General features: G+C 44.9%; 75 protein-coding genes, 1 tRNA gene and 3 pseudogenes (2 of these 79 running past the window's edge). 42 read left to right on the top strand and 37 right to left on the bottom strand.

The window, feature by feature from the left end:
• The 7 genes and pseudogenes from SPB21_RS01500 to SPB21_RS01470 all read right to left on the bottom strand — a co-directional run.
• Positions 1–1,103, bottom strand: the beginning of a protein-coding gene (locus tag SPB21_RS01500; protein WP_499865138.1) for a SpvB/TcaC N-terminal domain-containing protein. Its footprint begins 5,086 nt before the window's first position; the window shows 1,103 of its 6,189 coding nt (coding positions 1–1,103); its start codon is at positions 1,101–1,103; the stop codon falls past the left edge of the window.
• A gap of 46 nt (positions 1,104–1,149) precedes the next feature.
• Positions 1,150–3,714: a Tc toxin subunit A-related protein gene (locus tag SPB21_RS01495; protein WP_499865136.1), complete on the bottom strand. Its 2,565-nt coding sequence runs from the start codon at positions 3,712–3,714 to the stop codon at positions 1,150–1,152.
• A 97-nt stretch (positions 3,715–3,811) separates the two neighbouring features.
• Positions 3,812–4,600 carry a hypothetical protein gene (locus SPB21_RS01490; protein ID WP_499865134.1) on the bottom strand — a complete coding sequence of 263 codons (789 nt, stop codon included), beginning with the start codon at positions 4,598–4,600 and terminating at the stop codon, positions 3,812–3,814.
• A gap of 196 nt (positions 4,601–4,796) precedes the next feature.
• A complete protein-coding gene (locus tag SPB21_RS01485) occupies positions 4,797–5,792 on the bottom strand; it encodes a hypothetical protein (protein ID WP_499865133.1) in 996 nt (331 codons plus the stop codon).
• Positions 5,793–5,889: 97 nt separating this feature from the next.
• Entirely contained in the window at positions 5,890–6,384 is a 495-nt protein-coding gene (locus SPB21_RS01480; RefSeq protein ID WP_499865131.1) for a hypothetical protein, read from the bottom strand.
• Between the two features lie 663 nt (positions 6,385–7,047).
• Positions 7,048–7,263, bottom strand: a pseudogene (locus SPB21_RS01475) (transposase); the annotation flags it as partial.
• An 18-nt stretch (positions 7,264–7,281) separates the two neighbouring features.
• Positions 7,282–7,884, bottom strand: a complete 603-nt coding sequence (locus tag SPB21_RS01470; RefSeq protein WP_499865129.1) for an IS5 family transposase — start codon at positions 7,882–7,884, stop codon at positions 7,282–7,284.
• Between the two features lie 92 nt (positions 7,885–7,976).
• Here SPB21_RS01470 and SPB21_RS01465 point away from each other — a divergent pair.
• Both SPB21_RS01465 and tnpC read left to right on the top strand, forming a co-directional pair.
• Positions 7,977–8,984, top strand: a pseudogene (locus tag SPB21_RS01465) (transposase).
• Positions 8,985–9,028: 44 nt separating this feature from the next.
• The gene (gene tnpC / locus SPB21_RS01460; RefSeq protein WP_499865128.1) at positions 9,029–10,528 is read left to right on the top strand and encodes an IS66 family transposase; all 1,500 of its coding nucleotides are present in this window, start codon (positions 9,029–9,031) and stop codon (positions 10,526–10,528) included.
• 286 nt (positions 10,529–10,814) lie between these two features.
• Here tnpC and SPB21_RS01455 read toward each other — a convergent pair whose 3' ends face one another.
• Positions 10,815–11,105 carry a hypothetical protein gene (locus tag SPB21_RS01455; protein ID WP_499865126.1) on the bottom strand — a complete coding sequence of 97 codons (291 nt, stop codon included), beginning with the start codon at positions 11,103–11,105 and terminating at the stop codon, positions 10,815–10,817.
• A gap of 745 nt (positions 11,106–11,850) precedes the next feature.
• On the opposite strand from SPB21_RS01455, the gene SPB21_RS01450 reads away from it, so the two are divergent.
• Positions 11,851–12,207, top strand: a complete 357-nt coding sequence (locus SPB21_RS01450; RefSeq protein WP_499865125.1) for a hypothetical protein — start codon at positions 11,851–11,853, stop codon at positions 12,205–12,207.
• Here SPB21_RS01450 and SPB21_RS01445 read toward each other — a convergent pair.
• Positions 12,170–13,279, bottom strand: coding sequence for a site-specific integrase (locus SPB21_RS01445; protein WP_499865124.1), 1,110 nt, complete (start codon positions 13,277–13,279; stop codon positions 12,170–12,172). The genes SPB21_RS01450 and SPB21_RS01445 overlap by 38 nt on opposite strands.
• A gap of 119 nt (positions 13,280–13,398) precedes the next feature.
• Here SPB21_RS01445 and SPB21_RS01440 point away from each other — a divergent pair.
• The 3 genes and pseudogenes from SPB21_RS01440 to SPB21_RS01430 all read left to right on the top strand — a co-directional run.
• Positions 13,399–13,470, top strand: a tRNA-Gly gene (locus tag SPB21_RS01440).
• 314 nt (positions 13,471–13,784) lie between these two features.
• Positions 13,785–14,147 (top strand): DEAD/DEAH box helicase, encoded by a 363-nt coding sequence (locus tag SPB21_RS01435; protein WP_499865123.1) that lies wholly within the window; start codon positions 13,785–13,787, stop codon positions 14,145–14,147.
• Positions 14,148–14,311: 164 nt separating this feature from the next.
• Positions 14,312–14,866 (top strand): annotated as a pseudogene (locus SPB21_RS01430) (DNA ligase-associated DEXH box helicase); the annotation flags it as partial.
• Between the two features lie 47 nt (positions 14,867–14,913).
• Here SPB21_RS01430 and SPB21_RS01425 read toward each other — a convergent pair.
• The gene (locus SPB21_RS01425; RefSeq protein ID WP_163696045.1) at positions 14,914–15,399 is read right to left on the bottom strand and encodes a hypothetical protein; all 486 of its coding nucleotides are present in this window, start codon (positions 15,397–15,399) and stop codon (positions 14,914–14,916) included.
• 1,311 nt (positions 15,400–16,710) lie between these two features.
• On the opposite strand from SPB21_RS01425, the gene SPB21_RS01420 reads away from it, so the two are divergent.
• Together SPB21_RS01420 and SPB21_RS01415 are read left to right on the top strand one after the other, a co-directional pair.
• Positions 16,711–16,974 carry a metallophosphoesterase gene (locus tag SPB21_RS01420; RefSeq protein WP_499865121.1) on the top strand — a complete coding sequence of 88 codons (264 nt, stop codon included), beginning with the start codon at positions 16,711–16,713 and terminating at the stop codon, positions 16,972–16,974.
• A 391-nt stretch (positions 16,975–17,365) separates the two neighbouring features.
• Positions 17,366–18,511 carry a transposase gene (locus SPB21_RS01415; RefSeq protein WP_499865120.1) on the top strand — a complete coding sequence of 382 codons (1,146 nt, stop codon included), beginning with the start codon at positions 17,366–17,368 and terminating at the stop codon, positions 18,509–18,511.
• A gap of 165 nt (positions 18,512–18,676) precedes the next feature.
• Here SPB21_RS01415 and SPB21_RS01410 read toward each other — a convergent pair whose 3' ends face one another.
• From SPB21_RS01410 to SPB21_RS01375, 8 genes are all read right to left on the bottom strand, one after another.
• Entirely contained in the window at positions 18,677–21,412 is a 2,736-nt protein-coding gene (locus SPB21_RS01410; protein WP_163696041.1) for a response regulator, read from the bottom strand.
• A gap of 120 nt (positions 21,413–21,532) precedes the next feature.
• On the bottom strand, positions 21,533–24,316 hold the full coding sequence (locus SPB21_RS01405) for a response regulator (protein WP_499865119.1): 2,784 nt from the start codon (positions 24,314–24,316) through the stop codon (positions 21,533–21,535).
• A 118-nt stretch (positions 24,317–24,434) separates the two neighbouring features.
• On the bottom strand, positions 24,435–24,758 hold the full coding sequence (locus SPB21_RS01400) for an STAS domain-containing protein (protein ID WP_163665154.1): 324 nt from the start codon (positions 24,756–24,758) through the stop codon (positions 24,435–24,437).
• Between the two features lie 141 nt (positions 24,759–24,899).
• The gene (locus SPB21_RS01395; protein ID WP_499865118.1) at positions 24,900–27,293 is read right to left on the bottom strand and encodes a glycosyltransferase family 2 protein; all 2,394 of its coding nucleotides are present in this window, start codon (positions 27,291–27,293) and stop codon (positions 24,900–24,902) included.
• 307 nt (positions 27,294–27,600) lie between these two features.
• On the bottom strand, positions 27,601–29,232 hold the full coding sequence (locus tag SPB21_RS01390; RefSeq protein ID WP_499060940.1) for a glycoside hydrolase family 9 protein: 1,632 nt from the start codon (positions 29,230–29,232) through the stop codon (positions 27,601–27,603).
• 358 nt (positions 29,233–29,590) lie between these two features.
• On the bottom strand, positions 29,591–32,548 hold the full coding sequence (locus SPB21_RS01385; protein WP_499865116.1) for a response regulator: 2,958 nt from the start codon (positions 32,546–32,548) through the stop codon (positions 29,591–29,593).
• Positions 32,549–33,401: 853 nt separating this feature from the next.
• Positions 33,402–35,147, bottom strand: coding sequence for a family 16 glycosylhydrolase (locus tag SPB21_RS01380; RefSeq protein WP_163665162.1), 1,746 nt, complete (start codon positions 35,145–35,147; stop codon positions 33,402–33,404).
• A 335-nt stretch (positions 35,148–35,482) separates the two neighbouring features.
• Complete coding sequence (locus tag SPB21_RS01375; protein ID WP_499865115.1) at positions 35,483–38,029, bottom strand: family 16 glycosylhydrolase; 2,547 nt, start codon at positions 38,027–38,029, stop codon at positions 35,483–35,485.
• 912 nt (positions 38,030–38,941) lie between these two features.
• Here SPB21_RS01375 and SPB21_RS01370 point away from each other — a divergent pair.
• Positions 38,942–39,277, top strand: a complete 336-nt coding sequence (locus tag SPB21_RS01370; RefSeq protein ID WP_499060944.1) for an STAS domain-containing protein — start codon at positions 38,942–38,944, stop codon at positions 39,275–39,277.
• A 314-nt stretch (positions 39,278–39,591) separates the two neighbouring features.
• Here SPB21_RS01370 and SPB21_RS01365 read toward each other — a convergent pair whose 3' ends face one another.
• Both SPB21_RS01365 and SPB21_RS01360 read right to left on the bottom strand, forming a co-directional pair.
• Positions 39,592–40,749 carry a SpoIIE family protein phosphatase gene (locus tag SPB21_RS01365; protein ID WP_163665166.1) on the bottom strand — a complete coding sequence of 386 codons (1,158 nt, stop codon included), beginning with the start codon at positions 40,747–40,749 and terminating at the stop codon, positions 39,592–39,594.
• Between the two features lie 191 nt (positions 40,750–40,940).
• Entirely contained in the window at positions 40,941–41,324 is a 384-nt protein-coding gene (locus SPB21_RS01360; protein ID WP_163665168.1) for a PilZ domain-containing protein, read from the bottom strand.
• 1,327 nt (positions 41,325–42,651) lie between these two features.
• Here SPB21_RS01360 and SPB21_RS01355 point away from each other — a divergent pair.
• The 3 genes from SPB21_RS01355 (at position 42,652) to SPB21_RS01345 (ending at position 50,640) form a co-directional block, all read left to right on the top strand.
• The gene (locus SPB21_RS01355) at positions 42,652–43,929 is read left to right on the top strand and encodes a hypothetical protein (protein ID WP_499060945.1); all 1,278 of its coding nucleotides are present in this window, start codon (positions 42,652–42,654) and stop codon (positions 43,927–43,929) included.
• 734 nt (positions 43,930–44,663) lie between these two features.
• Positions 44,664–50,138, top strand: a complete 5,475-nt coding sequence (locus tag SPB21_RS01350) for a beta strand repeat-containing protein (RefSeq protein ID WP_499865113.1) — start codon at positions 44,664–44,666, stop codon at positions 50,136–50,138.
• Between the two features lie 217 nt (positions 50,139–50,355).
• The gene (locus tag SPB21_RS01345; protein WP_163665178.1) at positions 50,356–50,640 is read left to right on the top strand and encodes a hypothetical protein; all 285 of its coding nucleotides are present in this window, start codon (positions 50,356–50,358) and stop codon (positions 50,638–50,640) included.
• 180 nt (positions 50,641–50,820) lie between these two features.
• Here the strand turns inward: SPB21_RS01345 and SPB21_RS01340 are convergent, their stop codons facing one another.
• Genes SPB21_RS01340 through SPB21_RS01330 form a run of 3 tightly spaced genes read right to left on the bottom strand, consistent with a single transcriptional unit; the run spans position 50,821 to position 56,343 of the window.
• Complete coding sequence (locus SPB21_RS01340; protein WP_499865112.1) at positions 50,821–52,149, bottom strand: DUF3131 domain-containing protein; 1,329 nt, start codon at positions 52,147–52,149, stop codon at positions 50,821–50,823.
• Positions 52,150–52,154: 5 nt separating this feature from the next.
• A complete protein-coding gene (locus tag SPB21_RS01335; protein WP_499865111.1) occupies positions 52,155–53,306 on the bottom strand; it encodes a DUF3131 domain-containing protein in 1,152 nt (383 codons plus the stop codon).
• 49 nt (positions 53,307–53,355) lie between these two features.
• Positions 53,356–56,343, bottom strand: a complete 2,988-nt coding sequence (locus SPB21_RS01330) for a DUF3131 domain-containing protein (protein WP_499865110.1) — start codon at positions 56,341–56,343, stop codon at positions 53,356–53,358.
• A 685-nt stretch (positions 56,344–57,028) separates the two neighbouring features.
• Between SPB21_RS01330 and SPB21_RS01325 the strand changes: the two genes are divergently transcribed.
• The 6 genes from SPB21_RS01325 to SPB21_RS01300 all read left to right on the top strand — a co-directional run bounded on the left by SPB21_RS01325 (position 57,029) and on the right by SPB21_RS01300 (position 64,188).
• Positions 57,029–58,204, top strand: coding sequence for a PP2C family protein-serine/threonine phosphatase (locus tag SPB21_RS01325; RefSeq protein WP_499865109.1), 1,176 nt, complete (start codon positions 57,029–57,031; stop codon positions 58,202–58,204).
• An 81-nt stretch (positions 58,205–58,285) separates the two neighbouring features.
• The gene (locus tag SPB21_RS01320) at positions 58,286–58,801 is read left to right on the top strand and encodes a hypothetical protein (protein ID WP_499865108.1); all 516 of its coding nucleotides are present in this window, start codon (positions 58,286–58,288) and stop codon (positions 58,799–58,801) included.
• A gap of 95 nt (positions 58,802–58,896) precedes the next feature.
• On the top strand, positions 58,897–59,322 hold the full coding sequence (locus tag SPB21_RS01315; RefSeq protein WP_163665191.1) for a pentapeptide repeat-containing protein: 426 nt from the start codon (positions 58,897–58,899) through the stop codon (positions 59,320–59,322).
• A 76-nt stretch (positions 59,323–59,398) separates the two neighbouring features.
• The gene (locus SPB21_RS01310; RefSeq protein ID WP_163665193.1) at positions 59,399–59,767 is read left to right on the top strand and encodes a PAS domain-containing protein; all 369 of its coding nucleotides are present in this window, start codon (positions 59,399–59,401) and stop codon (positions 59,765–59,767) included.
• Positions 59,768–59,816: 49 nt separating this feature from the next.
• Complete coding sequence (locus tag SPB21_RS01305) at positions 59,817–62,978, top strand: response regulator (protein WP_499865106.1); 3,162 nt, start codon at positions 59,817–59,819, stop codon at positions 62,976–62,978.
• A gap of 124 nt (positions 62,979–63,102) precedes the next feature.
• Positions 63,103–64,188: a diguanylate cyclase domain-containing protein gene (locus tag SPB21_RS01300; protein WP_348917989.1), complete on the top strand. Its 1,086-nt coding sequence runs from the start codon at positions 63,103–63,105 to the stop codon at positions 64,186–64,188.
• A 159-nt stretch (positions 64,189–64,347) separates the two neighbouring features.
• On the opposite strand, the gene SPB21_RS01295 is transcribed toward SPB21_RS01300, so the two are convergent.
• From SPB21_RS01295 to SPB21_RS01265, 7 genes are all read right to left on the bottom strand, one after another.
• On the bottom strand, positions 64,348–64,968 hold the full coding sequence (locus tag SPB21_RS01295; RefSeq protein ID WP_499865105.1) for a chitin deacetylase family protein: 621 nt from the start codon (positions 64,966–64,968) through the stop codon (positions 64,348–64,350).
• A 229-nt stretch (positions 64,969–65,197) separates the two neighbouring features.
• Positions 65,198–65,473 (bottom strand): MoaD/ThiS family protein, encoded by a 276-nt coding sequence (locus SPB21_RS01290; protein ID WP_006519047.1) that lies wholly within the window; start codon positions 65,471–65,473, stop codon positions 65,198–65,200.
• Positions 65,474–65,578: 105 nt separating this feature from the next.
• Positions 65,579–66,889: a threonine synthase gene (thrC, locus tag SPB21_RS01285; RefSeq protein WP_163665201.1), complete on the bottom strand. Its 1,311-nt coding sequence runs from the start codon at positions 66,887–66,889 to the stop codon at positions 65,579–65,581.
• A 191-nt stretch (positions 66,890–67,080) separates the two neighbouring features.
• Entirely contained in the window at positions 67,081–68,736 is a 1,656-nt protein-coding gene (locus tag SPB21_RS01280) for a helicase HerA domain-containing protein (protein ID WP_499868652.1), read from the bottom strand.
• A 196-nt stretch (positions 68,737–68,932) separates the two neighbouring features.
• Positions 68,933–69,466, bottom strand: a complete 534-nt coding sequence (locus SPB21_RS01275; protein ID WP_163665205.1) for a hypothetical protein — start codon at positions 69,464–69,466, stop codon at positions 68,933–68,935.
• 179 nt (positions 69,467–69,645) lie between these two features.
• Positions 69,646–72,690: a phosphoenolpyruvate carboxylase gene (gene ppc, locus SPB21_RS01270; RefSeq protein WP_163665207.1), complete on the bottom strand. Its 3,045-nt coding sequence runs from the start codon at positions 72,688–72,690 to the stop codon at positions 69,646–69,648.
• A 117-nt stretch (positions 72,691–72,807) separates the two neighbouring features.
• Positions 72,808–73,038 (bottom strand): hypothetical protein, encoded by a 231-nt coding sequence (locus SPB21_RS01265; RefSeq protein ID WP_499865103.1) that lies wholly within the window; start codon positions 73,036–73,038, stop codon positions 72,808–72,810.
• 413 nt (positions 73,039–73,451) lie between these two features.
• Here SPB21_RS01265 and SPB21_RS01260 point away from each other — a divergent pair, with 413 nt between their 5' ends.
• The 5 genes from SPB21_RS01260 (at position 73,452) to SPB21_RS01240 (ending at position 81,368) form a co-directional block, all read left to right on the top strand.
• On the top strand, positions 73,452–76,511 hold the full coding sequence (locus SPB21_RS01260; protein WP_499865102.1) for an SGNH/GDSL hydrolase family protein: 3,060 nt from the start codon (positions 73,452–73,454) through the stop codon (positions 76,509–76,511).
• A gap of 30 nt (positions 76,512–76,541) precedes the next feature.
• A complete protein-coding gene (locus SPB21_RS01255) occupies positions 76,542–77,996 on the top strand; it encodes an MBOAT family O-acyltransferase (RefSeq protein ID WP_499865101.1) in 1,455 nt (484 codons plus the stop codon).
• 301 nt (positions 77,997–78,297) lie between these two features.
• Positions 78,298–79,380, top strand: a complete 1,083-nt coding sequence (gene psbA, locus SPB21_RS01250; RefSeq protein WP_499061559.1) for a photosystem II q(b) protein — start codon at positions 78,298–78,300, stop codon at positions 79,378–79,380.
• A gap of 426 nt (positions 79,381–79,806) precedes the next feature.
• On the top strand, positions 79,807–80,163 hold the full coding sequence (locus SPB21_RS01245; RefSeq protein WP_163659409.1) for a hypothetical protein: 357 nt from the start codon (positions 79,807–79,809) through the stop codon (positions 80,161–80,163).
• Between the two features lie 251 nt (positions 80,164–80,414).
• Positions 80,415–81,368 carry an alpha/beta hydrolase gene (locus SPB21_RS01240; protein WP_163659410.1) on the top strand — a complete coding sequence of 318 codons (954 nt, stop codon included), beginning with the start codon at positions 80,415–80,417 and terminating at the stop codon, positions 81,366–81,368.
• Between the two features lie 213 nt (positions 81,369–81,581).
• On the opposite strand, the gene SPB21_RS01235 is transcribed toward SPB21_RS01240, so the two are convergent.
• Together SPB21_RS01235 and SPB21_RS01230 are read right to left on the bottom strand one after the other, a co-directional pair.
• A complete protein-coding gene (locus SPB21_RS01235) occupies positions 81,582–82,619 on the bottom strand; it encodes a hypothetical protein (RefSeq protein ID WP_499865099.1) in 1,038 nt (345 codons plus the stop codon).
• Positions 82,620–82,791: 172 nt separating this feature from the next.
• A complete protein-coding gene (locus SPB21_RS01230) occupies positions 82,792–84,174 on the bottom strand; it encodes an NCS2 family permease (RefSeq protein WP_499865097.1) in 1,383 nt (460 codons plus the stop codon).
• A gap of 254 nt (positions 84,175–84,428) precedes the next feature.
• Between SPB21_RS01230 and SPB21_RS01225 the strand changes: the two genes are divergently transcribed.
• The 5 genes from SPB21_RS01225 (at position 84,429) to SPB21_RS01205 (ending at position 90,067) form a co-directional block, all read left to right on the top strand.
• Positions 84,429–84,827 (top strand): DUF3110 domain-containing protein, encoded by a 399-nt coding sequence (locus SPB21_RS01225; protein WP_163659413.1) that lies wholly within the window; start codon positions 84,429–84,431, stop codon positions 84,825–84,827.
• 182 nt (positions 84,828–85,009) lie between these two features.
• Positions 85,010–85,927, top strand: coding sequence for an N-acetylmuramic acid 6-phosphate etherase (gene murQ, locus SPB21_RS01220; protein WP_499865096.1), 918 nt, complete (start codon positions 85,010–85,012; stop codon positions 85,925–85,927).
• 385 nt (positions 85,928–86,312) lie between these two features.
• Positions 86,313–86,918 carry an L-threonylcarbamoyladenylate synthase gene (locus SPB21_RS01215; protein WP_163659415.1) on the top strand — a complete coding sequence of 202 codons (606 nt, stop codon included), beginning with the start codon at positions 86,313–86,315 and terminating at the stop codon, positions 86,916–86,918.
• 69 nt (positions 86,919–86,987) lie between these two features.
• Positions 86,988–87,992: a sensor histidine kinase gene (locus SPB21_RS01210; protein WP_499865095.1), complete on the top strand. Its 1,005-nt coding sequence runs from the start codon at positions 86,988–86,990 to the stop codon at positions 87,990–87,992.
• A gap of 155 nt (positions 87,993–88,147) precedes the next feature.
• Entirely contained in the window at positions 88,148–90,067 is a 1,920-nt protein-coding gene (locus SPB21_RS01205) for a putative bifunctional diguanylate cyclase/phosphodiesterase (protein ID WP_499865094.1), read from the top strand.
• Here SPB21_RS01205 and SPB21_RS01200 read toward each other — a convergent pair.
• Positions 90,040–91,764 (bottom strand): cation:proton antiporter, encoded by a 1,725-nt coding sequence (locus SPB21_RS01200; protein ID WP_499865092.1) that lies wholly within the window; start codon positions 91,762–91,764, stop codon positions 90,040–90,042. The two genes, SPB21_RS01205 and SPB21_RS01200, sit on opposite strands and share 28 nt — an antisense overlap.
• Positions 91,765–92,474: 710 nt before the next feature.
• On the opposite strand from SPB21_RS01200, the gene SPB21_RS01195 reads away from it, so the two are divergent.
• From SPB21_RS01195 to SPB21_RS01180, 4 genes are all read left to right on the top strand, one after another.
• Positions 92,475–94,184 (top strand): PP2C family protein-serine/threonine phosphatase, encoded by a 1,710-nt coding sequence (locus SPB21_RS01195; protein ID WP_499865091.1) that lies wholly within the window; start codon positions 92,475–92,477, stop codon positions 94,182–94,184.
• A gap of 97 nt (positions 94,185–94,281) precedes the next feature.
• Positions 94,282–95,391 (top strand): PepSY domain-containing protein, encoded by a 1,110-nt coding sequence (locus SPB21_RS01190; protein WP_499865090.1) that lies wholly within the window; start codon positions 94,282–94,284, stop codon positions 95,389–95,391.
• An 88-nt stretch (positions 95,392–95,479) separates the two neighbouring features.
• Positions 95,480–96,076, top strand: coding sequence for a slr1658 family protein (locus SPB21_RS01185; RefSeq protein ID WP_250564656.1), 597 nt, complete (start codon positions 95,480–95,482; stop codon positions 96,074–96,076).
• 71 nt (positions 96,077–96,147) lie between these two features.
• Positions 96,148–96,501, top strand: coding sequence for a slr1659 superfamily regulator (locus tag SPB21_RS01180; protein WP_163659420.1), 354 nt, complete (start codon positions 96,148–96,150; stop codon positions 96,499–96,501).
• A 2-nt stretch (positions 96,502–96,503) separates the two neighbouring features.
• Here the strand turns inward: SPB21_RS01180 and SPB21_RS01175 are convergent, their stop codons facing one another.
• Positions 96,504–97,760, bottom strand: coding sequence for an adenylate/guanylate cyclase domain-containing protein (locus tag SPB21_RS01175; RefSeq protein ID WP_163659421.1), 1,257 nt, complete (start codon positions 97,758–97,760; stop codon positions 96,504–96,506).
• 270 nt (positions 97,761–98,030) lie between these two features.
• Here SPB21_RS01175 and SPB21_RS01170 point away from each other — a divergent pair, with 270 nt between their 5' ends.
• A complete protein-coding gene (locus SPB21_RS01170) occupies positions 98,031–98,795 on the top strand; it encodes a DUF429 domain-containing protein (RefSeq protein WP_163700606.1) in 765 nt (254 codons plus the stop codon).
• On the opposite strand, the gene SPB21_RS01165 is transcribed toward SPB21_RS01170, so the two are convergent.
• Complete coding sequence (locus SPB21_RS01165; protein WP_006519020.1) at positions 98,770–99,054, bottom strand: hypothetical protein; 285 nt, start codon at positions 99,052–99,054, stop codon at positions 98,770–98,772. The two genes, SPB21_RS01170 and SPB21_RS01165, sit on opposite strands and share 26 nt — an antisense overlap.
• A gap of 502 nt (positions 99,055–99,556) precedes the next feature.
• On the opposite strand from SPB21_RS01165, the gene fusA reads away from it, so the two are divergent.
• Positions 99,557–101,644 carry an elongation factor G gene (gene fusA, locus SPB21_RS01160; protein WP_163659424.1) on the top strand — a complete coding sequence of 696 codons (2,088 nt, stop codon included), beginning with the start codon at positions 99,557–99,559 and terminating at the stop codon, positions 101,642–101,644.
• 214 nt (positions 101,645–101,858) lie between these two features.
• Here fusA and larE read toward each other — a convergent pair whose 3' ends face one another.
• Entirely contained in the window at positions 101,859–102,677 is an 819-nt protein-coding gene (larE, locus tag SPB21_RS01155) for an ATP-dependent sacrificial sulfur transferase LarE (protein WP_163700612.1), read from the bottom strand.
• A 243-nt stretch (positions 102,678–102,920) separates the two neighbouring features.
• On the opposite strand from larE, the gene SPB21_RS01150 reads away from it, so the two are divergent.
• Complete coding sequence (locus tag SPB21_RS01150; protein WP_163659426.1) at positions 102,921–103,205, top strand: DUF3288 family protein; 285 nt, start codon at positions 102,921–102,923, stop codon at positions 103,203–103,205.
• A gap of 150 nt (positions 103,206–103,355) precedes the next feature.
• Here the strand turns inward: SPB21_RS01150 and SPB21_RS01145 are convergent, their stop codons facing one another.
• Positions 103,356–104,834 carry an ABC transporter substrate-binding protein gene (locus tag SPB21_RS01145; protein WP_499865089.1) on the bottom strand — a complete coding sequence of 493 codons (1,479 nt, stop codon included), beginning with the start codon at positions 104,832–104,834 and terminating at the stop codon, positions 103,356–103,358.
• Positions 104,835–105,661: 827 nt separating this feature from the next.
• Between SPB21_RS01145 and SPB21_RS01140 the strand changes: the two genes are divergently transcribed.
• From SPB21_RS01140 to rpsD, 7 genes are all read left to right on the top strand, one after another.
• Positions 105,662–107,041 carry a response regulator gene (locus SPB21_RS01140; protein ID WP_499865088.1) on the top strand — a complete coding sequence of 460 codons (1,380 nt, stop codon included), beginning with the start codon at positions 105,662–105,664 and terminating at the stop codon, positions 107,039–107,041.
• 141 nt (positions 107,042–107,182) lie between these two features.
• The gene (locus SPB21_RS01135) at positions 107,183–107,548 is read left to right on the top strand and encodes a response regulator (protein WP_163659429.1); all 366 of its coding nucleotides are present in this window, start codon (positions 107,183–107,185) and stop codon (positions 107,546–107,548) included.
• 27 nt (positions 107,549–107,575) lie between these two features.
• Positions 107,576–108,175 (top strand): chemotaxis protein CheW, encoded by a 600-nt coding sequence (locus tag SPB21_RS01130; RefSeq protein ID WP_499865087.1) that lies wholly within the window; start codon positions 107,576–107,578, stop codon positions 108,173–108,175.
• 45 nt (positions 108,176–108,220) lie between these two features.
• On the top strand, positions 108,221–110,617 hold the full coding sequence (locus SPB21_RS01125) for a methyl-accepting chemotaxis protein (protein ID WP_163701300.1): 2,397 nt from the start codon (positions 108,221–108,223) through the stop codon (positions 110,615–110,617).
• Between the two features lie 2 nt (positions 110,618–110,619).
• Positions 110,620–113,730: a hybrid sensor histidine kinase/response regulator gene (locus tag SPB21_RS01120; RefSeq protein WP_499865085.1), complete on the top strand. Its 3,111-nt coding sequence runs from the start codon at positions 110,620–110,622 to the stop codon at positions 113,728–113,730.
• A 349-nt stretch (positions 113,731–114,079) separates the two neighbouring features.
• Positions 114,080–114,967 (top strand): aq_1923 C-terminal domain, encoded by an 888-nt coding sequence (locus tag SPB21_RS01115; protein ID WP_163701305.1) that lies wholly within the window; start codon positions 114,080–114,082, stop codon positions 114,965–114,967.
• 240 nt (positions 114,968–115,207) lie between these two features.
• Positions 115,208–115,343: the start of a 30S ribosomal protein S4 gene (rpsD, locus tag SPB21_RS01110; RefSeq protein WP_163659434.1), read on the top strand. 473 nt of this gene lie beyond the right edge of the window; 136 of the gene's 609 nt are visible here — the first part of the coding sequence; the start codon lies at positions 115,208–115,210; its stop codon lies beyond the right edge, outside the window.

Below are 115,343 nucleotides of genomic sequence, written 5' to 3'. Positions count from 1 at the left end.
GGGGCTCCTAATTGTATTTGAGTAGATACTCCTGCTAAAGGTGTTGGTGCAGCCCATTGCCCATTACCAAGATTTCTCCAATAAGATAGGGAGAATTCGTCTGAGGTAACGAAATCTGGGAGTCCATCACCAGTTAAATCTACAAGACTAATATTGGGATTAGTTAAATTGGGAGGCACCAATCCATCTCTAGAGGTAAAAGTTATTGCATCTTGTTTCTCATAGGAAAGTTTGCTGTAGTCAAAAGTAACTGTCGGCATTACAACATAATTGTTACCTGTCCCAGCTGCCATAGTGACCCTTTTTAGTAATGAGAGTTTCCGAGGAATAGGTTCCTCATACTCCAGCTCATAGCGTCGTAGCTCTCTAGTGCCATTGCGATGTGAAATTACCCGAATACGTTGTGCGCGAAATCGAGTTTCTATGACAAAGCCCGCTCTTCTTGAAATAAATGGATCGGGACGAGTATCAATATAATCTATGAGGATTTCGAATGGTCCATAAGATATTGATTCAACATAGCGTTGGGATTCATCTTCTAGATAAGAATATTGAATTTCATTCCCATTAGGGTCCACCATTCGATCCAGCAACCACGAAAAAACTCTGGTTCTTCTTCTATCTGAATTACTTACTTTTGAATTTGATGTTGTGCCAAGATAATGAACGCTGCCATCTTTTGTCGTGACTTCCCAATGTTCTTTCTTGCGTTCAATTAACCAGAATGTTTGGTCAAATTTTGGCCGATAGCGATTATTGCCACAATCAATAAGATTCTGCGCTCCAGAAAATTGAAATTGTTCTTTATCTGTTGATGAACTTGTATTTCTATATTTTGGAATACCTTTTTGAGTAGCTCTACTAATTGAAAGTACTCCCAATTGGAATCCCATGCCAAATGGACCGTTACCTCCACCTGTTGTATAGCCAAGAATTAGTTCTGGTTTTAGCCCATTAATACCTGGAGGGCAAGAAATAGGAATCGAATAGTTTCCGGTACCTGTGTATAAGTTTGGTTGGAATGTTTCTCCTAAGCCAGCTAATTGCCCTCCTCCAGATGGAAGAGAAACTATATCTGAAGAGGTTGCTATAGTTTGTGCCATAATAAGTATAACTTATCTACAAGAATTAAGTGGATTTGGATGAATATTAAGCTCCAGAATAAAAGTATCTAACGACTAAAAATATTGCTTTGAAATTGCTCAAATCGAGCTGCTGATCGGTATCATTTGATGAAATTAGATCGGGATTGTCTTCTGGTCGCAAGACAATCGTCCATTTTGTAACCAGAGATGTATCGCGAAAACCATCTTCTTGTTCTTCTGACTGGATGACAACTATCTTATTTTCATTCGATTCATATAGATTTTCTTCACTACCATATTCTTGCGACCATAGCCTTGCATTCAGAGCAATAAAATCGTTGTTTTCATCAACAGCAATTAATCTTAATCCCCTAATTCTCGGATTAGGATGAGGAATATAGGCTTCTTCAATCTCAAATATGTATTCTCCAAAATCTTGTAAGTCAGCAAATGAATTCTCAAATCTTGTTGATCTTTCTTTAAAGGCAAAGTAAGTTTCAATTTCTTCGCTTTGTGGAATCGAATTAAGATCTTCTTCGGCCAGTTTCGAGTCTACCTCACAATAAAAGGTGATTGTCATATAGACATCTGTTATGGTGCTGTAATTTATCAAATTCTGCGATTTAGGAAAGCTAAGTAGCCAATCTGTTTCTAAACCGATGTTTTCAAACGTTACTAATTGCTCATTTGGCGTGGGGGCAATAATCATATCCGTTCTACTCTTGTAGTCTGATATTAGCAATGTCTCCGAAGCGTGCATTTTAGTTGATTTTTCACCTTCAATGTTGCGAAAATAAGATACCCCGTTGGCTGTTAGACTTCCGATTGGACGTTCTCCTGTAATCGGAGAAATAGATACGTTAATTATTCTTGCATTATAAATTCCTGGATATTTTTGATGAAAGTACTCTAGCTTAGTTGAAAAAAGCATTTCCCCATCTTGCTGAAGCTTTAGAAATTCTAAAGGGTATCTCTTCCTCAACTCGATACGTGTGACTACAGGCTGAATTTTATTGCGAATTTGAACAGCTTTATGAAAGGTGAAAAAATCAATATCTCTTAGTAGTAAATCGGCAGCATATAGCCCCTGCAAATCATCAAGGTCTCCATAGTCTAAGCGAATACGATTAAGATTTTCTCCAAATTCAAAATTGTAAGCCTGCTGCATCATATAGGCTAGCAATGTAGCGTGTTCTAGATAAGTTTGCGCTGTATCACGGACAAGACGAGCAATCTCGCTAAAAAACTCAAGATCAATTTCTCGGGACCTTATCTCTTCAAGGTTGGCTTCACTATGTCGCAATCTAAATTGAGCAGCACGATATCTGAGTTGAGCAACTTCATCTCTAGAAATAGCTACATTAAGTTGTCCCCTAGATACATTTCGTGATGCTGCTAGCTCTGTGACTCTATTTTGTAATTGCTCAAGCTGAAGATTAAAATTTCTTGTTGCTCTAGCTGTTGTAAGTTTCTGAATCAGGGTACTTCTAAGTTGATATTCATTAGCAATACCAATATCCTCAAGACCTCCATATCTAAGACGTATTTCATCATCATCGCTTACGGTACCTGCGTTAGCCCAAGATAATGCCTCATCCAACCTAACTATGTCTCTTCCAGTCTCACGATAGTAGTTTTCATACTCTTTTGCCTGACGCCAGCGAGTATCTGCTAATTCTTGCAAAGATCTTGCTGAAGCTATCTCTTTACGAGAAGATTCTAACGCTTGTTGCTCCATAGCAACACCTGCTTCATTAAGCTCAACAGCCTGTTGCATCTGGCGAAAAGTAAAAGATTCTTGCTGCGCTTTTTGCATATAGCTAATATATTCTCTGTTTGCTTGTGCAGCAGTCTGTGCAAACCTTCGTGCGATATCTTGAAGATAATCAAAACGTAAAATTGGCACATAAGAACTAGAAAAACCTATAAAATTAGAATTCTGATCGAGTTGCTTAAATCTTTGTTGGCACTTGCAAATTAACTCAACCATTTGAGGATGACTTTCACTAAGCCTTGAAGCATCCTCTTCTTGAATTGCTCTTACAACGCTTTCTACATCTGAAAACATGAATTCGAGAGAAGAAGAATAAAGAGGAGAACTAAAGTTAGGGTTGACACCATCTTCAAGTATTTGATTGTATTCATTCCTTATCAATTCTTTTTGCTCAGAAGATAAAGTACCTGAAATTCCTCTGTATAATGCATCTCCTGCTGCCAACCAAGTTTTTGCCATTTTGAGCCAAAGCACTCTGGGTGATATGGGTCGATTATCAGTTAGGCTTTGCTCTAAAACTTTTAGTAATTCACCTTTAGCATTCTCAAAATTGAATAGTTCTAGATATGTGTCTGCAAGATAAATTTGTATGGTAAGACGCATAATATTTTCTAGAGGAAGGCTCTCTACAAGCAGAAATGCCTTTCTGTACAAAAATAATGCGGGATTAAATGAGCGGGAATAAAATCTTTGATGTCCCTTAATAATTAGTTTCTTTACCTCTTCTCGTATTTCAGCATCTGGGATCAGATCCAACTCTTCTAAATCTAGAGTCAATTTTCCGTCATCACTTTCTAGGTCTGCAATCAGTTCTCCTCGATAAGCTGGACGAAGGTCATCTTTCCAATCAGACATAACTTTTTCCTAGTCAAAAAATAAAGAAAACTGCAAAAAGTATTAATTTTATACATCATTTCATGATGTATAAAATTAATACTAATAATTGCTTTTGCTAATTGCCTACAAACCATTTGATGCTTAAATCTCTATCTTGTCTGGCAACGACTTCCCCATTCTTAAGATCAAATTTAATAACCCTTGAATACCCATCCGAATCATATGAATGCTGTTCTAGGAAATATGGTGGTTCTAAGTTTAGATTTTTTGTATCGGGAACCATTGAAATAAAGCATACAGCAACTTTTTGAATATCTTGTTTTACTGCTAATGAATCGCAAGTTCTCCGCCATATAACTAGGCCATCATTACTCAGATATTGAACAGAAATAAGCTTTCCATCTTTGATGGCACTCAATAAAGAATCTATATCTCCTTCTATAGAAATTCCTTGTTCATCGTTTTCGTAAATTAGAGAGTCAAGATTCAATGTTCCTGAAATAGAAACATCTCCATCGAAGATTGCAGCGAGTCCTTTGCCATTAGTACTTGCACGTATTGCTGGTGCTTTACTCTCTGAGTTATCAATTATGAAGTTTCCAGCAGAACCAGTTCCTGTCGTTACTGACTCGATTGAAGTTCCACTTCCAGTTGTTCTAGCTCTAACTGCGGGGCCAGAACCCTTGGTTTTTCCTTGCAGCGCTGGAGCACTATTTCCTGGATTTGTCAACTCGAAATTTCCGACAGTGCCTTGACCAGTGTTTTTGATTGTAAATGCTCCAACATCACTAGAAGCGTCAACTTTTCCTTGAAAGGGTAATTCCAATTCATCAGCAAAAACTGACTGAGCATAGATTGCAGAGATTAAGATAAAAACACTAATAACTAGAACCAATTTTTTCATATTTCGGTAAGCTTATAAGCTTTTAATAATGGTCTTAACTTGAAAGTTCTAATCGTTTTAGATGCTATTTAGTACATAAAACTAATTGTCCTGATGACGGTCTACTTTGTGTTGCGAGTGTTACCTAAGATCAACCGGTTTTGAATCATGCCGAGATTTCGGCCCGATTTGGCTACCTGGATCTGACAGATTCGATTTAATAGCTTTTACTACGAAAAACATAAACAATGGCATTGTTCCCACCTGTACTATCTCCACCGTAGTCACTGAAGTATAGTTCGCCTAATTTTCTATTGGCATTTACATAATAGAAATCTCTATCTGAGTTTGGGTCAGGATCAATCTCGTAGAGCGCGTTACTTGAGGATTTTCTTGTGACAGGAGGGCCACCCTCTAACGCATCTTTGACGGATTTTCCGTTTATTATGGCAGCATATCCCTTGTCAGGTATTGTGGGCTCATTGCCCCCATCCACATCGCCACTTCCACCAAAGAATACTCCTCCCCCGACTAACATATTCCCTGCGCCATCAAATCCTAGATAACCTGCTGAAAGTATGTCGGCTACTAGGATTCCGCTAGTTTCAAAGTCTATAGGAACGCCCCCAGATAATACTGTTTCCCATGATTGAGGCGGAAAGGCTTTGATCCAACCTGTTTGTGATCCTCCTGGCTGTGTATCACCACCATTTGCACAATACAGATATTTGCATTTGTCTATGGTAACGCCAGCAGGAGCACCACCTATATTTTGGATCACTGGAAGTGTCCTACCATTTTCCGTATCTAGAACAGTCACACCTTTTTGCGAAGCACCAGTGATTGCTAACTTCGAATCGTCTATCCATTCAGCATCATACGTAGATCCTAGTCTGTACTCCTGTGTCTCTTCTGGGGCATCGAAATTGAAGACGACTACTGTGTCGAATTTAGCTGTGGCGATTCGATTACCGTTGGGCGATATGCGAATGAATGGAGAATACTGACTATCATTTAACCTAGTCAATTTATCAAAAACTCTCGAGCTAGCCTCTTGCTCCACGTAAACCCATTGACCGTCAGTAGATATAATCCGTCCATCATTTAGGATGTCGAACAGAGGCAAACTAGAAGGATCTGTTTCGGGAAGGGTGAACGTACCGATAAACTGATAATCGTTAAAAAATATTTTTGATGAAATTTCTTGCTGCATGGTTTTGATACCTACTAGCTGTAGTAATTTGGTTTCGGCAGTCCTACCGCGCTTGCTGCGATCCCTTACAAATGCCAATTAAACAAACTTTATAGAGCTATAGGATAAATCCTAGGGATGCATAGAAGCTATATTTATCAGCCAAGAGTGATAATCTGCGCCAAGTGAAATCGTCATAAAGCCCTGGATTCGCAGTTGTGTCACACCTTAGCTGTACAGAGAGATAGAACGGGCCAGCTTCCGTGCCAATATCAATAGTAATCTCTTTGCGGTTGTTATCGGTCTCCTTGAACCTTTCTGAAGGGAAGGGTTTCTCTATTGACCGAAACTGTTGATTAGGGTCATCAACGTACTGAGTTACTAATACTTTATGACCTGGATAGTTGCTTAGTGTTTTTAGCTCTTCGGTCTCAAGGATCAGCGTGAAGGAGGTTATCGGCTGAGGGTTAGGTGGCTCAGTTGGTGTCCGATAAATGGTTATTGGTAATTCAGCACAGATGCCGGAGTAAGAAGCATCCCCATAAACACCTGGTTCGTCACCAAGATGTAAACGTCCTTGCCAAATAAGTTCTTGGTTAGGGTTGACGGACAAGATGGGCACCTCGGAATCCAGTTCTTATCAGAATAAAAGTAATACCTGAGGTTTAAGCAAATGTCTTAAAAAAGTTAATTTCTTTGGCTCTGCTGCTTCTTTTCTGCAGTCTGCTGTTCACAACTTAAGTTTTTGTGCATTACGCTCCAAAGAGACCAGAAATTGAATGCTCGGCAACCTCCCGAAAACTCTCGCTAGCACGGCGCTGCAAAGCTCGTTTGGTATAGCGCTCAAACACATGCGGTGACTTGAGCCGCATGTGTTTGAGCGCTAACTCTGGGTCTATACCCTCCAAAACCAGCTGCGTGCATAAGTATGCCGTAGCCGGTGGGGATGAATGCTCTCGTCAATCCCCAGACACTCCGAAAGCGCCTGCACCATCTTATAGATCCCGCCATAGCCCATACGTTGACAATAGTTCCGGTTAGACAGGCTGATAAGCAGTGGGGCCTCAGCCGCAATATCAAAACCTTGCTGCAGACACCATCCTAACCTGCATTATTCATGACCCTTGTCAGTCAGGTTGAAATTACTCCTTATCTGAGTTCAATGAGACCAAGCAGGACGGAGTGCTATATGAACGTCCGTGATGCTGTTCAAAATAAGCTGTTTTGAGCCCCAAAAGTCTCAATTAGAGACACGACTCCTATCAGAGCTCTGATATCAGGCAATTTTAACGGTCGGTAAATCCTTTAATCGTTGAGCAATGAGGGTGATCTCAGCCGCGAAGGGAGAGAATGCTGCCAGCTCCACCAACACCCGTCTCACCGAGACTTTGACCCGTGCGGCTCCTTTAATCAATGCTGTTCGCAGTCGAGAGACCTGAGCTGTTGCGAATTGAGTGCCATGAGCGGCGTGCCGCAGGGTCAGCATTAAGAGTGGGTTCGTAAACTAACATTAAGCAGTCTGAGGAGTCTTTGACATCCATCGTCGTCGATTATCGGTTAATCGGCGCAGCATTAAGCGCATCATCACCACATAGACAACGCCTTCATGGTTTTCCGGTAAAACTTCATAGTCTCGACACAGACGTCTCGCCTTATCTAACCAAGACAGTGTTCGCTCAACGACCCACCGATAAGGCGCAGGAACAAAACTCTCTCCCAGTCTTGTTGTGACTTCTAGAACGCAGTGATAAATCTGTTTTATAGTCTCTCCTAGCCCTCCTTTGTACGCTTGGTCAGCTAACACTTTCTCAAGTCTTACATACGTCTCTAAGACAGGCTCTAATACCACCACGGCAGCCTTGATATCTGCCATGTTGGCCGCACTAACAAAACAATTCAACACCATGCCTAAGGTGTCAACAACAATATGACGCTTACGACCTTTGACACGCTTATGGCCATCAACCCCTTGCTCAAATCCTTTGTTCTCTGAGGTCCTCACGGATTGACTATCAATGCTCGTCAAGCTCGGTTGCTCATCTCGTCCCTCTGCGAGTCTTACTAACTTTACCAAGCGGTCATTAATCTGTTCCCACAAGCCCAGTTTGGGCACTGGTTCCGTGCAGTGGGATAGCTAAAGAGATTGCTGTGTATAATCTTGAGGGATAATAGCTATCAGGAAAGCTCCCCAAAATCTGTAGTGTTATGGATCTATTTTCCCATCCGTGCCCTGGTTGCGCGAGTACCGACATTCATCCCCACACCCGTTACACAACCCAAAGCCATGGCACGCGAACGATTTACCACTGTCGTGGTTGCAATATTTACTACAGTGAAACGTTTGCGACTCCCATTGCTGGGTTGACTACTCCGTTGAGTCGGATTATCAAAATTCTCAAAGCGAGAAGTGAGGGGATGAGCTTGAATGCAACGGCTCGGACCTTTAGCGTCTCAAAGAAAAGCGTGATTGATTGGGAACGTCGCTTAGCGGAGCTCAAACCCACCTTGATGCTCTATTCCGTGATGCATGAATTCATTCATCAAGAGATAGAAGGGGATGAACTGTATACCAAGGTTGATAAGAACGTTCCCCCCTCCGTGTCAGAAGGTTGGACAATTGTCCTGATGGAGCGAGGCAGTCGATTCTTGTGGGAATTGCACTGTGGTCGAAAAGACAAACAGCTGTTTGAATAAGCGTTAACGTGGTTAGCTCAGGTGGTGGAACAAACCGGTAGCATCAGCCTCTTGACCGATGGCGAACGACGGTATGGGAATCTCTTGTTTGAAATCTGCTACGACATCATTCGGACGGGGAAACCGGGACGTCCTAAAAAGCGATTACCGAAAGGGGTAAGAGTTCGCTTAAAAAACAAAGGGGCCAAAAAGCGTCGAGGCCGTCCCCGCAAAAAGTATCAAGCCCCCGTCCCTGAGCACCCTCAAACGGACCATGATGTGGCAGAGAAATCCATTCATGCCAATCATGTTGAGGCCTTTAAGGCATCGATCCGAAGGCGTAATGCGGCCTTTCGCCGTAAAACCAATACCTATGCTAAATCTCGAAAACACTTACAACGAACCCTAGATGTTTATTGGTTGGTGCACAATTTTGTGCGCGTCCATTTCACGACAAAAGTTGTGCCTGCCGTGAAACTCGGCATTTTGAAACTGGGGATATCTTGGACACAGTTGTTATCCATTCGATATGCAGTCTAACTCTTTTCCAATAAACGATAGACTATCCCCATTAGGCGGAACCAGTGCCGGAAGACTGGGAGCGCCCCCCCACTAGTGTCAAACAGCTAGTGGGTCATCTCCTTGAGCGTTTAGAGCACTTGGAGAAGCAGCATCAGGAATTACAGCATCAGTATCAGTTGTTGCAAGAGCAAGTCAATCGGAATTCATCGAACTCATCGCAATCCCCATCGAGTGATACCCCTCAGGTGAAGAAACCGGGTCGTCGCCGCAAAAGTGATAAAAAACGAGGTGGGCAACCGGGTCACCCAGGTCATCATCGTCATTTGTTTGCCGTAGAGCAGTGTAAATCTGTTAATAACTATTATCCCGAGAGTTGTCGTTGTTGTCATGCCGCTCTGAGTGGAGAAGACCTCAGCCCCTATCGTCACCAAACTGTTGAGATACCTCCAGTGTGGCCTGAGGTGCACGAATATCGTCTGCACCAAAGAGTGTGTGAGGTCTGTGGAGAGAGTACCCGTGCCGAATTACCGGAGACGGTGTCAGTCCAGGTTTATGGTCCCCGAGTGACCGCCATTGTGGGTGTACTCAGTGGGATGTATCGTCACTCTCAGCGGATGGTGCAACAGGCGATGTTGGATGTGTTTGGCATCCAGATGGCGTTGGGGAGCGTTAACAATCTGCGTCAGCAGGCAAGTGAGGCGGTGGCTGCCCCTGTAGAAGAGGCAACAGCATACGCTCAGCAACAACCCGTTGTAAAGTCCGATGAGACGGGTTTTCCGCAAGGCAATGCCGATGGAAATAACCCCGACCAACGAAAAGGTTGGTTGTGGGTGATGGTTACCCCTCTAGTGACCGTTTTCCAAGTCTTCCTCAGTCACTCCCAAGCATCAGCCCAAGCACTCCTCGGAAAAAACTTTGACGGTATTTTGATCTCAGATCGTCATAGTGTCTACAATTGGGTCTCGTTGGTTTGTAGACAAGTGTGCTGGGCTCACTTGAAACGGGACTTTACGAAAATCGCCGAACGCCCAGGGATCTCTCAGGCCATCGGTGAAGCTTTGCTTAAGCAAGAAGAGACATTATTCAAGTTGTGGTATCGGGTCCGCGATGGTACGCTCACTCGGAGTGATTTTATTGAGACGGTCAAGCCGATTCGGGCTAACGTGAAATCTCTACTCACTCAAGCCGCCAGTCATCAGATTGGAGCCAAAGAAAAGACAGCGTTAGCCAAAACGGTGCGGACGTGCCGACGTTTGTTAAAGATGGAGCCCGCGCTGTGGCTATTTGTCACCACTGAGGGCGTTGAGCCCACCAATAATGACTCAGAACGAGCCCTGCGACCCGCCGTTATCTGGAGACGTATCAGCTTTGGCTCACAGACCGAAGCGGGGAGTGCCTTTGTGGCTCGGATGTTGACGGTCGTAGCGACGCTGCACTCTCAAAAACGCAATGTCTTGGAATACATGACCGAGGCCTGTCGGGCTGCTCGTGAGGGCAAACCAGTCCCATCTTTGCTACCACAACAACCTTTTACACAAGCTCAGGATTCATCTGCTGTCTGACCCACGTGGTCGGTTACGAATTTATGGACTAAAAGTTTCGCTAAAAGAGCATAAAATTAGGCCAGCCTTTAGGCCAGCCTCTTTAACAAATCTCTGAAGCTAACTGGGGCGGTAGGATTCGAACCTACGAATGACGGGACCAAAAACCGTCTATCAAGTGTCAATTACTTTCAACTCTATGGAAGCCCTGGTGTCTAAAATGCTAGCGAGCACTCTCTATGTTTTATTAGGAAACTGGCTTTAATCAAGCTCAAGGCCATGTACAAACATGGCCTCATTTTTTGCTCTAATCCACCCTGACTCGCTTCGTCAAAATTGCCATCACCTCATTGGGCCGACCAGTGGCCAGGGGACGACTCCAATCATTAGGCTCCGCATAGTTAAGCTTAAACAACAAGGCGATCGTATTCTGCACAGATGTCAGACTACCCAGTAGCATTAGCCTGACATCTTCATACTGATATTCCGGCAATGCTCCACTGGCAGGCGGATCTGTGGGCACACCTGTGCCCTGACTATTATCGATAAACATGGACTCTGATCTCCAAATAAACGACGAGAAGGAAACCAGAGCCATAAATTAGCCACCCCATGCATAGATGCAATCCGGGGTGGCATCAGGTACATTAAACCTGCGCTCCCAGGTTGTGTCAGCAACGTGGGGGTGTATGTCATCGGCATGGTGTGTCAGCACCTGCCGATGGCGCTAAATTATGGGCTCTGTAGTAAGGCCGTGAACAGCTTAAGGCTTACATTAACCACAACTTCTAACTGAGTCAAGGGACTTATTAGCCAGGTCAACATGAATAGGGAACCTGGCTAAAATCCCCTCAGGAAAAGGGATTCTGAATCTATGCTGATCACTTTACTCAGACAGGTCAATTTTTAGGGTCTATATTGCTCCCTATGCTGATTCAATCAATCAAACTCCTAAAAAATCAGGGTTTGATCGCAGCTACAACCTATTTCTAAGACACAAAAGCCGCAAGTATCAGCAAAACATATATATTCAACCCACAACCAAATTAAGTAATATTTCTATGTCAGCATAGATTCAGCAGTAGTCAGTCGTCTCTATTACTATGTGAGCTATCAGGACTGTTAACGATTCTCCAAGCTATCAAACTTTAGTTTTAAGAACCCAGCATCACATCTACCAATTGTTGAAGCGAAAAAGAGAGACTTTGGAGTCGCGCTATCCTGGATAGCCAGGAAAAAAACAGCGCGGTAAAAGTATGGGTCGTTGCCGATACTTTTACAAACTCGTTATCCCATTCAACAAATTCCTCACAAGACGTCAAATAGTCATAGGAATAAAGAAAATGGATAAACAACTATTTGAACGATTAGCTGGCATTGTTGACTGCACCAATGAACAACTAGCCCACACAACAGCTATTAACCACAAGCTCTTACAACGCATTGAAGACTTAACCAATGAGCTTCAAGAGCTAAAGAGCAAAGCTACTGTGAAAACTTGGTACAGCACCTCAGAAGTTATTCATGCCCAGTTGTTGCCAGTTTACTCCCACCGCGACAACCTGACTAGAGCGGCCCGAGAAGGTCGAGTCTTTCTACCTGGTAAAGAAGTCATTAAACCTGAAGGCTCCCGCGAATGGCTCTTCAAAGTTAGAGCAATTATCAAGCGCTGGGAACGAGAGGCGCTGCGGGCAGGTTAGATTCACTCATCACCTGTTTAATCGCTTGTTTTCCTCTGGCAATATCAATCCAGCGCTGATATATCTTCAAGTGAACATCAGGTGTATGGCCCAACAACTGAGCTGAAACCGTTTCAGGCACCCTGAACAATACTGTTGAGCGAATGGCCCAAGCATGGCGTAAGTCATAGGGAGAGAATGGCATTTTATATCTGCGAAACTGAGTATTAATTTTTCGGCCTAGATTTCCTTTTTCATAAGAGGCTTCAGCATTTACCTTTGGCCTGCACACCGTAGCCAAGTTCCATCGCTCCACCCATTCCGGATAAAAGGCTTGATAAACAAGACGGGGACCTGTTTTTCCCTTAAGAACTTGTAAGCCTTCATCTGTAAATTCGCAGAAGAAAACCTCATGGGGACGAATACCATAGGCAGCCATCATTCCATAAACCCACTGCCAGTTTTGATTAGGAATTTGTTCTCTCCACTGAGCAATTAATTCATCAGAGGGCAGGTCCCGCTCTTTTACTTTGCTAGGCCCATAATTGCCCTGATACTGCAGCAGGTCCACATCAATACCTGCAAAATTTGCCAAGGCCTGTAACCTTTGGCAAGTCTGCTGACGCGTCCTCGAATTTTCAGGTTTACTTAAACATTCATTCCGTAGAATGTCAGCTGTTAAGGCTGACGTTCGCGGCAGCTGTTTGAAAACCTTGTGCCAGTTCTCTTGCCATGTGCGATTTTCAAGCTGATTTCTTTGCCGATAGTCCTTCTCAAATCGCTTGATCACCTCTGCACACTGCTTAGACTTTTCCGTCCTGGCAGTAGCGTAATCATTCCATTTGAATGTGCCGTCCAGCAGCTTCCCGCCCAGCGTAATGGCCATACCCTCAGCTTTTCGGCGTCCCTGCTGATTATCTGGCAAGCCCGTAGATATCTGTTGCTGATGGTGGTTACGCTTATTGCTAGTCGGTTTAGGAGGCAGTGTGGCCTGTAAAATTAAACGCGCACCCCGTTTCTGCACAGATACGGGAATACAGGTGGCTTTTAGCCGCTCATTTACTGCCTGCAGGTTGCAATCCTTAGGTGCCATTCACATTAAAATTCACATTAAATGTTCGTCTGTAATTGTCTGTAATCATCTGTTTGCCGTCAAGTGAAAAACCTGCTATATTTACGTTCAAGCCATTGGAAACACTGGCAATATAGGTTGCGGATGTAGTTCAGTGGTAGAACGTCAGCTTCCCAAGCTGAATGTCGTGGGTTCGAGTCCCATCATCCGCTTTTTATGCCCTTAATGTACATATACCAGAACATGCGTTAGGTGATTATTAAGTCTAATTTAGATCGATTTATGGGGTAAGTTTGGGGTAAGAAATTTCATTGGTTTCGAGTGTTTTGCCATGGCTATACCCTGGGCAAAGCAAAGGTCTCATAAGTGGACGGAGGATGAAGATAAGAGGGACTACAGAAGATAGACAATGGAGGAGAGAACAAGGATTTCGATCCAAATTCACAGAATCCGAGTTTCCATCTCCTTGTGGATGACCTGGGCAATTGTTTGTAGGCAAGGCATTTAACATCCAGGTTAAGTATCCATGGCAATTACCCTATCGCCAATTTTGGCCTGGTTCAAACTCCAGAAATGGAAACCCTTACCCTTTCAAAAAGAAACCTGGGAAGCTTACCTGACAGGCAAAAGTGGTCTGATTCAAGTACCTACTGGCTCCGGTAAAACCTATGCAGCCGTCATGGGACCCATTGCCGACATGCTGGTTAATCCTGGTTACGGCCTACAGCTACTCTACATCACACCCCTACGAGCTCTATCTCGCGACATTGAACAAGCCATCCAAAAGCCGATTACAGCAATGGGCTGGCCACTCCAGGTAGAGTCTCGCACTGGGGATACTAAAGCATCCCAGAAGGAGCGGCAAAAGAAGAACTGCATGAGATTTTGATTACTACACCTGAGTCTCTATCGGTGCCGCTGTCCTACAAAGGGGCGCGTCAGCGATTTGGTAACTTACGGACCGTGTTTTGGATGAGTGGCATGAACTAAGGACAACATCTCTATGCATTCCCCTTTGAGGGAAGATTTGCTCATGAGGGCTTAGGATTTCTATGGACCCATCGTTTTGCCCAATATAAAAAAGCGACATTCACCGTCTTTGCCAATGATTACGGTTTTGAAATATTAGCTCCCAAAGGATATTCTTTTGAGTCTATCTTTCAAAACCACCAGGCTCATTTCTTTAACTTGAATAATATTGTTAAAGACATTCGAGCCAGTCTCAACATTTCAGAGTTGACCCAGCGACGCTTTCGCAGTATTGCTCAGGTGTCTAATCTGATCTTTCAAGGATATCCATCATCCCGTAAAACCGGTAGCCAACTCCAAGTCAGTGCTTCCTTAATTTACGAGGTTTTTTCTAAATACGAGGCAGATAACTTACTGCTACTCCAGGCAGAGAGGGAAGTCCTAGAACAACAACTAGAGCTAGAACGTCTGAGCATAGCTTTGGCACGGCTACAGACGTTTAAGGTGGTGTGGAAAACTACACAACGACCTTCACCCTTAGCATTTCCTTTGTTAGTAGAGCATCTTAGCGCACGCCTATCTAATGAGAGTTTGCTTGAGTGTATAGAACGTTTGAAAGATCAACTTGCTAATAAATAACTATTTTTGAGAGTATGTAGTTTAGTGGATAAGCGTTAGACTTGAACCTAGAAAGTATGGTCGTGCTCGTAATCAATACATTCACCATCCCTCCACTCACGAAAGCTTGTCTCACATTGCTCTTGATCATATTTGAAAGGCACGACGGTAGGATGGATTACGTCTGATGATTCATTCAGACTAGATGCATTACGTTGATTATTGATAGCTAATATGCGTTGACTGTAAGCTAGACCAAAGATAGTTGCACAACCGAGAAGTGAAATAAGAAGAAGAATAACTCTAGGGAGTATCTGAAAGTCTCTGTCAGCAAGCAGACGTTTTTTTGAACGGAGTTCTTTCCCTGCAAAAAGGACGAGATAAATTCCTTTTCCTGGGAAAGGAATTGACAAACGTACATTGATGGCATGATTTCTTTTAGGTAAAGATAGAGCAGATCGATGGAGGGCTTCAATCTGATATTCGCTAAATAAGCATTGTTCTTCTGGTAACAACTGCTCTATAATTCGCTGCATCAGAGCATGCTTTTGCATTGTCATTTAAGTGTATATGATGATTAGCAAATGAAATTTGATGGTAGAAAACATTCATTGATAGATAGCAACCTGATATATAGAAAGCTCTATAGCTGTGATTAAGCATAAACTAGAAAAAACGTAGATGCACTAACCTGGTTTTATTCATTGGTTCACTAAATAAGATATCTGTTTTGCCGAACATTGAGATGGGAAAAAACAACCAGATCTGCAACAAATTGCTTACATAATTTCGCTTAACTTTTGTTGAATCACTAAGTGATCTCCCTAATAAATACAGAGAAACCTCTAGTGGATATATGCTGATTGACCAAGGCTTGATCCAGTATGGTTTGAAACGCACCATCGATATAAGGAAATAATCTTTCAAGACTTCTTTGCTCATTCATGTCAGGAATAATAATAAGAGTAGAACCTCAGCTTAAATAATTACTGACAGAGGATTTCATAATGAACTGGGACTCGTAAAAAGATAGACGTTTGATTAGATAACAGTAAGCAACAAAAAATATGAAAAAGTCTTGGGACTATTGATAAAGCATTTCTGTGCCCTTGATACTTGAGATAAGTTGGCTAAGTGACTTTTTGAAACAGTGTGAATTTTGATATGAAACGATTTTAGGGGGTTCTCAAAAAGGTTTGAAATGCTTGTTTAATAAAGTTGTGGATTAGTTTCGTCTCTCTTTTAATTCCGATACAGTCTAAAGGCTTAGAATGCCCGAGTTCGAAATAGCAATGCCTTAAAGTGAATTCAAACGATTACGCTGTTTGTCTGTTGCCTATGCAATTTATCTACGCAATTTGTTTTAGATAGTGTTATTTTAGTGACAGAGCATGAACAGAGAAATCCGAAAATATACGGTTTACTGCAATATTTGATTTCTTTGTAAGGTCTAGTCATTTATCAGTTCTTTTAGGCATGATTTAGGCTTAAAAATGTCCAGGAATGATGATAAATCTGTATTTATACTGCTTAAAATGTAAATAAAACAGATTTTTTTGGCTTGGTTTATTGAATGCTCCTTAGGTTAGCAAAACCACCATATTAGTAGAGATGTCACGGATCAATATTTTTGTTAATCCTATCTACCTGTAGTAGTTTAGGATTAATACTATTACCGGCATCAGAATACTATGCGGTGCCTTCAGTAGGTTGACTACATATGTCAAATGACATGAAAATCGGGCACCAGGTAGATCTATTACAGAGAGAGACACTGGTATTGTTGGAACGGGCTTTGTATGTGCCTAAATATCATACTTTGCTACCATTCAGATGTGCATTTGGGTAAGGCAGAAACGTTTCAAATGGCCAGGATTCCAGTAGCGCAGCAGGTGAATGGCGAAACATTGAAGCAATTGAGATCGTACTGTAACAAAGTCCACCCCGAACAAATTTTTGTACTCGGAGATCTATTTCACTCTCGTCAGGGCATGGTGACTGAAATAGAAATTGCCTGGTCTACATTCCTGGAAGAGGTGGATGCTAAAGTTACCCTAATTGTTGGTAATCATGACCGAATAGCGTTAAAGTCTGTTTTTAATATGAACTATATCATCCAGTTCCTCTAGGCAAGCTATTGCTCAGCCATGAGCCCGTTAGCCTGAAGCACCTACCCAAAGGCTACATGAATATTTGTGGCCATACACACCCGGTTGTGTAATTAAAATCTACTACTGAGAGTCTGCGGCTGCCCTGCTTTTACCATGAGCATCAGTTCCAACGGCTAACACTACCCCCTTTTGGTGCATTTACTGGAGGGCATGAGGTTGCTATCGGTAAAGGTCGGACAGCTTATCTAACTGCTGATTGACTGACAAAAGATAATGCCTACACTGTTGAAGTGACTGTCTGTTTTGGATTGTAGCCAATAACGAAAGAAGCGGGAGTCCAGCGCTCTAGAATTAGATACCACTCAAATTATAGAAACGCTGTGAAAAAAACTCCCGCCTCTACGATGCCTTGAAAATCTGGCTGGGTCAAGGCGACAACTGGACACACCTTACCCATTTAACGACCTGTCTATGGATGGTCGTCGCGCTGATTCATACCGGCGAAGTAAACCTAACGAAGTGGGCCAAGTATATCCCCTGCCGAGGGCAGTACGCGCAAAGTCGCCAACGTCGTATTCGTCGCTGGCTGGGAAATCCACGCATCAATGTCCATCGGTTGTACAAGCCCATTATTCAAGCCGCGCTGGCGAGTTGGGAAGACGAGTGTCTGTATCTGAGCTTGGATACCACCCAGTTTTGGGATGAGTATTGTCTGATTCGGTTAGCCGTGGTTCACCGAGGACGTGCCCTCCCGCTGTCTTGGCGCGTGCTCAAGCATTCGAGTGCGACAGTTGCCTTCAGGGAGTATCACGAGATGTTAGTTCAGGCGGCTCGATACCTGCCGAAGGCGGTGAAGGTTATTCTGCTGGCAGACCGAGGATTCATTCATACCGATGCCATGAGTGCACTGCGCTGCCTGGGCTGGCACTATCGCATTCGACTCAAGAGCAACACATGGCTATGGCGCTCTACCGGAGGCTGGATACAACCCAACTCAGTTCATCTGGCTTGCGGCGAAGTGCGCTGTTTCCACACTGTTAAACTGCACAAGCAACAATGGTATGGTCCCGTCCATGTCATCGTCGGTCGCAATCCTCTCAATGGCGAACTCTGGGTCGTTGTCAGCGATGAACCCACTACGCTAAAAACCTTGCAGGAGTATGGCTTACGCTTCGATATTGAGGAGCTTTTCAAGGATGAGCAGTCTAGTGGTTGGAATCTGCAAAGGTCTGAGATTCGTTCGGTTTGTGACCTCTCACGCTTATGCTTCATCTTAGCGCTCGCGACACTTTACGTGACCGCGCAGGGCGTTGCTGTCGTTGACTCAGGCAAACGTCGATGGGTCGATACTCATGGGTTTCGTGGCAACAGCTATTTTCGCATTGGCCTTGATTGGATTCATGCGGCCTTAATCGATGGTTGGCAGCTGGTGACTCGTGTTGTGTTCTCGTCTAACACAGACCCTGAACCGGCTATGGCCTCTCGCTGGCAGCATGAGAAACGCTCCTTTCAGTTAGAATTTCAGGTCTTTACTACTCAGTTCAATCCTGACTAAACTTTTGTCAGTCAATCAGATCTAACTGTAGAAGGATGTCTGATTGTGTTAGATGCCCCAGCTTAAAGTTAATGCTTACGCATGTACTCATCAGTGTGTAAAAGATCATATTTTAGCTACTAACAGCAGCATCTAACTCTATTAGCCAGGGGCGCTTAATTGCCTTTATAGACTTGCTAGAGCCGCTTTAAAGTTGGAAAATGCTAAATTTAACTCATCAGATAGCTTTAGATCCACAACTTCCCTTTGTCTACCTGACTTTTCTAACGCTTGACATAGGTTTTGAAGAATTACACCACCCAAAGCTGCACTACTCGATTTTAATGCATGGGCATTTTGTTCTAGTTGTTCAGAATTGCCTGTTTTAATGGCTTGAATGATCTTATCGACTAATGTTGATGCTTCGGTGATAAAAAGTTGTCTAACGGAAGAAAATGCCTCTGACTCTACTCCACCTAATGCGCCTAATGTTGACTCAAGTCTTGTCATATCTAAGGCAAGAGCTTGGTGAGAGGTTTCTAAGGGTTGCACTTGTTTCAATGCCTTTACCAAATCTGGAACATGAATGGGTTTACTAATGTAGTTATTCATTCCAGCATTTAGACACCGTTCACGGTCACCTTTCATTGCATTGGCCGTTAAGGCAATAATATAAGGCCGTTTGTCGACAGACCATTGTTTACAGATTTCAGCAGTCGCTGTCAGTCCATCCATTTCAGGCATATGGACATCCATCAGAACTACATCATAGGTTTGCCGTTTCAGGGCATCGATGGCTTCATAACCATTACCGACTAAATCAGGTCGGTAACCCATTTTGCCAAGCCATTGGCGGATCAGTTGCTGATTTACTAGATTGTCCTCTGCAACTAAAATTCGGAGAGGGTGTTTTTGGGCTAGCGTACTATCATATAAATCCGCCTCATTTGTCACCTCAGGTGTCTGTATCTTGACAGGCTGATCGACAAACACCTGGTTGAGAACGTTATACAAATGAGATTGTTTAATGGGTTTATTGAGGAATGCCTGAAAGTTAGCTTTCTTCAAAGCATTTTCTGCAAGTTCTGGTTTTCCCACAGATGTTAACATTACCAGAGGGAGAGTTTTCCCATAAGGTTTAGTGCGAATCTCATTAGCAAGTGTCAGCCCATCCACTTCCGGCATTTGCATATCAAGAATAGCTACATCAAAGGAATCTTGATGACAACTTAGAATACCCAGGGCTTCATAGGCAGACTGGGCTACTGTTGATTGCATATCCCAGGATTGAGTTTGAAGAGCCAACATTTTACGATTGGTGGCATTATCATCCACAATTAGTACGCGTTTTCCTCTGAGTTGATGTGTTTCAGATTCTATGTCAAGTTCTAAGGAGGGCAGTACTTCAACAACAATCGAAAAAGAAAAGCAAGAACCTTCTCCCACAACACTCGTGACACTCATATTGCCACCCATTAGTTCACAAAGTTGTTTGCTAATAGCAAGTCCTAATCCTGTACCACCGTATTTTCGTGCAGTGGAAGAATCCACTTGACTGAAGGATTTGAAGAGACGGTTCATTTTGTCGGTAGGGATGCCAATACCTGTATCTTGCACATCAAAATGGATGGTTACATAATCCTTTTCGATATCTTGGTCTATATGTGTTTGTGAAGCAGTAGTAAAAGGCTTGGCATGAACTTTGACTAATATTTCTCCTTCGTGGGTAAACTTGATTGCGTTACCCACTAAGTTGACTAAAATTTGGCGTAATCGAGTGACATCACCCACTAGTCGGTCAGGTATACCTGGCTCTGCTAGATAAGCAAGTTCTAAGTTTTTTTCAGCTGCTTTAGTGGCAAGTAAATCTAGCGATTCCTCAATACAAGTTCGAAGCTCAAATGGGCACTCTTCCATATCGAGCTTCCCTGACTCAATTTTAGAAAAATCGAGGATGTCATTAATAATAGTGATTAAGGAATTACAACAGTTCCAAATTGTTTCTGAAAAATTTCGTTGTTCCTGGGTGAGATCGGTGTCGAGTAATAGACCAGACATTCCAAGGATGCCATTCATGGGTGTACGGATTTCATGACTCATGTTAGCTAAGAAATCACTTTTTGATTGTGCAGCAGCCAATGCCTCATCACGTGCGATCGCAAGTCCAACTAAATTTTCCTGTAATTGATCAGCCATTTGATTAAGGGCTCGGCTGACCTGACCAATTTCATCCGGATATTTAATTTGAATGCGTTGTTCCAAATTCCCTTCTTCAAAGGATCGGGCAAATTTGTTTAATGCTCGAAGAGGGGTATGTACTTGCCGATGAAATAGGACTATCGTAAGTAGACCCAATAGCAGACTTACCAATGCCGCTATTTTGACATGGAATAGGACTGCCAAGATGCTTTCTTGACGTAGTCTTTGATGTGAATAGCCCAAGCGAACTTCCCCTAAGGGCTGTTCAAGTGATTCAATGGGAATTTCTACCTGGCGTATTTGGGGTAGAGTACTGAGAGATTGTAAGACACTTAATGTATCACTAGCTTGAGTACCTGACTTATCTATTGTTGATTTGACTAAAGAATTCTTATGGTCGAGGGATTGTGTGATGATCTTGCCTTCTTGATTGATAATTACACTATAAACAATGTCGACATCTTCCGTAGTCTTTTGCATTAATGTCTCTAAGTACAAAAGATCGAGGCTCAAGATTGCTTCTGGAACAACATCGCTAAGAAAATCAGCTTTGCTTTCTACCTGATTACGTAAGCTAGTGATTTGTCGTGCTTGAGTTCGTTGGACTTGGATTAGCCCAAAAACCAGTTGCGTAGTGAGTGCACAAGACCCAGCTATGGTTAAGTAGCGTAATGCTAAACTTTGCCGAAACTGGCGCAAAAGTTTCTTTGCTACTCTTTTCATAATCTAGCAGTCCTTATAATAAAAAATTAGCGTCGCTTACTCTAGAAATAAGTTTTACTTTATGGAGCGGTAAAAAGACCTTTCTGTTGAAGTTTGAAATTAGATGCTGTAAACAGTAAATTACTGTAATGCTGCTAACGCTGTTTTAAACGTCATAAACGTTGAAGTTATTTGCTCAGTGTAACTAGTATCTATTGGGTCTTTGTAGCGACCAGTTTTTTCTAGAGTTTGGCACAACGTTTGAAGACTTACTCCACCAAGTGCTGCACTACTGGATTTTAAGGCGTGAGCAGTATATTCTAGTTGTTCATGATTATTGGTTTGAATAGCCTCTACAATTTTTGAGACTAAGGCTGATGCTTCACTTATAAATAGTTCTTTAAAGTCTGAAAATGTATCAGACTCTACCCCCCCTAACGCTATTAAGGTGGGTTCCAGTAGGTTTCTGTCTAAAGTAGGAGCACAACTAGATACTTCTAAAGGTGTTACTTTTTTTAGTACAGCGATCAAGTCTGGAACATGAATTGGCTTACTGATGTAGTCATTCATGCCAGCAGCCATACATAGATCGCGATCACCTTTCATGGCACTGGCAGTTAAGGCAACAATATGAGGCCGGTCAGCTGTAGACCACTGCTCACAAATTTTCTCTGTAGCAGTCAGTCCATCCATTTCAGGCATATGAACATCCATTAGAATGACATCGTAGGGCTGCCGTTTTAAGGCATCGATGGCTTCGTAACCATTGCCGACAATATCAGAACGGTAGCCTAGTTTATCAAGCCATTGACGAATAAGTTGTTGATTGACCAGATTATCTTCTGCGACCAATATTCTGAGGGGGTGGTTTTGAGCCAAAGTGCTATCTAGTCCAGATTGTTGATCAGATATAGACTTTTGTATTTTGATAGGCTGATCACTAAATACTTGGACAAGAGCATCATAAAGATGAGATTGTTTAATGGGTTTGTTTAGAAAAGCACTAAATTTAGCTTGATCTAGGGCTTTAGGATCAACCTCAGGTCTACCTAAGGATGTGAGCATGATCAGAGGTAATTTCTTACCATAGGCCTGATCACGAATTTTATGAGCCAGGGTCAGGCCATCGACCTCTGGCATTTGCATATCAAGAATAGCCACATCAAAGGAAGGCTGACAACTTAAGATGCCTAAAGCTTCATAGGCTGACTGGGCAGTGATGGGTTGCATTTCCCAGGACTGAGTTTGGAGGGTCAAAATCTCACGATTAGTAGCATTATCATCTACAATCAATACCCGTTTGTCTTTAAGTTGATGGGCGATATCAGAGACTTGCTCATTTTCTAGCGTGGGTAGAGCGTCTACTACTATCGAAAACGAGAAACACGATCCCTCTCCAACAACACTAGTTACCATCATTTTGCCACCCATTAGTTCACAGAGTTGTTTGCTAATGCTTAGCCCCAAGCCTGTACCACCATACTGACGAGTAGTAGATGCATCAACCTGACTAAATGATTTGAAAAGACGATCCATTTTATCGGTAGGAATGCCGATTCCTGTATCTTGAATATCAAAATGAAGGGTAACCAGGGATTCTTTACCCTGTGCATGACTGATGTCTTTTAGTTCGATATCTTCTATGGAAGATTGTTGGAGTGGCGTTGTGCGAACTTTAACTAATACTTCACCCTCATGGGTAAATTTCACTGCATTACCAATCAGGTTTACTAAAATCTGGCGTAGACGAGTGACATCCCCTAGGAATCTAGTAGGCGTGGAGGGGTCAGCAATATAGGCAAGTTCCAAACCCTTTTCAGCTGCTCTAGCGGCCAGTAGATCAAGGGACTCCTCAATACAGGTACGTAATTCAAAAGGGCATTCCTCTAGATCAAGCTTGCCGGACTCGATCTTGGAAAAGTCAAGAATATCGTTAATGATAGTAATCAACGAATTGCAACAATTCCAAATTGTTTCTGAAAAATTCCGCTGTTGCTGTGTGAGTTCAGTATCGAGAAGTAACCCGGACATGCCGAGAATCCCATTCATGGGCGTCCGGATCTCATGACTCATATTGGCCAAAAAATTGCTTTTAGATTCTACAGCAGCAAGGGCTTCATCTCGTGCGATCGCAATTTCTCGCTCTCGCCTTTCCAACATTTTTATTTCCAGATCTTTCAGCTGAATCACATGTTCTGAAGTTCGCTTTAACATAGCGTTAAAAGCCGTCATTACCTCTCCCAACTCATCGCGACGCTGTACAGAGAGAGAATAAAAACTAGCGTTTTTTTGCTCTAGCCCTATGCCTTGCTCAGCTGCCAACAGTAGATCATCCCGAAGACGTAAAATCGGTTGAATCACAGCTGGCCCCAAAGCCAACATGGTAGCAATTGTTACAAACAAACAAATTATCAGAACAAAAAAGACCATACGCCAAAAGTAATCTATGACTTCTGGCTGGATATTGGATGCATCCAATCTGGCGATGACAGTATACTCACCCCCTAGCCTATCGGCAGGCCACACTACATCATATCTTTGATCATTATTGCTACGTTGCTGTAGAGGAAGATTTGAGTCTATTTGGCCAAGTTCTAAAGCAGGTGCCTCTCCCACGTGCTTTAGAACTTGGCCATCAAGATCATAAAGAATAATTCCTTTGACCAAAGGGGGCAAAGCAAGATTCCCTTGAGGTATTGCTAAAGGTTGACTCTCACTATTAGCTGCATTGAACCTTGCCCAGGAATGTATAGCAACAAATCCTGTGTCCTCAAGCTGTTGTAGTAGCTCTTTCTCTTTTTTTTGCCAAGATGGAATGACAATCAAGGCTTCAATTAAGACAATACTACTAAATACCCACAAAGCAATGTGTCGGGAAAGACGTGCTTTGAAAGGACTAAGTAGTCTTTGAGGCAGAGATAGCATGGCTAAGCCTGTAGCTAGAGTTATTTTCTCAAGGTCAGCACCGTTTAAATTACCTATCTAAAAAATGAGCGTTTTCTATCTCCCATATTCCTTAAAGAGTGTGGAGTCTCAACTCACCTTAAGCAGCTAAAATCTTTGCTTCAAAGTCCTGTTGATCTATAAAAGTTTTAAATACTCGATCCATTTTTGTGAGTTCAAATAACATTTTGACCTGCTCTGTTAGCCCACAAAGATAAATTTGTTTGCCCCTAGCACGTACGATTTTTAACATAGCAACCATTGCTCCAATACCAGTGCTATTCATAAATGTCACCTGATTCATATCTAACAAAACAATGTCGATACCTTCGTGTAATAAGTCGGTGACTTGAAGCTTAAGCTCGTTAGTTGTAGCACCATCTAGGATGCCTGCGGGCTCAAGTGTTTTAAGATTTGTAGTCATGAGAATCTCCTAGAGATGATGATATAGTTCTAATCAAATTTGTCGAAGGTCGGATGTTGCTACTTGACTTATTCTGCTTTTACACAATAGCCAATGGTGTATTTTGTAAAACCATTGCAAGAACTAGAGCCTAGAAATAGATTAGGAACTTGTCTTAGGTTGCCAATAGGCTGCCCGAATGACGACCCATAATAACGCCAGGTGGTAACAACTCCACCCCACATTGACCAGGTATATTAGGGGATCTGGCCAATGACCCAAGACCAATTGGAGTAGTCCCCAGGCCATACCTGCAATAGTAAGGCCAAAAACAATTAATTGTATGCGTACAAGCTCCCAGAATACGCCAGATTGTCGTTGTTTAGGGGTGACCTTAAATGAGACGTTTTTGCCCGTTAAAACACTCCAGACGGCCTGGATTTGTAGCGGAAAAAGGGCAATGGCATATTGTTCATTACGCCATACTTCTTTTTTAGGGACTTTCCATGCTGCTGCCAACAAATTGAGGCGGTTAATTACATAGGTTGGCACAAAGTGTAATATAAACGCTGGGCCGTAGCTGCTAACAGGACTTAGACCCGTGAAAAATGAAATTATTGGACAGGCTAGAAAGACAATTACAAAGAAACCTGCAAAATAGCTGTACATCGTCTGAAAATATTGCATCCGTTGCCAGAATGTCAGGCCTGACTTGAATAGAGGATTATCTCGTACTAATACCTGTATTGTTCCTTGAGCCCAACGTAACTTTTGGGTTAAAGTTGAGCTAAGATCATCAGGTGCAAGTCCCTCTGCCAAAATTTCATGGTGATAAACGGACCGCCAACCCGCCGAGTGGAGGCGCATAGCTGTGTTCATGTCTTCTGTGATGCTAATGCTAGAGACTCCACCAATCAAATCAAATTCGTCTAAGCGACTTTCATCGGCTATAAAATCATTGGCAAAATGCTGTAAACCCATACTTACCAATGCTTCTCGTCGTAAGATCGCATTGGTTCCGGTATAAAATGCAGCATTCATCCCGTCCTTCCCTTGTTGAATAGGACCATAGAAAAAGTGAGCTTCATGGCCAAAGGGATCGCCTTTAGGTAGGTTGTAAAATGCTTGAGGTGTCTGTACAAAAGCGACTTTATTCAGCTCATAGCGCCCTTGCTCTAAGTTGAATCGGAAAAAATTAGGTAATACCCGCTGCAAAAGTTGTGGTTTAGGAATATGGTCAGCGTCTAGAGTGACAATAAAGTCACCCTGGGTTTCACCACAGAAAATGGCATGGTTAATATTGCCTGCTTTAGCATGGTGTGGGCGATCTTTAGGTTTGTGTCGTGCGATGTAGCGGCAGCGTGCTAGATCACTTAATGCAGTGGTTTGTTTGTCAATTTGTCCTTCTAGCTTATGAACTTCAGCCTCAAACGTTGATGTGGTACTAGTGTATTCTGGCTGAGTCAGCAATAGAAGTTGTCGTGTGCTTTGTAGGTACCCTTGGCTTTGCCAATATTGATGATCTTGTATAGAACTTTGCGGTACAAATTGCTTGATCATGATCAGGCAGTTACGACCACTGGGTTCACGTACATAAGTCAGGTGATCTGCAAGCTGCTTTAAAATGCTAATGCCTCTTCCCCGTTCTGCATTTTGATCAATCTCATCAGGTAGTTTTTGTAAATGCTTCTCAAAATCAAAGGGGGCACCTTGATCCCAAATACGTATGATAATGTCGCCATTTAGAATAACAAGCTCTAAGTCAATGGGGGTGTCTGGGGGTAAATGTTTATGGGCATGGCTGACTACGTTATCAAACCCCTCACCTAATAAGGTTTGTGCTGCAAACCAATCCTTGTTGGGAATCATGGGCTGTTTCATGGTACTAAACCAATCCATGAGTGATTCCAATTCATTAAAATCGGTTTTTATTTGAATTCTCTGACAACTCAGGGTTTCTTCAATCGATTCTAAATCTTGTTGTAAATACTGTATTTGTTCTAGGCGACTACTTAAATAATAACGTTCAGCTTCTATTTGTTCAGCGGCGAGTTGTAACTTTGGTGATTGCAGATCCTGTATACAAAGTTGTTCTGCCATAGCTCGCATGTCTGGAGAATTACCGTCATCCAGTATGTAAACTCGGAGCTTATTGACAGGATAATCTATTTTTAGTGCTGCCTGTGCTGTTTCTTGAACAATATCAACAGGTTCGCTGTAGCACGTAATAAATATATCAACAGTTGGATAGTCTGTTTTTGATAACGTTGGTGTGAGTTGATCCAGGTTTTTGACCCGTCGCTCAATCGGTCGCCATAACCCAACTAAAAACAGTATGCCTCCCATAAACATATATATTTCAGCTAATACAAGGGGGACTGAAAACCAAAGGGCCTCTGTATTAAGGGATTGGGTTAAGCGCCATTGCAAATACCATGTCCCAACGATTAGATTCACTAAAACCAGGTAACGAAATAGCAAGGTGCGATCGCGCAAGCGCACTTGGATATTGTTCATCAATGGTTTCTGGTCCAGCTGACCAATTAAGCTACTCATCCGTCAATTAAAATAGTTGTAAGTGACTCTTGTTTCTCTAATCCAATTACCTTAGTATTTTCACTGAATCTCAATTTATTGAGTAAGAATAAGACTAATCCTAATCTTCTTGTCAATGGTGATAGAGTATGCTCGCTCAACTAGCAGAGATATTTGTCCTATTGAGTTTTCCCATTAACGAGACTAGATAAACAACATTACTTTGTTGGTACTTAAAACTGTTTTAGGAGCAGAACCATATTATTAGGTAAACTTAATGGATGTTAGATATGAATTGGTAAGTATCAAACCTCCGCACGTCTCATATTTAAGCATTTCCACTAATTAATAAACCAATCAACCCAATCAGCGAAGCATTATAGTCAATGGCATATTCATTGGTTGCATAGGACTTCTCATCATCCAAATAACTCAATATACCTAGACCTTTTGGTGCAATATTATCTTGGGCATCAGAATTGGGACCTCCAACAACTAAACCAGGAATCAGCAATCCTTTAGCCCGAGCAAAAAGATGATTTACATGACGTACAGGGTTTGCCCCAACTCCCGTCACAAACGTCTGATTAAAGGGGTTTCGCCCTAAGAGAAAATGAAGTTGATCCAAAGCAGCATATTGATAGCGTTGCTCCTGGCTGATTTGATACGCATAGGCTAAAGTAATACCTTCTTCTGCGGCCAGTTTATTTGAGCCCCAAATAAAGCGATGGTTGGCTAAACGGTAACCATTATTCTCTACCCTCGTTAGAATCTCATCTGCTTTTGTTAGTAGCTTTTGGTCAATGATTGCATTCAGTTCGGATGAGCTAGGCTGGCGTTTCTGCAGTCTGTAGTCTACTAAAGCTAACGGTGATAGATCTTTCCATTCAAATAGGGTGTAGGTGATTTCTAATAAATGGGTCTCTAAATATTGCTGATACTTTTTGTTGCCAGTGGAAATATATAACTCCACTGCTGCCCAGAAGCGATCATCAAGGTCAGTTTTAAGACTCTCTTCTCGATCAATATCTGAAGCTAAGTATTTCCCAGAACCACTATCATCACCTTCATACCAATCCACTTGCATGGTTGGTTGCCCTTCTAAATACTGCCAGGCTAGGTCTGCGGAAGCCTGATATTGATCGGCCAAGTTGACATCAAATGATTCAAAGACTCGGGCCGCCATGGCCATGGCACCAGCAAGCTTACCTGTTTCAGGGGTAGAAATGCCGTAGATATAGCGGGTTTGAGCATCTTCGTCAGGTGCCATCCCAATGGGCCATTCCGAGCCAGAAAGTTTGCGATAGACAGCCCCATCAGAACGCTGCATTCGTAGCATCCAATCTAGGCCAAATTTCATCTCATCTAAAACATCAGGAATGCCGTTACCGCTTTCTGGAATGGTTAGTTGACCATCCCAAAAGAGACTAGGGTGCTGTTCGTAAAGGCTAAGAATACGAGCGACTGTTGTGGCTGTTGTAGCAACATATTTGCCATAATCTCCTGCATCATGCCATCCTCCCGTAGCATTGATCTTGTCATTGACTTGGTGCAGCGTATCTGCATGAGCTAAGTTATGATCATGCAGGTGACAAGGCGCATGGTATAAACCCGTAATAGGGTCATCTAAAATTACACCACAACGCTGTAGGTAATATGATCTTAGCAGCGATATTAGCGTCGTTTGGTATGCGTTGTCAGAGATACTAAAGGGGGCTGATTCTGCTGAGCCCGCTCGAACTATGTATTTTCCAGGTTGTTGAATATGACTAAAATCAACAGGTTGTAAAACATCTCCACTGAGGCGCTCCGACTGTACTGGCTCAGAGGGATCTAACTCAACAACTTGTTGATTATCTAAGTTTATAAGCTGTATAGGAGTTCCTTTAAGAGGACTCGATATAAAGGCGACTTTAAGCCATTGTGGATAGTATCCCACTTGGTTAAGTAATACTTTCACGGAAGAGTCTGGAGCCTGAGTGTGTCCCTTAAATTGCGGGATACAAGTAGCTAGAAAGACAGCAATAGCTAATGATAGTAGAAGTCTAAAAGTTCGCTTCATAGCTTTTGTAGTAAACTACGTTACCGAGATAATCTTTATTTAAGAAACCTATATCAATCGGATGAAGATATTCATCTGATTTCATTGTCCACAGCCATCGCTATCCAAAGCTTTAGCCGATAATTCATGTGGTGGAAATGAGCACAAAGCTATAACTAAGTTCTTATGGAATCCATTGACTAAATGTTGTAGCTGCACTGCTATTAGATTCCCCAAAACAATTACTTTTTTATCGTTATCATTAATAGGAGTATTTTTAGACCTGAGAAGATTGAGATGCAATATTGTCGTTTTGATCGATGATAGCTTGAAGAAGCGTTATCCCCTCATTAAGAGCTATTTCAAGTTTGATTACAGAGCTGGCCAGGGCAATATTGCCAGCACGACTTTCATTTTCGATATATTGACACAACCGCTGAACTGTTACTAATCCTAATGCTGCACTACTTGACTTTAGGGTGTGGGCTGCATGTTGAATCTGCTGAGCATTTTGTTCATCAATAGCCTCTTTAAAGGCTTTGATTAACTGCGAACTTTCTTTCAGATATATATCGACAAATAATTTTAATTTTTCAGATGCCAAACCACCTAATGGAGCTAGTGTTTGCTCTAAGCGGACTCTATCTAGATCGGTCGTTTTTTCAGCAGTCGTTAGTTCTGCAGACGTTTTCGGAGAGTTATGAGCTAGTGGATCTTTGATATGTGCAGCCGTACGTCTGTCAATGGGATACTCTTCTAAAGCTTTTATCAGGTTGTCAATATGAATAGGTTTACTGATATAGTCATCCATCCCTGCCGCCAGAAACTTCTCTCGGTCCCCTGTCATAGCATTGGCTGTCACTGCAATAATGTAAGGCTGCTCATTTTCGGACCATGATTGTCGAATCATCTTTGTTGCAGCTAGGCCATCCATTTCTGGCATCTGAATATCCATCAAGATGACGTCATATGTTTGGCGCTTTAGGCAATCGAGAACTTCCAATCCATTACTAACCAAATCTGGACGGTATCCCAACTTGGCCAGCCATTGTTTGGCTAGTTGTTGGTTTACCATATTGTCTTCGGCTACTAAAATTCTGCATGGCAACCTTTGTGCCATTGTATTGTCTATCTTGTTATCCTTAGTTAAACCGGAGTGGTAAGTTACTTTACCCGTAATGCCATGGGTCAGGGCATTATATAGATCATTCTGTCGGCATGGCTTATTTAAAAAAGCAACAATTCCCGCCCGTAAAGCCTTTTCCTTGAGGTCATGAGTACGAACAGATGTGAGCATTACCATCGGTAAGTTAGGACACTGAAGCTTCAGCTTTGGAGCCAACATTAAACCATCTATACCTGGCATTTGCATGTCTAGAATGGCCACATCAAAAGGCTGTTCTATTTGCCCAATTACGCCTAAGGCTTCGTAGCCTGATCGGGCAGGAAATACCTCCATTTTCCATTGCTCTGCTTGATGGGTAAGGATCTTGCGATTAGTGTCATTATCATCCACAAGCAATAACCGTTTACCTTTAAGTTCAACCTTGGGTAGTTCTAGATTATTCTCTGAAATGGACTGGGCTTTGATAGTAAAGAAGAATTTTGATCCCTTATTTAGCTCACTTTCAACCCAGATTTCTCCTCCCATGGCATGGCAAAGACGTTTGCTAATTGCCAGTCCTAGACCAGTGCCTCCATATTTACGTGTAGTGGATGAATCAACTTGCTGAAATGCATCAAAAAGAGACTCGACTCGATCTGCAGGAATTCCAATACCGGTGTCACTTACGCAACAGCGAATAAGATATAAGAGTTTATCAGATGAGTTCACATCTAATATAGGCTCCGCAATAACCCGAATAACAATTTCGCCTTCATGGGTAAATTTGACAGCATTGCCTAATAAATTCACTAGGATTTGGCGCAACCGGGTTACGTCCCCAACTAGGCTAACAGGCACATCCATGTCAATTTGGTAGGTCAATTCTAATCGCTTTGTTGACGCCTTTGGTGCGACTAGGTCCAGACACTCTTCAATACAAGATCTTAGATTAAAAGGGCATTCTTCTAAATCTAGCTTGCCAGATTCAATTTTAGAAAAATCAAGAATATCGTTGATAATACGAAGCAGACTATCACCGCTATGACGAATAGTAGAAACAAAACCAATTTGCTGATCATTCAGATCGGTATCTAGTAATAGTCCCGTCATACCAATCACCCCATTCATAGGCGTGCGAATTTCATGGCTCATGGTAGCCAGAAAATCACTTTTTGCCTGTGCAGCTTCTTCAGCCGTTTCCTTTGCTTGTTTGAGAGACTGCTCACGGGTAACTACTTCGTAAGCCATATGCTGAAAAGCACGGGCAAGTTCACCAGGTTCATCTGGTCGTTTAGCAATGGGGTTTCGACTAGTAAATTTCTGTTGCCAGTCGTCTAAAGTGGGAAATTCATTTCCACGAATTTGCTTTGCTAAATGAGTTAGTTTCTTGAGGGGGTGCACCACCTTTTGTTTTAGTAGGCGATTCATAAGGAATATGATGGTGGCCATCATGCCAATAATGACGGTCATGACCAGCTTCAGGTAATGGTAGCCTTGTTCTAGTAAGGTATTAGCAGGTACATAGATAGTTTGAGCAGCAACCACCTCGTTTATTTGCCAGTTATATCCTTGTTGATTACCATAGGTCGCTATCATGCTTTGGGGAGCATCTTCGACACGGCCATGACATTCTAAACAGCTACTTTTTTTAATCGCTAAAGGACGAGCAATATAAAAAAGCTTTTTACCGTCCTGTTCTCGATACCCACTGAGTTCGTCAGGGGCACTATCCTGACGGAAAATGTTGACTATATCGGTTTCAAACTCATCAGCCTGGTCCCTAGGATTTGATGGATTTAATGTAGCCTCTTTATATAGGAAGTTACTGTACTCAGGAGATTCTCGAAAATGTTCAAATACTTCTCTAGCACCATATGCAGGTACAGTTTCTCTAATAAATGAGCTAGATTGAGCTAACTGATCAGCTAGTTGAGGTTTGATGCTTTCGCTTGTATAGTTGCGCACGGCATTCATGGTCTGAATCATCATGTGTGCTCGTGCTTTGATCTCGGCTTTGGCCAGTTGTTGCATTGCATTAGAGAGTGCAATGCCGCTGATAACAGTTCCACCAATAAAAACAATCGTGAAAAAAAGTGTGAACTGTCTATTTAGCGTTTGATTTTTGGCCATTGGTTGACAAATAAGTTTTTTTATAGGTTCTGATAGATTTGTAATTCAGAGCGATCTTACCTATTGCATTGTTGTGAGGTTAAAGAGTTATGCATCACTTAAAGTAATTTCTTCTAGGGCTAGTAATATTTTCGATTTCACGACTGAAAATATTACTAGCTGTAGGCGAGACGATCTTAAATAATAATGAGTTATCTCCCAGGAGGTTGCCGTGACTATCTCGTAGAGCCACTATATATTCGTATCCACCTAAGGATCTGTTAAGAAACTACTTCATGGTTTAAACCGGAAAGGCTTGTTAAACCGTGATTTAAAGGATCAAAGCCATGATTTTAATTTTTAACAAGTCCTAAGCACAGTTTCGATTAGTCGTCCCCAAAGATAAGCCTGTGAATAAGACCATTAGTCACGTAAGATTTACATTATTCGATAAAAGCAGCAACTTAAGACTTTTTATAGACAATCACCTTTTCGTCTTTAGAACCTTCAGAAAAGTCATTTCTATCTATTTCTATGTATAAAAGTGAAAGAATCTTATCAGTTATAAAAATATAACTTGTTCATGTATGCTAAAGCTGGGTGGTTATTCCCAAATAACGGCAGACTTATAAGTAACATATTGTTTGGAGTGTTCAGTGGTTTAACGGGCCAACCGTAGAACAAATAGACGACAATAGTAATACTGAATGCATTCAGAAATTTGCTACGCATATAGTCATTTACCTCTAAGCCTTCTGGAGATTATCTATACCTTGAGCTATGCTATATCAAGCTATATTTATCAATCTATAGCGCAGGATTTATCATATAAAAAGTCTGCACTATAGATTTTCTATAGAAAATTAATCAAAAACTATACAGCTACCGAATCAGCAATCTTGAAAAACTGATTAGATAGACTCAAGTCAGTTACATTTTCCACAATACCAATCAGTTCATTCTGTCTTGCTGTCTTCAGATAAATTCCAATACCTTGCTCTAAGTCCTCTGCAGTAGCTTCTAACAAATAGTCATCTAAAGACCCGTGTAGTTGGATTAAATCATTCTGTTTATAGTTGAAATCACTGATAAGGGCATAATCATATTCACCTAATGAAAGATTATCCCCATCATCGTAGAATGCGCTAGTTGTATCGCCTAAATAAAAGATATCAGCGCCTTCACCACCAGTCAGGATATCAATTTCATTGATACCGACCAAGGCTGTTCTAGTTGATGCATTGATATCAACGCCTATCAGGCTATCTCTCCCTTTATCACCAAATAGCTGATCGTTTCCTAGACCGCCCTGGAGATAATCATGGCCAAAATTTCCCTCTAAGAGATCATTACCTGCCCCACCATCAAGGTGGTCTTGTCCCAGTCCACCATCAAGCTCATCATCACCAGCGCCACCATTGAGGATGTCACGACCTCGATCACCAAAGAGATAGTCCTCACCGTCTTCACCATTCAGGTGGTCTTGTCCCAGTCCACCATCAAGCTCATCATCGCCAGCGCCACCATTGAGGATGTCACGACCTCGATCACCAAAGAGATAGTCCTCACCGTCTTCACCATTCAGCTGATCATGCCCCCACCCACCATCAAGATGGTCATTACCTGTACCCCCATCAAGTTCATCATGCCCTTTATAGCCAAAAAGCTGGTCATCACCAGTACCACCATCTAAGATATTCTTTCTCTCACCACCATTCAGGATGTCATTACCGTCTTCACCATATAAATTGCCTATTTTTGAGAGACTTAAGACATCGTCACCCGCTCCGCCATAAATATCGCCTCTAGTACGACTTAAGGTATCGTCACCTAGTCCACCATGTAAGATACCTCTTTTATTTTGATATACTCGGATGTAATCAATGTCATAGCTGCTAGGGAAAAGGGTTGTATGATCCGGATCTCCTGGCCAGGAACCACAAACGGCTAAATTTGCTAATAAGTACATGGCCTGTTGAGGAATGTTCCCAGTAATTGTGAAGGCTTTTTGGCCATCTACAAACCAAGTGATTCTTTCGGGAGTCCATTTCACTGCAAAGGTATGCTCTCCTTCCGAAAAATCTATTCCTGAGACAGAGTTACCTTCCATGGCATTACCGTTGGGAGCGTCAGGGTCTTGGTAATGCAGTGTCCCATAGACAGTATCTGTCTGGTGCCCTAAAAATTCCATAATGTCAATTTCAGGAGGCCATTCACCTGTGCTTGGCAACATCCAAAAGGCGGGCCAAAGGCCCTGTCCAACCGGTAGAGATGCCTTAATTTCCATATAGCCATAGGTAAAGGCAATCTTGTCATGCCCGGAAATCATCCCTGATGTATAGTCAAAGAACAAATCTTTGCCCTGCTGTGCCAGGAGATATTGATCAACCCCTTCAAAGGCCTCAAGGGGTTGATCTAATTTGTTAGCACTTATACTGAGCGTTCCATTTGCTACAGTCAGTGCTTCATCGACATAATACTGTGCTTCGTCATTAAAAGTGTTGGTGCGGCTACCATAGTAGTAGGTTGTATTCCAGTTATCCTGGTTGAGTTCTGAGCCGTCAAAGTTATCTTCAAAAACTAAATCCCAGTTGGTTAGGATAGATGGATGATTGACCACGATCGTTCTTCCTGAATGCCTTGTACTTAGAAAATGTATCTGTATGATCGATTGTGCACATAGCTGTTGCTATTTCTAGCTTTCAGCGATCACCGACGTTTTGAACCATGTGCGCCTATACGTTAACTGCACATTATTTAACCAGCCCTAATCGGGCAAGGATGCTGATAAAGAATCAAGGAGAGCGGTGATTACAAGATTAGAAATGTTGGGGCAAATCTGATATCACCTTTCAACCTTCCTTGAGATGTCACGATTGTTGGGTGAAAATAGACATTCTTTAGGGTAGCAACTTATCGCTCCTCTATTGTTCCTTCACTCTGGGAGCAATTACCCTATGCTATGAATGAGAAACCGGTGTTAAAGTCATTAACCACTTGCTGATCTAGAACAGCAATTAACTCATCTTGGGCTGTCGCCGTTCGATACCATAGCTCAGTAGAGAAGCCATCAGACGAAACTCCTAGCTGATAATTTAAGGCATTACCAACCAACTGAATTTGATCATTCTGTGACAAGTTAAAGTCTGTAATCAACGCATAGTCAGACACACCATCCAGCAGCAGCTCACCATCATCATAAAAGACATGACCCGCTTCACCCAGGACAAAGAGATCTGCACCACTACCACCAGTGAGGATGTCAATTTCTCCTAGACCTGCATTTACTATATCGGTGCCTGTGAGCCTATCATCGCCGCTACCGCCCAAAAGCGTATTATCTCCATAACCACCTTGCAAGACGTCATTACCGGCTTCACCAGCAATGTGACCCAAGGCCTTTGAGAGAGTGTCATTCTTAGACCCGCCATGAAGAGTTCCTTCTTTATCCTGATAAACGCGAATGTAGTCAATCTCAAAGGCGCTGGTTTCAGGAGTGGTCTCATCGGGACTGCCAGGCCAGTAACCACCTACAGCCATATTGGCTAATAGATACATGGAGACATCAGGAATGTCATGGTCAACGCTGTACAAAGCTTGATCATCTACGAACCAGGTCAGTTCAGTGTCTGACCATTCCACACCAAATGTATGGAAGCCAGCAGAGAAGTCCATACCGCTAAAGGTTTGTTCTCCTTTCTCAGAGGCAATACTTCCATTATCGTCCGTGTAATGGAGACTGTTGAACACAGTGTCAGTACGGTGTCCCAGAGTTTCCATAATGTCGATCTCAGGGGGCCAACCGCCATGGGTAGGTAGCATCCAAAAAGCAGGCCATAAACCTTGCCCCGCAACAACTTGCGCCCGCATCTCCATATAGCCATAGGTAAAGGAATAGTTGTCGTCACTGTTTAGGATGCCGGAAGTATAGTCAAAGGTTTTAACTGGATCAAAGCCAGCAGCCGTGTCTTCAACATCAAGGGTCAGGGACTGATCAACCTTTTGACTAACGATACTCAAGACACCGTTGTTAAAATCAAAGGCATCATACTCTACGCCGTTAATAACCTCATTGTTTCCTACATAAGCCTGATGTTCACCATTCCAGGGGTTAGTGCGACCACCGTAGACATTGTGACTATATTTGGTGCTCCACTTGCTACTGTCCAGGGTAGATAAATCAAACTCATCACTAAACACTAGTTCCCAATCACTATTGTTAGCAGGATGCCAGGGGGATTGATTAGGCTCATCGGTGTACTGGAAATAGGCAGCATCTAACACCAAGCTTTCAGGAGACAGATGCTCCACAACTGCAATCAGTTCATCCGTGTTATCCCAAGTTCCATTACCGTCAGTATCTTGATAGATACCGGCTACATTCATACCAGAAAAGGCAGCTTCCAGACCAGATGGTAAATCTGCCATCACATAGTCACTGTCCGTGCCATTTAGCTGAATCGTATCTTCGAAGCGGTTAAAGTCTTTAATTAGGGCATAGTCACTGGCACCATCGGTGGTTGCATCGCCGTCATCGTAGAACACACCGTTTGCGTCACCCAGAACAAACACATCATTACCGGCTCCTCCCACATAGGTATCGATGCTGTTAGCGCCCATGGCACTTGTTGCATCGGTCTCAACACCTACTAAAGTATCATCACCATCTTCGCCGTATAGAATATCATTTCCTAGTCCACCGACAAGACTGTCATTTCCATTACCACCATCAAGGGTATCGTTCTCGCCACTTCCCCGTAGATTGTCATCACCATCGTATCCATAGATATAGTCATTACCGGTATCACCATTAATGGTGTCGTTGCCGGTACCACCATTTAGATAATCATCTCCCTCATTACCGGAAATGGTGTCGTTACCAGCTTCACCAAAGACAGTGTCGTCACCGCTATTGCCTTCTAAGGTATCATCACCATCCCCCCCAAAGATAGCGTCATTATGTTCATCTCCCTGGATAAAATCGTCACCACCATTGCCGTAGAGGGTGTCTTCATCTTCACCACCGGAGATTTCATCATTGTCGTTACCACCAAAGATGCGATCTCGACCACGACCACCCCTTAACTTATTGCGACCGCCTTCACCAAAGATTTCGTCATCACCATCATCGCCATCGATCTCATCGTCGCCATTACCACCAAAGAGTTTATCGTTACCCTTGCCACCCCGGATTCGATCACGACCATTGCCACCAAAGATTTCATCATCGCCATTATCACCGTCTATTTCATCATCACCCTCGCCCCCAAAGAGTTTATCTTTGCCACGACCACCAAACAGCCTATCGTTGCCTAAACCACCATAAATCTCATCATCACCATCGTCCCCAAACAATGTGTCATTGCCGTTATAACCATAAAGTCTGTCATTTCCACCTTTACCGCGGACTTCATAGTCAACATTATCTTCCCATCCGCCCCAAACATCATCATTATCAGTGAGATAAGAGATTATTTTTTTAATTCTGGCAGATATAGACATAGTAAGTCTTCTTTACTAATAAACATTTTAGGAACAAGTATTATTCACATACTAATAATGTAAAAAATTATACTTTCCTCTACAACACTCATTAAAAAAGGTCCTGAGCCAAATGTCGTGAGAGAGATCTTCTATATAGGAGGTTATCGATTGTTTTAAGAGTATAAACCTGCAAGTTTATACTAAACTATCTGCAAGAGATTCTAGGTGGTATTGTCTATTCGCTTGTAATTTTTCAGTTCATTCATGCCTTGCTTTCTTAAAATAATGCAGCGGCTAACTACACAGTATTCTAGACGTGATTTTCAGCGTTTCAGGCAAAATACATCAGCCTGAAGATGGTGAAAGTGAAATATAAGACCTAAAATAGATTCCTATGGGTTGGGGCTAGGATTCAACGATTTAGGGCTAATTTCATCGATTAGTCGAGGATCACTCCCTTGCTTTGAATACTTCTAGAAAGGAATTTTAAGGCTAGGACGATCAGGGAAAATACTCTATTTTTAGATTTTTTTGACATGGGATAAGCTTTTAAGCTTTCTCTAAGCAATTTAGCCAAATTATTCCATCAGGTTGAACTAATATCAAAAATTGGGCACGCTAGAAGTGCTAACAAAAGTTGAACCATTTTGAAAAATGGGAATCATCTTAATATAGAATAAAGACTCTTATTTTTGAACTTGTCGCGAGGCTATTTTTAGATTTTAATTACTGTGAGTGTTAGATTTAGGCTGTCGTCTGAGAATCAGTGATTTAAAACTCACCTATTTTTGTTGGCAAGATTAAAAAGCAAGTTAATAGATTGTTTTTTCGATTACTTTGTGGATAAATAAGATTTGATGATTCTCACATTTATGTGGAGACATCATTTTATTGTTTCTAGTTCAATTATCGGTTGTCACATAGCTTAAGATGACAGAATCTTTACCACAAAAAATGTCTGGTGTTGAAGTCACTCAACTTAAAGGCATCGTTGATACAGCTAATAGCAGTACGATAAAGAATCAAATTACCGACATTGTTAATACGGGAGTCAGTACAATTTTAATTGATTGTAAAGACATAACCTTCATGAATAGTGCTGGTTTAAGCACGCTCGTAATGCTTTTAAAGTTGTCCAAACAAAAGGGAATACGTCTCTGTCTATGTAGCATTCAAGATCAAGTTGAATTACTTTTTAACTCGACAGGTATGGATCGTGTTTTCGAGATTTTTGAAGATACTCATGCCTTTTTCCAGACTCTCTAGCATCTTAGAGATTTCCCCTTCCGGGTGATAACTTGAGATTTTGAAAAGGTTACCAGTTAGTTTACTGAAGTTTATAACCCAGGTGTAATTAGTTACTACACAGCAGTCAGCATGGCATAGCTTATGCTAATTTACAAGCTATACCATGCTGCTTTTGATATATGACATGGATTTATTTTGAGATTGGTTGAATAACTATGATGTCACCGATAACGAACAAGCTGTTGATATAATCCGCAGAGACGCCTTATGAAAAGTCTAGACATCTAAAAATAAAATTCAACGAAAATCTCTTTCTAAGGAGGAGTAGACTTTTAAAAAGAGATTTTCACTATTGAGCAATCATCGGAAAAGTTATCGATATGATGATGTTGCTTTAGGTTATCTAATAGTTCAGCAACATTGTAAGCTATCTTTTTATTGTTAGTCAGTAACCAATTTTGAAAGTCTTCTACTTTCCAAATACTTCTATCATCTAACTGTAGCTCATAAGCGCCATCACTGAATAGATATAATTCACTCATAGGCTCAATCAACTCTTTCTCACTATAATACGAGGCGTCATCTATTATTCCTACTGGAAAGGTGCCCTTTTGACCGATAAGTTCTGCACTAGCACTTTCTTTACCATTGTGAGCAATTAAAATGGGAGATGGGTGTCCGGCATTAGCGTAAGTCAAGATTGAGGTTTTAGAATTATAAACGCCATACCACATAGTGAAAAAACGTGGATTGTCCAATTCCATCTGGAAAAGCTGATTTAAGGCCGTTAATACACTCTCAGGTTGGTAGAAATCTGCATTTGGTAACGCTTTAGATCTCAAAACATTATGGATTGAAACAGAGGGTAAAGCGGCACCAATACCATGGCCAGATACATCTAACAGATAGAACATAAAGTTCTCATTATCCAGCCAATAATAGTCATAAAAATCTCCACCCAAACGGCTGCAAGGCAATAAGCATGAATCAATTTCAAGCTTTCCTATACATTTTTTAGGCAATAAAGATTGTACATACGAAGCAGCCTGTGCTAATTCTTGATCAATAAAATCCTGTTGCTTCCTTAGTTTTTCAGAGTGCGCCTTTAGATCTTGTTTAGCCTGATAAAATCGTAATCCTGTTTTCATCTTTGCCTGAAGCTCAGTGGGTTCAAGAGGCTTAATCAAAACATCGTCAGCTCCGGCTTCCAGAGCTTTTATACGTTCTTCTATTCGAGCACGGACAAGCATAATAAAATGAGCATCTGAGAGTTTTTTATGCGCCTTAATATATCGACAAATTTCTGTTCCTGCTTGGTCTAGACCTGTTGATTCACAGATAATAAGCTCGGGATAATGCTCTTCTGCTAATGTGAGTGCTTCCTGGCTGCTAGAGGCAATAAATGTTTCATACCCCTGTTTCTCTAAGATAGCTCTCAGGATACATTGATTAATATGACTTTTTTCAATTAATAAAATTTTGTACGTCATGATGCCCTGATTTGCTTATGTAAAGAAGTCAAAAACCTTACTATCAAACAAGGGCTCCCATAAAATGACGGCCTAGGTTTTTAAGCATTCTTGATAGAGACACCCACACAGTGCGTTACCCCCTCTACCCCTAAGTCTACAGAGTTTTCCTGTTGGAGATACTCATATATTAAGAATGCCCGTGTATTAATCTAAGCAACTAACTGATGGTTCATACGACTGAAATTAGAAGTTGAGCGTTGAAAATTTCGCATTTCCATAAGAACATCAAGCTCAACTGACGAAATTTTGACAAATTCTAGACCCATTTCATAAACTGCATAGGAATGGTTTTCTGCATCGCTTACCCATACAACTTTTACAACAGGAGTAAATGTAATACAGTCAGAGACAAAAAACTGCAAATGAAAACAACTATCAATAGGTAATTTTTTATCCGCATATATCCTGACACCACCTTGACTAATATCAATCGTAGGCATCAGTCTGCTACTATAGCCTGGAAGTTGACAAAACATGGCTAACGGCTGCCGCGCAAATTGTCGACGGTTTGTGTTAGTTGTTGTTTCCAACATAGTTTCAAAAGGTATGAGTGCTTGCTTATATTCCCTAAAAAGCTTCTGGGCGTTCGCCTTGAATGGCTGTTAGCCTAGATTAACTGATTAGAAAGGAGAATGATTCTAGTGAACTGGTTACGATTATCTCTCAATAGTTTGAGAGATAATCGCATATTCAAATCTAACGACAGAAAATAATGTATCAACCTGGCATCATGCATTGTAGAAACTCAGCTAGTTTATCAAGCTCTACATGACAACTGTTTGCTGAATGATGAAGTCGAACAAGCATAATAGAGAAATAATTTAGGCTACGGCTAACAGTAGAAGATTGCTACCAACGTTTTGGCTAACCAAAACTCTCAGCCTAAGCGATGATCTTTCTCTTAAATAAAATTATGAGAAAGATTCCTGAAAAGGAATCTTTCTCATAACGTATATAGTTGATGCTGTTGCAACATGCTTCTTTCTCAAGAACTCTCTTATAATTTTGGTTTTGGAATTCTTAGATGGCTTGATCCAGGCACCCTTAAAAATGAGACTCTTTGGGGACTCGCAATCGATATTAAGAGCTTTAGTGACATTGATCAAAAAGACTTAATCTTTCTCATATTTTCTGAAAGTTAGAGATTGGATAATGTTGGTAAATTCTCTAGCTATCCACATGACATCATAAAGAGCCAGTCTGGTTTTATTCTGCCTGTGAATATAATGCACCCATGTAAACCGATGAGCTCGGTCAGGCTATTGTATGTAGTGAGATGACTATAGTAACACCTTAGTTACTGCTAAACCCTGATAATAAATTGTCTAGCTACCGCTATCACAAGTAGCGTAGATGCTAGGCAATTTGTAGCAATTGTCGTCATTCTAATGTATTAGTCAGAAGACTTGAATCCGAAAATTCACAGATTTTTCAAGTACTTATTTATTTTCTCAACACAGAATTAGTTCTTTTCTACAGTGATTTCTTTTGTAAATGTTTTTGGCTTTGTCTTTCAAAGATCTTTTCTTTAGGGGTTACTACGAATCTTTTAAGCTTTCTACTATTCCAATTCTATGCTTAAGCTTAGCTTGGCTTTTGGGGAAAGTTAATTACAGCAAAGATCTAAGCGTTTCCAACTCTTGTTCTAAGCTAGAAAAATCTAATAATATTGTTTAAATTTCATTTAATGCTTCATTCCCTTAAACTCTTAGATTAACTTATATTATTTAGGTGCAACTAAAAGTATTTAGGATGTTATTTAGCCGTTCTTCCCTCAAAGTATTGAGATTTTATAGCTTTGCTTGGGGACGGTATTTCATGCTCTGTATGCTTTGTGTTGGTGGGATATTACCTAAATCTGTGTGGGCTAATACCTCTCATCACTCTGATATAGATCTCCGTAGCCTACAAACTCGTACGGTTTTTTTTTCTAATTCTGCGAAATCCTCGTTTTTAGAGCTAGAACCAACTCTTGAAGTTACAAGTTCCTCTGTAAATACCTTATCTATTTTAGAAATTTCAGAACATTTTCAAAGTAACTTTCTAGATACGAGTTTCGAAAATGTTCACCCTAATGTTCTATATCTGGCTGCTCCAGAAAATTTAAATCCTGGGCTGTATGTCCCATTGCCAGTTGAATCATCACCAACCCCACTGACTCCAGACTCGATTGACTCTGAACCGGTTACTCCAAGCACTGAAACAACTGAAGGTGACTCTGAACCGGTTACTCCAACCGCTGAAACAGCTACCACTGACACGACTCCCTCTGTCCCTTTTTGGGAGGTTGAGGGTTTGACAATTAATCTATCGGATGCTTTTAGTAATTTTGATCAGGGTAACCGAATTATCGAACCAACTGTGACAGGTACTTTGCCCAATGGCGATCCTCTTTCGATTACAACGGGTTTTAATAGATATGCCCAACCAGATGTCAATACCGTTTTCAATATTCCTCTCAAAGCAGCATGGACACGGGAAGTAGGTGATTTTACAACGACGACCGGAGGAGGTATTGACCTTTTTAACCGTCTGCCTGTTGCTATTAATCTGAATGCAAGTACGTCGGTCCCCATCGGTAAGAAAGCTACACTTTCGTTTTTTGCAGACTATGGGCCGTATAAGTTTAATGCCACTACCCTAAATAATCAGATCAAGGCCCTGCGATATGGCCCAAATTTATATTGGCAGATTACTCCTGATATGTACCTTTTCTCCCTAGTGCGGTGGGGTCGTTATAACGATGGTAATCATGAGCAGCAATCGTTTAGCCGACTAGAAAAGAAGTTTGGAGATTTTCATATAGCAGGTAACCTGTTTACTTGGAGATATCGAGAAGATGCTGAATTGGCTAGTGGCTACTTTTCACCTTCTGACTTTTTGGTTGCGAATGCTGAAATTGGTTGGAAAGGAGAAGTTTTTGAATGGCTAGCCTGTGGAACAGCAGCTTCTTGGGGGCAACAACGATTAGGGGGGAGTTGGTCATCAGCCTATAGCTACAATGCAAAATGCACGTTTGAAATAACAGACCATTTAGAAATGGATCTGGGCTATGCCTTTAGTAATGTAATTGGCCAGACAGGCGGCAGCGCTTTTAATAACCGTGCAGTTACTGGGCAAGTGCGTGCCAAATTTTAATTTGGAGGCTCGCACAGAATTTCATGTTTGTTGATGAGCCGATGTAAAGCTGCAAACTTTGATAGAGGGTATGTTCAGAGTTCGACCTCAGTAGATAGTCCCCTAACTGTCAGATATCGAAGGCCTCCTCCCATCCCCGAATTCTGAGGAAGACTGTACTCAAAGCCCTCAGAATTTGGAGTTTTGGGTGGATTTCAAGAAATCAAACCGTTTGTCCCTATCTTATAAAAGATTGAACTACCCACTTATATAGCTGGGTGCACATAGTTCAAACTGTGTATGTTCGCTGAAAGCTTTAGGATATAGCGGCTGCACAGCAAACCGCTGAATGTCTTGAGCGGTTTGCCAGCGTCCGTTCGATTACGATGAACGGCTTTGAAATATCAAGTACCAATAACTCACTTTGCGTGTAATCGATGAATATATTTCGGTTGCCAAACGCTTGATTTACAAGGTTTTATGTCAGTTGAAACACCTAACTTTTAGGGTATTCAGTAAAACTCTCATTCTCTCTGAGAATTTACTAAGCCAGTATGGTATTCAAAGACACAGTAATTTGTTTTGTGTTATTTTCTCGCTTCTACTTACTCAAAATAAAACAGCTCCTGCCTTAGGTTGAACTTTTACACAACAAAATTATTGTCATACCAAAATGCTTGCTGTTATTTGTTTTGAATTAACTGTCAGGATGATCTTTAGCTATTTCAAGTTGTTCAAGCCAGTAGTCACTAATTATGAGTTCCAATTCTAATTCTTCTGTTGTCGATAATCTTATTAAAGGAAGCACTCTGGAGGATGTGCTAATAGGTGACATCCTCAATGATGAAATTCATGGGCATGAAGGAAATGACATTTGGCTCAGTGGTAAAGCCGGTCAGGATATCGTTGTTGGTGGTTCTGGAAACGACAACTTATCAGGAGGTGAGGGCAATGATCTCCTCCACGGCGACTTCTCTGAGGGTAGCGGCTGGGAACTAAGTGATGGTGGGAACTACGTATATAATGCCCCTGAGGGAATCACAGAGTCGGTTAGTGGTCAGGGTAACCTATTCCCCCCTGGAGGCGATTCATCCGTCTACAACGATTTTATCCTTGGAGGTGATGGTAATGACATCATGCTCGGCAGCTGGGGGCATGACGCTATCTCCGGCGATGCTGGTAATGACATCATCAATGGTGGTGTAGGGAATGATTATTGGCTTGCCGGTGGAGAGGGCAATGACACCATTAATGGTGATGATGGTGACGATATTTTAGAGGGTGGAGCCGGTAATGACCTTTTAAATGGTGGTAACGATAATGATATTTTGACGGGTGGGGCTGGTCAGGATGCTCTTTATGCAGGCGATGGTGCAGATATTGCTGACGGTGGCGAGGGAGCTGACCTGGTTGACGGTGGGGCCGGACATGACCAGCTCACTGGTGGTCTTGGCGACGACAAAATTTTAGGTGGAGACGGTCATGACACTTTAGATGGTGGGGATGGCGATGACATCCTTATTGGTGGTGCTGGTGATGACTATTCCATGCTTGGCGGTAGTGGGAATGATGCCCTTTACGGTGAGGCTGGTCATGACTTTATGGATGGCGGTGCCGGTAACGATATCATGTATGGTGGCCGTGAAGATGACGTCATGCTGGGTGGTGAGGGTACTGACTATATCTACGGTGGGGAAGGCATTGACCGTATAGATGGGGGTGCTGGGGCTGATGTGATCGAGGGTAACTCTGGGGATGATGACATCCATGGAGGAGATGACGATGATGCGATCACAGGTGGTACCGGTCAAGACATCCTATACGGTGATGCCGGAAATGACCTGATTGATGGCGGCGAGGGCCATGACTATATTGACGGTGGCGAGGGTAATGACACCCTGGATGGTAGTACCGGTATGGATACCATTGAAGGCGGTGCTGGCAACGATGTAATTCGTGGTGGTGCTGACAACGACGGCTGGTTATCCGGTGGTGTGGGCCAGGATGAGATTTTTGGTGATGCCGGTGACGATGTCCTATCCGGTGGAGTTGACAACGACCAGCTCCAGGGCGGCACTGGCAATGACGTGCTCATGGGAGATGCGGGCAATGACGTGCTCATGGGTGGCGAAGGGGATGATTACTGGCTTGACGGTGGCGAAGGCAATGACACCGTCGACGCTGGCGCTGGCCACGATGTCGCCACTGGTGGAATTGGTGACGATGTTGTTATCGGTGGTGAGGGTAATGACACTCTTCTGGGGGATGCCGGTCTCGATCAGCTCTTTGGTGATGCAGGAGATGACATTCTTGATGGTGGTGACGGTGCTGACCTTCTCGAAGGGGGCACTGGCAATGACACCCTTAAAGGGGGCGACGGTGCTGACTTAATGCGAGGCGGTGACGGTGTTGACTACGCTGAGGGTGGCATAGGTGACGATAACATTACCGGTGGTCTCGGTGACGATAGCCTGCTGGGTGATGCTGGGGCCGACACCATTGATGGCGGCGCTGGTCATGACTACCTGGCTGGAGGTGCAGGTGACGATACTCTTATTGGCGGAGCCGACAATGATACCATTCAGGGTGGAGCTGACAACGATATCCTCGACGGTGGTAACGGCTATGACATTCTGGAAGGGGGCGACGGCAGTGACACCCTCAGTGGCGGTAAACAAGAGGATATTCTCAAGGGTGATGCCGGAGACGACAGTCTAGATGGTGGTGATGGTCACGACGTTTTAGAAGGTGGCTCGGGTAACGATTTACTCCAGGGCCAAACTGGTAATGATGCCCTATTTGGTGATGCGGGTGATGACACCCTTCAGGGTGGTCTTGGGGATGACTACCTGAGTGGCGGTAATGACAATGACGTCCTAGAAGGCGGTGACGGCGTTGATGTCCTAGAAGGCGGCGATGGAGCCGATGCGCTCTATGGTGGGGCTGGTGATGATGGCTGGCTATCTGGTCAAGCGGGTGCTGATATAGTTGATGGCGGTGCTGGCCATGATGTATTGAGCGGTGGTGCTGGTGCCGATCAACTGCAAGGGGGGGCTGGTAATGACACTGTCTTCTTTGATGCTGCTGACACTGTAGTCAAGGGAGATGCCGGCTACGATGTTGCCATCGTGGAAACCGCTGAGGGAGCCAGCTTAGACCTGGGCGCTAACAGCTTTAACGAAGCTCATGGTAATGCCGGTAACGACACCTTTACCAATACGAATGGAGCGGGTGCTGCTAGTGGTGAGAGTGTTGCCATGTTTGGTAACGCCGGACATGATTCCCTAACAGGTGGGGCTGCTAATGACTATCTAGATGCTGGTGCGGGGGATGACGTTGCCAGTGGTGGCGCTGGTGATGACTACGCTCTGGGTGGTGATGGCGCTGATGTCCTTAGTGGAGACACTGGTAACGATCTTCTAGAGGGTAATGCTGGCAACGATACCTTGAATGGCGGTGACGGTCATGACACGCTAGATGGCGGTGATGGAGCGGATACGCTGCTTGGTGGAGCAGGTCACGACACCCTGAAGTTTGATGCGGCAGATACGGTAGACGGCGGTGATGGTTACGATGTCGCCAGAGCCCAGGGAGATGTTGGTGTCACTCTGGATTTGGGTGCTAGCCAGATTGAGTTAGCCTACGGTACTGAAGCGGCTGATGTCTTTACAAACTCCAGTAATAACAGCGTCGAAATTCATGGAGAAGGTGGCAATGACACTATCATTGGCGGAACTGGCCATGAGATTCTGGATGGTGGTGCTGGGGATGATGCGATCGCAGCCAATACTGGCAATGACGTCATTTTAGGTGGTGCCGGGGACGATGTTCTCCAGGGAGAGGGCGGCAATGACACCATCACAGGTGGAGAAGGCGCTGATACTCTCTCTGGTGGAGAAGGCAATGACACCCTGAATTTTGATGCCGATGACACCCTGGACGGCGGTAGTGGCAGTGATGTTGGGGTTTACCAGGGGGCTACTGGCATTAACCTCAACATTGATGATGTAAGTCTGGAAGAAGTTCACGGTAATGTCGGTGATGATACCTTGACCTCAACCGCTGGTAATGTCGTGAAGATGTTCGGTGGAGCTGGTAGCGACACCCTAGAAACCGGCAACGGTAGCGATCAGCTCTTTGGTGGAGAAGGTGACGACACCATTACATCCACCGGGGGCCACAACTACATTGAGGGTGGTGCAGGTAGCGATACCATCACCACAGGTGGCGGTAACGACACCCTAGTGGCCGATGCCGGAGATGATGTTCTAGACGCTGGCGACGGTCATGACATCTTAAAAGGCGGTGCTGGTGCCGATAGCCTTAGTGGTGGCGCGGGTAATGACATCCTCTATTTTGATGCGGCTGACACACTGGTGGATGCCGGAGCTGGCAACGAAGATACAGCCTATTACGAGAGTAGTGATGCCCTCACCATCGATTTAGATGCGACAGGTATCGAAACACTCCACAGTAATGCAGGTGACGATACTATTACCGCAAACAGCAGTCAGGATTTCACCGTTTACGGTGAGGGAGGTAATGACACTATTACGACTGGCAGTGGTGACGATACTCTTGAAGGTGGTAATGGGAATGACATTATCGACGCTGGTAGTGGCAGCAACACGCTGCTCGGTGGAGCTGGCAACGACACTCTCACCAGTGGCAATGGTAATGACACCCTGGAAGGGGGAACCGGAGATGACACCCTGACCAGCAGCGGTGGCAAAAACACCTTACTCGGTGGAGCTGGTAACGATGTTCTGACTACTGGTACTGGTAGTGACACCTTAGAAGGTGGCGATGGAAATGACAGTCTCATCGCAGGTAGTGGTAACGATAATCTGAAAGGCGGGTCAGGAAACGACAGTCTGGATGCAGGTGCTGGTAACGATACCCTGGATGGTGGCAGCGGTGCCGACCAGTTAATCGCTGGCAGTGGTAACGATAAGCTCTATTTTGATGCTGACGACACTGTTATTGATGGTGGAACGGGTACCGATACGGCCTATTTCCAGAGCAATACGGACCTTACCATCAATGTCACTGATGCAGGCCTCGAAAGGCTCTATGCCAACAGTGGTAACGATCAGCTTTCAGCCACCGGTAATAGTCAGGTCAAGCTGTATGGTAAGGATGGAGACGACGTCCTCACATCGGAAGGCGGTAATGACCGACTAGATGGTGGCAATGGTGACGACATTCTTACCACTACTGGTGGTAACAACACCCTGAAAGGTGGTAACAACAATGACCAGCTTACTTCCGGCAGCGGTAATGATGTCCTTGACGGCGGCAGCGGTAACGACACCCTGCTCACCACTGGTGGCAACAACACCCTAAAAGGTGGTAGCGGTAACGATACTCTGACCGCTGGAGAAGGTATAGATACTCTAGATGGCGGTTCTGGCAATGACATCCTCGATGGCGGTTCTGGCGATGATGTGCTGGTAGGGGGGAATGATACCGATACTCTCTATGGTGGTGAGGGTAATGACACCCTTTCTGGTGGGTTGGGGGATGACACCCTTTACGGGGGGGCTGGTAATGACACCCTTAATGCTGAAGTCGGTAATGATCTTCTTGATGGGGGGACTGGCAATGACCAACTTTTTGGAAGTACCGGTAACAACCGCCTTGAGGGAGGTGCTGGTAACGATGAACTCTATGGCGTAGCTGGTGAAAATGAACTCCTTGGCGGTGACGGTAGTGACCAACTCTATGGTGGTGCAGACAGTGATCAACTCCTTGGTGGCACTGGTGATGACCAACTCTATGGAGATGCTGGTAACGACTTACTAGATGGTGGTGACGGTAGCGATAACCTGGTTGGTGGTGACGGTAATGATATCCTGTTAGGCGATGGTGGAGCCGATGTCCTCAGGGGTGCTACAGATGGTTTCGGTGAGGTAGATATTCTCACCGGAGGTGGCGGTAGCGATTACTTTATTCTCGGTGAGTCAGGTCAGGTCTTCTATGATGATGGTGACCTGCTGACAGCTGGCACGTCTGATTATGCCTTAATCACGGATTTCAATGGTTCAGAGGATATTCTCCAGTTGAGTGGTTCAGCCAATGATTATGTGCTGGGTTCCTCAGGGTCAAGTACTAACATCTATCTAGATAGTGATGGTACCGGTAGCTTAAGCAGTTCGGATGAGTTGATTGCCACATTGGAGGGTACTTTAAGTATGGATCTATCCAATACATCAATTCTGTATGTGTAGTGAACAACTTTGATCTATGGAGATCCACTTAAGTTGGGAACGTTCCGTTAGATAGGATTATAGACTCTTGGAGTCAGAATTCATTAAGAACATGGATTCTGGCTCCTGACTTCTAAATGCTCTTTTATGAAACGTCCCACATATAAGTTGTTAACCAGACTACTGACCCTAGTTTGATACACAATATTGCCTTAATGCTCATTTTGAGGAAACCAACATGCTTGAATTTAAGGGATTTCACCCTAAGGATATCTCCAATGAAATTGCACTAACGCTGACCAATTCAGGAGTGCATTATCACAATTTAAATAATGGCGCTTTTCAGTTTATTCCTTACACAGAGATCGCTGGCTTCTCTGGATGGCGGCCCGGATATGGTTCTCTTCATATCTACAGCAGTAATCCAAATTTGATGATTCACTTAAACTTTGCAGCAGAGGTAGCAGAACAGGCTCTATCACAAATTCAAAGTTTTCTTCAAGAGAAAATGGTAACTGTCTAGACCAATAATTATTCCATTTTTGAAACAACAAAGACCTCAGTTGCATAAGCAACTGAGGTCTTTGTCATGGTAAGACTATGGAGTTGCTATGTGGCTTTTAGAGAAAATACAGCTTCCTTATTGAAATACATAACTGTCTGTACTCCAGCCTCTTGCAAATAGGTATAGGAGCGATACGTATTAATCCTTGATTACATCTAAGATGGCTTTATTGCCAAGAGCTTTATAGTAGAGAATTTCTAAGATAAGGCCGTTAGTATTACCGGTTAAGATGGTGTTGATTTCGTCACTCTCTTCATAGAGACCAGCGTAGAACCCACCCCCATCAGGATCTTGTAGTTCCTTTACAGCTGTAATTAGCTTCAACGTGTAGGGTTTCTTGGGAAATAAGTAATACCATCCAAAGGCTGCTTTTGTACTAAGTGTGCGTAGTTCTGGATAGGGCTCATTTTCTTCTGTAATCACAGCCCATGGAGTTCCATTAGCATAAAGGGTGCTATAGAGAAAATGAGGAGCCTGATCAATATTGTCTTCAGATACTGCGGTTAGGTATCCTGTTTCTTTATATCTATTTTCCTGAGCAGTGAGTATAGTGTCTGCATACTCAGTCAAGGTTTCATCCCAGCCAAACTCAATGGCTTCTAGAATGTAGGACTCACTAACTACGTAGTTATTAGCATTAGTTTCGTCGAAATTACGCTGGTCTACAGGGATGTTTACCCCGCTCACTTCTACCAGCTTCATTGGTTCTGTTTCTAACGCCTTTGGAGCCTCAAATCCCCATAGCTCATAGCCACGGGCAGCATATTCTTCGTAACCGAGGCGGCCTTCCTGTACTGGTAAAAGTTTGCCGTTAGATTTAAAGACCGCACCATAGAGTTGCCCATTTTCAATGGAGCGAGGCAGTTGCCAACCTGACATCAAACCGGAGATCCAATTCTCATACTGGGGATGGCATGTGCGAATGATATGTAGGGCTGTGAGAAAACGACCAATGTCTAGAGCCGACCAGCCCAATCCCTTTTTGGTGGGATTGTTTCCATAGTCCACCATTTCTCCAGTGGCACTGTTATATACCTTATTTGGGAGAGCTCCCTCTACCAACGGTATCTCTCCAAGGGAGGTTAAAAATTGATTGAGTTGTAGATCAAACTCACCTTGGTCAATTAATCCCATCCATCGAACTGCATTCAAGGCCATTAAGTAATTGCCCTGATCCCAAAGGGTGCCAGAGGGAAACTGGTTGGCAGAATTAGTAAATCCGGTATCTGGTTGTCGGTTATTAATAAAGTACTGCCAGGCTGTTGCCGCATACTCTTTCTCTTGCTCAGTTAGAGGGGCGGTTAACTGACCACAAAGATTGTTGGAGACTTCGTCAGTTGTTGCTGCTTCAAAATCAGGCTTTTGTCTCCCGATACCAATGGTGCCACTGGCACAAGCGGTCAGGCCACCGACTGTTAAAAGGCTAGCAAATAAACCTATAAAAGCTCGAAAATGAGAAGATTTCATACTTTCTAAGAGTTATGCACAATTGGATGCCCATGTTGGGCTTTGTATAACAAACTTTCAAGGATAATGGCGTTAGTATTGACATTGATCGCTTTATTGGGACCAATGTCTGGATGCTCATATCGTCCTGATAGATAACCTTTTTGCTCATCGGCAAGGTTTTGCACTGCTTGTCTAAGGGTTTGGCAGTAGTCGTTGCTGGGCAAAAGGCTACTCCAGGCAAAAGCTGCTTTTGTACTTAGAAAACGTAGATTAGGGTGAGTTTCCCCTTTGACATCTGTTGCTGGCCAGAGTTGACCATCAGCATAAACACTGTAGTAGAGAAAATAGGGTTTGCGATCCAGGGCGTCTTCGTTTACTGCGGTTAGTATGCCCGTGTCAGCATATCGATTTGCTTGAACCTGTAGGAGATTTTCAAGCTGGGGTTGTATCGTTTCAGGTAGTCCCATTTCCATTCCCCACAGTAGGTAAGGATCATTAGTGAGATGATTGCTCGCTCCTGAAGAGTTAAAATCACGCTGATCCACCATCAACTCTACACCATCAACTGCAACAGTTCGGGTAGGTGGATTATAGAGTGCGTTATTAGCTTCTATTCCCCATAGCTTAAAGCCGTAGGCTGCATATTGTTCGTATCCTAAGCGCCCTTCCTGCCAGTACTGTAGGCCATTTCGACCGACCCCACTCCCCCATAGCCAACCGTCTTTTACGGACTTGCTTAAGTCATAGCGAGCTACGATGGTATTGATGAGATCACGCAACTCTGGATAATGGCTTTTAAGGGTGTATAGAGCCACCAGATATCGGCCCAAATCCAATGCAGACCAACCACTTACTCCACTGGAGTCAGGTTGATTACTTAACGTCCGCATGGCAGCGGTGTCAGTGCTATAGGCTTTATTCGGTAACGCTGTTGCCGGTAAGGGTAACCGTTCCAGAGTACGTAAAAGAATCGACAGTTTTTCAATCAACTCTGTTTCAGAAATAAGCCCCAGTTGATGAGCAGCATGGATTCCCAAAAGCGCACTTCCCTGGTCCCACCAGGTAGACCAAGGCAAGTCGTCAACGGCATTGACCATACCAGTATTAGGATTCCAATTATTCTCAAAATAGGTCCAGGCTCGGCGAGCAGCGGATTGATCCAGAGAATCTGTCATTTGTTCCACATTATCCAAGGGAAGAGATGTGCTAACTAACTCAGGTGGTTCAAGAGGTGAAGGAGCTTTTTTTTTTCTCCTCAACCAAGGCAACTTCCTCAATCAAACCTCTGGGGGTTGCGGCGATATTGCTTTCTCCCTCCTTTGCAATCCAGTATGTTCCTTGGTCATCAGCCACTATTTCGATTGTTGGTTGAGATCTTTCGGGAAGACCTAGCCCCAGCTCATCTCCATTACGAATTGCATCCCACCACGGAGAGTCCATATCGTCATGGGGATAGATGAGAGGTTGCTGTTGAGTATTTTTATGGAGTAAGGCTTGGAGAATTAGACTATTAGTGGAGCCGGTAAACCCAATGGCTCTGCGACCACCGCTCTCGTAAAAGCCCTCATAGTAGCCTAATTGCTGATTATATAAGTCTAGCGTTGCTAGCCATAGCTCTCGACCATAGTCACTATTAGGAAAGAGTGTGTGATAGGCAAAGGCTACAGCTGTGCTAACCACACGAGAGTGTGGAATGACTTCACCTTGATCATCTACAGCAACCCAATTACGACCATCGGACACAAGCGTACTGTGCACCACATAAGGAGCCTGATTGACTAATGTGGTTCCTGAAGCACTAAATGTCCTTGTCCGTTTATAGCGGCTAGCTTCAGCCTGATAAATGGCTTCTACTAGAAAACTGATTTGGGGGTCAAACCCAAATTCTAGACCGTATAAGATAAATGGTGTACTGGTGGTATTTAACAGTTCATTGCGACGCCGTTGTTCTGGTTGAGACCGATTGGTGGGAACTGCTTGTTCCTCTAGTTTAGTGGTGACATAATTGCCGCCCACCGCTGAGCGAGAGGCATCAAATCCCCACAATTGAAAAGCACGGGCGGCATATTCTTCATAGCCGAGAATTTCAGCTGGTTTAACTCGGATGCGATCGCGTCCTCGATTATCCTGAGCTAAACGGGCATTAGCAATGCGACCATTTCTAACTACCCGCAGATAAGACCAGTCCAGAGCTAACTGATCTACAACATCAGTATATTCAGGATGGCAAGTTTTAAGGGTATGCAGCGAAGCCAACAGTCGGCCAATGTCTAAACCAGACCAACCATTCCCTTGGGGCAGAGAATTACCACCATAGTCAATGGGTTCCAGAGTCAGGGTGCTATAGGAACGATGGGGCAGTTCTCCCGCAAACAGTTCAATTTCTTGCAGAGCCCCTAGCAAATGCCGAACCCGTTCATCAAACTTCTTTGCATTAATCACATCCATAGCTCGAGCCGCATGGAGTGAAGCTAGGTAGTCCCCTACACCCCAAAGTGTTACACCATCCAGGTCACTGCGATCAGGCACTAACCCTGAAGGGGTGTGATTAGCTTCAAAATACTGCCAGGCTGTTTTGGCATAGCGCATATCCGTAATATTTAAAGGAGACACCACGGATGAACACGCTGATGAGCGAGGTTTTTCTACGGGGGCAATAGCCGCAACCGTTATTCCTGCAAGGGAAGTTGGCGGTGGTGGGGCGGCTGACTCAGTCGGTGGCGGTGGGGCAGGATTACTGGCTACTTCAGTTGGTGCAGCTGGTGCTGATTCAGGAGGAGGTGCGGCTGGTGCTGATTCAGAAGGAGGAGGCTCGGAATTACTTGCTGTTTCAGGTGGTGGTGGTAAATCTCCCGTATTTTCTCCCGCTGGAACGGTTGGCACAGAAACAGGTGCACTGCCGCTCGCCAACATCGGTACATGACCTCGAGCTTTGTAGTAAAGGATCTCCAAAATTAGTCCATTACTATTCCCTGTCAAAATATCGTTAATAGGGGGCTGAGCATCGTATAGTCCCGATTCATAAATACCCGCATAGTAACCCCGACCGGAGTTAGTTGTATCCTTCACATGGTCGAAAATTTTGTGGGCATAGGGGTCATCAGGGTAGACGTAACGCCATCCAAACGCAGACTTGGCACTTAAGGTACGTAGTTCGGGATGTAGTTCGTTATTCTCGGTAATAACGGCCCAGGGCACACCATTGGAGTAAACCGTACTATAGAGAAAGTAGGGTGCCTGATTGATATTGTCTTCAGAAACAGCCGTTAACAGCCCCGTATCTTCAAAGCGACGCTTCTGAGCTTCGAAAACTCTACGGGCATAGTCCGCTTGATCTCCTTCCAGACCAAATTCAATCGCATCCAGGATATAGGATTCACTTACAACATAGTTGTTAGCATTCGTTGTTTGGAAATCCCTGGTATCGTGCGGGATTTGTAAACCATAAATATCTACAAAGTCAAACGGGTCATAGGCTATGGCTTGAGGAGCATCAAATCCCCACAGTGCATAACCTCTGGCTGCATACTCCTCATATCCTAAGCGCCCTTCCTGTACAAGCAGCGTGCTGTCGTCCGGAAGGACTGCAGCTCCATAAAGCATGCCATCTCTAACAGAAGCAGCAATATTCCAGCTGGAAAGAATGCCAGCCATCCACTCAGAATATTGGGGATGACACGTACGTAGGATGTGAAATGCTGCTAAGAGGCGGCCAATATCTAAGGCTGACCAACCAATACCTCGTTCTAAAGGATTGTTACCATAATCTACCATCTCTCCTGTAGCACTGTTATAGACCTTGTTTGGTAGCGTATCTTCAAATAGACGCAACTCTCCTAAGCTGGTAAGAAATTTATTTAATCGGCTATCAAACTCTGCTTGTTCAATTAACCCCATCCATCTGGCCGCATTCATGGCCGCCAAATAATTGCCTAAATCCCACAATGTTCCTGATGGATACCCACCAGCAGAATTAGACAGTCCACTAGATTCTTGAACATTATCTACAAAATAGTTCCAGGCCGATTGGGCATAACCCATTTCCTCTGGGGTTAGGGGCTGTGTAATAGCTGCACATTGTTCTGGACCATTTTGAGCCACAACAGGAGAGACGTGGAAAATAGAGATCCACAGAGAAATAAATACTCCTACGAGCCAATAGGCAATAAATTTGATCCAGAATCGATGACGAGATAATAATAGTATTAACACTTCTATGGGAGCAACTTACATGGACGTAGGATACAGATTAAAACTAGCTTAATGTATGAGTTGATTAATGCTCTAACAAAGAGAACAACTATGTTTATGCGAGGCCAGAATAGCGTTATGCACTTCAGGAACAAAAATGTTAGTTTAAAAACTAAAGCCAGAGAGATAGTTAATACAACGTCTATGCACTATAAAATATTAGCTAATTCATTTTGATTCCTAAATAAGAAATCAAGAATGGATATACTCTCTCCCTAAGCATTTTCCTGCAGATATGGTCAAAGATGTTTTAGTAATCGAACTAGTTTCGGGAGATAAACGTCTACTGACATACTCCAGAGTAATGATTAACCCTAACGCCGTTACAATGCCTCCAACCACCGTAAGTACAACCCAAATAGTTGGGGGGCCTATAAAATCATCTTTATTAATCATATAAGCTAACTCGTTACAATTCTCGAGCAATAGACTGGCAATAAACTTACACTTGATCACAGCAGACAGAGTGGGGCAGTTTCTAAGTTAGCTTTTGAATTTGCTATATATGATCGGTGATTATAACTATTTCTAAGATAGAATAGCGCGTCTTGTTTTGTTCTTAAATTTCATGGGCATATCTAAAGTAGCGTCTACAAAACCTGCAAATAAGAGTATTCCAAGCTTTGTGTGAGGCCAGCAAATATAGATGGAAAATAGTGCTTCTACAATTCTATTAATAGATGACGATTTATTTTCGCGTAAATTACTACAGGCAATGTTGCAAAAGGTGGGTTGCCAAGTTATAGAGGCTGATAGTGGTGAGAAGGGCCTGGAACTCTATCAGAAAATTTCTCCTGCATTAATCCTCTTAGATGCCAAGATGCCTGGCATGGACGGATTTGATTGTTGTCGAAAAATCCGTCAACTCCCTGAGGGAGAATATATTCCAATTCTGATGGTGACTGGGCTAGAGGACCAAAAATCAGTGGAGGAGGCATTTGCAGCTGGTGCCACTGACTATGTGACTAAACCTGTTCAAATGCCTATTTTATCAGGACGGGTGCGTTATTTACTTAAGGCCTGGCAGGCTGAGAAAGAAGTTCGGGAAAGTAATGAACGATTTCGACTAGAGTTGAGTCGAGCAGCTGAATATGTAGAAGCCTTGCTCCCTAAGACCGACGATTCACAAAAAATAAGGGAGAATATTCAGGCCAGTATTCAGGTCAATGTTCAGTATAAACCGTCGAATACTCTGGGGGGTGATGCGTTTGACTATACCTGGTTAGATGATGAACATCTAATGTTCCATCTATTAGATGTGGCGGGGCATGGAGTAAAATCTGCACTATTATCAGTCTCTATTCTGAATATTTTACGAAAACAAACATTACAAGGCGCTGATTTTTTCAAGCCTGAAACGGTTTTGTTCGCTTTGAATGATGTTTTTCAAGTTAGTGACAATGGTGAAGATTATTTCACCTTTTGGTATGGGGTTTATAACGTTTCCACGCGGGAATTATCATTTGCTTCTGCTGGCCATCCTCCTGCTGTATTGGCTATGCCTGAGGGTGGTGATTATAAGACCTGTTATTTAGATAGTGATGGCATTGCTATTGGATTATTACCTGACTTTCCTTTTGATGTAAGGAAATTTGAAATCCCTGTTGGCAGTAGCCTTTATCTTTTTAGTGACGGAGTCTATGAGATTCCTGTGGGAGACAACCATGAAATTTGGGGGTTAGATGCTTGGGCAGATGTGCTAAGAGAGTATAAGGGAACTAACTCTTCTAACCTTCAACCTTTGCTAGATAAAGTTTGTTATGTCAATGGTGGAGCCAATCTAGAAGATGATTTTTCAGTCCTAGAAGTATGCTTTCCATGAAAATTCGGTAGATAATGTACATTCAATTATTTTCATAACTGAAGTGAATCCGCATATTCAAAGAGCATACTTGCCTTTTTAATGATCGACTTACTTTCCAAGGAATTATGTATGCAGTATGATGCTCTTCGCTCAGGAGAGGTTTTTAATGAGGTTGCGATCGCTAAGTGCAGCGGTTTTCAAATAGCCATTCCTTCAAAGACTCAGATAGTTCCTCGAAAAATCTTCTCCACTTGGGTCCCTCTACCCAAACGGGTTTACCATTCTAAGGGAGGGATAATTTGGGGTGGACAGCTAAGCTTTTCCCTGTCAGATCTTAGAATTCAAAGTCTTTTCGAAAAGTCTTCTGTTTTCCCAAAATTGAATCGTTTAGCAATAGGCATCCCCATTTCTTTTGAAATTCGAAGCGTAAAACCTTTGCCCAAAGCTATCTGTAGGCAGGCGACGTTAAATTGTCGAATACCTGGAAAAGAAAATATTTACTACAGTGTATTCCGAGAAGTTACTCCTAAATTTGTTACAATCTTTCCCTGTCATAAGATCATGCATTTAACTGATCAAATAGGCTTTACTTCAATGTTAGGAGAGGGGAAATAAAGTCATAAATCCCTTGCTACTTCAATACTCAGGAAGTAATGGTGCAAAAATCACATGTAAGTAATCAAAGATAGCAAATAATTTATTGACTTTTCATGAAAATAAGACTAACTATTCATGAGTTATTGGAGGGTTATAGGGTAGGGAAAAGAGACTTTCAATACGTTGACCTGAGCGATGTGATTCTCAGCTGGTCTGATTTGAGTAATATAGATTTAAGCGGCGCTAACCTATCTATTTCTATTATTGAAGGGATTTGTTTAGAGAATGCTAGATTGCATCAAGCCAATTTGAGTCGCTCAGATATTACAGCTGCCACTCTTTGCGGTGCTGATCTCAGTCAAGCAAATCTCTATAAAGCAGATCTACGGGGTGCAGATTTAACGGGGGCGAACTTGAGTCATGCAGATTTACGCAGTGCAGATTTAACAGGAGCCAACCTTAAAAACGCCAATTTTTTGAAGAGCAATCTTACCCATGCTCGATTCCGAAAATCAGAGTTGAATGAAGCATTTTTGTAACGATAATTTTATTTAATGCACTCTCGACCCAAAAATACAGCAAAGTCAAAACACCGTCAACATAAGGAAAATGACAATGACTACCGTCGTTAGACCCCATACTATTGAAGAACTTAAAGCAATTAATGAAGTACCGATTGTAATTGCCAATAGTCAAGGTTTAATCACTTATATTAATGACTGTTTTGAAAGGGTTTTAGAATGGTCCCAGGATGATGTCATAGGAGAACTGATTACTATGATTCTTCCTAGTAGCTTTAGAGACTCTCATAACCTGGCCTTTTCACGATTTCAAGCATCTGAAAAGGCTAATGTTTTGAATCATCCCCTGGAGTTAATGACTATTACCAAAAGTCAACAGGAAATTATGACTGAGCACTACATCATTGCAGAGAAAATCGAGGATGATTGGTTGTTTGGAGCCATGCTGACTCCCCTCAATTAGTAAGGATAGAGAGAGTTTCCCCACTTTAGAATAAATAGAGGTCCCCTAAATGTCTGTAGAGGCTGATCCCAAGGCATTAGCAAGCCAGTTGCATACACTGCGTAAAACCTTGGGTAAGATGGAGGTGGCTTTAGATGCAGTAACTGATGCTATCGTCTGGACAGATGAGCGGGGACGTATACAGTGGTGCAATGCTTTATTTGAAAAACTAGTTCAAAAGAAGCAGCTAATGCTGCTGAGTAAAAATCTAATTGACGTACTACCCTTATCCCAGGGTAATCAGGTATTAACAGTTTTTGAGCATCCAGGAAGTTTAGCCCTGTCACAACAATGTCAGGGGACTAATTTTTACGATTTCGATCACAATAGCACGTTACGAATTCTTGAGATTTCTTGGGCCTCCATTCAGTTTGAAGATTCGCATTCCATGAGTGCCGTACTGGCAATTCGTGACGTTACTGAAAAGAAACAAGCAGAAACAGAGCTTGAAAAATATCGAGAACAGCTGGAATCATTAGTTGAGCAGCGAACGGTTGAGTTAAGTAACGTTAACGAACATCTACAAGCGGAATTGCTAGAGCGCCAGCGAGTTGAACAACTTTTAGTTAAAAGCGAAGCCGCAATTCGTGCTCTTTATGAAGTAACGGCATCCCCTAAAGTAGATTTTAGTCAAACAATTGAGGAGTTACTCAATTTTGGCTGTGAACAATTTAATTTGCCAATCGGCGTTTTATCTAGGATCCAGGACGAGCAGTATGAAGTCTACCTAGCCCGACTACCGAACCGAAAATCTGTTCAAGGAGTACTTTTAAATCTTGAGAATACCTATTGCCAGGATGTGATTGCCAGTAATAAAACCCTCTGTATTCTTGCGGCAGGCAACACATCTTGGGCAAATAGTGCCTGTTACCAAAGCTTAAAGTTAGAAACTTACTTTGGCACCCCTGTCTTGGTTGATGGCCAGGTTTATGGCACCCTTAATTTTTCGAGCCAGGTAAAGCGGGACGGAGCCTTTAGTGCTCTTGATAAAGAACTTCTGTTACTTATGGCCCAATGGGTTGGACGAGAAATAGAACGTCAGCAAGCTGCAATTATTCTCGCTAAGGCAAGGGATGATGCGCTGGCAGCTACTAAGACTAAAAGTGAATTTCTGGCAACGATGAGTCATGAAATTCGTACGCCTATGAATGCCGTTATCGGTATGACCAGCCTTTTACTAGATACAGCATTAACAGATGAGCAGCGTAATTTTGTGACTACCGTTCGTAATAGTGGTAATGCATTATTAACGCTGATCAACGACATACTGGACTTCTCTAAAATTGAATCTGGTCACCTGGAACTTGAAGCTCATCCATTTGATTTACGAGCATGTATCGAAGAAGCGTTTGATCTAATTGCTGCAAAAGCGTCTGAAAAACAATTAGAGTTAGCCTTCAATATTGATTCAGCAATTTCTAATACGTTTGTGGGAGATGTTACCCGCCTCCGTCAGGTTTTGGTCAATCTTTTAGGAAATGCGGTTAAGTTCACACACCAAGGAGAGATTTCCATTTCCGTGACTAATTGGAAATCCTCATCACCAGCTGAGCCAGGATCACAATCGCTAGCTGAAACTCACCAGAGTCTCTGCTTTGCAGTTAAAGATACAGGGATTGGTATTCCTACCCAAAGAATAGCACGGTTATTTAAGGCCTTTAGTCAGGTGGATTCGTCTACTACACGTAAGTATGGTGGTACAGGTCTGGGCTTAGCTATTTGCAAGCAGTTAACCGAAATGATGGGAGGTAAGATTTGGGTTGAGAGTCAAGCAGATCAAGGTAGTACATTCTTTTTCACGATTACATTACAGACCACAGTAGAAAAAAGTAGCCGAACGAGAATATCGCCTTCATCTCAATTGGTTGGTAAACGATTGCTAATTGTTGATGATAATGCTACTAATCGACAGATTTTAGAAAAGCAAACCCAGTCTTGGGGCATGCTAACTCGGACAACTTGCTCAGGAGCAGAAGCTTTAAAGTGTTTTGAAAGAGGCGAGGTATTTGATTTAGCTATTTTGGACATGCAAATGCCTGAAATGGATGGGATGACCCTTGCTCAAGAAATCCATGATCTTCCAGACCAAAAATCATTGCCTTTGATGATGCTCACCTCGGTAGGGAAGTATCAAATCTCTCAAGTAGATATTGAGAAGCATTTTGTAGCATTCTTAAATAAGCCAATAAAGCAATCTCAACTGTTGGAGAATTTAGTTAGACTTTGTGTAGGTAAGTTCGTCAAATTTGAACAGCCTAAAAAATTAGTAACAACAATTGATCACCATCTTGCTGAAAAGCATCCGCTGCAAATTTTACTGGCTGAAGATAATGGTGTCAATCAACAACTGGCGACACAATTGCTCAAAAAAATGGGCTACCGAGCAGATCTTGTAGGTAATGGATTGGAGGCAATTAATGCTTTGGAGCGCCAATCCTATGATGTGATCTTAATGGATTTACAAATGCCTGATATGGATGGCTTAACAGCAACACAAAAGATTTGTGAGCAGTGGTCTGCTGTCAATAGGCCTTGGATTATTGCAGTTACTGCAAATGCTATGCAAGGTGATCGTGAGGCTTGTCTTAAAGCTGGGATGGATGATTATATTAGTAAGCCTATTCAGATTGAAGAGCTAGTGGCAGCACTACAGCGAGTGCCCTCTCGCAAAGCTCAAGAGAGCCGTAAAGAACAACCAGCATCAATACAGATTACGGCCAAAGATCAAAAGCAGCAAGATATTCAGATACTTTCTCATGTAATAGAAGCACCTTTTGTAAACGAGGATATACAAACAGTAAAACCACCTGTAGATCGGTATCAACTGTGTAATTTAATATCTATGATGGGAGGAGAAATAAACGTCTTTAAGCAATTAGTTGACACCTATATCAGTGAGTCTCCTGAGCTTATTCAACAGATGGATCAAGCGGCTATACAGAAGGATGCTGCTGCCCTAGAACATAGCGCCCATACTTTGAAATCAAGTAGTCACGCTCTAGGTGCAATTGAATTGTCTAACTTGTGTGCGCGACTAGAGAAAATGGGACGTGAAAAGAAAATAGATGATGCAACAAATTTGTTGGAAGACTTACATGACGAGTATCATAAAATAGAAACTATCTTAACAAAAGATGTGGATGAATTGATTTTGTGTTGTGATATCAATTAAATCAATATCAGACATGTCCTTTCATTGATTAGAAAATACTAGTTTTCTAGAACATTTTTCAGTGTTTTTATTAAGATGGGGAATTTTAATTGTAAGTTATCTAATTTGATCTAAAAAAATTACTGTGGTTGCAACCACGGTGACACCAAAAAATATGGACACAGTCTTCGATATAGCTCCTTCATCAGAGCATGTTCCATTAATTTTAATTGTGGACGACGATGTCGTTTCAAATTTTATGCTTTCTGAGATTTTGCACAAAGACGGTTATCGGACTGTAGTTGTTGAAGATGGTCAAGCTGCTTTATCTGCATGTCAACAAGAATTGCCAGATATTATTTTAATGGATGCCATTATGCCTGTCATGAATGGCTTTGACTGTTGTCGGTCACTACATATAGTGTATGGTGACAATTGTCCTCCTACACTTATGATTACGGGTTTAAATGATACTGAGTCAGTGGAACAGGCTTATAAGGTAGGAGCAGTAGATTATGTAACAAAACCGTTTCACTGGGCTGTGCTTCGCGGTCGTGTCCGTCAGGCAATTAGTGCACATCTAGCTCACCAAAAGCTCAAACAGTCATTGGCAAAAGAAAGATTACTTTTGCAAGAGCTTAAGCTTGCTAATCAGCAACTTCATCGTCTTGCCTCTCTTGATGGTCTGACAAATATTGCTAATCGTCGTGTATTTAATGAAAGACTTGAGAACGAGTGGAAGAGACTATGTCGAGAGCAAGCACCACTAGGGCTTATTTTAATTGATGTTGACTGCTTTAAAGCCTATAACGACACGTATGGGCATCTAAATGGGGATAAGTGCTTACGTCAAGTTGCTAATATAATTCATACCTGTGCCCGTCGTCCTGCCGACATAGCAGCCCGTTATGGAGGAGAAGAATTTGCTTTAATTTTACCTAATACGAATCTTGAAGGTGTTATGCATGTTTGTAAATCAGTACAGCAAAGGCTTCATGAACTATCTATTCCTCATACTTCATCTGTAGCAGAATCTATAGTTACTGTTAGTATTGGTGCAGTATCTATTGTGCCAACCCATGCTAACTCACCTCAAATTTTAATTGATTGGGCTGATCAAGCATTATATACGGCTAAAAATAATGGTCGAAACTGCATTGTGTCTGCTTCCAACCCTACAGCAGTAGTCCCATTTCAAAAAAATAGGACTTATGAGGAAAGGGGAAGATAAACATCTTTAAACACTTACAAGCAAGCTTAATGGGCTTTAACTGGAACGAATTGAAGTCTGAGATTAGCTTATTTTCTAGATCATGAACTTGTTAGCCCAGGTAGTTTATGTTTATCCAAAGGTCATTTAAATATCCTTGTGTCTGTAATGCTTTTCTAATTAATCATAGGTTTTAAGTTCTGTTAGAGTGACAACTCGGTAGCCTCGCTGCTGAATTTTGGGTAATAGTTTATCTAATATCTGAGCTGTGCGCTCTCCCCGATTTTTAGGACCGTCATGGAGTACCAATATGTCGCCTGGGTCAAGATTATTCAACACAAACCATTGAGCAAACTGTATTGAAGGTAAGTGGGTATCGTAGGGAAAAAGAGATCCTAAAACTAATTGATAGCCTTGTTTTTCAATGAAATCGAGCATGCGGTTATTATACCAACCCATACCAGGACGAAACCAACTGATGTTGCCATAGGGGGACAATGTCTGGTCAGCCCTCAAAAACTTTGTCTCAAAGTCTGTTGGTGAGAGTCGAATGCTGGATTCATCAGTCGTCATGTGATTACCTAGTTCATGCCCCTTTGCAATAATTTCCTGGAGAAGTGCTTCATTACTGGGTAGTTCATCACTCAACATAAAAAATGTTGCCTGTACTTCATGGCGCTCTAGTACTTGTAAGATTGCTGCAGTGGTCTCAGCCTGGGGACCATCATCAATCGTCAGGGCAATTACCGGTTCTTCCGTACTGACAAAAAATAGTGCCCCTGGTCTGATTTGGGACACCATCTGAAATATCCATTGGGGTTGCCTTAGACAGAGATAGGCAAGGAATACCCCCCCTATACTAACCAAGCTCAGGATAATCTTTTGCCAACGCTTCATGGTGAAATTCTATAAAAAAAGGTGCTGCGGGCACTCTGTCATCGACGCCCTAAGCAACACCTAGTAAAAATCGAAAATATTGTTAGCGTCTCTAGACCAGTAGCACTACCAATATTATTAAGATTGAAGCTTTTTAGCCCCCTGCAACAGCAGGTACAATACTTACTTCGTCACCGTCTTTAAGGGCTGTTTCTTTGCCATCTAAGAAACGAATATCTTCGCTGTTAACGTAGAAATTAACGAAGCGACGCAGTTCACCACTATCGTCACACAGACGACCTTTAATGCCAGGAAACTTACTTTCTAAAGAGTCCAATAAGGCAACAATGTTGTCTCCACCGATATCAACAGTGGCTTCGTTATTAGTGAATTTTTGCAGTGGAGTGGGAATGAGAACTTTAACAGCCATGAAAACAACAACTCAAAAAATAAAACAGAAATCAGTTTAACAGGGGAGTGTAATGGTTTGTTGCATGTAGGGGCGTTACATGCAACAAACCTACATGCATCTTGTCTAAACTTGGGTTTGCTGCCAATCTAAACGGTTTAGCGTATTTGCCCGCTCCCAAGCACGCTCAAAGCTGTCTAGCTTAGGATCGATAAACAAGGGCTCACCGGCAGAACCGCTAACGGCTTCCTGAGTCTTGAGACCATTACCAGTAATGTAAGCAACGGTGCGCTCATCAGAATTAATCTTGCCGGCTTCCGCTAACTTTTTGAGGACGGCAATTGTTGTACCACCAGCAGTTTCAGTAAAGATACCCTCAGTTTCAGCAAGGAGCTTCATCCCTTCAACGATTTCAGCATCGGTAACATCTTCAATATTGCCGTTGGTCTTCTTAGCAATCTCTAGGGCGTAGATACCGTCAGCAGGATTACCAATGGCAATGGACTTAGCGATAGTGTTGGGCTTAACAGGGGTGATAAAGTCACGACCTTCTTTGAAGGCTTGGGAAATAGGAGAGCAACCCTCAGCCTGAGCACCGCTAAAGCGAACGTGCTTCTCTTCAACTAAACCAGTTTTCACTAGCTCATTAAACCCCTTATAAATCTTGCCATAAAGAGAACCAGAAGCTAAGGGTGCAACAATATGATCGGGCAGTTCCCAACCCAATTGCTCAGCTACTTCAAAGCCTAGGGTTTTAGAGCCTTCAGAATAGTAAGGACGTAGGTTGATATTTACAAAGCCCCAACCGTGAGTGTTGGCCACTTCCGAACAGAGGCGATTGACCTGGTCGTAGTTGCCATGAACGGCCATGACTGTGGGGTCATAAATCAGTGTGCCTAGTACCTTGCCAGCCTCAAGATCAGAAGGGATAAATACGCAGCAGTCTAAGCCCGCATGGGCAGCAATGGCCGCAGTAGAGTTGGCCAGGTTACCCGTACTTGCACAGGAGACAGTGGTGAAGCCAAGCTCACGGGCGCGGGTCAGGGCCACAGAAACGACCCGATCCTTAAAGCTCAGGGTGGGCATGTTGACCGCATCGTTCTTGATGTAAAGCTCTTTTAGACCCAGGCGACGAGCCAGACGATTGGCCTTGAGCAGAGGCGTCATACCAGTACCCACATCAATGGGGTTATCGCTGGCAACGGGCAAAAATGCTTTGTAGCGCCAAATGGAGTTAGGACCTGCTGCAATACTTTCGCGACTGACCTGACGACGAATTGCATCGTAGTCGTAGGTGACTTCCAAGGGGCCAAAGCACTCTTCACATACGTGCTTAGCTGCGGGCTCATAGGTGGTACCGCACTCTTTGCACTTGAGATTGGTAAATGTGGCGGATTGGAGTGTCTGAGTGAGTGGACGGTCGATGGCCTGGGTCATGGGACTTATTGATGTATGACAGATTAATTTGAAAGTATCACGGTGCTGAAAACAGCGTCAAACAATCCCGACTAAAATAGTCGGGTATTTTTAAAGTCAATTAAACCAATGCTTTTGGCCGAACACTTGGACAGATCGGTAAAAGTCTATGGATAAAAAGTTGATTTTTCTATGGTTGCGATCGCTGCACGCTAAAATCCCAAATCGGCCCTGGCCATTTCAGCAGCTTTAAAGACTTGCTCATCAGGCAGTTCATCCCAGGCCGTGGCACCGATCTCAGCATAGAAACTGGCATCATAGGGGCGTGTCCTGACTACCACGGGCATGGGAACGGCATGACCTAATAGGAGAGCTTGCTGTTTAGAGTCGAGTTTGGCCAGCACTGATCGGAGATTCTGACCACCGGAAACACCGGTAAAAATGGCGTCAATGTCTTTCTCATCGTTGAGCAGTGCGGTGATGCGAGTACCAATTTGTGACATTACCTCGTTGTCGATGCCAGACGGACGCTGATCGACCACTAACAAAGTGACAAAGTACTTCCTCATCTCTCGGGCAATGGTGCCAAAGATAGTTTGTTTAGCAGTGGCTGGGTCGAGGAATCGATGGGCTTCTTCAATGGTGATAACCAACTGAGTGGGGCGATCGCTGGGGTTTTTAGTTTGTAAAAAGCGCTCGGCTTTGCGCACGTAGCTAGCGTGAATGCGGCGAGCAATCACATTAGTGGCCAACATGTAAGAGAGCATATTGGACTGGGAGCCAAACTCTACAACCACTTGTTTGCCAGCATCCAGGGTATCCAAAATCTGTTTTACATAGTTGTGGGGGCAGGTGTTGCGGATATATTTCAGCTCGGTCAGCCGTGTCAGCTTTCGCTGTAGCGCCATGATTGATGATTTGCTACCCATTTTGACTTCGCAAAATTCCTGAATCTCTTCGTTACTCATGGTGAGTAAGCGGTTAATCCAAGACTTGCCAAACTCGTTACGCAGAATAATGGCATTTTCTAAACTGGCTTCTGATAAATTCAGCTCACGGCCAATTAGAGCTAAATCTTCCACATCAATCTGGTCAAAGCTGATGTAGAGTTCCTGAGCGTCGCGCACACCTCGTCGTTTTGTCGCTTCTGGGTCTAGAGTAAAGATTTGCACATGCCCTGGAAACAGTTGGCGCAGCCCCTTGACGGTGCTGAAGTTAGCCCCCTCACTAACAGCTTCCCAACCATATTCCGAGTGCATATCAAAAATGAGATTGACAGCAGCGCGCTGTTTGATAATGCCTGAGAGCAATAGTCGGGTGAGAAAAGACTTGCCAGTACCTGATTTGCCAAAAATGCCGTTACTGCGCTCTACAAAGCGATTTAGATCGATACAGATGGGCACATCCATATCGATGGGTTGACCAATGGCAAAATTGCGTCGATGGGGATCATCTTCCCAGCCAAAGACAGAGCGAAAGTCTCGTTCGCTGGCATCGTAAGCCTGGCTAAAGTGTCCTGGAATGGTTTTAACGGGCAACAGTTGGGTGTTGTCCACCGTATCTCCATCGTCTTCTGGAGTGAACATCAACATGGGGGCCAGGTCAATGGTGCCGTAGGTGCCGCCACCTGCGAGGACTTCTTGTAGGAACAGTTCGGTAGGGTGGGGGGGGTTGGCCAGGATGCGTTGACTGGCGGTGCCCAGGGAGACGTCAGTGAGCATGCAGAAAAATCGAGATCGCACCCCCTGCACCACTAAAAACTTGCCCACCCGCATATCCTCCACACTCACATCAGCATGGAGACGCACTTCCAGCCCCTGACTCAGGGAGCCTTGAATAACTGAACCTAAAGGCGTTTCGTTGTTCATGCCAGGATTGACGTGGGTGGCCACTGCCCATCCTAGCTTGAGAATCGTATTTTAATACATGCGTTCTACGAAAAAATGTCTCTAAACAACAACGAGCAGCTTTGCCTACACAGCACGCTGCTCGCTATTTGGGTATTCCTCCCTGCCTTCAGATATCTAACGAAGTACCAGGCGCTTAGCTATATTTCGATAGCTGCTAGTTGCCAAAATTCCAACCCACACCAGCTTGAACGGCTGTAGCTGTTCCACCGCCATCATCAAAGGCATCAAAGGCGAAAATCGCATTACCAAAGACAACAAGATTACTGCCAGGCACTGCAAAGTCTATACCCGGCTGCAATACAAAGGCTGTTTCATCTCCTACCGGTGATGCATCATCGCCAGTGGGTATGGATACCCCTGCACCCAAATATACATCGGTTTGAAAACTCACTGGAAAATCGTAGGACACCGTTGGCACCAGCGCCAGATCGCCATTTAGCAAAAACGCTTGAGCTCGAAGAGAAATCGGAACTGCTAACAGCTTATAGCGCCCCGAAATAACCAGCCCCAAGCCATCACCATCGCCGTCGTCATCATCGTTTAAGCCTAGGGTACCGCCAGCACCCACATAGCTACCATAGGCTGCTTGAGCCTGAACCGGTTTTACATCCAACGCAGCCAACAGTGCTGCTGTGACCACAGTAGCTAAACCCAAACGCCCCAGCATAGTTTTAAGCAGGCTGATCATCGTTACTCACTCCTTAAACAATGTCCCTAACAATTTCTGAAGACTGCTTTTTGAAGACTGCGCCTGGCTAGCCCAAAACAGGGTCTAACCTGTAATTAGCAGGATTATGCCTACAGACAAAATATGAGAGCGCCACAAAGTTAACCCGTTGCTGGGAAAATGTCAAAGTTTTTTTTGACTTAGCCCGTATTCCGCATGCCAGCTGCGATGCCATTAATGGTTAACATTGCTCCACGTAGCAGCTCACCTCGACTGTAGCGTGACTGAATGACACCGGTTGCCAGAGCCGCAGCGTCACGGTGCTGTCGCAGACGCTTCAGGAGTGAAACCTGTAGGAACCCGAGGGGAACAATGGTACCGTTGCGCAGCTGGACTGAACGCTGTAGGTTAGGATCGCCGTCTAACAAAGCCTGATTATCAGTGACCTGTAAGACCATTTGGGTGGTCAGGTAAAACTCTTGAGCAATCTGATCAAATACGGCTTGGAAGCTATCTTGCCGTTCCCCTGCACCCAGTTCATTGACATAATGCTGGGCAATTTGTAGGTCTACCTTGGCCAGGGTCATTTCCACCTTGGAAATAGCCATTTTGAAGAAAGGCCATTTGGTGTAGAACGAGCGCAACAATTTGATATTCTCTTCGGGAGCCTCGCCAATGAACTCCTCTAGAGCTGTGCCAACGCCATACCAGGAGGGCAATAGGAAGCGAGCCTGGGTCCAGCTAAATACCCAGGGAATCGCCCTTAGGCTGGGTAAATCCTTTTTGCCGCCACGACGAGATGGACGAGAACTAATTTGCAGCTGGCTAATTTCTTGAATCGGGGTGACATGGTGGAAAAATTCCACCAGCTCAGCATCTTCGTAGATCAGGGCGCGATAGTGCTGTCTGGAGCGTACGGCCAGCTTTTCCATAATTTCTTGCCAAGGGGCAATTTCATCGAAGCTATTGCTCAACAGACTGGCCTGCACCACAGCAGTAGTGACTGTTTCCAGGTTATACAGGGCTAAATCCTTAAGGTTATATTTCGACGCTAAAACCTCTCCTTGCTCTGTAATTTTGATACGGCCATTAATACTACGGCCAGGCTGAGCCAAAATTGCTTCATAGGCCGGGCCGCCACCACGGCCCACTGAGCCACCGCGACCGTGGAAAATTCTGAGGGAAACCCCGTACTTCTCAGTAACTTTCTGCAAAGACTGTTGCGCTTTATGGATTTCCCAATTGCTACTGAGGAAACCAGAGTCTTTATTGCTGTCAGAATAGCCCAGCATGACTTCTTGCAAAGCCACTTCTGAGGAGTTGTCTGCTGTGTAGCCTCCTTGCAACATCGATAGGTACAGGGGAAGTTCAAACAGCTCTTCCATAACCGCTGTGGAACGGCGCAGGTCGGCTACGGTCTCAAATAATGGAACAATGTGCAGATTGCCGACACCGGTGGCTGGGTCGTATAGTCCTGCTTCTTTACCGAGCAGCAAGACTTCCAAAATATCGCTGGCATGGTCGCTCATGCTAATCACGTAGCTGCGACAGATGTCCTGGCCAAACTCCTGGTGTAGTTTGCGCACCATATGGAAGGTGGCAATGGTTTCTCTTGCCTTTTCTGAAATTGGCAGCTCGGTGGGGATTAGTGGACGTCGCGTACTGAGTTCTGCGGTCAACCACTCAACTTTTTCAGTTTCAGAAAGGTCATTGTAGAGCTTGGGCAGTTGCAAGTACTCGGTAATTTCGTGAATTGTGTCCGAGTGGCGGGTGCTTTCTTGGCGCATATCCAGTTGAGCCAAACTGAAGCCGTAGATTTCCACCTGACTCAGTAACATATCCAATTCTCGACATACGAGACCCGTATCTTTCAAGCTCTTATGGATGAGTTTCAGCTCTGCTAAAAATGCTTCTCCAGATTCATATAAGGTGCCTGGAGAGACAACTACGTCTTCTTCCTGTAGATAATCGCCGTTGTAAAGCTTTTTGCTACGTACATGGGTGTTTGCTAAGCGTTTTTCAACGTAGGCCAGCTTGAGTCGATAGGGCTCCTGGCGATAGCGAATTGCAAATTCCTCATAGACATCGGGCATTTGCAAGCGATCCTGCTCTAAGGACTCCAGCAGGTCGGGCAATACTTCGCTCCAATGGAGTGATGGGCTTAGTAAACCTGTAAGTTTTTGGATGGACGCCATGTATTTATCCAACACTAAGTTGCGTTGGTAACAGGCTGTTTTCCAGGTGACTTGGGGGGTGACTGAGGGGTTGCCATCGCGATCGCTACCTACCCAGGAGCCAAAGCGACAGAACCGATGGCGTGGCGGTTTCAGGCCTGGAAATGTCTTGGTTAGGGCTCGATTAAACCGCTGGTATAGTTCAGGGATGGCATCAAACAGCACAACATCAAAGTAGTGCAGGGTGAAGTCCACCTCATCTAAAACCGATGGCTTAAACTGGTGCAATTCATCTGTTCGCCACCACAGTCGAATCTCTTCCGTCAGTTCTTCCTGTAGCTGAGTTATTTCCCAGGATGATGTTTGTTCACGGATGCCAGCCTGTTCTTCAGCCAAATCCAAACGGCGGAATATATTTGAAATACGCCGCTGTTTATCACGAATGGTATGACGAACAATTTCAGTGGGGTGAGCCGTAAATACCAAACGCACATCCAGCTGATTGATCAGTTGTTGAATATGTCTAGGGGGAACATTTAGCTGGTTAAGAAGAGGAAACAGCCAGTGGAACGTGCCTGTGCCTTGCTGCTTTGGGGCACCTTTGCCGATGTCGGTACTGACTAAGTTTTGTAAGAACGTATCGTTGTTTTCAGTAGGATTTTGGGAATTACGACTGGAACCATTACCGATGCCATCTACAAAGGTCCGGTAATGCTTCCGCTGATCCTGCTGTTCATAGTGTTGCTCAACAATGTTGATCAGCTGGAAGTAAAGAGCAAAGGCCCGAGCCATACGAATAGCGTCTTCCAGGCTTAGCTGTTCGATCAGCTGTAGAGCATTGGCATTATCCAGGGCCGGATCAGCCTGACCATCTGGAGTACACATGCGGCGAATATGTTTGAGTAAACTGACCAGGTCTGCACCGCATTCAGCCTCTAATACTGATTCCCAGATGCTTTCAACCGTGGTTAGTCGGTGCCTTAGAAACGCTTCGGATGCCTCTTCTAGAACAGAAAGGCTCTCGGATTTCTGAAGGGCCATATCATCTTGGTAGGAAACAGTTGGACTCATTCAACGTCTGCAGTAACGGCTGAGAGACAGAGATAACCCATGGTCACATCTCCGAGAAAATTGTAGAGGCTTTCGGACGTTCCAAAGCATCTTCTGCTCGGATGATCGACAAAATGTTTATAAAGGTCTGTGGGGGTCGGCATCTAGTACCGGTAGCTGAATGCCGCGAAATATCTCTTCACTGGCCATCCCAAACTGCATGAGCCAGTAGGTTAACGTGCGGCCCATGATCAGGAAGGCTAAAAAGGGTAAAGTCGCCAGAGCTAGGGCAATTTGAGGATTACTAACCAACGGCAACGGCAGGGGGGTGGCTGTTTTTGGCGTGTATTTTTCACGAAAAGGTTGCATAAGTAAGAGGCTCGTAGTAAACGTATAGCAACTTTAGGGAATAAGATGGCCGATGCTGGCACATGGGTGTTAGCGGTTTATCTAAATCTTTCCTTAGGGAAAGGCCTATCTACAACCTAGCAGGTGCTGCTAATTCTAGATGCTGTTCTGCTTGTAATATTGCGAACTGTATCAAGATCCATAGTTCAAAGTTACTGTTCGTAGCGTATGTGTCTATGGACGACTTTGACGGAGAACGAGGGTTGACCCGATGGGAGTTACTAAAGACTGGATTCATGAGGTTAGTTTTTCCCGTATCTGTGCTATCCCTAAGGTGCAACTTGGAGTTGCTACTTGACTAAACCTGCTTGGGAAATTACATTTTTGCGGTCGAAGCGTTTTGGTCGTCGAGCTGTTAGGGGATCTAAGGGGCTATGTTCAGTCACGTAAAATCTGATCAACCACCAACATTGGACCCCACGGTGTTACTGCCCTGGCTTGAAGATGTGGTCAATAATTCTGACTGTAGCTTGAAGATGAAGCTGAGGGGCAATATCCTGCATGTTTATGCCCAATCTGCTAAAGGCCTAGATCGAGAGTATGTTCTATTGCGACTGGTGAGATCGCTACTCGATCCAGACCGTAAAGCCGAGCTACTCAAAGATTTCCCTCAAATTTACCAACTCTATTTTTATAGTGGCCGTTCTGAAGAACAAAAACCCGATTGGTCAACACCCATTTATCTAAATCGTCTAGAGCGCCATTTAGAGCAGCTGGTGGAAACCAGTGCTGATCTTGAGGAAATGAAGCGCTCAACCGCCCATCTAACTTCGGGTATTGGGTACTTGGATGACGCCACCTCCGCCATTGTACTTTCCAATGCTAGCCTGGCCCGTAAGGGTGATCCGGATGCGATCGCACGCTACCTTAGTCAAACCCTGAGCGCCCTGGATGTAGGGGTAGATGTGGTGGTTAATGCTTTACCCGGTAAGGCGAAACGGGCCCAGGGTGTGATTACGGCCCATGCGGTGGCCGCTGACCCCCGCCGAGATTTAATCAACCGGCTGTGGATTTTGTGTCGAGCCGCCTACAGTCCTGACCCGGCCATGATTGCTGAACCTACGGCCCAGCGGTTACGGGATCTAAAACTGACCCAGTTTCAGGATGCTGTGATTTCGGTGCAGGTGTTGGGGGAAGATACCCCCGACTGGCGACTGCGGGTGGATCTGACGCCGGATGAGGAAATTCTAAAGGAATGGAGTCGCTGGGGTGATACGGAATCCATTACTCGCCTGCTAAATCAGGCGCTGGCTCCCCTGGATGTGAGTGTGCTGCCCGAGGTTAAGGATTCTACGCTGCATCTGGTGTGTCAACCGTTGGCAGTGGGGCAAACCGTTGCCAGCAGTGGAGAGGCTTCCTCCTCTGAAGAGGGCTCTGAAACGGAGATTATGGATGCGATCGCACCTCTGTTGGAGCAGCTTGCTCCCCAGGGAGTCGGTCGGGCCATCGTTTATGGACCAAATCTGGACAGTGTGAATCCAGTATGGCTTAAGTGCCTGGACTTGCCAGCCAGCGAACATGCAGATCTGGCTGTTTCCACTCAGGAGCTAGCGCGACAAGGTGACTTACCAGCCATTGCCTACTGTCTGACCAAACAGCTCAATCCCGATTTAGACGAACAGCTATCGACGGGCGGCATCCGAGTGCAGTTGCTGCGACGGGAACGACGGCTACACATTATGATCGATGCGCCCACATGTCCGTTACAGCGTCAGGTGGTGCCCCAACTCAAGCAGTATCTCCGTCAGCATCCAATTAAAGGACTGGTGGGTATCCGCATCTATGGTCGCCGCGCGGGGCAAAAGCGCCCAGACTGGAACTATGGATTTGATCGTCAGCCCAAGAAGCGTTTGGTGCCAGAAGCGGTTCCCGAATTTGCCGCTTCTGATGCATATTTAGGAGATCTAATTCAGCAAGATGAGACGGCGGATGGGGATGCTGCGGAGCAAAATTGGCCCAATCGCACCCTTGAGCACCTGCGATCGCTACTGATTAAAACTCAATTGTTTGCCTCCGCTGCCAATAATCCTGAAGAACCGTTGGTCGGCGCGCACTTACCCAGCAGACGAGGCATTGCCCTAGCCTGGGCCACCTTGGGATTATTGCTGGCATTTCAAGCAGATTGGATCGCCGGTCAGTTATTTAAGGCGCGGTCGCTAGCCCTCCAAGCCCAGCAAACGACGACGGCAAAAACGCCTGAACGGAAGCCGCTCTCCACTTTTGAAGAAGAACTGGCTCAGCTGAATTGGGGTCAAAAGGATGGCGATGCCTCGATCAGTTTGAACGATGAGCTGCCAGGATTTGCCAGTTCGGCCATCAATGATAGCGACTTGTTAGGTAGCCCTCTCCAAACAACGGTTTCCATGACTGAAGTCCTGGAATCGTCTCCCTTTCCTTCATTTACGAGCCAACAGCTAAATGAAAAGTTAGCCCTATATGACTGGCGTGTGGCTAAAGAAGGGCCGCCGGATGTACTGATTTTTGGCAGCTCCCGTGCCCTGCGAGGGGTGGATCCGTCAGCGTTGAAGCGAGCCTTAGGGACCCTGGGCCATGACGATGTCAGCATATTTAACTTTGGAGTGAATGGGGCCACGGCTCAGATTGCTGATTTAGTGATCCGGCAGTTGCTGTCCAACTATCCCCTACCAAAGCTAATTATTTGGGCCGATGGAGCACGAGCGTTTAATAGCTCACGGGTGGATGTGACATTTAATGCGATCGCAACTTCAGAAGGATATCAGCAGCTGATCGCTGGTGAGTTGTTTCCTGAAAATAATGGTGAAGCCGCTGGTCCAAGCCTAAATCCCGCACAGCGTCTAAACCGCTTTTATGCCCGCACCGATGAGCAATTAAGCGATGCCCTGGGCCGCATATCTTCGGCCTACGGAGAACGTACTCAGTTGCAAAAGATTGCTGGCGTTAATCAAATCAACCCTAAGAACCTAGGACAACCGGCTGCCGTTAACCCCACTGAGACCGACTTAATTGATGTGGACGGCTTTTTGCCTTTAGCCATTCAGTTTAATCCGGCCACCTATTATTTAGCTCATCCACGGGTGGCAGGTACCTACGATGGTGACTACAAGGCTTTTCAAATGGAAGGTCCCCAGGTGAATGCCCTGCGACAGCTCGTTGCATACACCCGGTCCAAGGGGGTGGATATTGTCTTTGTCAACACACCCTTGACGGACGAGTATCTTGATCCTGCTCGTTTAGAAGTGGAAGGCCGCTTTCAACGCTACATGCTGCAGATTGCCGCCCAAGAATCAGGATTGCTATATCGCGATCTAGGCCAGCTATGGCCTCAGCGCTATGACTATTTTTCTGACCCTAGCCATTTAAACCGCTTTGGTGCCTATCAGCTCTCCAACCGCATAGCCCAAGATCCCATGATTCCCTGGCTGAAGCTGAAGTTGCCTGCTGAAGCTGAGTAACGCTCTACTAATCAATCCCTCCTTGCCACGATGACCCTGCCATCTATTACCTACGGTTTACTGATCCTTGGCACTAGTTTGATTTACTGGTTGTTGCCTGGTCGTGGCCTCAAGCTATGGCTGCTGCTGCTGGCTAGCTTGATATTTTATTCCTCACTGCAAGTCCAATATGTGCCGCTGCTGCTAGGGCTGGTATTGACCAACTATCTGATTGGTCGGCGTCTCAGTGCCCCCCTCGATTGGCGCATTCCCAATGAAGAGTGGCACTTTGCTCAACAGGACTGGGACCGCAAACGATTGATATTGCTGTGGGTTGGCATTAGTCTGAATGTATTGCTTTTGCTGGGGTTTAAATATTTTTTCCCGATGGTGGCAACCAGCAACCCCAGTTTGCAGCTGTTGATGCCCCTGGGTTTGAGTTTCTTTTGTTTTGAGTCCATTGCTTATCTGGTAGATATCTACCGTGGTGCTCCTGCAGCCAGTCACTTCATTGAGTTTGCTTCCTACAAACTGTTTTTCCCAAAGCTGATTGCTGGCCCAATTACTCGATTTCAGGGCTACATTAGCCAACTAAAACAGCCCCGTTTACCTAACCTGGAGCAAGGGGTAGAAGCAGGTTGGCTGATTGCTTCAGGTGCGGCAAAAAAAATGCTGCTGGCTGACCGCATTGGCCTTTTAGTCAACCTAAGTTTTGACAATCTAGAACGAGCCGGTAGTGGAGATATCTGGCTAGCGATTTTTGCCTATGGTCTACAGCTTTATCTCGACTTTAGTGGTTATGTTGATATTGCCCGAGGCAGCGCACTGTTATTTGGCATTCAGCTACCGCAAAACTTTGACTTCCCTTACTTCACCACCAGCATTGCTGAATTTTGGCGGCGTTGGCACATTACCCTGGGCGACTGGCTACGTAACTATCTTTACTTCCCCCTGGGGGGCTCCCGGAAAGGGTTAATGAGAACCTGCCTGAATCTGTTGTTTGTGATGCTGGTGGCTGGTATTTGGCACGGTGATCAGTGGGGCTTTTTGGTTTGGGGGGGGCTTCACGGCATGGCCCTGGTGATTCATCGACTTAATCAGACACTGGCGGATACACGTCCGAGGCTGAAGGCATTTTGGGGTAGCTGGCTGGGTGTGATGGCAGCTTGGGCCATGACTCAATTGTTCGTATTTTTGAGCTGGGTACCCTTCCGTTTGCCAAATCTGGCGGATGTCGGACTGGTGGCCAATCGCTTTCTGAGTCAAGCAGGCGATGTCCAGTTTGCCCAAAAAGTCTACTTAGAATCCTTAGGTTTCAGCCGGAGTGGGGTGATTCTAATTCTGCTTGGTGTGACCGGTATCATGGCCTTGCTTCACGGCTTTAAATATCGGCTTAAACTACAGATTAGTTGGCCCCTTAAACTCATGTTAATTCCAGCAGGGTTTTACTTGGCTTGGTTGCTAGCCCCTGATCAGGTCGTTCCTTATATCTATTTTGAGTTCTAAGCGTTGACGTTATAGCTTTGGAACTGGACATGGCTGAGCCGTAATCATGAGAGCCTCCATAACACTGCTCATGATTGAAGTGTTTGACTGTCTTGATAGCCAGCATTGGCCTTCGGTAAAACCTCTAGCCCTGCCTGATATTCGTGACCTCAGACAAGGGCAACGTGAAAACGAAAGCAACTGTTAAGGTGTATTGCGAAAATTAAAAACATGCGTTACATTTGTATACAAGCAAGCAAGGAATCTTATTTATCCCTTGTGAGCCATACATATCCGTACCTTCAAAACGCAATAATTTATCATGACAACTACTCTACAGCAGCGCTCTAGCGCTAATCTGTGGGATCAGTTTTGTGAGTGGGTTACTAGCACTGAGAACCGCCTCTATGTAGGTTGGTTTGGTGTGCTGATGATCCCCACACTACTCGCTGCCACGACTTGTTTCGTCATCGCCTTCATCGCGGCTCCTCCCGTTGACATCGACGGTATCCGTGAGCCCGTTGCTGGGTCTTTGATTCTGGGTAACAACATCGTTTCCGGTGCGGTTATTCCTTCTTCCAACGCTATCGGTCTACACTTCTACCCCATCTGGGAAGCTGCTTCTCTAGATGAGTGGTTGTATAACGGTGGCCCTTACCAGCTGGTCATTTTCCACTTCCTCATTGGCGTCTTCTGCTACATGGGTCGTGAGTGGGAACTGTCCTACCGCTTGGGAATGCGTCCTTGGATCTGTGTTGCTTACTCTGCTCCTGTAGCAGCCGCATCTGCAGTGTTCTTGATCTACCCCATCGGTCAGGGTTCGTTCTCGGATGGTATGCCTCTGGGTATTTCCGGTACCTTCAACTTCATGCTTGTTTTCCAAGCTGAGCACAACATCCTGATGCACCCCTTCCACATGCTCGGTGTGGCGGGTGTCTTCGGCGGGTCTTTGTTCTCCGCAATGCATGGTTCTCTGGTAACGTCCTCCTTGGTTCGTGAGACCACTGAGACTGAGTCCCAGAACTATGGATACAAGTTTGGTCAGGAAGAAGAGACGTACAACATCGTTGCAGCCCACGGCTACTTCGGTCGTTTGATCTTCCAGTATGCTTCCTTCAACAACAGCCGTTCCTTGCACTTCTTCTTGGGTGCTTGGCCCGTCATCGGTATCTGGTTCACTGCCCTAGGTATCTCCACGATGGCGTTCAACCTGAACGGATTCAACTTCAACCAGTCCATCATCGACTCTCAGGGTCGTGTCGTCAGCACTTGGGCTGACGTGATCAACCGTGCCAACCTAGGTATGGAAGTAATGCACGAGCGTAATGCTCACAACTTCCCTCTAGACTTGGCGGCTGGTGAAGCGGCTCCTGTTGCTATGGTTGCTCCTTCCATCAACGCGTAGTCGTCGTGATCTAGTTGCGACTTGCTAATTTGATTTAGCCTGTAAAGCGCTCCTCAATTGAGGAGCGCTTTATGCTTTTAAAGGGAATTTCAAAACTATAGGGCCCCCCTGTCTGATGGTCCTCGCTATATTAGGAGTAGCGCAAGGCATGATTGTCCAGAGAGTATCCTGCTGTCTATCGACCCGGTATTTCCAGGCTGCGATCGCTTTTATTTAATATTGGTGGTGTCTAATACCTGGATAACGTCTCAACCTGAATAAAGTCCCATGGTGAGTCCTGAGGAGGGTCCTAACTTTAGTAAGAAGTAGCGGCATCAATGACAAAAATGTTCTATTGTTAGAACACTGACTATAAAAAGTGTTTTCTTGCCATCATACGTTGCTTGTCTAGTTGCGGCATACTCAAGGCAGATAGCGTTATAGGCCATGTTAGATATCGAATTTTTTAGTGACGATAAGCAGCCGATGTGTCGGGTAGAGGTGGCCGATACGTTTTTACTATGGCTTGCACGCACTGATTTTGCTCGTATTGGTGAGGAAACTGCTACGGATCTATCTATCAATGGTGAACAACTTACGTTGCCACTTGTGCAGCTAGCTCCATCAACACGAAAAACCTTTGTAGAGTTTTTCACAGAGTCTGTTGTCCTTCATAGTAAGCAGGTTCTGCTGCAGTTAGAGGAAGGAAGTTTGCAATCAGAGTTGGTTTATCGCCTGAAGAAGCTGATTGAGCTATTAGACTGCTTAAAAAATGAAGATTATCAATATTTGCAGCGAGTTTAAGCGATCAGCTTGGCTATAGCGTGGCAGGAATAATAATAGGTGGGTCAAGCAGATCTGCCCATAAGGCTAAATGAATGCTGACAATGGAGTATTACGAGTACTCTGGCTATAGCGTATCGGTAACTGCGATCGCAATTATCCCAACTTTCCACCCTATACAGATCATTACGCTCTGATGCTTCATCCGGAGAATGGGGTGATGCCTGTGGAGATCCGCGTAGAATCAGCGTGAGCATTCAGGAGATTGCCTAATGTACGTAGTGACCAATCGAAATCTACAGCCAGATGCCAACCCAGAAGAACGATTTGGGCCTAGATTTAACCAGAAGGGGCCTAATGAACTACGGCTGGCGGAGGCGCAAAAGGTTGGTGGTAGTTGGCAGGTCAATATTTTGGATGACCGTACTACGTATAACGGTGAAGACATGTGGGCTAGCGAAGCTGCCTTTTTAAAGGCACAGCAGCGGATGCGCCAAAATCATACCAGTGCACTCTTTTTTGTCCATGGATTCAATACAGACTTTGGTGATGCATTAGAGAGTGCCTATGCCATTGAGCAACGGTATAACCTTGAGGTCATCATGTTTACCTGGCCGTCTAACGGGGGGGGAACCCTTGAGGGGCTATCTAGCTATCAGGATGATAAGCGCGATGCAGCCTTGTCCATTGGAGCATTGGACCGATGCTTTGAGAAGCTGGCAGATTACTTCAAGAAATATGCAGAGCAGGCTTGTAAACGCAAGTTTAGCCTGGCGCTGCACAGCATGGGTAATTATCTGTTTAAGCGGTTGTTGTCATCATCGATTTATCAGGGAGAGACTCTGTTATTTGACAACATTGTGATGCTGGCTGCTGATGTGAACAATGAAGGCCATGCCGACTGGGTCAATCGGGTGCGTTTTCGCAATAGATTGTTTATCACCATTAATGAAGATGATGCGGCTCTGTTGGCGTCTAAGGCGTTGGCTGGGGATGAACAAAAAGCACGTTTGGGTCATTGGCCCCGAAATTTGACAGCACGCAATGCAACGTATTTAGATTTTACCGATGCGGCGAATATTGTTGCGCATCATAATTATTTTACGGATGATAGCGCGCTACAGAATGAGAGAATTAAAGAGATTTTTGCGCGGGCATTTACGGGTCAAAAAGCAGAACGTGGCTTGACGTTTGATGCGGGGACTGGGGCATATCGGGTGTTATAAATCTCGTCCTGGTGCTTTACCAGCAATAAATCTTGGCCCTAAAAGACTTTTACTACAGCAGGGAGCCGACGGAACCCACTAATTTTATGTTTGGACCGTATTAGACATGACCCTGTAGGGATGCACTGCTATCCCTACAGGTACTGATAATTTGCCGATATCTTGAAGGGCGCACCCTATTAGAGTTAAAGGGTGCTGTATATTGATGCAGCCCTAACGAGGAACTGGCAAGGCTTGTGCAATCTTCGTCTCTAAGAGATATCTCAGATTACCATTCGGCAACAACTCCATCAAAGGCTCTTCTCCTAGCTCTCCGGCTAACGCAGTCTTGACGCCTTGGGCTAATGCCTCAGAAGTCTCCTGACCATTGAGTTCAATCACCCAGCGATGGACCCTATCACCCTCGCTGTTCGTAAGCACTCCCAGCGTGTCTGTCACATAGCTGTTGTCCATACTGTCTACCAGATGACGTGTTTCAGGCCGTTGGGCCAGCATGAGACGTATGGCATATTCACCACGGATAGTCTTGCTATCTAGAGTTTCACCTGTTTCCAGAGGAATTTCCGTTGGTTCAACCGTCCGCTCTCCGGCCAAATAGCGTTGTGGATTCAAAATCAGCGTAGTCGCCTGGGGGGGATCAGCAAAGACTGCATCTACTGCTTCCCAGCCCCCTTGATCGCGCACAGCCTTAATAAATTTGAGACCAGCGCCATAAAGAAAAATATTCTCAAAGAGCCGGTCATTAATGGGACCTTCGGGGGGCAGTTTAGCGTGGGCAAGGAAGTCATAGTTCAGCAGCTCGCTGACGGCCAGCATCGCTTCGCCTTCAATGACGGCAGTGACAGCCTGATCGTAGTCAGAGTTGTCCTGGCTTTGCAGATGTAGATTGTAGAGGTCAAAGTGCTGATCCTGCAGGGCATGAAACATCTCGTGGAGCATGACGCCACGCCCCAGCTCATCAGAGCCTGATGTGGTGACAACGAGCTGTTTGGTTTCGGAGTTATACCAGCCATTGAGCCCCGGATCGTTCTGGGGCTGAAAGGTAACGACTAAATTTTCCTTAAAGCTGAGGCCACGCCACTGTTCTAGTTCTGTCATCACAGAGCTGGCGGAATCGGCCCAGGCTGGTGTATCGCCTTCGAAGGTAATGCGGGACTCAGTTGCTTCAATGGCTGTGGTGGTGCAGCTGACGGTGCTGAAGCCACAGGTGAGGGCAAGTATTCCGGAAATGACCATCTGCCAACCGCGCATAAGGAGAAGTCCTTTAGATTTGTCGTTGCTGATTTGTGGGATTTATTGATCGTATAGGCCCTGTCGGCGATCAGCAACGATCAGGCTATCTGACCGTAAGATTAGCCCTCATCCCCCAACCCCTTACTCCCTGGGGGGAGAAGGGGGGACTGACCTTAAATGGATCTTTCCCTTAACCGCCGGCTACAAAGATGTAGCGGAGAATAAAGATTGCGGCTAGGATCCACATGCCGATGGTGGTTTCTCTTGCTTTGCCCTGGAATGCTTTGACTAAGGGATAGGCGATTAGGCCCATGGCCAGACCTTCGGCAATGGAGTAAGCCAGGGGCATCATAATGATGGTTAGGAATGCCGCGATCGCAGCCGCTGGATCCTCCCAATCAATTGCCCTTGCCCCAGACATCATCATCACACCCACCATAATCAATGCAGGCGCTGTGGCAAAGGCGGGGATGCCGGAGAAGAGAGGTATAAACAATAGGGCCACTAAGAAGAAAGCTGCCACAACAACAGCAGTAAAGCCACTGCGTCCCCCTTCAGAAATGCCTGATGCAGACTCAATGTAGGTCGTCACAGTAGAGGTACCCAAAATAGAACCAGCGGTGGTGCCCACAGCATCAGCCATAAAGGCTTTTTCAACGCCGGGAAATGCACCTTCATTGTTGATGTAACCTGCTTTTGAGCCCAAGCCGGTTAGGGTACCAATGGTGTCAAATAGGTCAACAAACAAAAAGACAAAGACAATGCTGACCATTTCTAAAAAGTTGAGCCTAAACAGCTCACCGATACCCACAAAGGCTTGACCAAAGAGATGGGTAGGGGCAGCAGGAATGGCAACAACGCCTTCGGGCCAGGGGGCAACGCCAAACAACCAGGCCAATAAAGCAGTGCCAATGATTCCCCATAATAAGGCACCCGTCACTCGGCGAGAGAACAGAAATGCGGTGATGCCCAACCCCAGCAGTGTCATGGCTGCTTGGGGTGATCTGAGGTTTCCAAGGGTGGTCAATGTGGCTTCAGAGGGGGCAACAATGCCTGCCCCCTTAAGGGCAATGTAGGCAATAAACAAACCAATACCGGCTGTTGTTGCATGCTTCACCGCATCGGGAATAGCGGCAACAATCTTGTTGCGCACATTGGTGAGGGTGAGAATAATAAAGATAATCCCCTCAATAAAGACAGCAGCCAGGGCCACACGCCAGTCCACACCCATGCCTAGCACAACACTGAAGGCAAAGAAAGCATTGATGCCCATGCCAGGAGCCAGAGCAAAGGGAAGTTTGGCGTAAAGACCCATGATCAGGGTTGCGATCGCAGCTGATATCCCCGTTGCCATGACCAGCTCCCCAAATAAGTCTCCTGACCCATTGAGAAAAACAGCCTCCGACAAAATTGCCGGGTTGACGATGAGAATGTAGGCCATGGTGACAAACGTCGTTGCCCCAGCCAAAATTTCCGTAGGTAGATCGGTGCCCAGGGCATCGAAGTTAAAAAAGTTAGCGATGGCCCCTGTCAGGCCAGACGATTGTTGAATATTGCCCGATTGATTAGACATAGCGGTTAAGTGCGTAGCTATTTCCAGTGAAGTGCCTAAGGTTTCTATCGTCTGTCTAGGTGGTTACGGATACGATGGATGTAACATTTATTTTTTATTTGAAAAAGAATTGAAAACTCATTGGTTGCTTCTCAGACGCGCAGGTGCTATGGCTGACCTCGACTACGCTCAGTCAGTTAGGGGGAAAAGCTTGAAGATAGGGTTTTATGGTGCTGATAAGATAACTAACAAACCTTCAAGCCCTGAGAATAGCCATGCGTGTTTATGTGGTTCTGTTTAATGCTCGTACTGAAAATGAGGGAATTCACTCTCTGAAGGTGGGCGATCGCAACATCGTGCTGATGTTTGAAGCCGAAGACGATGCTGTACGCTTTGGTGGTTTGCTAGAGGCACAAGACTTTCCGCCCTGCAGTGTGGAAGGGTTTGAGTCGGAAGAAATCGAAGAGTTTTGTCGCGGTGCAAACTACGAAGCGAAGCATGTGGAAACTGGCACGCTGGTCATGCCCCCAGAGCAAAACCTGGAAACAAAGGACTGGGACCCAGACACCCGCCCCGAAGAGCGAGTGCAGCCAGCTGATTCAGGCACATCAGCTCAGGATATGTCACAGAAGGAGTTGGATCGGATTCGACAGCAGTTGGAGAAGTTGCTTTGAGGAGGGAGTAGGGAATGGGGGACGTGCTTGAGCTAGGGGTTGATTGGTGGAAGGTGGGTGTTATCACTTGGGCGAAATCCTTATAATCTATCGAAGTTAAGTTCTGAGCTTTAGTCCGGGGCCAGGCAGTTAAACTGCCTGGCCCCACTGCCCATTCCCCATTCCCCATTCCCCTCTGCCCCATGCCTGACACCATTAACGATCGCAGCTACCTTCTCACCGAGCAGATTAACCCCAATAGTCAGAACCTGGACCAGCTGTCAACGCTGGAAATGGTGCAGGTGTTTAATCAGGAAGATCAGCGGACAGTGGATGCGATCGCAGAAGCAGCGCCCATGCTGGCGATGGCCATTGACCGCACGGCAAAGTCGCTACGGGACGGCGGTCGTCTGTTCTATATAGGTGCTGGCACCAGCGGGCGTTTGGGCGTGTTGGATGCGGCTGAATGTCCACCAACATTTTGCACACCGCCCAAGATGGTGCAGGGAATTTTGGCCGGGGGGCCACCAGCTTTGCTGCGCAGCTCAGAAGCCCTAGAAGACTTGCCTGCTGATGGGGCAGCAGCGATGGCGACCCACCAAATTTCTGCCCTTGATGTAGTGGTAGGGATTACGGCTGGTGGAACCACACCCTATGTACATGGTGCGCTTGAAGAAGCCAAGCTCAGGGGAGCTACCACAATTTTTATGGCCTGTGTACCAGCGGAGCAGGTGGATATTGATGTGGATATCGATTTGCGGTTACCGGTAGGGCCTGAAGTATTGGCAGGCTCCACCCGCCTAAAGTCGGGCACCGTCACCAAAATGGCCCTAAATATTTTGTCGACCGGGGTGATGGTGAAACTGGGCAAAGTCTACGGCAATCGCATGGTCGATGTATCGGTTACGAATACCAAGCTCCATGACCGGGCTCTGCGCATTATTTCTGCTCTGACAGATCTATCCCGTGACGAAGCCGATACCCTTTTGGGCAAAAGTGATCAAAAGGTAAAACTTGCTTTGTTGATGCACTGGGCTGATTTGGATAAAGACGCGGCTCAAGCGGCGTTAGATCAAAATAATGGCAATCTACGACAGGCACTTATGGCACGTCCAGAGTAACAATGAAATTAATTTATATTCCTCAGGGCGTACTGCCGTCCGCCCCTACCAAGACACCAGACACCTTATAAAATTCTTCCGTTTAAATCGATTAAGGCGCTTGTGCTTAAATAATCACCCCATTACCCCGTCACTCATCCAACCATCTATAACTCCAAACTGGACTTTATTGTTGTGCAGTCCCCTCAGTTCCTATTTTGGAGAGAAGAGTTTAATGAGTGACCTAGAAGATCCGTATTTTCCCCGTTGTCTTCTCTACCCACCCTCTCAACTTGTTATACCAATTCCTGAAAATCTATCTAAAGTTCAAAGACTGCCATCCTCCTCTGTGCTAGAGAACTACCATTCAGAACTAAGAACTAAGAACTAAGAACCGGTGTCACCTATGCCCTATACCCCCTTACAAGATTATGTTGCAGCAGCTCGATCCGGCAGTATTGTAGCCTTACCTACCGATACCGTGTGGGGTTTAGCCGTAACACCTGACCATAGTGACAAACTCTATGAGCTCAAGCAGCGCAGTCTAGAGAAGTCTCTAATACTTATGGGGGCCAGCGCAGCTGATTTGTGGCCCTATGTCACTATGGAGGTGGCTCAGTGGCAGACTATGACTGAGCGCTATTGGCCAGGACAACTCACCCTGGTGGTCCCTTCCACATCGAAGGTCCCGTTGGTGATGCATCCCAAAACGCCAGATACCATTGGTGTCCGCGTGCCCGACCATCCCATCGCTCGCCAAATACTGGCCTTGACAGGGCCTTTGGCAACTACCAGTGCAAATCTATCTGGGCAAACGACCCTGGCGAGCTTGGATGAAGTGCTGGCCCAGTTCCCTCACGTTTATGGTCTAAACGACCAAGCGTTACAGACCTTGGTGGAACCTTTGGGACCTGACATCGTCATTCCCGCTCCGTCTGGATTACCCTCCACCGTTGCTTTCTGGCAATCTGACCATTGGCAGACTATACGTCAGGGAACCGTATATTTGTAGAGTATAAGTAATGGGGATGCGCTCTGACCTTATTTCTAATTACCAAAGTATTTCTACATAAAGATTCCTATGGATTGGCAAACAGCAGTACTCATTGGCATTGGCTTTTTCGGTGGAACCATTACCACCAGCCTGCGCCGAACGCGTCAGTCTGACAGTATTGCCCCTGCCCCTACCGCCTTTACTGCTTCTCGGTCCTCTACGGGTTCTCCAGCTGCGACCGATCTTGCTCCTCAGGAGCCGCCTGCTGTTGAGGCCCCCACTAACCCTACTAATGAGTTAGCTCCCGTAGAGCCTACCCCCCCAGACGATCCCCCCTCTCCGCAGCCTTCGGCTATTCAAGGAACGCCTACCGATGATCCCCAAGCCCTCGCCTATGAGCGTCTCAGCCAGTTAGAACGGTTTAAAAGTGGCTTTTTGGCACGGACTGCCCATGAGTTGCGATCGCCCATTAATAGTGTCATTGGTTTGCACCAGTTGATTCTAGAAGGGCTGTGTGAAACTCCTGAAGAGGAAAAACAATTTACGGCTGAGGCCAAAGAAGCTGCCTATAAGGTTTTACAGCTGTTTGATACGATCATCGCAGCATCCAAACTCGATATTGGGCGTGAAGTTCCAACCCTGGAACCCTTACCCCTAAAAACCCTATTTAAAACATTAGAAGAGTTAACCCATTTGCAAGCAGCGAATAGTAATCTTCGTCTTGCCTTCAAACCTACCGATCTTTCCGTATTGAGTGATTTAAAGTGGCTACAGATGATGCTCATTAGCTTGCTGGATGATGCTATTACATCCACAAAACTCGGCCATATCACCCTGGATGCAGTGGCTGAAGGGGAGTCTATCTTGATCAGGTTAGAGGCCGAGCGCCCAGCCAATGAGTTATGTGTCAGGCTAGATACCTCTCTCTACGGTCGTGAAGTTGATTTGAGTAATCTCTCATCGGTTTATCTTTCCACAGGGCTAACCCTGGCCATTGCCCAAGAAATGGTCAAAGCTCTCCATGGGGAACTGATTTTACCGGCAGCAGCAGAAGCTCCTATAATTACTGTAAAGCTACCGGCAAGTATCTAGGTTTGGAACAACACTTAAGGCTAGTATAGAGTTATGAGCGTTAGCTATGGGTTATGCAGAGTTACTGTTGTAACCTGAGATTATCTTCATAGCTATAGAAGGGCAGGCTGGGTTTTTACAAAGAACAACTATACGACAACAACGGTGTAAGTCTTTTGCCCCCTATTCAAAACTCTGATATTCCTAAGATGGCTGTGCCTCAAAAAGAGCACCGTGCATCCAAGATTTTGATTGTTGATGATCTTCCCAGCAATCTACGACTGCTGTCTTCAGCGCTGTCTGAGGCTGGATACAGTGTTCGTAATGCTGTAAGCGGGGCTATGGCAATTATGGATATTGCCACTGAGCTACCCGATCTTATTTTGCTTGATATCCGGATGCCTGACCTGGATGGGTTTGCCGTTTGCCGCCATCTCCACAGTGATGCCATAACAGCTGATATTCCCATCATTTTTATGAGTGCTATGGATAATGTGCTGGAAAAGTTAAAGGCATTTTCCGTAGGCGGCGTAGACTACATTACAAAGCCGTTTCAAATCGCTGAAGTGCTTGTGCGCATTGAGCATCAGCTAGAACTACGGCATCTTAGACAAACGCTTAAGACTCAAAATCAAAAGCTACGCATTATTCTTCAGCAATATGAAATTGCTGAAATGCAGATTCATAAAAATAATCAGGAGTTGGAACAGCGGGTTTTAGAGCGTACCCAAGAGTTACACACTACCAATCAAGCCTTGCAGGCAGAAATCCAACAGCGGCGGCAAGCTCAGGAAAAATTAATGCACCTGGCATTGTATGACTCGTTAACGGGATTGCCAAATCGCACGCTGCTACTGAAACGTTTGGAAGAGACGGTGCAGGCCAGACAGCCCTATGAGTGGTCGATACTGCTGATGTTGGCTTGCGATCGCTTTAAAGCCATTAACGACACCCTGGGTCACTTACAGGGCGATCGGCTGTTGATTGAAATCGCTAATCGGATCACAGAAATTGTTTCTGACAGCAGTTTTACCGTACGTCTAGCGGATGATCAATTTGCGATTCTGTTGCCAACGTTAGCGGATAAAAACGAGATTATTCCATTGGTCCAGCGTCTACAAAGGCGGTTAGCGACCCCCATTGAGCTGGGTAATTATGAAGTCACGGTGAATGCCAATGTGGGTATTGTGCTGGTGGATTCCAGCTATGGCAATGGTGAACACATGTTACGGGACGGCTCCCTAGCCTTGCTACAGGCCAAGCAAAAGCCCCAAGGCTGGCGTATTTTTCAACCTGAAATGCATACGCAGGCGCTGCATCGTTTGACTCTAGAAGGTAAGCTGCGCCAGGCGTTGAGGCAACAGCAGCTGCAGATTTACTATCAGCCCATTGTGGCGTTGACCTCAGCCTCGGCAGCGGCTCCTGTGGAAGGGTATGAGGCCTTAGTCCGCTGGCAGCCTGAGGGCACATCTGACTTTATGTCACCTGCCGATTTTATTCCACTGGCGGAGGAAAGCGATCTAATTTCTCAGCTGGGCAACTGGACGTTTTACAAAGTATGTGAGCAGCTGAGCCAATGGCATCAGGAGAATCCCTCCAAACCTGTTCCTTTTGTCAGTGTGAACTTTTCAGTGCGTCATTTACAGGGTGAGCAGTTCGCCCAACAGATTTATGATGTTCTGCAACAGACGCAGGCTCAACCTGCTTGGTTTAAATTTGAAATTACAGAAAACCTCCTCATCGGTGATCCGCAGCCAGTGCTGGCAACCCTGGCTCGGCTTAGACATTGGGGAATTCAAATTAGTATTGATGATTTTGGGACGGGGTATTCATCCCTGAGCTATCTTAAGCAGTTACCGGTTGACACCTTGAAGATTGACCGGGCATTTATTAAGGATATGGAGTCTGATTCTGATAATCTCAAGATTGTCGAGGCCATTGTGCAACTGGCTCAAGTGTTGAAGCTGGATGTTGTCGCTGAAGGCATCGAGACAGAATGGCAAGCTCAACAGCTCGTTAACCTGGGTTGTACCCATGGGCAGGGGTATTGGTTTTCACCTCCCTTACCTTATCTGCCACCACGAATACTTAAATAGCGATTGTGTCGAATGGCCTCCATTGTGCTCTGAATATCCATAGGGGCATTGCCTAAAATTTTAAGTAGGTGAGAGCCTAGTTCAAGGGCCGCTTCAAACTCAGGTTGTACGACTTCTCGGGCTCCTGCCTGGGTCAAGCTATCGATTTCAGCGGTGACGTGGGCGCGGGCGATCACGTCAAGATTAGGATTAATGGATAAGGAACGCTTCAACAATAGCCGGGTGCTCGCCGGGTCTGGCAGGGTAATCGCCAGGGCAATGGCTTTATCCAAATGCGCCTTTTCTAAAATCTGTTCCGAGTCGGCATCGCCGAGGATATAGTGCATCTTGTGGTGCCGCAGGGTTTGGATGGCCGCTTCGTTGTTCTCAATGATTAAAACCGGGTAGTGCCCCTGCTGCTGCAAAATGTTGACGACGACCTGTCCGACCCGACCATAACCAGCTACCACAATATGGTTGGTAAGATCTTCCTCAACCCACATCTCCTGGGGAGATTCCCAAATGCTTAGAAACGGTCTGATGCGTGGGGATTTAAGTAGAGTTTCAGCAATGGGTGTTGCAGACTTAAATAAAATAGGTGTAAATACCAGGGTGATAGCAGTTGTTCCTAACAATAGCAGATAGGTTTGTTCTGAAATCAGATTGTTCTCTAGACCCACAAGGACTAATACAAATGAGAATTCTCCAATTTGATTGATACCCAGGCTGCTACGTAGCGCTGTTTTAAATGAATAGCCGAAGGATAGCACCACAGGGAGCACAATGAAGGCTTTGCCTATCATCACCAGGGCCACTAGTCCTAATATCACCCCGGCATTTTGGATCAAAATCTGCGGGTCGATCAGCATGCCGATGGAGGTAAAAAACAGGCAGGCAAAGGTATCTCGCAGGGGCAAAAATCGGCTGAGGGCGTGGTCGGCGTAGTCGATTTCCGCGATCATCAATCCGGCAGCAAATGCGCCAATTTCAATGGAGAGGCCTAGACGCGCGGTGACGAGTGCCACGCTCAGGCACAGGGCCAGCAGGGTGAGCAGGAACAATTCTGCACTTTCGGTACGGGCAACGGCACGGATCATACGGGGCACAAGCCCATAGCCAGCTGCGATCGCAACTCCAATAAAAATACCCACCTTGAGCAAAGCTAGACCGAGTACCGGCAGTATTGATCCCTGAGAATTAAGGGAGGGCACAATGGCTAGCATGACCCCAAGCGCCAAATCCTGAGCAATCAAAATTGCCAGCATAATTTGACCGTGGCGAGTGTTGGTTTCTCCTCGCTCCGTGAGGGTTTTAAGAACAACGGCTGTGGAGGATAGAGAGAGGACTGTGCCCAGAAAAATGCCCTGCACCCAAGAATTTGCCCAACCCAGTAAGCTGCTAATGGTGGCTACCGCAGCTGTTGTCAGACCAATTTGTAACAAACTGCCCTGGAGCGCGACATTGCGAACACGATTAAGTTCCGCTAGAGAGAACTGTACACCCAAGGAAAATAATAAAAAAGCAACCCCCAGTTCAGCCAGACTCTGAATAGCATCTGCATCGCTGATCAGTTGCAGCCCCAAGGGACCAATCACTAGACCTGAGAGTAAATAGCCCAACAGTACTGGCTGGCGCATGCGACTAGCAATGTACCCCCCAGAGGCAGAGGCTCCTAAGGTTACTGTTAAATCTAAGATAAATCCGCTGTTTACTGCCATTATGCATCCTTAATATCTGGTCGAATCTCCCAGATTTACTGTATTGAAGTGTAATTGATTAGGCCTTGATAAATATCGGATATGGGCAAGCTCATGCTTGAGAAAATTTGATGAAGATGCGGAAATCAAGACACTTGGCCTGAATAACTCTCTGGTGCCCATCTGCCAATCGTCTTAATTTTGCAACTCTAATTTTTAGAAAAACTCACAATCTTCACCCTATGGAGAATGTTGGCGTTGCTGATCTTCAGGAGGATTTAATCTGAACTGGATATAGAGTAATTCTAGTGATCAATTCACCCTCTGAATCAGTAATTCAGTTGTCAACCTTTTCAGGATTAGGAACAACAAAAAATTACAAGAATTGAATAAACTTGATTTTTTTGCTGAATAAATCTGAATTCTTGAGGATTTCTGCGGGCGAAGACGACTGACATCATAGAAGCATTCACAACAGTTTGCGTGCGTTGTCTACGGACAACTGAATGAATTCTGTATCTGAATTGTTAATGGTTTCAACAATTCGGGACTAAAGTCCTACCTGGCCCATAATCAGCTGACAGCTAACCAAAAAGCTAACCAAGAATAAGATAGTGGCTCTAAGGAGAGCTTGGGACGTGAATAATGTCTACAGGCGCTACGGAAATCATTTGAGACAGCGATCAAAACTCACACCCTAGGCGCATTTTTCTAGCTAGCGAACATTTCAAATGGCCCCATTTAATCGCCTTCAAAGAAACAGTGTCCTCCATAAAACCCTGTGGCTTTTGGGGGGGTATGCATTCTTTTTGATTGCGGCCTTATCATCAGCCGTTTACTACGTTGCCAATAGCGTTGAAAGCATTCATCGTTCCACCCTGGAGTTTGATGAACTGAACCGTGAAGTTGAGATCATCAATGATTATTTCAATCGCCAGGCGAAAGATCGAAAAAATTTATTTCTGCGTGGCCATAATTCAGAAGACTTGGCCAAGTATTTAGACCGTGTCAACGACATGACGGTCAAGATTGAGCAGCAGACGAATAACGTGTTGCAGTATCCATTGGCAGAGCCCTACCGTAAAGATTTAGAGCAGTTATTGAAAAACCATGCATTGCTCATGGATACCTATACAGAAGGTGTCCAAATCTTTAAGCAAACGCAAGACCCGCGGGCAGGTGATCAGTACGTGCGGGGCGAAGGGGGAGAGGTGGGCGAAGAACTCACCCATGTATTGAAGCAGATTGACCTCGACCGACAAACATTCACAGCAAATAATCAAAGCCACATCAGAACGGTATTGTTGATTAGCACCGGGGGACTGATCGTATTTATTCTGGTGTGCTCTGGAGTCTTAGCATTTGCTGTCACCGATCCTATGCGTCGCATTAGTCGGTTCACCACGTTTCTCGATGAAAGTCGTCAAGCCCGTTTGAGTACCGATACCCGAGAGCATACCGAGTTTGGTACCACCACAACGATCTATCAACCGCTTGAGGGCAAGCGATACGATGAGATTGGTTACATGGTGGATACCTATGAAAAACTGTCTAGCCTGATTGGGGACTATAGCCGCACGCTGGAGAAGAGAGTTCAAGAACGGACGGCGCAGCTAGCGTCTGCAAATACTCAGATTATGCATTTGAATCAGAAGCTGGCCGCTGAAAATGTAAGAATGTCAGCGGAGCTGGAGGTTAGCCGACAGCTGCAAGCGCTGATCCTGCCTAAGGAGAAAGAACTTAAACAAATTCATCAGCTGGATATTGCCACATTTATGGAGCCTGCGGAAGAATTTGGCGGTGACTACTTCGATGTTTTGCAATTTAATGGTCGGACACAAATTGGTATTGGCGATGTTACCGGCCATGGTCTTGAAAGTGGCATGCTGATGCTCATGGCTCAAACAGCAGTGCGCACACTGTTACTCCACGGTGAGTCAGATTCTGCAAAAGTGCTAAAGACCCTGAATCAAACGATCTATGCCAATGTGCAACGGATGAACTCCGAACGCAATATGACGTTGTCACTGTTGGATTACAGTGGCGGTAAGGTCAGTCTAACGGGGCAGCATGAAGAGGTGATCATTGTTCGTAAAGATGGTGGTTTAGAGCGTATTGACACCATTGATTTAGGGTTTCCATTGGGGTTAGAGTCCGACATTTCTGAGTTTATTGATCAAACTCACATCAACCTTGACCCTGGTGACGGTATTGTTCTTTACACCGATGGGATTACCGAAGCTGAGAATAGTGACGGAACTCATTATGGATTGCCACGGCTATGTGAGTTGGTCCAACTCCATTGGCACTTACCTGCGGAAGAGATTCGCAGACGGGTGATTCAGGATGTGCAAACCCACATTGGCACCCACAAAGTTTTTGACGATATCACCCTGCTGGTGTTGAAACGGCCAACCATGGCGACGGTGAATCTGGCCTAATGTTTAAGTTTTGGCTGAGTTGTAGAAATAGTCACTCTACGTCAGCGATCCACGGTGTGAACGAATGAATCTCTTCCTTTAATTTAAAGAATATCCTATGTCTTCAGCGTCATTCAATAAGCGGGTTGCCCGGTGGCATCGTTTATCTCATCGGTGGATTGCGATCGCAATTTCTATTCCCATGATCTTTATTATTGTCACCGGTATCTTTTTACAAGTCAGAAAACCCATCGATTGGATTCAGCCACCCACCCTAACAGGCAGTCAGAAATATGCACCAACCGCATCTCTAGAACAGATTTTGACCCAAGTCAAAGCCATTCCCGAAATGCAGATCAACGGTTGGGAGGACATAAAACTAATGGACCTGCGCCCCAAAAAGGGAATTATCAAAGTTCGTAATCATAGCGGATTAGAAACCCAGATAGATGCAGCTACCGTAGATATTTTGCAAACGGCCCAACGCCGTAATGACGTTGTTGCCAAAATGCATGATTTTTCAACCTGGCATGCACGACTATGGCTTGGCATACCCGTCAGGTTAGGTTTTTTAATTCTCTTTCTAACCGGTGTCTATCTCAATATTAAGATGACGCCAGTCCGCCTGAAAAAGCTATTTCAAAATAGCTTTAAACAGATGTCAAAGAATCCTGTGACAGCGTCTAAAACCCTTGGTGTTGCTCAAACAGTCGCTGCTCCTCAAACCGTCATCAAAGATGGACGCCCCTGGCGCTTACGACTCAAATCCTGGCTTTTGACCTACCACTACTGGTTAGGGTGGATTGTGATAATTCCTTGGGCGTTTGTTATTTTTAGCGGTTTGTTACTCCAGGTTCGCTACGAGGTGCCTTGGGTAATGCCGGTCCTACAACAGGGTCAAGGCACTGTCCCTGCCATTGAATTTACCCAGGCCTTAGAAACCGCTCAGCAGCGGCCCAGTTATGGGGTTGAAGACTGGAAAGATGTGTGGCGTTTATATGTATATCCAGATCAGGGGGTGACAACGATCAGGGCTAAGAATCATCAGGAACTCCAGCTCGATTCAGCTACAGGTGACATTTTGCAAGTGGCCGTGCGCCGAACAGATTGGCTCGAAGATGTACACGAGGGTAAATGGCATGAGCTGAACCTCTGGCTATTTTTACCCGTCCACGTGTTGTCCTTATTACTATGGCTGACAGGAACTGTGGTGGCCCATAACCGGTAATCGCAAAAATGGCTAGTTCTGCTGAATACAATGAGTGGAATATGCCCTCTATCTAAAAGACGACATTTAATGAAACTAGAGCTTAACTATGATGACCAAAATCTTTGGTGAGTTTAAGGACAATATACCGAAAACTCACCATGAGTATTTAGAATTAGGCTTTTCTCCGACATCGCTGACTGTGCAACAACGGTGGCGTAACAATGGTATTTCCGCTGATTTTGTTGCTGATTATTTGACTACATTTTTGCCTATCTATGACGCTAATAGTCAACATAAACGGCGACAAACAGAAATCAAAGCAGCCATCAACTACATTGCCAATGAGCTTCTGGAAAATGCGATGAAATTCAACTATGAACCCTCAGAAGAGCCGATTAAATTTAGCTTGCACTTATTGCAAGGGATACCTTCAACCATTGTTCTATCCGTTAGCAATGGTCTTTCATTTGATGGCGCAACCAGACTACAACGCTTTATTCAAGATTTTCTTGGTTCAGATCCTGATGACTTTTATCTGCGTCAGCTTGAGCGCAGTGCCACTGACACCTCCATCCCTGGTTCTGGCATGGGGTTTATCACAATTCAAAATGACTACCAGGCCCATTTAGGTTGGAAATTTAGGCCATCTGAATACCAATCAGCAAATTTTACAGTGACGACGATGGCGCAGCTCACAGTTTGATAGCGCTCTCTAACTATAAAAAGTATCTGATATCAATGATTACCTATGACGGACAACAAGGAATAAATACTATGGGGATTCACACGATTGAAGGGGAAAGCTACAAAGTCCAGTGCGACAACCAAACGGCGACTATTAAATTTCACGGTTCTCTAAGACTGAGTGGCCCAGATGCCTATGCCCCCATTGATGAACTGATGGGAGAATTGCTCCAACGAGAACCTGAGCTAATTACCCTCGAACTCAGGGACTTAAAATTCCTCAATAGCTCTGGTATCAGTATGATTTCCAAATTTGTTATTCGTGTTCGCTCAGCTAAAACAGTGAATATGATGGTTGTGGGCAGTGAAGACACTCCCTGGCAGGGAAAGTCTCTCAAGAACTTAAAGCGACTGTTGCCTAGTTTAGAAATTGTTTTGGAGTGATCTTATTTCTCGGTAAATGCCCAGACACCATTCCAGTGCTTGGGCATTGGTTGCTGAGCCATCTGCTGAATACGTTCTAGATAAAACTGAACTGTTTTATCAATGGGATTGATCTTTAGAACAGCTTCAAAGCAGGCCATGGCTTTTGCCCAGTCACCTTCTTGATAGAAGTGTCGTCCCTGTTGATACATTGGCAGGGTTTCTAGCTTCAATTTACGGACCGAATTTATGTCTGCATTGAGCACCTCATAGATGGTGATGGGCTCTTGGCGACCTTTGACAACGATGCGGTCTATCAGTCGCACCGAATACTTATTGGGTTGCTCTAGCTTGAGCATCACATCTTCTGAAATTAACAGCGATACTCCGTAGTATTTGGTCAAACCTTCTAAACGAGCTGTTAGATTAACATTGTCAGACACGGCATCGGCCTGCATGCGATTTGTCTCCCCCACCATACCGACCATCATGTGGCCAGCATGTAAACCAATACCCACCGTCAGTGGTGGATAGCCTTCAGTAAGGCGATGCTGATTATAGGTTCTGATCTGATTGACTTTGGCAATGCCTGCCTGCAATGCATCATCAACGCCATCGGGAAAAACGGCCATCATGCCGTCACCTAGATATTTAACAATGAAGCCATTGTGCTTGCGAATTTCTGGACTAATGCGGCGCAAATAGGCATTAACAAAATCAAAATTCTCTTGGGGCGTCATTTGCTCAGAGAGGGTGGTAAAGGCACGAATGTCAGAGAACATAATCGCCATCTCTTTACTCACATGATCTCCCAGCTTGATGTCGAGAATACTATCTCGCTGAAGAAACGTTAAATATTCTGGAGGGATAAAGCGACTATAAGACTCCAAAAGATCTGAGAGATGGGCATTCGTTTCAATAAGTTTTTGTTCTTGGCGTTTCACAGACTGTACCGTTTCTGAAAATACCCGAGCCAGGTTACCGAGTTCATCACCGCGCAGGGCCGTTGCTGTAAGACTGTGGGGAGTGAAGGTATTATTTTGGACCGTAATGGCCGCTGCCGTAATCTGTTTGACCTGCTCAATGTAATCCGCCATTTCTTGGTTCTGCGTTTCTAACGCGTTCTCTAAAATGGTCGAATGCTCTGTGACAATATCTATCATTGATTGCAGATCGCTATTGTCTGCCCTGAGCTTTTCATTATGTATACGTAGTTCAATGAGCTCGGCGTCCTTTGAGCTGTGAGTACAGGTGTTGGCTATGGATGACTCGAGTTTCATGTCGGACGGACGATGGATTGAATGACTGGCAAGGTAAAGACACCACAGGAGCTTTCAGCAACCATCTCAAATGAAGGGCCAATGTGAACTGTAATCTCCACGACCATTATGGTTCTGATTGGAGATAAGATATAGAAATATCTCCGTAACTTTGCGGACTCTACATCTAGATGTTCCTAGCTCTCAGAATCAGATCCGGTATCATCAGGCAACAACGTGGTTAGTTGATGTTGTCAGCCCTTAGCCAAGCATGGACATCTTCAGCAATTTATGATTTTTTTGGGCGTTGATTTGGGTTGGCAAACGGGACCGAGTGGTGTTTGCTGCCTGCACTGGGAAAATGATTGCCTCTCTTTAAGTATTCTTGATCGAATGACTACCCATGGCGATGTCTTGGCCTGGCTGCATCAACATGCGCCAACACCGGTCCCCGCGATGGTGGCTGTGGATGCGCCGACAATTATTCCGAACCCAACGGGAATGCGTGAACCGGATCGTCTAGCTCACAAACACTTTGGTAAATATCATGCCGGTTGTTACCCAGCGAATCAGGCGTCTGCATTTGCCACTCAACTCGTGGCCTTTGGTGAGGCGTTAACTGAGCAAGGCTTCCTCCATGCACCAACTCTAAAACCCAGGCAATCTGGTCGTTATCAGATCGAGTTTTTTCCTCACCCAGCCATGGTGCATCTTTTTGGGCTGTCGCATATTCTTAAATATAAAAAAGGTCGTGTTGCTCAGCGACGTCAACAACTTTACCGACTCCGGTCCTTAATTTTGCAGCATTTGCCTCACCATACACCGCGCTTAATGGTGGATACGCTCCCTGCCATACCTAAGGGAGGGTTGGCCTTGAAAGCGGTGGAAGATCAGCTTGACAGTATTGTCTGTGCCTATGGAGCCGCCCACTGGTGGTATTGGGGCCATGCTCGTAACCAGGTGCTGGGCAGTTTAGCCTCAGGCTATATCGTTGTGCCGATGGCCTACGATGTACGCAATTACAAACTTACTACAGCTCCAATTGGTGGCAGTTAAATGGATCCGCCGCCCGATCATAGCAATAATGCTCTGCCAGGGCACAGCGGTTGACGCGATTGTAGTTGTAGATATCCCAAATCTGTACCTCCTGTTCGTGACTCAGATTTTCCCGAATCATTTGTTTAGAACTCGCTGGGATGGTGGCAAAAAATGATGCCCAATGATGGCCGCGTTCCGGAGTGAAGCAAAACTTTCGGACATGACATAGCCATAGAAGTACATCAGATGAATTAGGCGAATGATGGGGAACTGTCATGGGAGGTTGGCGGATTAGGGAGTTCTTATTCAATTGTGGGCAATCTAGATTCATCAAGGAACCTAGATTGCAGCAGATTGAGGGGTTTACGCCCAGCAAGTCGCGGGACCCATTTTATTTATCGAATCTCTTAAAGGTCACTTTATAGTGGCCTTTTTTTTGCCCATGTCAGGCATGGATGCCCCCTGATAAAACGAAGTGAACTAATGCCGGGTGACAGATCGGTTATCCCTATGCGCATGCATACCATTGCACTGGTTAAGTTGATAACATGGTCCTATCTATCTATCAGCAGCTATACGTTATTCACATTCTCTGGATTCTTAGACTTCTCTGTCCTAAGAATTCAGGGAATGTGAATAATTTTGAAGTAATATATCTATTGCTTGGGGCGTCTGTGCCCCCTGCTTGGCAAGTCTGCTTTAGCTCTGAATGGTCCTGAAACGGTCCTAAAGGTGGTCAAAAACTGTTTGGAGACGTAGTTAAACCCTAGATAATACCCATGAAAGATCTCAGCACTTATCGAAATATTGGCATTTTTGCCCACGTAGACGCGGGTAAGACCACCACCACTGAGCGGATCTTGAATTTGACCGGTAAGGTACACAAGATCGGTGAGGTACATGACGGTGCAGCGACCACCGACTTTATGGACCAGGAAAAAGAGCGAGGCATTACGATTCAGTCTGCTGCCACCTCCTGTTTCTGGAACGAACATCAGCTCAATATTATTGACACCCCTGGTCACGTTGACTTCACTATTGAGGTATATCGTTCCCTGAAGGTACTAGATGGCGGTATCGGTGTATTTTGCGGCTCAGGTGGTGTAGAACCTCAATCTGAAACGAACTGGCGCTATGCTAACGACTCTGAGGTAGCCCGTATTATCTACGTCAACAAGCTAGACCGGACCGGTGCTGATTTTTACCGCGTAGTAGACCAGGTTAAGAACGTGCTGGCGGCTAATCCTTTGGTGATGGTGCTGCCCATCGGCATTGAGAATGACTTCGTTGGTGTGGTTGATTTGCTCACTGAGAAAGCCTGGATTTGGGATGATTCTGGTGAGCCGATGAACTATGAGGTCAAGGATGTCCCTGCTGATATGGTCGATGACGTCGCCGAGTGGCGCGAGAAGCTAGTCGAGGCGGCTGTTGAGCAGGACGACGACATCATGGAGAAGTATCTCGAAGGTGAAGATATCTCCATTGATGAGATTAAAGCCTGTATTCGCAAGGGCACCCGTGAGTTAGCTTTCTTCCCCACTTACTGTGGTTCTTCCTTTAAGAACAAGGGTGTACAGCTGGTGCTGGATGCGGTTGTTGATTACCTGCCGGCCCCAACTGAAGTGAAGCCTCAGCCTGAGGTTGATCTCGAAGGTAATGAGACTGGCGAGCTGGCTTACGTTGATCCTGAAAAGCCTTTGCGCGCGCTGGCGTTTAAGATTATGGACGACCGCTTTGGCGCTCTGACATTTGCCCGGATTTACTCCGGTACCGTCAAGAAGGGTGACACTATCTTGAATACAGCTACTGGCAAGAACGAGCGCGTTAGCCGCATTGTTGAAATGCATGCTGATGACCGACAGGAGATGGCTGCAGCTCAAGCGGGTGACATTGTGGCGCTACTGGGTATGAAGACCGTACAAACTGGTCATACCCTGTGCGACCCCAAGAATCCAGCTACGCTAGAACCTATGGTCTTCCCCGACCCTGTGATTTCTATCGCAGTTGAAGCTAAGAAGAAGGGTGAATCTGAGAAGATGGGTATTGCCCTGAGCAAAATGGTTCAAGAAGATCCCTCTTTCCAGGTGGAGACTGATCAAGAAAGCGGCGAAATCATTCTGAAGGGTATGGGTGAGCTGCACCTGGACATTAAGGTGGATATTCTGAAGCGTACCCACGGTATCGAAGTGGAAGTTGGTAAGCCTCAGGTAGCCTACCGCGAGTCCATCACTAAGGTGCTACAAGACAGCTATACCCACAAGAAGCAGTCCGGTGGTTCAGGTCAATACGGCAAGATTGACTACATCATTGAACCCAATGAGGCTGGTGCTGGCTTTGAGTTTGAGTCTAAGGTAACCGGTGGTAATGTGCCTCGTGAATTCTGGCCTGCTGTGGAGAAAGGCTTTGCGGCCAGTATGGATAAGGGGATGTTAGCCGGGTTCCCTGTGGTGGATCTGAAGGTGACCCTGACGGATGGTGGTTTCCATCCGGTTGACTCCAGTGCGATAGCATTCGAAATCGCTGCTAAGGCAGGCTATCGTCAGTCCTTCATTAAAGCCGGTCCTCAGATTCTAGAGCCGATCATGAAGGTGGACGTATTTGCCCCTGAGGATTATGTCGGTGATGTAATCGGTGACCTCAACCGTCGTCGCGGCATGATCCTCGGCCAAGACGTCGGTGCCACTGGTGTGCGCATCAAGGCCGATGTGCCCCTAAGTGAGATGTTTGGCTACATCGGCGACCTGCGTACGATGACGTCTGGTCGTGGCCAGTTCTCCATGTCCTTTGAAAAGTATGCGCCTTGTCCTAAGAACGTTGCTGAAGAGGTGATCAAGGAAGCTAAAGAGCGTCAGGGTGTAGCGGCTTAGGTTTAGAGACTCAAAGCCTTCTTGTTGAACAATGAATGAGTCAACCTCGGCTAGTTGCTAGCCGAGGTTTTTTATTGTCTAGTAACCGATGGCAGAAATTTAGCAGCGATTGTATCCACCCATCGACCCATCGACTCGTACACATTTGATAGTGGATAAGCTTACGCCACAGAGTATTAGTATGGCTAGACATCCACCAGACAGTTTTGGCTTGTTAAACCACGGTTTTCGCCAAAACGCGATTTAATTTCCCGCTTTTATACCCTTCTAAATCTAGGGTGACATAGGTGAAGCCATACTCTTGAAAAGCAGTCACCAGGGTGTTTAGATCCACTGTGGCAACAAAGTCTTTGATGCCGTCAGGCGGTAATTCAATGCGTGCTGTCTCCCCATCAGACCGAACCCGCAGATTACGTATACCCAGTTGGCGCAGATAGCGTTCGCACTGACCGACGCGGTGTAGTTTTTCGGTGGTGATCAGCTCACCATAGGGAAATCGTGAGCTTAAGCAGGGCTGCGATGGTTTATCCCACCAAGGCAGGCCCAGATACTTTGAGATTTCCCGAACGTCTAATTTACTGATCCCGACCTCTGCTAAGGGAGAGCGTACGCCCCGTTCTTTAGCAGCCTGGATACCAGGGCGATAGTCTTGCAGGTCATCGGCGTTGAGACCATCTACAACATAAGGATAGTCTTCAGCCATCGCCAGTGGTTTCAGAGTGTCGTGCAGCTCGCTTTTGCAAAAGTAGCAGCGATTGGTGGGGTTACTGGTGTAGTTGGGGTTGTCCATTTCGTGGGTTTGGACAATGCGATGATTCAGCCCCATAAAGACTGCCTGACTTTTTGCCGCTTCCAGGTCTTCGAACATGAGTGACGGAGAATCAGCCGTGACGGCGAGGGCTTGGGATCCGAGAACATCGTGGGCGATCCTGGCTACCAGTGTGCTGTCAATACCGCCGGAGTAAGCAATCAGGGCTCGATCCATTGCATAAAATATCGACTGGAGCTGATAGAGTTTTTGGGTAATCGTCATAGTCTGCAATCTGAAGTTAGGCTCGTCCATAGGGGGCACTATGCCTAGCCTAACGAAATCACTAAGATTTAATAAGCGATAATGGACTAATTTTCCACAACAAGTGCAGATTCCATTACATACCTTTTTATGATTACCATTGAAATCTTGATGTTCTAACATTAGAGCATTGGACTGATACGCTATTTTAAGTGCTCACCTGGGTTACCATTAGCCTGGCTGAATCAGTACCTGTAGCTCCCCATGGCCGAAAAAAAAGAACTTACCCATCCCCAGTACAAGGCAGATCGCGAGATTGTGACTAATCTGCTCAATGGTGAAGCGACAGACTTTAACTTAATTGAGCTAGCCCGATTGCGCATTCGCTATGACGGATTTCCAGGGGCACGGGATATTCAGCAGGATTTAGATACCGTGTTGGCAAACTGGTCGCTAACGGAAGATGACCTAATGGCCAAAACCCGTGAGATTCATCAGACTGAAATGCTGTATAAAGCGCAGCGGACAAAAAAGGAGGATTGGAGCTAAGGCCACATCAGTATCGATTATGTAATAAAACTCTGAGCGTTCTCTCAATTGGGAAACTGAAAGAACGCTCAGGGCAATCTATTGATAATGATTATTTGTCTTGTCTTTAGGCTCGTGTGAGTACAACAATTTTAAGTGTGATCACGTTCTCTATACACCAAACGTATCAATTTGTTGTTTCAGATAGGTCTCTGCTTGGGCTGGGTCAAAATCGCCGAATTTCATCTTTTCAATTCGAGATAACTCCTCTGGTGCATCCACTCCTAACTCTAGTGCAAGTTCTCTTGCTAAATCAGTTAAGAAGAAATCTTCTACACCTGTAGTGGGTTTATCAGTCGGTACATAATTCCAACGTACGAGTTGGGTCGTAATCCAACTTGCAAAACTCTTCCAAGGATAGGGATCAAAGCAAATGCGATCTGGAATATCAAAGGAGTTTCCTTGCCCATCTTCAAACTGCCCAGTCATGACGGCTTCTAGAACCGGTAATGGTTGATTGAGATATTCTTGTGGAGCAATGGTCGCTGCAATTTCTTTACGATTGACAGGGTCATTGGCATAGTTGGCCCCGTCGATAATGGCCTTGTTCAAGGCCCGAAACGTTTTGGGATGACCATTAATCCACTTTTGAGTAGCAACAAAGGCACAGCAGGGATGGCCGTCCCACAAATCTTTGCTAAGCAGGTGAATAAAGCCGATGTCGTCTTGCACGATCCGTTGGGTAAAGTTATCGGGCAAAATGAAGGCGTCGATTTGTCCGGAAGCCAGTTTTGCGATCGCATCCGGTGGTGGCAAAATCAACAGATTGACATCTTTGTCCGGATCCAGTCCGCCAGTAGCCAAGTAATAGCGTATCAGCAAATTATGATTGGAAAAATCATAGGGAATGCCAATACTCATGCCCCTAAAGTCTTCCGGTCCGTTGATCTGGCCCATGTGTTTTTTAGCGACGGCAATGGCCTGACCATTATTGTTCTCAATGCTGGCGAGCCTCACCGGAAAGGGCGCTGAACCTAAACCAAGAGACATGGCAATGGGCATAGGAGCCAGCATGTGATAAGCATCCAGTTCCCCTGCGATGGCTGCATCTCTTACTACCGACCAACTGTAATACTTAATTAACTCTACATCGAGCCCATACTTCTTATAGAAACCCAATGGTTTCGACATAATGATGGGTGTTGAACAAGTAATTGGAAGAAATGCGACCTTCAGTTTAGATTTTTCTAAATCTTCTACCGCTGGACTATCTGCAGGTTCTTCAGCCACTTCCGTGGCTGAGCCACAGTTAGCTAAACTGACAAGGGCAGCCCCCACGGCAATGTTCTGTAGAAATTTGCGTCGAGTCACCTGACTCATGCGTTTAGCATCAGTAAAAAACTCACCAGCTTTGGGGCCAAACGCAGCACTAAATGCCTGGTCGAGACCGCCAGCTAATTTGATCAAATCTCTCACCAACCGCTCTCGTTTTGGTTTGCCTTGGCCCACCATGCTAATAAATAAAGCTGTCCGCAGCTCTGCCTGGGTGATGGAATCAGCTGCCTCAATGGCAGTTGGCTGATAAATCCGCATCTTTACCAAGTCATCGATCAAGTCAGCTGGATTCTGCGGCATTTCGATGTCTGCCATTAAATTCCAGTGATCTTGAGCGGAATGAAAACTGCCACAAACAGTACAGGGTGAAGAAAAACTGTTGCGTATTCCCTGTGGAGAAGAGAGACTATTTAAATAGTGAGACTGACTAGACAGTGATATCATAGCGTTTTTTGTTGGTGGGGGTTAGCACCTTTTACTATGAATGTTATTCCAATTCTTCTGTGAGTATCAGGACCAATTACAAGAACTTTATTTCTTGTTTTATGCTTAATCTTTAGACATTACAAGTATCGAAAATGCCTAGTGTTTATACAAAGTTAATCTTAATACCCGTGCTCTTAATTTCAAAAATATATGGGGTAGCATCACGGATGCTTACAATAAGAGCGGAGATACAAAGATATGTTATTGGCATACGGCTTTCCTGACTTAAAACGGTTGAATCTATTGATTTAGAGTCGAGGATAAATCTTGTAGCTTCTCTATATATGGGTGCTTGATATGGGTGCTTGGCTCTCTATAGTAAGGTGTTGAATTTGACATTAAAGTTGTTTGCCTTGAGAAGTTAGCTGATTCTTTCTTGACAGAACTTCAATGTGATTGGCTGTAATATCCATCAATAGACAAAAATAATTATTGATAAAATATTAAAACTAGAAAATGCTAAATCCCAGTTTTTTCTGATATCCATTTCGTCAGGACATTAAATAAATAAAATATTCTCTTAAAAACAGAAAGAAAATTTGTTTGATTTACTTAGACCTGTTTTCTATGTAACATTGAGAATTTATGATTTGTGATTAGGTTTATAAAAGTAATTTTTGAGCGCTATGCACGATCATTTTGAGGTAATACCTTTCTTGACGAAGACACTTGAATCTGGTCAAACTGGACGAGTGTATATCACGGGTGACAATGTTGAATGGTGTCTAGATATTACTGACGGCAGGGTGATATTTGCAGCGCACTCGCTACAGTATCTAAATACGTTAGAGACAACATTGCCGAGGTTAGGCTATGAAGCCTTACTGCCTATTTATTGGCGATTGACCCAGTTGGAGGTGTATAAGCGCCAAATTGGCCAGACTGGTCTGGAAGCCCTTAATTGGACGAGCAAGATTGTTGGTGCGCTTGTTCAGTATAATTTGCTTGAGACAAAACAGGCTGGGGAAATTCTGGCTCAATTAGCTGAAGATGCCGTTGAAGCTCTCTTAGGATTGGAAAAAGCAACTGTTGTTTGGTATCCCTTTCCCAAGGAGCTATGGTATACAACAATCTACGGAACAGAAATTCCTGCCTTAGTTAACCATCTTTCTGGAAGATTGAAAGCATGGCAATCTCTTGGAGATCTCATTTGCTCCCCCTACCAGCGTCCCTACTGCGAAAGTCCGGACGATCTTTATAAACTGGCACGCCAGGGTGGACTCCCACAGCGAATGCTGGAGTCCTTAGTACGCCTGATGCAGGGAGCCAGTATCCGTCAGCTAGCCCAAACTGTTAAACAGGACGAAACCAAGCTGGCCCAGCTACTATATCCCTACATAAAACAACGTGCGATCAAGCTATGGCCCCCATTACCACCGCTTAACCGCTTGCCTTGGGTGCCAATCAAGCAACAACAACCTGAATCGGTCACAGATGCAGTTAGCAAACCCGCAGATATCACAGCCATCAATAAGCCGTCTGAGACCCTTACCACTGGCGACACCACTCACCCTGAGAATAAGGTTATCGCTGGTAATAACACTATATCTGAGAAGCAATTTGCTACTGATACGTGGAGTTCAAATGAGAACAAGTCAGAATCTAGTGCATCAGGTAATAACAATCTCCAAAGCAATGGTTCAGGGAACTTAAGATCTAAGCATTTAATCATATGCATTGATGATAGTAAGGCCATGCTAGAAAAGATAGAAAGCTATCTTGATCCAGATTATTTTGAACTTAAAACGATTATGGATCCAGTCAAGGCCATCTCTAAAATATGTGTTAGAAAACCTAGTTTGATACTGATGGATATCTCAATGCCAAGCATAAGTGGCAACTCTCTATGTTCAATTTTAAAGCGGAGCTATATGTTCAAAGATGTCCCCATCATTATGATCAGCAGCAACTCGGGTGCCCTAAATAAGGCAAAAGCCGAGGTCTCAGGGGCAGCTGGATATTTAGAAAAACCCTTTTCAAAGGAACAGCTAATGCAGCTATTAGACAACTACTTGAATCTTAACCCGATTGAGTGATACGGACATCAGAACAAAAAACATAATTATCTCAAAACTAACAAGTGTCGATAAAATCACGATGAATCTCTTTCTCAATGAAGGGATATAGCTCAATATCCTATATAAAAATTGTAGTTGTAACGATAAGGCAGTGGAGACATGGCAAAAAAAATATTGGTCATTGATGATGTTAAATCTGAGTTGGATTTGATCAGCCATTATTTGGAAGAGGCTGGTTACAAAGTGATAACGGCTGAAAATGGTTCAGAAGCAATGGAAAAGATAGCATTTGATCGACCCGACGCAATTGTTACGGATTTGGTAATGCCGGAGGTTACCGGTTTAGAACTCTGCCGAAAGCTTAAAAAAGATCCGGCTACAGCGAGTATTCCGATCATCGCCTGTACAACAAAAGGTCGCAAAATGGATCAAAGCTGGGCTAAAAAGCAGGGAGTTGCTGGGTATGTAGTCAAGCCCTGCACCGCTCAGCAATTGACTGACGCTGTACGCTTTGCAGTTTTGTAGTTTATGTAAGACAGCGCATTATCTCCTATGCAAATCTCGCCTACCCCTTCGACTCAGACACTTAAAACGGCAGATCGCCTTCAGCAGCTTCTGCCTGATGTATTTAACCCAAAAACTGTTGCAGGCGAACAATTTTTGAGGGTACAACTTACTCCAGATTTAACGATTGCCTTAGCGCTAAGTTGGGTTGAAGAAAGTCTGTTGCTGCCAACCCGGTTAGTTACACCCATGCCCAATATGCTTCCATCAATGATGGGACTAATGAGTTCAAAAGATCAGGTTTTTTGGGCGATTAACCTGGCCCAACTATTAGAGTTACCTATGGTTCTAGAGCCTTCTCAATACTATGAAGTAGTGGTCATTCGTGCTTTGCCATCCAACGTTGATCAGTCTTCTCCTAAAGAGAATATTAACGCAGATGAAGAACTCTATTTAGGGCTGGTTGTACCCAAAATCCGAAGTTCTGTTCGCTTATCACCAGACGATATTGTCTCTCCTGTCGATGAAGTGGATGCTAGCTTACATCCCTACTTAAGCGGTCAGGTTGTGATTGATGACGAGGTGATTCTCGTTTTAAGTGCTGAAGCGATTGGAGCAGCTCGATCATTAACATCAGCTGAGTTTTAGGGTTATACATTTTCTTTGATTAACATAGCGAACTAGGACACCACCATGACTGCGCAGGACTATACATTAAAAAACGATAAGCTTCAGCGACTCAGCTTTCTTAGGAGAGGAATACCCCGGATTTCTAAGGTAGACAAAAAAGGTGGGCGTCCCCTTGGTAGACAGTTACTACAAACACTGTTGCCCGTTACCTTGTTACCACTGGCAGTTGCGAGTGGTTTGGGGATTGTTATCACCAAGCGCGCTGAAAATGAAGATGTGGTATTCGCCCTGAAACAGGAAGCGTTCCTGGCCAGTGAAGTGGCTGGTTTTTTTGTTGCGGATAGCTTTCAAGTTGTAGAAAACTTGGTGATTAGCCCCTCCATTCAGCAGGCACTAAATCAGGCGAATGCCAAGGTTGAGGAAGATAAACTCAGCGAACAGTCTGTTGAGGCGCTAGAGCAACAGTTTGCCCAGACTAAGTTATTAGCGCCCAATGCGGCCATTAACAAATATTTAGCAGATATTGTGGCTGCTGAAGGAGTTGGTGAAATATTTTTTACTGAACAAGCTGGTTTAACTGTTGGTATCAGCAACCCTATTGATGACTTTGTTCAAAGTGATGAGGATTGGTGGCTGCAAGCTAAGCAATTTGGTCAATATGTGGAACCGGTAAAATTTGATGACTCTGCCAATGTCGTCAGTGTATCGATTTCCAGTGCAATTACTCCTGCTGGATCCGAGGACGTTATTGGAGTTGTTAAGTCGGTTCTGCCCCAGCAGGTCTTGAGTACTCAAATTGCTACCTATCTGAGTAATTCAATTGGTGAAACTCAGGCAGTGCAGGTGGTCGATGTCCGTAATGGCTTGGCGCTGGCGACCGTACCCCTAACAGAAAATACTGACACTGATAATGCAACCGTGGTTGGTGGAGAGGTAATTGCGCAGTTTGCCCAGGCACTATCATCAAAATTAGGCCGCGAGGCCGATGGTTCCCAAATATTTAAACAGGAATTACAGCAGGAAACAGGCGCTAAAATTATTGAAGTTAGCCGGACAACATTACTTGGCAAAGAAGTATTACAGGCTGTAGTTTCCTATGAAGGTCGGAACTATAGTCTGGCGACCGTAGCCAATCTTCCCTGGGTTGCAATCTCGTCTGAGGATGCAGTTGCACTTGACCAAGCGGGAATGACTTTGTTGGTTGTCTTTATTGTGACTGCCATAATTTTGGGTACCGCCTCAGGTGGTTTGCTGCTGTCGCTGGCACGCAGGCTTTCTCAACCATTGCAGACATTAACCGAGGTGGCTCAGAAAGCGGCTGGAGGTGAACTAGATGCCCGTGCCATTATCGAGGGAACCTTTGAAACTCAAATTCTAGGACGTGGTTTTAATAATCTTTTAGACCAGCTCCAGTCATCGCTTAAACAGCAAAAAGATTTTGCAGAAGAACAGCGACAAGAAAGAGAAAAACTAGAAAATGATATCACCCAGCTAATGGAAGAAGTGGGGGATGCAGCAAATGGCGATCTCTCGGTGCGGGCAAAGCTTTCGGCTGGAGACGTGGGTATTGTAGCTGACCTTTTTAACGCCATCATTGAAAACCTGCGAGACATTGCTGTCAATGTGAAACAATCAACCGGCCAAGTGAGTGGTTCATTGCTGACTAACGAGCAGCAAATTCTTAGCGTGGTTGAGCAGGCCGTTGAAGAAGCGCGCTCGATGCAGAATACCATGGTGGCTGTTAGAGAGATGAGTCAATCTATTCAGACGGTTGCTCAAAACGCTAGTGAAGCCTCTAATTTGACCAATGACACCTATGTGACGGTACAGGCAGGGTCTCAGTCAATGGAAAAAACGGCAGACAGTATTCTAGAACTGCGCTCAACGGTGGGTGAAACCTCTAAAAAGATTAAACGATTGGGAGAATCTGCCCAGAAGATTGCTCAGTCGGTGAGTTTGATTGACGAAATTGCTCTGAAAACAAACCTGTTGGCTGTAAATGCTAGTGTTGAGGCATCCCGTGCTGGAGAATTAGGACAGGGCTTTACTGCCGTAGCGGAACAGGTTGGCTCCCTGGCGGAACAATCGGCCAATGCCACTAAGACCATTGCTCAAATTGTGGCTGACATTCAAACGGAGACTCAGGAAGTAGTCGCAGCCATCGAAACGGGTACAGCCCAGGTGGTTGATAGTAGCAGCCTGGTGAAAATGACCCAACAACAGTTGAACGAGGTACTGACTAAATCTGATCAAATCAACCAACTGATGCAAAACATTTCAGATTCTACAGTTAATCAAACTCAAGCATCTGCGGCTGTTACTGAGCTCATCCAAAAATCTGCTCAATCTTCCGAAGAGCGATCCCATGCATCAGCTCAGATGGCCCAAGCGATTCAAGATACTGCAAAAGTAGCCCAATCTCTACAGGCGTCTGTCAAGCAATTTAAAGTTGAAGACTAACCATGGAACTAGACAAAGAGCAACAGGCTCGATTGACCTTTTTGGCAGAGGCGGAAACCTATTTCGAGGAAATTGAAACTGTCCTGTTAGGTCTGAAAACGGCAGATGATCGCCTGGGTGAGATTAATATTGCCATGCGTGCTGCTCACTCTGTTAAAGGTACAGCTGGCATGATGGGCTTTGTCGAGCTTAGTCAGGTTGCTCACCAGCTAGAAGATGCATTTAAAATTCTGCGTGCCCGACGGCTATCGGTAGATACCTCCCTGGAAACTCTGCTACTGCAGGGGGTGGATTGTTTGCGAACAGTTCGTCAGCACTATCAGCAGCAGCTACCCATAGACTCCCAGTGGTTAGCCACTGATATTGAGCCTATATTTAAAAAGCTAAATCAACATCTGGGTGATCTCACCCCTGAAGATGAGGCTCGTCTGTTGTCAGAAGACAATGATGAAAATCTTGATGTCATGATTTTCACAACAAGTGTTGAAGATTGTCTAGAAGAGTTTCATCAAGACCTATCTCAACTGCGGGGCGATGATCTCAGACAAGCTGTAGTTGCTATGGCTCAACGGATGTCTGAGTTTGGCATGATGGCTCAGTTGGAGGCATTTGTATCCCTATGCGATTCTGTGCAACAACAGTGCCTGTCTGCTCAGCCTGAATCTATTGATGCGATCGCACATCAGGCGCTGAAAACCTGGCAGCGAAGTCATTCACTGGTTCTTTTAGGACGTACAGAAGGGTTGCCCTCTCAGTTAAAACCACTTACCGACATCTCGGGTACACAGCATCACGACCTGAGCGATCTGTCTTTACCAGAGCTTTTAGATGAGCGACCTAATAGTGCCGATGATATTGATTTTCTGCAAGACCCGCTAACCTCCTTAGAGGCCATTGATGCCTTCCCCACTGCTGAGCTGATAGAAGGGGAGCCAACCAACGATCAGACGGTTGATCTAGAGGCTTTGCAGGCACAGTTTGCGAAACTACCGCTAGAACCAGAGCTAGAACCGGCTGATGCGACTACCATAGCTCCCGAGTTAGTCCAGCCGAGTCTTCATCAGGCAGAGAAACCGACTGGTGAAGAGATAGCTAGTCAAGAGATAGCTAGTGAAGAACTCTCTGGCGAAGCGATTAAATCAACGTCTAGCCTAGAGGCTATTCCGTTGATCCCTTTGAATATGCCGCCGCCGGTCGCTGTCCCCAGTACACAAAAAACAACAACGGTGCGGGTATCGGTTGATCAGCTCAAGCAAATTAACAGTAATTTCGAGGCTCTGATTCTTAACCGAAATGCAGTCAACCTTAAACTAGAACAGCTACAGACATTTAGTGAGTTGATGCAGGAGCGTATGGCCGCCCTGACATTATTTAATACTGAGCTACGTCAGTGGTATGACCGGGCGTCAACGGAAGGACCCATGGGGGCTGTGGCTGAAAATGTTGCCGTGGCCGGTGTTGCCAATAGCATCAACGGATCGAGTCAGAATGGACGTGGCCGAGCTGTTGAAGTTGCTGCCCCCGAAGAACTAGATGCTCTAGAATTTGACCGTTACTCTCAGCTCCATTTGTTAGCCCAGGAACATATGGAGACCATTGTTAAACTTGAAGAGGTAAGCCGTGACATTGAATTAGGCCTGAATGAGATGGATCAGGCCATCGGCGGGCTTAACTACACCAGTCGTCTGCTTAAAAACCGCATCACCCAGACCCAGATGCGTCCGTTTGAAGAGATTGTCGGACGTTTTCCTCGGGCGCTACGGGACTGGTCAGTACAGTATGGCAAACCTGTAGAACTTAAGATTGAGGGAGCCAGTACCCTGATCGAACAGTTTGCCTTAGATCAGCTGAGCGATCCGCTGATGCACCTTTTGCGCAACTCGTTTGACCACGGTATTGAAAGCCCTGAAAGCCGTCGAATACAGCAAAAGCCTGCCGTAGGCACCATTGCCCTGCGGGCGGTGAATCGTGGTAACCGAGTGGTGATTACCCTGAGCGATGACGGTGGTGGGATTAACTTGGAGGGCGTTCGCGATCGCATCCGTAAATACAACCTCCCAGATGAACAGGTGGATGCCATGGAGCGTCAAGAGCTATTGTCCTTTATCTTTGAACCGGGCTTTAGCACCAGTAGTCAGGTTACTGAACTATCGGGGCGGGGCTATGGGATGGATGTAGTTCGCACCAACCTGAGAGAATTACAAGGTGATATTCAGGTGGATACGGAGCCCGGTCAAGGCACCACATTTACCATGAGTATTCCGCTATCGTTGTCGATTTTGCGGGTCATGCTATTGGAACGCAATGGCTCTGTCTTTGCCTTACCCGTTGATGCGGTGCAAGAAGTAATCAGAACTCCAGCCGCAGAGATTACTGAACCATCCATGACCTGGAGAGACACCTCTATTCCCCTCGTGCGTGTAGAAGATCATTGGACAATGCTGGCCAGACCGCTAGACATGAGTGGTCAACCCTTGATCAACTGCCCGATGATCGTGGTAGTGGGCGAAGACGATGGTTACTATGGTCTGAATATCGACCGCTTCTGGCAAGAACAAGAAGTCGCTATCCGTCCAGTGGCGAGTCCCATACCGCTACCTCCTGGATTTAGCGGTGTTACGGTGCTGGGTGATGGTCGCGTCATTCCTCTGATTGAACCGATCCAGCTGATGACATGGATTGTGGCAGGCGCTAAACGAGAGGCTGCTCAGCCAGTGGATCCCGTATTGTCCTTACCCTCTCAATCGGCCAAAATTTTGGTGGTTGACGATTCGATTCATGCGCGTCGTTATATGGCAACGACGCTAGAGCGATCAGGATATCTGGTGGAGCAGGCTAAGGATGGTCGAGAGGCCGTAGATAAATTGATCGCCGGTCTAACTGTGGAGGCGGTAATTTGTGATATTGAAATGCCTCGACTAGATGGCTACGGCGTTCTAGAAGAGCTTAGGGAAAAGCCGGAATATGAAGAGTTGCCGATTCTGATGCTGACGTCTCGAAGCAGTGAGAAGCATCGTAAGCTGGCCATGAATTTAGGGGCGACGGCTTATTTTTCAAAACCGTATAACGAGCAGGAACTGCTGAAGGAATTGAAGGTACTCACTAAGGTTTAGGTGCTCTAGAAGCCGCCGTGCTTTATCAAGCATCGTGCACAAAAAAGAAGAAACGATCAAACGAGATGGTTGCTAATGGCAAGGGCAATAGGTCTTCGTTGCAAGACTTGATTGAACAAAATTTGACTGAGGTCACTTATTTGACTGAGGTCACTTCATAGAAATCATCCTGACTGGTTCACCCCAAAGCCCCGACCGTCATCTGACAATAGTCAATACTTCTTCCCCTCCAGGAAGAGGCAATGGTGTATGTTGAGCTCTAGCTCCATAGCTACAGTCATTAGAGCCTTTTAGGAAAAGTTGGGTTCACTGATGTAGGTAACAGTGATTAAAACAGTGATCCTTCTTTATGAAAAAGCTAGCAATTGCCGGAATTGGTGCAGGTGTTCTTGCTGTTGGCCTATACTTCGGTGCAAATCTCTACGGCACTAAAGTCGCCGAGGCCAAGGTAAACAAATTAATTGACAGCATGGAAGAGGAGAACCTGGCTGTTGAGTACAAGGATATTAGCTTCAAACCCCTGGCCCAGGATGTCCATGTCAAAGATATTACGATCACGTCTAAGGATGATCCCTCTGAGGTCACTATCAAGAAAGTTATCATCCGTGACATTGATGAAAAATCAGATGTGCCCACGGTGTTTGATGCATCAATTCAGGGGATAGTGGTGGACTTAAACCAGCCGGAACAGTTAGAAATGGCTGACTTTTTGCAGAGGGCTGGTTATGACACTGCGCTAAGTTTCGATATTGATACAAAGTATCGGTACAACCAGGCCAAGCGTGAGATGAGTGTCGAAACATTTAAGGTTAGTGCCGATCAGGTGGGAGATTTGGTTGTCAATATGAAGCTGGGCAATGTCGACATGGAAGACGTTGAGTCAAAAGATGCGGCCCCTACTAACATGGATACGATTTTCCACAGTTTTGAAATTACCTATCGGGATAATTCGTTTGCGGAGAAGCTGTTAGCATCGATGGCGGCTGAGGATGGTAAAAGTGTGGATGAGTTTAAGGCTCAGTTAACCAGTCAGCTTATGGGTGCCAGTCAGTTTTTGGTGTCGCCTGATAATGAGGTGGCAGCTGATGCGGTGAATGAGGTGGTTGCGTTTATTGAAAATCCGAAGGGGTTTAGTATTTCGGCTAAGCCGGAGCAGCCAATGCAGTTGATGAATCTGATGACTGAGAATCCTGATGATTGGATGGATAAGCTTAATATTGAGGTTAAATCTTTTTAGGCAATTGGTGGTGGACAGATGCCGCTGGACATACTCCGGAACGCATTGTTCGGCGATTAGGAAGAGGTAGGTTAGGATTGCAATCAACCATTTCGTGTTCCTGTGGGCAGCGGCAGCTCAAGGCTTGGGGCTATGTTAGTTGCGCTCCAGATATAGTCGTCTCAAATTCCTATGGCGTTGAGTCACCTCATCTCCTATAATTGGGGACTGGAATATTCCTACAAAGGAGCTAAACGCTACATGGCGCGATATAGAGGTCCTCGCCTTCGCATTACTCGCCGCTTGGGTGAACTACCCGGTTTAACCCGGAAAGTTGCCCGTAAGGCCTATCCCCCTGGTCAACATGGTCAGGCGCGGAAGAAAAAGTCCGAATATT

Source organism: Leptothoe sp. ISB3NOV94-8A (assembly GCF_043421595.1).
Classification (GTDB): Bacteria; Cyanobacteriota; Cyanobacteriia; order Phormidesmidales; family Phormidesmidaceae; genus Leptothoe; species Leptothoe turfae.
This window is presented reverse-complemented; position numbering and strand designations above follow the sequence as displayed.

What these genes read in the sequence shown, in the direction of transcription:
- SPB21_RS01115 (WP_163701305.1), top strand. Translation starts at nt 114,080, where the DNA reads ATGAAAAAGCTAGCAATTGCCGGAATTGGTGCAGGTGTTCTTGCTGTT.
- SPB21_RS01165 (WP_006519020.1), bottom strand. Translation starts at nt 99,054, where the DNA reads ATGACAGTTCCCCATCATTCGCCTAATTCATCTGATGTACTTCTATGG.
- SPB21_RS01130 (WP_499865087.1), top strand. Translation starts at nt 107,576, where the DNA reads ATGCAAATCTCGCCTACCCCTTCGACTCAGACACTTAAAACGGCAGAT.
- SPB21_RS01405 (WP_499865119.1), bottom strand. Translation starts at nt 24,316, where the DNA reads ATGCTATCTCTGCCTCAAAGACTACTTAGTCCTTTCAAAGCACGTCTT.
- ppc (WP_163665207.1), bottom strand. Translation starts at nt 72,690, where the DNA reads ATGAGTCCAACTGTTTCCTACCAAGATGATATGGCCCTTCAGAAATCC.
- SPB21_RS01175 (WP_163659421.1), bottom strand. Translation starts at nt 97,760, where the DNA reads ATGAAACTCGAGTCATCCATAGCCAACACCTGTACTCACAGCTCAAAG.
- SPB21_RS01190 (WP_499865090.1), top strand. Translation starts at nt 94,282, where the DNA reads ATGTCTTCAGCGTCATTCAATAAGCGGGTTGCCCGGTGGCATCGTTTA.
- SPB21_RS01235 (WP_499865099.1), bottom strand. Translation starts at nt 82,619, where the DNA reads ATGCGCGGTTGGCAGATGGTCATTTCCGGAATACTTGCCCTCACCTGT.
- SPB21_RS01340 (WP_499865112.1), bottom strand. Translation starts at nt 52,149, where the DNA reads ATGAAATCTTCTCATTTTCGAGCTTTTATAGGTTTATTTGCTAGCCTT.
- SPB21_RS01120 (WP_499865085.1), top strand. Translation starts at nt 110,620, where the DNA reads ATGGAACTAGACAAAGAGCAACAGGCTCGATTGACCTTTTTGGCAGAG.
- SPB21_RS01125 (WP_163701300.1), top strand. Translation starts at nt 108,221, where the DNA reads ATGACTGCGCAGGACTATACATTAAAAAACGATAAGCTTCAGCGACTC.
- SPB21_RS01280 (WP_499868652.1), bottom strand. Translation starts at nt 68,736, where the DNA reads ATGAACAACGAAACGCCTTTAGGTTCAGTTATTCAAGGCTCCCTGAGT.
- SPB21_RS01245 (WP_163659409.1), top strand. Translation starts at nt 79,807, where the DNA reads ATGTTAGATATCGAATTTTTTAGTGACGATAAGCAGCCGATGTGTCGG.
- SPB21_RS01180 (WP_163659420.1), top strand. Translation starts at nt 96,148, where the DNA reads ATGGGGATTCACACGATTGAAGGGGAAAGCTACAAAGTCCAGTGCGAC.
- SPB21_RS01345 (WP_163665178.1), top strand. Translation starts at nt 50,356, where the DNA reads ATGCTTGAATTTAAGGGATTTCACCCTAAGGATATCTCCAATGAAATT.
- SPB21_RS01225 (WP_163659413.1), top strand. Translation starts at nt 84,429, where the DNA reads ATGCGTGTTTATGTGGTTCTGTTTAATGCTCGTACTGAAAATGAGGGA.
- SPB21_RS01275 (WP_163665205.1), bottom strand. Translation starts at nt 69,466, where the DNA reads ATGATCAGCCTGCTTAAAACTATGCTGGGGCGTTTGGGTTTAGCTACT.
- SPB21_RS01450 (WP_499865125.1), top strand. Translation starts at nt 11,851, where the DNA reads ATGGATAAACAACTATTTGAACGATTAGCTGGCATTGTTGACTGCACC.
- SPB21_RS01215 (WP_163659415.1), top strand. Translation starts at nt 86,313, where the DNA reads ATGCCCTATACCCCCTTACAAGATTATGTTGCAGCAGCTCGATCCGGC.
- psbA (WP_499061559.1), top strand. Translation starts at nt 78,298, where the DNA reads ATGACAACTACTCTACAGCAGCGCTCTAGCGCTAATCTGTGGGATCAG.
- SPB21_RS01370 (WP_499060944.1), top strand. Translation starts at nt 38,942, where the DNA reads ATGACAGAATCTTTACCACAAAAAATGTCTGGTGTTGAAGTCACTCAA.
- SPB21_RS01240 (WP_163659410.1), top strand. Translation starts at nt 80,415, where the DNA reads ATGTACGTAGTGACCAATCGAAATCTACAGCCAGATGCCAACCCAGAA.
- fusA (WP_163659424.1), top strand. Translation starts at nt 99,557, where the DNA reads ATGAAAGATCTCAGCACTTATCGAAATATTGGCATTTTTGCCCACGTA.
- thrC (WP_163665201.1), bottom strand. Translation starts at nt 66,889, where the DNA reads ATGACCCAGGCCATCGACCGTCCACTCACTCAGACACTCCAATCCGCC.
- murQ (WP_499865096.1), top strand. Translation starts at nt 85,010, where the DNA reads ATGCCTGACACCATTAACGATCGCAGCTACCTTCTCACCGAGCAGATT.
- SPB21_RS01255 (WP_499865101.1), top strand. Translation starts at nt 76,542, where the DNA reads ATGACCCTGCCATCTATTACCTACGGTTTACTGATCCTTGGCACTAGT.
- SPB21_RS01365 (WP_163665166.1), bottom strand. Translation starts at nt 40,749, where the DNA reads ATGACGTACAAAATTTTATTAATTGAAAAAAGTCATATTAATCAATGT.
- SPB21_RS01400 (WP_163665154.1), bottom strand. Translation starts at nt 24,758, where the DNA reads ATGACTACAAATCTTAAAACACTTGAGCCCGCAGGCATCCTAGATGGT.
- SPB21_RS01145 (WP_499865089.1), bottom strand. Translation starts at nt 104,834, where the DNA reads ATGGCAGACATCGAAATGCCGCAGAATCCAGCTGACTTGATCGATGAC.
- SPB21_RS01425 (WP_163696045.1), bottom strand. Translation starts at nt 15,399, where the DNA reads ATGCAAAAGCATGCTCTGATGCAGCGAATTATAGAGCAGTTGTTACCA.
- SPB21_RS01320 (WP_499865108.1), top strand. Translation starts at nt 58,286, where the DNA reads ATGATCGACTTACTTTCCAAGGAATTATGTATGCAGTATGATGCTCTT.
- SPB21_RS01195 (WP_499865091.1), top strand. Translation starts at nt 92,475, where the DNA reads ATGGCCCCATTTAATCGCCTTCAAAGAAACAGTGTCCTCCATAAAACC.
- SPB21_RS01385 (WP_499865116.1), bottom strand. Translation starts at nt 32,548, where the DNA reads ATGGCCAAAAATCAAACGCTAAATAGACAGTTCACACTTTTTTTCACG.
- SPB21_RS01310 (WP_163665193.1), top strand. Translation starts at nt 59,399, where the DNA reads ATGACTACCGTCGTTAGACCCCATACTATTGAAGAACTTAAAGCAATT.
- SPB21_RS01135 (WP_163659429.1), top strand. Translation starts at nt 107,183, where the DNA reads ATGGCAAAAAAAATATTGGTCATTGATGATGTTAAATCTGAGTTGGAT.
- SPB21_RS01435 (WP_499865123.1), top strand. Translation starts at nt 13,785, where the DNA reads ATGGCAATTACCCTATCGCCAATTTTGGCCTGGTTCAAACTCCAGAAA.
- SPB21_RS01150 (WP_163659426.1), top strand. Translation starts at nt 102,921, where the DNA reads ATGGCCGAAAAAAAAGAACTTACCCATCCCCAGTACAAGGCAGATCGC.
- SPB21_RS01410 (WP_163696041.1), bottom strand. Translation starts at nt 21,412, where the DNA reads ATGAAAAGAGTAGCAAAGAAACTTTTGCGCCAGTTTCGGCAAAGTTTA.
- SPB21_RS01200 (WP_499865092.1), bottom strand. Translation starts at nt 91,764, where the DNA reads ATGGCAGTAAACAGCGGATTTATCTTAGATTTAACAGTAACCTTAGGA.
- SPB21_RS01360 (WP_163665168.1), bottom strand. Translation starts at nt 41,324, where the DNA reads ATGTTGGAAACAACAACTAACACAAACCGTCGACAATTTGCGCGGCAG.
- SPB21_RS01265 (WP_499865103.1), bottom strand. Translation starts at nt 73,038, where the DNA reads ATGCAACCTTTTCGTGAAAAATACACGCCAAAAACAGCCACCCCCCTG.
- SPB21_RS01395 (WP_499865118.1), bottom strand. Translation starts at nt 27,293, where the DNA reads ATGAGTAGCTTAATTGGTCAGCTGGACCAGAAACCATTGATGAACAAT.
- SPB21_RS01170 (WP_163700606.1), top strand. Translation starts at nt 98,031, where the DNA reads ATGATTTTTTTGGGCGTTGATTTGGGTTGGCAAACGGGACCGAGTGGT.
- SPB21_RS01230 (WP_499865097.1), bottom strand. Translation starts at nt 84,174, where the DNA reads ATGTCTAATCAATCGGGCAATATTCAACAATCGTCTGGCCTGACAGGG.
- SPB21_RS01495 (WP_499865136.1), bottom strand. Translation starts at nt 3,714, where the DNA reads ATGTCTGATTGGAAAGATGACCTTCGTCCAGCTTATCGAGGAGAACTG.
- SPB21_RS01490 (WP_499865134.1), bottom strand. Translation starts at nt 4,600, where the DNA reads ATGAAAAAATTGGTTCTAGTTATTAGTGTTTTTATCTTAATCTCTGCA.
- SPB21_RS01295 (WP_499865105.1), bottom strand. Translation starts at nt 64,968, where the DNA reads ATGGTGTCCCAAATCAGACCAGGGGCACTATTTTTTGTCAGTACGGAA.
- SPB21_RS01455 (WP_499865126.1), bottom strand. Translation starts at nt 11,105, where the DNA reads ATGGCTCTGGTTTCCTTCTCGTCGTTTATTTGGAGATCAGAGTCCATG.
- SPB21_RS01305 (WP_499865106.1), top strand. Translation starts at nt 59,817, where the DNA reads ATGTCTGTAGAGGCTGATCCCAAGGCATTAGCAAGCCAGTTGCATACA.
- SPB21_RS01445 (WP_499865124.1), bottom strand. Translation starts at nt 13,279, where the DNA reads ATGGCACCTAAGGATTGCAACCTGCAGGCAGTAAATGAGCGGCTAAAA.
- SPB21_RS01260 (WP_499865102.1), top strand. Translation starts at nt 73,452, where the DNA reads ATGTTCAGTCACGTAAAATCTGATCAACCACCAACATTGGACCCCACG.
- SPB21_RS01315 (WP_163665191.1), top strand. Translation starts at nt 58,897, where the DNA reads ATGAAAATAAGACTAACTATTCATGAGTTATTGGAGGGTTATAGGGTA.
- SPB21_RS01350 (WP_499865113.1), top strand. Translation starts at nt 44,664, where the DNA reads ATGAGTTCCAATTCTAATTCTTCTGTTGTCGATAATCTTATTAAAGGA.
- SPB21_RS01325 (WP_499865109.1), top strand. Translation starts at nt 57,029, where the DNA reads ATGGAAAATAGTGCTTCTACAATTCTATTAATAGATGACGATTTATTT.
- larE (WP_163700612.1), bottom strand. Translation starts at nt 102,677, where the DNA reads ATGACGATTACCCAAAAACTCTATCAGCTCCAGTCGATATTTTATGCA.
- SPB21_RS01185 (WP_250564656.1), top strand. Translation starts at nt 95,480, where the DNA reads ATGATGACCAAAATCTTTGGTGAGTTTAAGGACAATATACCGAAAACT.
- SPB21_RS01420 (WP_499865121.1), top strand. Translation starts at nt 16,711, where the DNA reads ATGGCCAGGATTCCAGTAGCGCAGCAGGTGAATGGCGAAACATTGAAG.
- SPB21_RS01335 (WP_499865111.1), bottom strand. Translation starts at nt 53,306, where the DNA reads ATGACAGATTCTCTGGATCAATCCGCTGCTCGCCGAGCCTGGACCTAT.
- SPB21_RS01210 (WP_499865095.1), top strand. Translation starts at nt 86,988, where the DNA reads ATGGATTGGCAAACAGCAGTACTCATTGGCATTGGCTTTTTCGGTGGA.
- SPB21_RS01485 (WP_499865133.1), bottom strand. Translation starts at nt 5,792, where the DNA reads ATGCAGCAAGAAATTTCATCAAAAATATTTTTTAACGATTATCAGTTT.
- SPB21_RS01375 (WP_499865115.1), bottom strand. Translation starts at nt 38,029, where the DNA reads ATGTCTATATCTGCCAGAATTAAAAAAATAATCTCTTATCTCACTGAT.
- SPB21_RS01290 (WP_006519047.1), bottom strand. Translation starts at nt 65,473, where the DNA reads ATGGCTGTTAAAGTTCTCATTCCCACTCCACTGCAAAAATTCACTAAT.